Annotated in this window: 90 protein-coding genes (2 of these 90 running past the window's edge); 58 read left to right on the forward strand and 32 right to left on the reverse strand. The window is 65.5% G+C overall.

From position 1 onward, the window contains the following. Both QOL57_RS18055 and QOL57_RS18060 read left to right on the forward strand, forming a co-directional pair. On the forward strand, positions 1-995 hold the final stretch of the coding sequence (locus QOL57_RS18055) for a TonB-dependent receptor (protein ID WP_089238570.1). Its footprint begins 1,645 nt before the window's first position; 995 of the gene's 2,640 nt are visible here — the last part of the coding sequence; its start codon lies beyond the left edge, outside the window; it ends in the stop codon at positions 993-995. 64 nt (positions 996-1,059) lie between these two features. Next, the gene (locus tag QOL57_RS18060; RefSeq protein ID WP_089238571.1) at positions 1,060-3,654 is read left to right on the forward strand and encodes a M14 family zinc carboxypeptidase; all 2,595 of its coding nucleotides are present in this window, start codon (positions 1,060-1,062) and stop codon (positions 3,652-3,654) included. Positions 3,655-4,323: 669 nt separating this feature from the next. Here the strand turns inward: QOL57_RS18060 and QOL57_RS18065 are convergent. After that, on the reverse strand, positions 4,324-5,745 hold the full coding sequence (locus QOL57_RS18065) for a DEAD/DEAH box helicase (protein WP_089238573.1): 1,422 nt from the start codon (positions 5,743-5,745) through the stop codon (positions 4,324-4,326). A gap of 947 nt (positions 5,746-6,692) precedes the next feature. Between QOL57_RS18065 and QOL57_RS18070 the strand changes: the two genes are divergently transcribed. Next, positions 6,693-7,682, forward strand: a complete 990-nt coding sequence (locus QOL57_RS18070) for a fumarylacetoacetate hydrolase family protein (RefSeq protein ID WP_089238575.1) — start codon at positions 6,693-6,695, stop codon at positions 7,680-7,682. Between the two features lie 14 nt (positions 7,683-7,696). Next, positions 7,697-8,365 (forward strand): maleylacetoacetate isomerase, encoded by a 669-nt coding sequence (gene maiA, locus QOL57_RS18075; protein ID WP_089238577.1) that lies wholly within the window; start codon positions 7,697-7,699, stop codon positions 8,363-8,365. Positions 8,366-8,398: 33 nt separating this feature from the next. On the opposite strand, the gene QOL57_RS18080 is transcribed toward maiA, so the two are convergent. The 3 genes from QOL57_RS18080 to QOL57_RS18090 form a co-directional block, all read right to left on the reverse strand. Next, positions 8,399-9,898 carry a UdgX family uracil-DNA binding protein gene (locus tag QOL57_RS18080; protein WP_089238578.1) on the reverse strand — a complete coding sequence of 500 codons (1,500 nt, stop codon included), beginning with the start codon at positions 9,896-9,898 and terminating at the stop codon, positions 8,399-8,401. Next, a complete protein-coding gene (locus QOL57_RS18085) occupies positions 9,879-11,162 on the reverse strand; it encodes a putative DNA modification/repair radical SAM protein (RefSeq protein ID WP_089238580.1) in 1,284 nt (427 codons plus the stop codon). Before QOL57_RS18085 ends, QOL57_RS18080 begins: the two co-directional genes overlap by 20 nt. A 130-nt stretch (positions 11,163-11,292) precedes the next feature. After that, positions 11,293-12,420 (reverse strand): PilT/PilU family type 4a pilus ATPase, encoded by a 1,128-nt coding sequence (locus tag QOL57_RS18090; protein ID WP_089238582.1) that lies wholly within the window; start codon positions 12,418-12,420, stop codon positions 11,293-11,295. A gap of 121 nt (positions 12,421-12,541) precedes the next feature. On the opposite strand from QOL57_RS18090, the gene QOL57_RS18095 reads away from it, so the two are divergent. From QOL57_RS18095 to QOL57_RS18140, 10 genes are all read left to right on the forward strand, one after another. Then, on the forward strand, positions 12,542-12,907 hold the full coding sequence (locus QOL57_RS18095; protein ID WP_089238584.1) for a DUF4398 domain-containing protein: 366 nt from the start codon (positions 12,542-12,544) through the stop codon (positions 12,905-12,907). After that, positions 12,904-13,788 carry a hypothetical protein gene (locus QOL57_RS18100; RefSeq protein WP_089238586.1) on the forward strand — a complete coding sequence of 295 codons (885 nt, stop codon included), beginning with the start codon at positions 12,904-12,906 and terminating at the stop codon, positions 13,786-13,788. The genes QOL57_RS18095 and QOL57_RS18100 overlap by 4 nt, the downstream gene beginning before the upstream one ends. 323 nt (positions 13,789-14,111) lie before the next feature. Further along, positions 14,112-14,348, forward strand: a complete 237-nt coding sequence (locus tag QOL57_RS18105; RefSeq protein ID WP_089238588.1) for a YdcH family protein — start codon at positions 14,112-14,114, stop codon at positions 14,346-14,348. A gap of 303 nt (positions 14,349-14,651) precedes the next feature. Further along, positions 14,652-16,022 (forward strand): pyridoxal-phosphate dependent enzyme, encoded by a 1,371-nt coding sequence (locus QOL57_RS18110; RefSeq protein WP_089238590.1) that lies wholly within the window; start codon positions 14,652-14,654, stop codon positions 16,020-16,022. 123 nt (positions 16,023-16,145) lie between these two features. Then, complete coding sequence (locus QOL57_RS18115; protein ID WP_089238592.1) at positions 16,146-17,318, forward strand: cystathionine gamma-synthase; 1,173 nt, start codon at positions 16,146-16,148, stop codon at positions 17,316-17,318. Beyond that, positions 17,315-18,175, forward strand: coding sequence for an ABC transporter permease (locus tag QOL57_RS18120; RefSeq protein WP_141134243.1), 861 nt, complete (start codon positions 17,315-17,317; stop codon positions 18,173-18,175). Before QOL57_RS18115 ends, QOL57_RS18120 begins: the two co-directional genes overlap by 4 nt. Before the next feature lie 4 nt (positions 18,176-18,179). Then, on the forward strand, positions 18,180-18,908 hold the full coding sequence (locus tag QOL57_RS18125; protein ID WP_089238596.1) for an ABC transporter ATP-binding protein: 729 nt from the start codon (positions 18,180-18,182) through the stop codon (positions 18,906-18,908). Beyond that, positions 18,909-21,158, forward strand: a complete 2,250-nt coding sequence (locus QOL57_RS18130) for a class I SAM-dependent methyltransferase (RefSeq protein WP_089238598.1) — start codon at positions 18,909-18,911, stop codon at positions 21,156-21,158. 2 nt (positions 21,159-21,160) lie between these two features. Beyond that, on the forward strand, positions 21,161-23,332 hold the full coding sequence (locus QOL57_RS18135; RefSeq protein ID WP_089238600.1) for a glycosyltransferase: 2,172 nt from the start codon (positions 21,161-21,163) through the stop codon (positions 23,330-23,332). A gap of 19 nt (positions 23,333-23,351) precedes the next feature. Further along, positions 23,352-25,376: a glycosyltransferase gene (locus QOL57_RS18140; protein WP_157803067.1), complete on the forward strand. Its 2,025-nt coding sequence runs from the start codon at positions 23,352-23,354 to the stop codon at positions 25,374-25,376. Between the two features lie 513 nt (positions 25,377-25,889). Here QOL57_RS18140 and galE read toward each other — a convergent pair. Continuing rightward, positions 25,890-26,909, reverse strand: a complete 1,020-nt coding sequence (galE, locus tag QOL57_RS18145) for a UDP-glucose 4-epimerase GalE (RefSeq protein ID WP_089238604.1) — start codon at positions 26,907-26,909, stop codon at positions 25,890-25,892. Positions 26,910-27,191: 282 nt separating this feature from the next. Between galE and QOL57_RS18150 the strand changes: the two genes are divergently transcribed. Further along, positions 27,192-27,773 carry a hypothetical protein gene (locus tag QOL57_RS18150; protein ID WP_141134244.1) on the forward strand — a complete coding sequence of 194 codons (582 nt, stop codon included), beginning with the start codon at positions 27,192-27,194 and terminating at the stop codon, positions 27,771-27,773. After that, entirely contained in the window at positions 27,760-29,028 is a 1,269-nt protein-coding gene (locus tag QOL57_RS18155) for a hypothetical protein (RefSeq protein WP_141134245.1), read from the forward strand. The genes QOL57_RS18150 and QOL57_RS18155 overlap by 14 nt, the downstream gene beginning before the upstream one ends. 310 nt (positions 29,029-29,338) lie before the next feature. Here QOL57_RS18155 and QOL57_RS18160 read toward each other — a convergent pair whose 3' ends face one another. From QOL57_RS18160 to QOL57_RS18185, 6 genes are all read right to left on the reverse strand, one after another. Next, a complete protein-coding gene (locus tag QOL57_RS18160; protein ID WP_089238610.1) occupies positions 29,339-29,749 on the reverse strand; it encodes a GtrA family protein in 411 nt (136 codons plus the stop codon). Beyond that, positions 29,746-30,477, reverse strand: coding sequence for an SDR family oxidoreductase (locus tag QOL57_RS18165; protein ID WP_089238612.1), 732 nt, complete (start codon positions 30,475-30,477; stop codon positions 29,746-29,748). The genes QOL57_RS18160 and QOL57_RS18165 overlap by 4 nt, the downstream gene beginning before the upstream one ends. A gap of 2 nt (positions 30,478-30,479) precedes the next feature. Beyond that, positions 30,480-31,793, reverse strand: coding sequence for an FAD-binding oxidoreductase (locus tag QOL57_RS18170; RefSeq protein WP_089238614.1), 1,314 nt, complete (start codon positions 31,791-31,793; stop codon positions 30,480-30,482). Further along, on the reverse strand, positions 31,790-33,181 hold the full coding sequence (locus QOL57_RS18175) for a UbiA family prenyltransferase (protein WP_244900817.1): 1,392 nt from the start codon (positions 33,179-33,181) through the stop codon (positions 31,790-31,792). Before QOL57_RS18175 ends, QOL57_RS18170 begins: the two co-directional genes overlap by 4 nt. A gap of 402 nt (positions 33,182-33,583) precedes the next feature. Continuing rightward, entirely contained in the window at positions 33,584-34,522 is a 939-nt protein-coding gene (locus QOL57_RS18180) for an electron transfer flavoprotein subunit alpha/FixB family protein (protein ID WP_089238618.1), read from the reverse strand. After that, positions 34,522-35,283 carry an electron transfer flavoprotein subunit beta/FixA family protein gene (locus tag QOL57_RS18185; protein WP_089238620.1) on the reverse strand — a complete coding sequence of 254 codons (762 nt, stop codon included), beginning with the start codon at positions 35,281-35,283 and terminating at the stop codon, positions 34,522-34,524. The genes QOL57_RS18180 and QOL57_RS18185 overlap by 1 nt, the downstream gene beginning before the upstream one ends. Positions 35,284-35,578: 295 nt before the next feature. Here QOL57_RS18185 and rfbB point away from each other — a divergent pair, with 295 nt between their 5' ends. The 4 genes from rfbB to rfbD are packed head-to-tail and all read left to right on the forward strand — an operon-like array spanning position 35,579 to position 38,983. Further along, a complete protein-coding gene (rfbB, locus tag QOL57_RS18190; protein ID WP_089238621.1) occupies positions 35,579-36,637 on the forward strand; it encodes a dTDP-glucose 4,6-dehydratase in 1,059 nt (352 codons plus the stop codon). A gap of 14 nt (positions 36,638-36,651) precedes the next feature. Continuing rightward, on the forward strand, positions 36,652-37,539 hold the full coding sequence (gene rfbA, locus QOL57_RS18195) for a glucose-1-phosphate thymidylyltransferase RfbA (RefSeq protein ID WP_089238623.1): 888 nt from the start codon (positions 36,652-36,654) through the stop codon (positions 37,537-37,539). Beyond that, complete coding sequence (gene rfbC / locus QOL57_RS18200) at positions 37,536-38,093, forward strand: dTDP-4-dehydrorhamnose 3,5-epimerase (protein WP_089238624.1); 558 nt, start codon at positions 37,536-37,538, stop codon at positions 38,091-38,093. The genes rfbA and rfbC overlap by 4 nt, the downstream gene beginning before the upstream one ends. Further along, positions 38,090-38,983 (forward strand): dTDP-4-dehydrorhamnose reductase, encoded by an 894-nt coding sequence (gene rfbD / locus QOL57_RS18205; RefSeq protein WP_089238625.1) that lies wholly within the window; start codon positions 38,090-38,092, stop codon positions 38,981-38,983. The genes rfbC and rfbD overlap by 4 nt, the downstream gene beginning before the upstream one ends. 98 nt (positions 38,984-39,081) lie before the next feature. Here the strand turns inward: rfbD and QOL57_RS18210 are convergent, their stop codons facing one another. The 3 genes from QOL57_RS18210 to QOL57_RS18220 form a co-directional block, all read right to left on the reverse strand. Then, positions 39,082-40,485 carry a mannose-1-phosphate guanylyltransferase/mannose-6-phosphate isomerase gene (locus tag QOL57_RS18210; protein WP_089238627.1) on the reverse strand — a complete coding sequence of 468 codons (1,404 nt, stop codon included), beginning with the start codon at positions 40,483-40,485 and terminating at the stop codon, positions 39,082-39,084. 14 nt (positions 40,486-40,499) lie between these two features. Further along, positions 40,500-41,846, reverse strand: a complete 1,347-nt coding sequence (locus QOL57_RS18215; protein WP_089238629.1) for a phosphomannomutase — start codon at positions 41,844-41,846, stop codon at positions 40,500-40,502. Positions 41,847-41,942: 96 nt separating this feature from the next. Further along, positions 41,943-44,564, reverse strand: a complete 2,622-nt coding sequence (locus QOL57_RS18220; RefSeq protein ID WP_089238631.1) for a DEAD/DEAH box helicase — start codon at positions 44,562-44,564, stop codon at positions 41,943-41,945. A gap of 173 nt (positions 44,565-44,737) precedes the next feature. On the opposite strand from QOL57_RS18220, the gene QOL57_RS18225 reads away from it, so the two are divergent. Together QOL57_RS18225 and QOL57_RS18230 are read left to right on the forward strand one after the other, a co-directional pair. Beyond that, positions 44,738-45,469, forward strand: a complete 732-nt coding sequence (locus QOL57_RS18225) for a CoA transferase subunit A (RefSeq protein ID WP_089238633.1) — start codon at positions 44,738-44,740, stop codon at positions 45,467-45,469. A 1-nt stretch (position 45,470) separates the two neighbouring features. Then, the gene (locus QOL57_RS18230; RefSeq protein WP_089238635.1) at positions 45,471-46,100 is read left to right on the forward strand and encodes a CoA transferase subunit B; all 630 of its coding nucleotides are present in this window, start codon (positions 45,471-45,473) and stop codon (positions 46,098-46,100) included. On the opposite strand, the gene QOL57_RS18235 is transcribed toward QOL57_RS18230, so the two are convergent. Next, positions 46,094-48,916 (reverse strand): rhamnan synthesis F family protein, encoded by a 2,823-nt coding sequence (locus QOL57_RS18235; protein ID WP_089238637.1) that lies wholly within the window; start codon positions 48,914-48,916, stop codon positions 46,094-46,096. The two genes, QOL57_RS18230 and QOL57_RS18235, sit on opposite strands and share 7 nt — an antisense overlap. Before the next feature lie 159 nt (positions 48,917-49,075). Between QOL57_RS18235 and QOL57_RS18240 the strand changes: the two genes are divergently transcribed. After that, on the forward strand, positions 49,076-49,666 hold the full coding sequence (locus QOL57_RS18240; protein ID WP_089238639.1) for an alpha-ketoglutarate-dependent dioxygenase AlkB: 591 nt from the start codon (positions 49,076-49,078) through the stop codon (positions 49,664-49,666). 83 nt (positions 49,667-49,749) lie between these two features. Here QOL57_RS18240 and QOL57_RS18245 read toward each other — a convergent pair whose 3' ends face one another. Genes QOL57_RS18245 through QOL57_RS18260 form a run of 4 tightly spaced genes read right to left on the reverse strand, consistent with a single transcriptional unit; the run spans position 49,750 to position 53,268 of the window. After that, positions 49,750-50,391, reverse strand: a complete 642-nt coding sequence (locus QOL57_RS18245) for an ABC-type transport auxiliary lipoprotein family protein (protein ID WP_033830299.1) — start codon at positions 50,389-50,391, stop codon at positions 49,750-49,752. Continuing rightward, the gene (locus QOL57_RS18250) at positions 50,388-51,314 is read right to left on the reverse strand and encodes an MlaD family protein (protein ID WP_025878489.1); all 927 of its coding nucleotides are present in this window, start codon (positions 51,312-51,314) and stop codon (positions 50,388-50,390) included. The genes QOL57_RS18245 and QOL57_RS18250 overlap by 4 nt, the downstream gene beginning before the upstream one ends. Positions 51,315-51,317: 3 nt before the next feature. Beyond that, entirely contained in the window at positions 51,318-52,145 is an 828-nt protein-coding gene (locus QOL57_RS18255) for an ABC transporter ATP-binding protein (RefSeq protein WP_089238641.1), read from the reverse strand. A gap of 1 nt (position 52,146) precedes the next feature. Continuing rightward, on the reverse strand, positions 52,147-53,268 hold the full coding sequence (locus QOL57_RS18260) for an ABC transporter permease (protein ID WP_176429855.1): 1,122 nt from the start codon (positions 53,266-53,268) through the stop codon (positions 52,147-52,149). A 92-nt stretch (positions 53,269-53,360) separates the two neighbouring features. Between QOL57_RS18260 and QOL57_RS18265 the strand changes: the two genes are divergently transcribed. Then, positions 53,361-54,620 (forward strand): threonine/serine exporter family protein, encoded by a 1,260-nt coding sequence (locus QOL57_RS18265; protein ID WP_089238645.1) that lies wholly within the window; start codon positions 53,361-53,363, stop codon positions 54,618-54,620. A 131-nt stretch (positions 54,621-54,751) separates the two neighbouring features. On the opposite strand, the gene QOL57_RS18270 is transcribed toward QOL57_RS18265, so the two are convergent. From QOL57_RS18270 to QOL57_RS18280, 3 genes are all read right to left on the reverse strand, one after another. Continuing rightward, positions 54,752-55,135, reverse strand: a complete 384-nt coding sequence (locus tag QOL57_RS18270) for an H-NS histone family protein (protein ID WP_089238647.1) — start codon at positions 55,133-55,135, stop codon at positions 54,752-54,754. Between the two features lie 222 nt (positions 55,136-55,357). Then, a complete protein-coding gene (locus QOL57_RS18275; protein WP_089238649.1) occupies positions 55,358-57,061 on the reverse strand; it encodes a proline--tRNA ligase in 1,704 nt (567 codons plus the stop codon). Between the two features lie 615 nt (positions 57,062-57,676). Continuing rightward, on the reverse strand, positions 57,677-58,054 hold the full coding sequence (locus QOL57_RS18280) for a DUF4124 domain-containing protein (RefSeq protein ID WP_089241170.1): 378 nt from the start codon (positions 58,052-58,054) through the stop codon (positions 57,677-57,679). An 80-nt stretch (positions 58,055-58,134) separates the two neighbouring features. Here QOL57_RS18280 and pssA point away from each other — a divergent pair, with 80 nt between their 5' ends. Genes pssA through rimI form a run of 3 tightly spaced genes read left to right on the forward strand, consistent with a single transcriptional unit; the run spans position 58,135 to position 59,917 of the window. Further along, positions 58,135-58,914: a CDP-diacylglycerol--serine O-phosphatidyltransferase gene (gene pssA, locus QOL57_RS18285; RefSeq protein WP_089238651.1), complete on the forward strand. Its 780-nt coding sequence runs from the start codon at positions 58,135-58,137 to the stop codon at positions 58,912-58,914. Between the two features lie 53 nt (positions 58,915-58,967). Beyond that, positions 58,968-59,423, forward strand: coding sequence for a hypothetical protein (locus QOL57_RS18290; protein ID WP_176429882.1), 456 nt, complete (start codon positions 58,968-58,970; stop codon positions 59,421-59,423). Beyond that, positions 59,420-59,917, forward strand: a complete 498-nt coding sequence (gene rimI / locus QOL57_RS18295; RefSeq protein WP_089238655.1) for a ribosomal protein S18-alanine N-acetyltransferase — start codon at positions 59,420-59,422, stop codon at positions 59,915-59,917. Before QOL57_RS18290 ends, rimI begins: the two co-directional genes overlap by 4 nt. 58 nt (positions 59,918-59,975) lie before the next feature. On the opposite strand, the gene QOL57_RS18300 is transcribed toward rimI, so the two are convergent. The 5 genes from QOL57_RS18300 to QOL57_RS18320 form a co-directional block, all read right to left on the reverse strand. Then, positions 59,976-60,797: an EamA family transporter gene (locus QOL57_RS18300; protein WP_089238657.1), complete on the reverse strand. Its 822-nt coding sequence runs from the start codon at positions 60,795-60,797 to the stop codon at positions 59,976-59,978. Between the two features lie 156 nt (positions 60,798-60,953). Then, a complete protein-coding gene (locus tag QOL57_RS18305) occupies positions 60,954-63,782 on the reverse strand; it encodes a valine--tRNA ligase (protein WP_089238659.1) in 2,829 nt (942 codons plus the stop codon). 34 nt (positions 63,783-63,816) lie between these two features. Further along, entirely contained in the window at positions 63,817-64,008 is a 192-nt protein-coding gene (locus QOL57_RS18310) for a YqaE/Pmp3 family membrane protein (protein ID WP_025879360.1), read from the reverse strand. 19 nt (positions 64,009-64,027) lie between these two features. Then, a complete protein-coding gene (locus QOL57_RS18315; protein ID WP_025879359.1) occupies positions 64,028-64,453 on the reverse strand; it encodes a DNA polymerase III subunit chi in 426 nt (141 codons plus the stop codon). Positions 64,454-64,550: 97 nt separating this feature from the next. After that, positions 64,551-66,029, reverse strand: coding sequence for a leucyl aminopeptidase (locus QOL57_RS18320; RefSeq protein WP_089238661.1), 1,479 nt, complete (start codon positions 66,027-66,029; stop codon positions 64,551-64,553). 104 nt (positions 66,030-66,133) lie between these two features. On the opposite strand from QOL57_RS18320, the gene lptF reads away from it, so the two are divergent. After that, positions 66,134-67,216, forward strand: a complete 1,083-nt coding sequence (gene lptF / locus QOL57_RS18325) for an LPS export ABC transporter permease LptF (RefSeq protein WP_089238663.1) — start codon at positions 66,134-66,136, stop codon at positions 67,214-67,216. Further along, on the forward strand, positions 67,213-68,319 hold the full coding sequence (gene lptG / locus QOL57_RS18330) for an LPS export ABC transporter permease LptG (RefSeq protein WP_089238665.1): 1,107 nt from the start codon (positions 67,213-67,215) through the stop codon (positions 68,317-68,319). The genes lptF and lptG overlap by 4 nt, the downstream gene beginning before the upstream one ends. A gap of 82 nt (positions 68,320-68,401) precedes the next feature. Here the strand turns inward: lptG and QOL57_RS18335 are convergent, their stop codons facing one another. Then, positions 68,402-68,890, reverse strand: coding sequence for an RDD family protein (locus tag QOL57_RS18335; RefSeq protein ID WP_089238667.1), 489 nt, complete (start codon positions 68,888-68,890; stop codon positions 68,402-68,404). Positions 68,891-68,946: 56 nt separating this feature from the next. Here QOL57_RS18335 and xerD point away from each other — a divergent pair, with 56 nt between their 5' ends. Together xerD and QOL57_RS18345 are read left to right on the forward strand one after the other, a co-directional pair. Continuing rightward, entirely contained in the window at positions 68,947-69,924 is a 978-nt protein-coding gene (xerD, locus tag QOL57_RS18340; protein ID WP_089238669.1) for a site-specific tyrosine recombinase XerD, read from the forward strand. Between the two features lie 99 nt (positions 69,925-70,023). Then, on the forward strand, positions 70,024-70,815 hold the full coding sequence (locus QOL57_RS18345; protein WP_089238671.1) for a DsbC family protein: 792 nt from the start codon (positions 70,024-70,026) through the stop codon (positions 70,813-70,815). A gap of 121 nt (positions 70,816-70,936) precedes the next feature. Here the strand turns inward: QOL57_RS18345 and QOL57_RS18350 are convergent, their stop codons facing one another. After that, positions 70,937-73,048 (reverse strand): glycosyl hydrolase family 18 protein, encoded by a 2,112-nt coding sequence (locus QOL57_RS18350; protein WP_089238673.1) that lies wholly within the window; start codon positions 73,046-73,048, stop codon positions 70,937-70,939. Positions 73,049-73,873: 825 nt separating this feature from the next. On the opposite strand from QOL57_RS18350, the gene purL reads away from it, so the two are divergent. The 17 genes from purL (at position 73,874) to pncB (ending at position 101,859) form a co-directional block, all read left to right on the forward strand. Next, positions 73,874-77,758: a phosphoribosylformylglycinamidine synthase gene (gene purL / locus QOL57_RS18355; protein WP_176429856.1), complete on the forward strand. Its 3,885-nt coding sequence runs from the start codon at positions 73,874-73,876 to the stop codon at positions 77,756-77,758. Positions 77,759-78,197: 439 nt separating this feature from the next. Then, positions 78,198-85,391, forward strand: a complete 7,194-nt coding sequence (locus QOL57_RS18360) for an ESPR-type extended signal peptide-containing protein (protein WP_089238677.1) — start codon at positions 78,198-78,200, stop codon at positions 85,389-85,391. A gap of 186 nt (positions 85,392-85,577) precedes the next feature. Beyond that, on the forward strand, positions 85,578-87,440 hold the full coding sequence (locus tag QOL57_RS18365) for a S8 family peptidase (protein ID WP_089241172.1): 1,863 nt from the start codon (positions 85,578-85,580) through the stop codon (positions 87,438-87,440). A gap of 135 nt (positions 87,441-87,575) precedes the next feature. Then, positions 87,576-89,297, forward strand: a complete 1,722-nt coding sequence (gene gspE, locus QOL57_RS18370; RefSeq protein ID WP_089238679.1) for a type II secretion system ATPase GspE — start codon at positions 87,576-87,578, stop codon at positions 89,295-89,297. A gap of 24 nt (positions 89,298-89,321) precedes the next feature. After that, the gene (locus QOL57_RS18375) at positions 89,322-90,542 is read left to right on the forward strand and encodes a type II secretion system F family protein (protein WP_089238681.1); all 1,221 of its coding nucleotides are present in this window, start codon (positions 89,322-89,324) and stop codon (positions 90,540-90,542) included. Between the two features lie 49 nt (positions 90,543-90,591). Then, on the forward strand, positions 90,592-91,035 hold the full coding sequence (gene gspG / locus QOL57_RS18380) for a type II secretion system major pseudopilin GspG (protein WP_032951922.1): 444 nt from the start codon (positions 90,592-90,594) through the stop codon (positions 91,033-91,035). A 6-nt stretch (positions 91,036-91,041) separates the two neighbouring features. Further along, positions 91,042-91,536: a GspH/FimT family pseudopilin gene (locus QOL57_RS18385; protein ID WP_025876706.1), complete on the forward strand. Its 495-nt coding sequence runs from the start codon at positions 91,042-91,044 to the stop codon at positions 91,534-91,536. After that, a complete protein-coding gene (locus tag QOL57_RS18390) occupies positions 91,533-91,952 on the forward strand; it encodes a prepilin-type N-terminal cleavage/methylation domain-containing protein (protein WP_089238683.1) in 420 nt (139 codons plus the stop codon). Before QOL57_RS18385 ends, QOL57_RS18390 begins: the two co-directional genes overlap by 4 nt. Beyond that, positions 91,949-92,581, forward strand: a complete 633-nt coding sequence (locus tag QOL57_RS18395; protein ID WP_089238685.1) for a type II secretion system protein J — start codon at positions 91,949-91,951, stop codon at positions 92,579-92,581. Before QOL57_RS18390 ends, QOL57_RS18395 begins: the two co-directional genes overlap by 4 nt. Further along, entirely contained in the window at positions 92,578-93,441 is an 864-nt protein-coding gene (locus tag QOL57_RS18400; RefSeq protein ID WP_089238687.1) for a type II secretion system protein GspK, read from the forward strand. Before QOL57_RS18395 ends, QOL57_RS18400 begins: the two co-directional genes overlap by 4 nt. Continuing rightward, the gene (locus tag QOL57_RS18405; RefSeq protein ID WP_089238689.1) at positions 93,438-94,607 is read left to right on the forward strand and encodes a PilN domain-containing protein; all 1,170 of its coding nucleotides are present in this window, start codon (positions 93,438-93,440) and stop codon (positions 94,605-94,607) included. Before QOL57_RS18400 ends, QOL57_RS18405 begins: the two co-directional genes overlap by 4 nt. Continuing rightward, a complete protein-coding gene (gene gspM, locus QOL57_RS18410; protein WP_176429883.1) occupies positions 94,588-95,301 on the forward strand; it encodes a type II secretion system protein GspM in 714 nt (237 codons plus the stop codon). The genes QOL57_RS18405 and gspM overlap by 20 nt, the downstream gene beginning before the upstream one ends. Further along, entirely contained in the window at positions 95,291-96,079 is a 789-nt protein-coding gene (locus tag QOL57_RS18415; RefSeq protein ID WP_089238693.1) for a general secretion pathway protein GspN, read from the forward strand. The genes gspM and QOL57_RS18415 overlap by 11 nt, the downstream gene beginning before the upstream one ends. A gap of 9 nt (positions 96,080-96,088) precedes the next feature. Then, positions 96,089-98,299, forward strand: coding sequence for a type II secretion system secretin GspD (gene gspD / locus QOL57_RS18420; protein ID WP_089238695.1), 2,211 nt, complete (start codon positions 96,089-96,091; stop codon positions 98,297-98,299). 564 nt (positions 98,300-98,863) lie between these two features. After that, positions 98,864-99,718 carry a glycosyltransferase gene (locus QOL57_RS18425; protein ID WP_089238697.1) on the forward strand — a complete coding sequence of 285 codons (855 nt, stop codon included), beginning with the start codon at positions 98,864-98,866 and terminating at the stop codon, positions 99,716-99,718. After that, positions 99,715-100,554 (forward strand): glycosyltransferase family 2 protein, encoded by an 840-nt coding sequence (locus QOL57_RS18430; RefSeq protein WP_089238699.1) that lies wholly within the window; start codon positions 99,715-99,717, stop codon positions 100,552-100,554. The genes QOL57_RS18425 and QOL57_RS18430 overlap by 4 nt, the downstream gene beginning before the upstream one ends. 117 nt (positions 100,555-100,671) lie before the next feature. Then, the gene (pncB, locus tag QOL57_RS18435; protein WP_089238701.1) at positions 100,672-101,859 is read left to right on the forward strand and encodes a nicotinate phosphoribosyltransferase; all 1,188 of its coding nucleotides are present in this window, start codon (positions 100,672-100,674) and stop codon (positions 101,857-101,859) included. Here the strand turns inward: pncB and QOL57_RS18440 are convergent. Then, positions 101,850-102,215 carry a type 1 fimbrial protein gene (locus QOL57_RS18440; protein ID WP_089238703.1) on the reverse strand — a complete coding sequence of 122 codons (366 nt, stop codon included), beginning with the start codon at positions 102,213-102,215 and terminating at the stop codon, positions 101,850-101,852. The two genes, pncB and QOL57_RS18440, sit on opposite strands and share 10 nt — an antisense overlap. A 421-nt stretch (positions 102,216-102,636) precedes the next feature. Here QOL57_RS18440 and QOL57_RS18445 point away from each other — a divergent pair, with 421 nt between their 5' ends. The 4 genes from QOL57_RS18445 (at position 102,637) to QOL57_RS18460 (ending at position 107,673) form a co-directional block, all read left to right on the forward strand. Then, positions 102,637-103,176 carry a fimbrial protein gene (locus QOL57_RS18445; RefSeq protein ID WP_049469455.1) on the forward strand — a complete coding sequence of 180 codons (540 nt, stop codon included), beginning with the start codon at positions 102,637-102,639 and terminating at the stop codon, positions 103,174-103,176. Positions 103,177-103,262: 86 nt separating this feature from the next. Further along, positions 103,263-103,991, forward strand: a complete 729-nt coding sequence (locus tag QOL57_RS18450) for a molecular chaperone (protein WP_089238705.1) — start codon at positions 103,263-103,265, stop codon at positions 103,989-103,991. Between the two features lie 92 nt (positions 103,992-104,083). Then, on the forward strand, positions 104,084-106,648 hold the full coding sequence (locus tag QOL57_RS18455; protein WP_089238707.1) for a fimbria/pilus outer membrane usher protein: 2,565 nt from the start codon (positions 104,084-104,086) through the stop codon (positions 106,646-106,648). Next, positions 106,639-107,673: a fimbrial protein gene (locus tag QOL57_RS18460; RefSeq protein WP_089238709.1), complete on the forward strand. Its 1,035-nt coding sequence runs from the start codon at positions 106,639-106,641 to the stop codon at positions 107,671-107,673. The genes QOL57_RS18455 and QOL57_RS18460 overlap by 10 nt, the downstream gene beginning before the upstream one ends. Before the next feature lie 56 nt (positions 107,674-107,729). Here the strand turns inward: QOL57_RS18460 and QOL57_RS18465 are convergent, their stop codons facing one another. Together QOL57_RS18465 and ettA are read right to left on the reverse strand one after the other, a co-directional pair. Then, positions 107,730-109,046 carry an NCS2 family permease gene (locus tag QOL57_RS18465; RefSeq protein WP_089238711.1) on the reverse strand — a complete coding sequence of 439 codons (1,317 nt, stop codon included), beginning with the start codon at positions 109,044-109,046 and terminating at the stop codon, positions 107,730-107,732. A gap of 92 nt (positions 109,047-109,138) precedes the next feature. Beyond that, on the reverse strand, positions 109,139-110,803 hold the full coding sequence (gene ettA, locus QOL57_RS18470) for an energy-dependent translational throttle protein EttA (protein ID WP_025876664.1): 1,665 nt from the start codon (positions 110,801-110,803) through the stop codon (positions 109,139-109,141). A 252-nt stretch (positions 110,804-111,055) separates the two neighbouring features. Between ettA and QOL57_RS18475 the strand changes: the two genes are divergently transcribed. The 6 genes from QOL57_RS18475 to ribD form a co-directional block, all read left to right on the forward strand. After that, entirely contained in the window at positions 111,056-111,532 is a 477-nt protein-coding gene (locus tag QOL57_RS18475; RefSeq protein WP_089238713.1) for an RcnB family protein, read from the forward strand. 184 nt (positions 111,533-111,716) lie between these two features. Beyond that, the gene (glyA, locus tag QOL57_RS18480) at positions 111,717-112,970 is read left to right on the forward strand and encodes a serine hydroxymethyltransferase (RefSeq protein ID WP_089238715.1); all 1,254 of its coding nucleotides are present in this window, start codon (positions 111,717-111,719) and stop codon (positions 112,968-112,970) included. 67 nt (positions 112,971-113,037) lie between these two features. After that, positions 113,038-113,457: a hypothetical protein gene (locus QOL57_RS18485; protein ID WP_089238717.1), complete on the forward strand. Its 420-nt coding sequence runs from the start codon at positions 113,038-113,040 to the stop codon at positions 113,455-113,457. 30 nt (positions 113,458-113,487) lie between these two features. Beyond that, a complete protein-coding gene (locus QOL57_RS18490) occupies positions 113,488-113,931 on the forward strand; it encodes a hypothetical protein (RefSeq protein WP_089238719.1) in 444 nt (147 codons plus the stop codon). Between the two features lie 94 nt (positions 113,932-114,025). Continuing rightward, complete coding sequence (gene nrdR, locus QOL57_RS18495) at positions 114,026-114,547, forward strand: transcriptional regulator NrdR (RefSeq protein ID WP_089238721.1); 522 nt, start codon at positions 114,026-114,028, stop codon at positions 114,545-114,547. A gap of 341 nt (positions 114,548-114,888) precedes the next feature. Then, positions 114,889-115,343: the start of a bifunctional diaminohydroxyphosphoribosylaminopyrimidine deaminase/5-amino-6-(5-phosphoribosylamino)uracil reductase RibD gene (ribD, locus tag QOL57_RS18500; protein ID WP_089238723.1), read on the forward strand. 631 nt of this gene lie beyond the right edge of the window; 455 of the gene's 1,086 nt are visible here — the first part of the coding sequence; the start codon lies at positions 114,889-114,891; its stop codon lies beyond the right edge, outside the window.

A 115,343-nucleotide genomic window follows, 5' to 3' on the forward strand; every position in this document is an offset into this window, starting at 1 on the left:
TCAACGTGCCGCTGGCATCGACCCTGGAGCTGTCCGCCGCCGCCCGCGCCGATCATTACGATGATTTCGGCGACGCGTTCTCGCCCAAGCTCGGCCTGCGCTGGCAGCCGCTGGATTTCCTGCTGGTGCGTGCGTCCGCGTCGAAGGGCTTCCGTGCGCCGTCGCTGTCGGAGAACTCCAACAGCACCAGCATCGCCTATGGCAGCGTGGTCGACCCGCGTGATCCGGACGTGCCGGGCTCGCGGCAGAACCCGACCTTCTTCACCGTCGGCAACAACGACCTGAAGCCGGAGCGTACCAAGAGCGTGAACTTCGGCGTGGTGCTGTCGCCGTGGGCGAACACCAACCTGAGCATCGACTACTACCGCATCCAGCTGGACAACCTGGTCGGTACCAACAACACCCAGACCCTGGTCAACGACAACGTCGCCGGTGCCGTGCAGCGCGATGAGCGTGGCAAGCTGCAGGCGGTCTACAACCGCTACCAGAACCTGAGCGAGCTGAAGACTTCGGGCATCGACATCGAACTGCGCCAGCGCATCCCGACCACCGCCTTCGGCGATTTCACCGTGACCTCGGCCTACACCCACGTGCGCGACTACCGGCGCCCGACCGTGGTCGGTGGCCCGTTGGTGGACTATGCGGGCAGCAACCTCGGCGCCACCCTGCCGAAGAACAAGGCCACCACCACCCTGGACTGGAAGTACAGCGACTACACCGCTGCGGTGACCTGGTACTACACCAGTGGCTACGACCAGAAAGCGAGCACCGCCGCTGCCGCGGTGCAGAGCCGCGTCGATGCCTACAACCAGTTCGATCTGTACCTGGGCTACACCGGCATCGAGAACCTGACCGTGTATGCCAAGGTGCAGAACCTGGGTGACAAGACGCCGCCGTACGACGCTTCGTTCCCGGGCATCCGTGCGCCGTACGACTTCAGCCAGTACGACCTGCGTGGCCGCTACTTCACGCTGGGCTTCGATTACCGCTTCTGATCCACCCGCCGCGGCCGGCCACCCTGTGTGGCCGGCCGTGTTGCCATGTTCCAGGGGAGTCACCGTGTCCTTCCACCGCCGTGCTGTTTTCCCGCTGTTGCTTGCCGTCGCCACCGCCGTATCGCTGCCGCCTGCGGTGCATGCGCAGAGCGCCTATTTCTTCCCGAAGACCACCGATGCGGCGGCATTCGATACCGCCATTCCCACGCCGGAGCAGTTCCTCGGTTATCCGATCGGCAGCCGTTACACCCGCCACGACCAGCTGGTGGCTTACTTCCAGGAGCTGGCCAAGCACTCGGACAAGATCAGCGTGCGCGAGATCGGCCGCAGCTATGAGGGCCGCCCGCTGCTGATTGCCACGGTCACCGCTGCCGGCAACCACGCGCGGCTGGAACAGATCCGCCAGCAGCACGCGACCCTGGTCGATCCGGCACAGCCGCGCAGCGCTGCCGGTGACAGTCCGGTGGTGGTGTGGCTGGGCTACAGCGTGCACGGCAACGAGACCTCCAGCGGCGAAGCAGCAATGCTGACCGCTTACTACCTGGTGGCCAACCGCAGCGCGGAAACGCAGCAGTGGCTGCAGCAGGCGGTGGTGTTGTTCGATCCGGCGCAGAATCCCGATGGCCGCGACCGCGCCGCCAACTGGCACAACGCCTGGGCGTCAGATCCGGCCTCGGCCGATCCGGCCGACAAGGAGCACGTCGAACCGTTCCCGCAGGGCCGCACCAACCACTACTTCACCGATCTCAACCGCGATTGGCTGGCGCTGACCCAGCAGGATTCGCGACCGAAGGTGGCGCAGTTCCACCAGTGGTACCCGAACGTGCAGATCGACTTCCACGAGATGGGCAAGGACAGCACGTACTACTTCGAGCCATCGCCGAAGAGCATGCATAGTCCGTTGATCCCGGCAGCGTCGTACGAGTTCAACAAGACCCTGGCCAAGTACCACGCCCAGGCGCTCGATGCGCTGGGTTCGCTGTACTACACCGGTGAGAACTTCGACAATTTCTCGCCCGTGTACGGCTCGACCTATCCGGATTTCCACGGCGCGGTTGGTGTCACCGTCGAACAGGCCAGTTCGCGTGGTCGCGTGCAGGAATCGGTGAATGGCCTGCTGACGTTCCCGTTCACCATCCGCAACCAGGTTGCCACCGGCTTGGGCACGGTGCGCGGCGCGGTGACCGAACGCAACGCCCTGTTCGATCTGCAGAAGCAGTTCTTCCAGAGCGCGCTGAAGCAGGCCGCGCAGCAGCCGGTGAAGAGCTTCGTGTTCGGCGACGCGCATGATCCGGCATTGACCCGACGCCTGCTGGAACTGCTGTTGCTGCACAGGATTGAAGTGCATGCGCTGGATCGCGCCGTCACCGTGGATGGACAGCGTTTCGAAGCAGGCAGCGCCTACGTGGTGCCGGTGCAGCAGGCGCAGTTCCGCCTGGTCCATTCGATCTTCGCCGAGACCCCGCCGATCAAGGGCGACGTGTTCTACGGCAGTACCAGCTATGCGATCGCTCCGGCCTACGGCGTGGCCGCTGCCGGCAGCCGCAGCCGCATCGACGGCGGCGCCCGCGTGCTCGAGGTTCCCGCGGTACAGGGCGGAGTGATCGGTGGTGAAGCGGGCTTCGCCTACGTGATCGACTGGCGCGACTACAACGCGGGCCGCGCACTGGCCGGCCTGCAGGCCAAGGGCTTGTCCACGCGTGCCACCTTCCAGCCCTTCACCGCCAGCACCGCACAGGGTGACGTGGCCTTTGCCGGTGGCAGCATCGTGGTACCGGTGGCCGGGCAGCCACTGCAGGGCACGGCGCTGCAGGAAGCGGTCGCCGCCGCAGCGCGGGCGGCCGGCGTGCAGGTGCATGCGCTGTCCAGTGGCCGCAGCCGCGATGGCATCGACCTTGGCAGTGATGGCGTCAAGGCACTACGCAAGCCAGCCGTCGCGCTGGTGATGGGCGAGGGCGTGGCCGCCACCGAAATCGGTTCGGCCTGGTTCCTGCTCGACCAGCAGCTGCGCTTGCCGGCCAGCAAGCTGGACCCCCAGCAGCTGGGCAAGGTATCGCTGGACCGCTACAACACGATCGTGCTCTCCGGCGGCACCTACACGGGCATCGACGCGACCGCGGTGTCGGCATTGAAGCGCTGGATCCAGGCCGGTGGGTCACTGGTGACCTATGGCAGCGCTTCAAAGTGGGCGATCGAACAGAAGCTTGCCGATGGCGAGAAGCTGGGCAAGGACGAGGAAGCCGCAGACACCGCACGCCGCGCCTTCGGCGACCAGCGCGACATCGCCGCGATCGAGCGCGTCAGCGGCAACATCCTCAGCGCCGACGTCGACCCCAGCCATCCTTTGGCATTCGGCGTGCCGCGCCGGCAACTGGCGATCAACAAGGAGAACACGGTCATCCTGCAGCCGAGCGCGAACGGGTTTTCCACGGTGGTGCGCATCGACGACACGCCACGGGTGAACGGGTATCTGTCCGAACGCAACCGCAGTCGCGTGGCTGGCAGCGCGTGGCTGCTGGTGTCGGCGCAGGGGCAGGGCAACGTGATCCTGTTTGCGGATGATCCGGCGCATCGCAAGTACTGGCATGGCACTGATCGGATGCTGATCAACGCGATCTTCTTCGGGAATCTGGTGAACCCGGCGAAAGCGCGGGGTTGAGGCGTTTGGCGCCTTGATTGATCGTGTGTGGGGAGGCCGGGCGGGCTGCGCAGGACACGCCGTAAACCCGTCCTTGGGGGCTCGATGGCGCCTTGCTCGTGTGCGCTGTCCTGCGCACACGGCAAGACCGGGGTTGGGCGTCCTGCCCAACCCGCCCGAGGCATGCCTCGGGCCCATGGCGCCAACGGTCCTGCCTGAGGCCCCCTGCCTCCCATGACAGTTTCCTGCGGGCGCGGACGCATCAAACCCAGAGCGGGAGCAAGGGCAAAAGCAAAAAGCAAAAAGCAAAAAGCAAAAAGCAAAAAGCAAAAGCTGGAATTCCGGCTTTTGCTTTTGTCTTTGTCTTTGAATTTGAATTTGAATTTGAATTTGAATTTGATCCTTCTTCTCCCGGCTACCCGGCGGGACAAGTAGGCGCTGGAAATGTCTGAAGCGGATGGGCGTAGGGGCCGTGCAAAACCGTGAGGCGCATGGATGCGCCGATCGAGCCCCCATGGATGGGTTCACGGCGTGTTTTGCACGGCCCCTACGCCCATCCGCCCTCGACGCAGCCCACCGCCAGCTCTCAAACCACCCGGCAGCCAGCAACAAAAAAGGGACGACGCGTCAGCGTCGTCCCCCGATAAGCAGCCCCCGCGCAGCGGGAGACGCCATCCCTGTCAGCTGGGATCAGCTGGCGCGACCGCCGCCGCCACCCTGGCCGCGGCCACGACCGCCACCCGTATTGGCACCGCCACCGCGACGCTGGCCCTGACCGGCACCTGCGCCCGCGCGCTGCTGGCCGTTGCCAGCGCCCTCGCGGCGGCCACCGCCGGCCTTCTTCGGGCCTGCATGTGCATGACGCGGCGCATCGCCGTGCGGACGGCGGGCGTGGGTCTTGCGCGGCACGCGCTCGCCGGTATCGGCCTCGGCCTTGCCCGGTGCACTGTTGCCCCAGCGGATCGGCGTCTGCAGCTCGAAGCCCGGCACATCGCGGATGTCCATGTCGCGGCCCAGCAGGCGCACGATCGCGCGCAGCAGCTTCACTTCATCCTGCGCCACCAGCGAAATCGCTTCACCGGTAGCACCGTTGCGGCCGGTACGGCCAATGCGGTGCACGTAGTCTTCGGCCACCATCGGCAGATCGAAGTTGATCACCTTCGGCAACTCGTTGATGTCGATACCGCGCGCGGCGATGTCGGTGGCCACCAGCACGGTGACGCGGCCGGCCTTGAAGTCACCCAGCGCACGCAGGCGCTGGCCCTGGCTCTTGTTGCCGTGGATCGCCGCGGTCTTGATGCCGGACTTTTCCAGGAACGCGGCCAGCTTGTCGCTGCCGTGCTTGGTGCGGGCAAAGACCAAGGTCTGCTCGCGGCTGTCCTGCGCCAACAGGTGCAGCAGCAGGTCGCGCTTGCGGCTGGCATCGACCGGATGCACCTTGTGGGTGATGGTCTCGGCCACGGTGTTCTTCGGCGTCACCTGGATCTGTTCCGGGTTGCGCATGAACTCCAGCGCCAACTGGCGGATGTTGTCCTCGAAAGTGGCCGAGAACAGCAGGGTCTGGCGGTTCTGCTTGGGCAGCTTGGCCAGGATGCGCTTGATCGAGGGCAGGAAGCCCATGTCCAGCATGCGGTCGGCTTCGTCCAGCACCAGCAGTTCAATGCCGGACAGGTCGATGCTGCGACGCTCCAGGTGGTCGATCAGGCGGCCCGGGCAGGCCACCAGCAGGTCCACGCCGCGACGCAGGATGTCCAGCTGGTTGCCCATGCCGACGCCGCCGTAGATGCAGGCGCTGGGGATGCGCAGGTACTTGCTGTAACCGCGCAGGCTGTCATGCACCTGGGTGGCCAGTTCGCGGGTCGGTGCAAGGATCAGCGCGCGCGGCTTGCGCGGGCCGGTACGCACTTCCTGCGAAGCGGTGCCCAGGTGCTGCAGCAGCGGCAGGCCGAACGCGGCGGTCTTGCCGGTGCCGGTCTGTGCGCCGGCCAGCAGGTCGCGACCGGCCAGCACCAGCGGGATCGCCTGCTGCTGGATCGGGGTCGGGGTTTCGTAGCCCTGCTCGGCGAGCGCACGCAGCAGGAAGGGCGCAAGGCCCAGGGATTCAAAAGACATCGAGATTGCTCCAAGTACAGTTAACGCCTGTCCGAACGGACAGACGGGGGCAGATCAAACTGATCGGCTGACTCGGAGCGTTCCCGTGAACCGCGCTGCGAGAATTGGGTGCAGCCAACGCGAAGCGCAGGCTGGAATGCGTGACGAACGGCGTCGGAGTGGGGGCGGGCGATGGGGCGGACCCCTGTCGCCGGCGATCCCGGAGGGAAACGGACGGCCGCTGCAGACCCGCATAGTCTAGCGGAAGGATGAGACCTGACGCAAAACAGGCTGTTCAGGTTGGGTTTTCCGGCAGGGCTGCGCCCTGCACCCGCCGAGGCCAGGGCAACGGCAACGGCAAAAGCCGGGTTCCTGTGGGATGGCGGGGTGGGTCCAGTTGCGGGGGACGCCGCAAGTACGTCCCTGTAGGCTTGGCCGCGGCATCCATGCCGCGGACACCCCCGCAACCGGACCCACCCCGCCTTCGACAGATCTCCGCAAACTGTCGGGAAGGCATGGCCTGCTCTGGGCGGGTGTCGACCTTGGTCGACACGGTAGATCCACGCCATGCGTGGATGTTCTTCGATGAATTGTCGGAATATTCGATTTCGATGGAGATTCATCCACGCATGGCGTGGATCTACCAACCGTCGTCGGGAAACTGTCGAGGGTGGGGCGGTGTGGGCCTGCAGGACCGTTGGCGCCATGGATGGCGCCATCGAGCCCCCATGGATGGGTTCACGGCGTGTCCTGCAGGCCCACACCGCCCCGCCCAACCCACAGAAGACCCAGAGCCGGCTGTGGCCGTTGCTCCGGCTGTGGCTTGAAAGCTTCTGCAGGTGCAGGGCGCAGCCCTGCCTGACACCCCCCCACTACGGTAGGGTGAGGCGATGCCGCGCTGCAGCTTGGCTGCACCGGATATTTGATTACACTTGAAACTTGTTTGCCCACGACTCCGGACACCCACCATGAAGCTTGGTTCCTTGAAGGAAGGCGGCCGCGACGGCACCCTGATCGTCGTTTCGCGTGACCTGCGCCACGGCGTGCGCGCCACCGGCATCGCCGCCACCCTGCAGTTGGCTCTGGAGGACTGGAGCCATCTGGCCCCGCGTCTGAATGCGCTGTATGAGTCGCTCAATGCCGGTGACGCCGATGGCGTGTTCGACCTGGACCCGCAGGCCCTGGCCGCGCCGATGCCGCGCGCCTATGAATTTGTCGATGGCAGCGCCTACCTGCCGCACGTCGAGCGCGTCCGTCGCGCCCGCGGCGCCGAGGTGCCGGAGAGCTTCTACAGCGATCCGTTGATGTACCAGGCCACCAGCGCCGGTTTCCATGGCCCGCGCGATGCGGTCAAGGTGGTCAGCGAGGACTATGGCATCGACCTGGAAGCGGAAATCGTGGTCATCACCGACGACGTGCCGATGGCGGCCACGCCGGAGCAGGCCGCCGGCCACATCCAACTGGTCGGTCTGGTCAACGACGTCTCGCTGCGCAACCTGATCCCGGGCGAGCTGGCCAAGGGCTTCGGTTTCCTGCAGTCCAAGCCGCGCTCGGCGTTGTCGCCGGTGTTCGTCACCCCCGATGAGCTGGGCGCTGCCTGGCAGGACAGCAAGGTGCACCTGCCGCTGCTGACCCACATCAACGATAAGTGGTTCGGCGCGCCGGAAGCCGGTGTCGACATGCAGTTCAACTTCGCCCAGCTGGTCGCGCACGCGGCGAAGACGCGTCCGCTCAGTGCCGGCACCATCGTCGGCTCGGGCACCATCGCCAACGAAGACACCAGCAAGGGCGCTTCCTGCTTCGCCGAGCAGCGCGTGGTGGAGACCCTGCGCGACGGCAAGCCGAGCACGCCGTTCATGTCCTTCGGCGACGTGGTCCGCATCGAAATGCTCGATGCCGCCGGCAACAGCATCTTCGGTGCGATCGAGCAGCGCATCGAACAGGCGGCCAAGCCCTGAGCATGGAGGCGGCGATGGAGATTCCGGTCGACGACGGCATCGTGCTGTACACCTACTGGCGATCCAGCGCCGCCTACCGCGTGCGCATCGGCCTGGCATTGAAAGGCCTGGCCTTCGAAGCAAGACCAGTGCATCTGGTGCGCGAGGGCGGTGAGCAGCACCATGACGCCTACCGCGGGCTCAACCCGCAGCAGCTGGTGCCTACGCTGCTGCATGACGGTCACGTGCTGACCCAGTCGCTGGCGATCCTGGAGTATCTGGAAGAGCGCTTTCCGCAGGTGCCGCTGCTGCCGGCCGATGCCGCTGGCCGTGCACGGGTGCGGGCGCTGGCGCAACTGGTGGCCTGCGACATCCACCCGATCAACAACCTGCGGGTGATGCAGTACCTGGAGCGCGACCTGCAGTTGCCCGCTGATGCGCGCACGCAATGGACGCTGCACTGGATGGCCGAGGGCTTCGCCGCGATGGAAACGATGCTGGCCGCAAGCGCGGACACCGGCACGTTCTGCCACGGTGACCGCCCGGGTCTGGCCGATATCTGCCTGTTGCCGCAGTTGTACAACGCGCATCGGTTTGGTCTGGATCTGGCGCCGTACCCGATCCTCCGCCGGATCGAGACCGCCTGCCAGCAGCTGGATGCATTCACCGGAGCACGCCCGGAAAACCAGATCGACGCTGCCTGACGTGCCGCTTTGCTCGCCGGGCATGGCCCGGCGCTACCGGTCTTCGTCGCGCGGTAGCGCCGGGCCATGCCCGGCGGGCGCGGAATTGGCCACCTGCAGCTGCCGCAGGTCGTCGCGGAACAGACGGTAGGCGTCCTCGCGCCGCGCTTCATCCTTCTGCCGCAGCACCCAGGCCGGATGCACCGTGGCGTAAGCACGGGTGCCATCCTCCAGCGTGAGCCAGCGGCCACGGTCGCGCATGAGGTTGAAGCCGCTGCCGAACAACGCGGTCGCTGCCGTGGCACCCAGGCAGACGATCACCTTCGGTTTCACCCGTGCGATCTCGCCCTGCAGCCACGGCCGGCAGGCGTGTACATGATGGCTCTCCGGGCGCTTGTGCAGGCGCACCTTGCCGCGCCGCTCGTGGTGGAAATGCTTCACCGCGTTGGTCAGGTACAGCGTGCTGCGTTCGATGCCCAGTTCCTGCAGCGTGCGGTCCAGCAGCTTTCCGGCCGGGCCCGCGAAGGGGCGGCCACTCAGGTCCTCGACATCGCCGGGCTGTTCGCCCACTAGCATGATGCGTGCGTCGGCACGACCTTCGCCGAACACGGTCTGGGTGGACGCCTCCCACAACGGGCACTGCCGGCAGACGGCCGCCTGCTGCCGCAGTGCCTGCAGGCTGCCATCGTCCGCAGCGGCATCGGCGGCATCGTTCTGCCGCGCTGGAATACGTCGTTGTGGTGCCTGCGCCGGCCGATCGTGCATCTCCTGCACACGGTTGGCCGCATCGCGCACAAGGCCAGGCAACAGCTGTGCTTCGGGAAGGTGCTTCCAGTAGCGGGTGGGCATTTCCTGCTGCATCATCCGCGTGTTGAGCCGCGCAGGATTGAAGATGCTGGCGTAATAGGTCTGCCACAGCGTTTCGCGTGCGTCTTCGGCGGGGGCATCCTGGCGGGTGCCGCCATCGCCGAACCATAGAGCGCTGCCATCCCACTGCACGCTGCGCGTGGGCGTCAGGATCGCCCAGCGCATGCCGGCGAAACGGCGGGCGAAGAAGGGTGCAACGCGGTCGACGATGTTGTGATCGGGCTCGAACCAGGCGATGAACGCGTCCGTCTCGCCGGGCACCTCGCGGAAGCGCACGAAGGCCTTCATCTTGTGCGTATCGCGGCGCACCGCCTGCGCCAGCGCCATCAAACGCAGCACATCGGCATCGGCAGGATTGGACAGCACCGTGCGTTCGCCGTGGGTGATGCGCCACAGCAGGCGGTACAGCAACGGCAGGCGCTGCGGATCGCGATGGCACAGGCAGGTCGCGGCCAGTTCCACGAAGTCGCGCGGCACGTTCGGTGCGGTGGCGTCGTCGGGCAACGGCGCCTGCTGCACCGCTGGCGCATCCAGCAATGACGGCTCGGAATCCACCAGCCAGTCCAGCTGCTCAGGGCGCACGCCGCGCAGCAACGCCTCCCGCGCCGCGTTGCGCCAAGCGTCCAGTGACCACGGCGGGTCCACCCGCAAAGACCAGCGTTGCGTTTCAGGCAGCGGGCGCGGCATCGAACAGCGAGCCCTGGCGGGGTGGTGGGGCCAGCTTCGCGCGCAGCGCCGCCGGATCATCCAGCGCGTTGCGGGGATGGTGGTCGGCCAGCTGTACGAACGGCAGCAGCTTGCTCATCGGTGCCTTCAGCCGGGCCAGGTCGGCCACCCGCAGGCGACCGTGGCGGCGTGCCATCAGCACGCGCTTGACGTTGCGCACGCCCAGCCCGGGCACCCGCAGCAGCAGTTCCTTCGGTGCAAGGTTCAGGTCCACCGGGAAGCGCTCCGGATGCCGTATCGCCCAGGCCATCTTCGGATCGATGTCCAGGTCCAGCATGCCGCCCTGGGTGGTGTCGGTGATCTCCTCCACGCCATAGCCGTAGAAGCGCAGCAGCCAATCGGCCTGGTACAGCCGGTGCTCGCGCTGCAGCGGCGGCGGTTGCAGCGGTAGCTGGCGGCTCGCATCGGGAATCGGACTGAAGGCGGAGTAGTACACCCGGCGCATGCGGTAGTTGCCGTAGAGGCTGTCGGCGCTGGTCAGGATCTGCTGGTCACTGGCACCGTCGGCGCCGACGATCATCTGCGTGCTCTGCCCGGCGGGTGCGAAGCGGGGAAGGCGAGGACGTGCGCTGCGGTTGGATACCGGGGCGATCACCGCCGGCGCCTTGCGGGCCTCCTTGGCTTCTTCAATGCGCCAGCGCAGCTCACCCATCGCGCCGCGGATCGATGTGCTGGTCTTTTCCGGGGCGAGGGTCGCCAAGCCCGCCTCGGTGGGCAGCTCAACGTTGATCGACAGGCGATCGGCGTAACGCCCCGCAGCGGCCAGAAGCTCCGGCGATGCCTCGGGGATGGTCTTCAGATGGATGTAGCCGGCGTACCGATGCTCTTCGCGCAGCCGTCGTGCCACCTCCACCATGCGTTCCATCGTGTAGTCCGCATTGCGGATGATGCCGCTGGAAAGAAACAGACCTTCGATGTAATTGCGCTTGTAGAAGTCCAGGGTGAGCGTGACCACCTCGTCCACGCTGAAACGCGCGCGCGGCACGTTGCTGGACACCCGGTTCACGCAATAGGCGCAGTCGTACACGCAGAAGTTGGTCAGCAGGATCTTCAGCAACGACACGCAGCGGCCATCGGGCGTGTAGCTGTGGCAGATACCCATGCCTTCGGTACTGCCGATGCCGCCGGAGGCGCGCGAATCGCGCTTGCCCGCGCCGCTGGAGGCGCAGGAGGCGTCGTATTTTGCGGCGTCGGCAAGGATGGCCAGCTTGCGTATGGTTTCCATTGAAGGAACCTACGGACAAGAGGTCTCATTGGATGAGACCGCCCCTTAACCCTTCAGGATTTCGCCGGGCATGGCCCGGCGCTACCACCACGCGTCTGGTAGCGCCGGGCCATGCCCGGCGGGCGTGCCGTCAGAACCCGTGGGTAATGCTCGGCGCGCCGGCCGAGAAGTCCGCATAGGGATCATGCTCGCCGTTGCCGCCTTCGGACAGGCGGAACTTCAGCGCCAGGCCATCGCGTGAGTCGGCCGCACGCAGCGCCTCCTCCTGATCGATGGTGCCGGCCTTGGCCAGCCGGAACAGGCACTGGTCGAAGCTTTCCATGCCTTCTTCCAGCGAGGCTTCCATCGCCGCCTTGATCTCGTGCACCTGGCCACGTCGCAGCAGGTCGCGGATCATCGGCGTGTTGATCAGCACTTCGGTGGCCGGCAAGCGGCGCCCCTCCTTGTTCTTCACCAGGCGCTGGCTGACCACCGCGCGCAGGTTCAGCGCGAGGTTCATCAGCACGTTCTTGTGCGCGCTTTCCGGGAAGAAGTTGAGGATGCGCTCGATGGTCTGGTCGGCGTTGTTGGAGTGCAGGGTGGCCAGGCACAGGTGACCGGTTTCGGCGAAGGCGATTGCCGCCTCCATCGTTTCGGCATCCAGGATCTCGCCGATCAGGATCACGTCCGGTGCTTCACGCATCGCATTCTTCAGCGCGTCGTGGAAGGTGTGGGTATCCAGCCCGACCTCGCGCTGGTTCACGATCGACATCTTGTGCTTGTGCAGGTACTCGATCGGGTCCTCGATGGTGAGGATGTGACCGGTGGTGGTGCTGTTGCGGTGATCGATCATCGACGCCAGCGAGGTGGACTTGCCCGAGCCGGTGGACCCCACCACCAGCACCAGCCCGCGCGGAGTCATGATGACGTCCTTCAGCACCTGCGGCAGGTTGAGCTCTTCGATGCTCGGAATCCGGCTGCGGATGGCGCGGATGACCATGCCCACTTCACCGCGCTGCTTGAACACGTTGACACGGAAACGCCCGGCATCGGCCAGGGCGATGGCCATGTTGAGCTCCAGCTCGCGCTCGAACTGGGGCACCTGGCCCTCGTCCATCAGCGAGTAGGCGATTTTCTTCACCATTCCCGGCGGCAGGCCGGTGTTGCCGAGCGGATACAGCTTGCCCTCGATCTTGATGTAGACCGGCGCGCCGGTGGTCAAGAACATGTCCGAAGCGTTCTTTTCGGTCATCAGCTTCAGGAAGTAGCCGATATCCATTGCGAATTTTCCCCAACGAAACTGCCGGTGCCCGTTGCAAGCACGGTACCGGCTTGACGACAATGGCCGCGAACCGACAACCGGTACGGCCTCCCCAATGAAACGACTTAGCTTCGCACGAATGCGCCACAGCCTGTATGTGATGGCGTTTGCATTCGCACTCTCTGCCCCCGCCTGGGCGCAGGACGGCGCGTTGGAACTGGCGCAGGCCCGGCAGGCGGTGGACAAAGCCACCCAGGCCGATGCCGACCAGTACGCCCCGGACCTGATCGGGCTGGCCCGTCAGGGACTGGAGCAGGCCCAGCGTGCCGCGGGCGACCGCCGCGAGCGCAAGAACGCACCGGCCATGGCCCTGCGCGCTGCCGTTGACGCCGATCTGGCCCGTGCCCGCAGCGAGGAAGCCACGGCGACCGCACAGCTGCAGCTGCGCCGCAACGAGGTCAACCAGCTGCAACGCCAGTTGTCGACCGGGGAGGACCGCCGATGAAGACCATCTCCGCCCTGACCCTGGCCACACTGCTGGCCCTGCCGACGCTGGCGCTGGCCGCGGACAACCCGATGGTCGGCCAGCTCAGCCAGCGCCTGCTGTCGATCCAGGCCAATCCGGACACCGCCGAGCTGGGCGCCTTCGAGCGCATGCAGGCGCAGCAGGCCATCGCCACCCTGGAGAAGGCCAAGCGCCGCGACCAGGAACTGGCCACCTACCTGGCCGAGCGCCGGGTCGAGATCGCCGAGACCGCCGTGCGGGCTGCGCTGGCCGCGCGAGAGGTCGACCGCCTGGAACGCACCCGCAGCGACCTGCTGATCGAAGCCAGCCGCCGCGATGCCGCCCGCGCCCGCCAGGAAGCCGAGCAGCTGCGCATGCAAGCGCAGATGCAGGCAGAAGAGGCCGAACGCCTGCGCCAGGCGGCTGAGGCAGAGACCCTGGCCCGCCAGGATGCCGAGAACGCCCTGACCAGCGTGGCTGGCAAGCAGCAGCAGCGCCTCAGCTCGGCCCAGCAGAACGCGGCCAAGCTGGCCCGTGAGGAAGCCGAGCTGGTGTCCGGGCAGAAGCTGCCGGGCTCAAGGTTCGATAGCCGCGGGGAGGTCTTCACTTTTGCCGGTGACGCGTACGCTGCCGGGGCCTCGAGCCTGTCCGGTGGCGCCCGCAACCAGGCCAAGGCCTTGGCCGAGTACGTGAACATCGGCAAGAAGGGCAGGATCCGCATCGAGGCCTACGACAGTGCCAATGGCGTCGGCCAGAAGCGCGCCGAGGCACTGCGCGACGCGCTGGTTTCAGCCGGCGTCGCCAGCAGCCGGATCCAGGTCGCCGGCAAGAAGGCCGCCTCCACCCGGGCCCGCTCGGCCGAGGTCGTGATCGCGCCGTAATTGCTTGATATTGTTTGTTTTTCGTTGTGTTGAGTATTCAGCCTGAACCCCGCCTCGGCGGGGTTCGGTCTTTTTGCTGCAGGGGCTTGAACCCCGTCCAGAGCAAGCGTAGGGTCAATCGTCCGGGACGCAATAACGCGGACCGGACGATGGGAGGGCCGGGCCGATGCAAGCAGGGCGCGAACCGCAGCAGATCGAAGTGCGCAGGCCAGTGCCGCACGTCGTTGTGGGCACCCATGTGGGCATCGACCGGCACTCCTCCATGAACAACGCCCCGTGCCTTGCGGCCGGGGCGTTCGTGTATCTGTCGAAGGAGGTCCATCATGTTTGAAGATCAGCCCCAGAGCGAGATCGACGCCCGTCGCGCGCGCGATCCGGAGTTCCGGGCACTCCATGACCAGCACCGCAAGTTGAACAAGAAGTGCATGGATGCGGAGTTGGGTGTACTCCCGATCGATGATGTCACCCTGGGTCGAATGAAGCGCGAGAAGCTGCTGGCCAAGCAACGCCTTCTGCGAATGTATGAAGCACCGCTCGCAACGTCGTCCCCCACGCATTGACGCACCCCTGTCGTGCCCGGAATGGCATGACCCGGCCATCGATGGCCCTGCCAGGCACTCCTGACCTGGCAACGCGGCGCCGCTGAACGCAGGCGTCGCGCCAAGGCACCACACGCGGTGGTGCCTTGGCCCTGCAGGCACGTCCCCCGATGCGGGCGGTACCGGTCTCCTCGTCGATCCGGGGCCGTCCGCATCCCTTTTTCCGCGGGCCGCCGCCTTGGCATCGAACCGGCCTGACTTTCGTCGCCATCCGTCGGATAATCATCGGTCCGGCCCTGCGTGGCGCGAACCGAAGTCCCCCGAATGCCCATCCATTCTTCCGTCCTCGAACTCATCGGCCAGACCCCGATCGTCAAGGCCCAGCGCCTGGATGCAGGCGTCTGCGAGCTCTACCTGAAGCTCGAAAGCGCCAACCCGGGCGGATCGATCAAGGATCGCATCGGCCTGTCGATGATCGAGGCGGCAGAAAAACGCGGCGACCTGAAGGCTGGCGCGACCCTGGTCGAAGGCACCGCCGGCAACACCGGCCTGGGCCTGGCGCTGGTGGCCCAGCAGAAGGGCTACAAGCTGATCCTGGTGGTTCCGGACAAGATGAGCCGGGAGAAGATCTTCAACCTGAAGGCGATGGGTGCCGAAGTACGCCTGACCCGCTCGGACGTGGCCAAGGGTCACCCGGAGTACTACCAGGACCTGGCCAAGACCATCGCCGAGCAGACCCCGGGCGCGTACTTCATCAACCAGTTCGGCAACCCGGACAACCCGGCCGCACACGAATTCGGCACCGGCCCGGAGATCCTCGAGCAGATGGGCGGCGATCTGGATGCGATCGTGTTCGGCTGCGGCAGCTCCGGCACCATGACCGGCCTGTCGCGCGCCTTCGCCACGCTGTCACCGAAGACCGAGCTGGTGCTGGCCGACCCGGTCGGCTCGATCCTGGCCGAGTACATCAACGACGGCGTGCTCAACGACAAGTCGGGCAGCTGGCTGGTGGAAGGCATCGGCGAGGACTTCCTGCCCTCGATCTCCGATTTCAGCCGCGTCACCAAGGCCTACGCCATCACCGACGCCGAGAGCTTCCATACCGCGCGCGAGCTGCTGGCCAAGGAAGGTGTCCTTGGCGGATCTTCCACCGGCACCCTGCTGGCGGCGGCGCTGAAGTACTGCAAGGAGCAGACCACGCCGAAGAAGGTGCTGGTGCTGGTGCCCGATACCGGCAACAAGTACCTGTCGAAGATGTACAACGACTACTGGATGCTGGACAACGGCTTCCTGCAGCGCCCGCAGCACGGTGACCTGCGCGACCTGATCCTGCGCCCATACGGCCAGCGCGACACCGTCGTGATCGGCCCGAATGACCTGCTGACCACCGCCTACCAGCGCATGAAGCTGTACGACGTGTCGCAGCTGCCGGTGATGGATGGCGACCAGCTGGTCGGCATCGTCGACGAAAGCGACGTGCTGTTGCATGTCTATGGCGATGAAGCACGCTTCCGCGACCCGGTGGCCACTGCCATGGTCAGCAAGCTGGATCGCCTGGATGTGAAGTCGCCCATCGAGGCCTTGCTGCCGGTGTTCGACCGCGGTCAGGTGGCGATCGTGATGGACGGTGACGCCTTCCTCGGCTTGATCACCCGTATCGATCTGCTCAATTACCTGCGCCGGCGCGTTCAGTAAGGCGTTTATCGCCGCAGATCGCTGCTGAATCCCGGTTTATCCGCGTCAAAGCCTGTTAAGGCCGCGCTGATAGACTCCCGCTCCTTCGACGGCGCCGGTCATCGGCGCCATTCAGGAAACGACATGTCCAACGCTTCTTCCCCGGACCGCGCGCTGGCGCTGGCCACCCTGGCCATCCATGGCGGTCAGTCGCCCGACCCGAGCACCGGTGCGGTGATGCCGCCGATCTACGCCACCTCGACCTATGCGCAGTCCAGCCCGGGCGAGCACCAGGGCTTCGAGTACTCGCGCACGCACAATCCGACCCGCTTCGCCTACGAGCGTTGCGTGGCCTCGCTGGAAGGCGGCACCCGCGGCTTCGCCTTTGCTTCGGGCATGGCCGCCAGTTCGACGGTGATCGAACTGCTGGATGCCGGCAGCCACGTGGTGGCGATGGACGACATCTATGGCGGCAGTTTCCGCCTGTTCGAGCGCGTGCGTCGCCGCACCGCCGGGCTGGACTTCAGCTTTGTCGACCTGACTGATCTGGCGGCGTTCGAAGCGTCGATCACGTCGAAGACGAAGATGGTGTGGATCGAGACGCCGACCAACCCGATGCTGAAGATCGTCGACATCGCCGCGGTCGCCGCCATCGCCAAGCGCCATGGCCTGATCGTGGTGGTCGACAACACCTTCGCCTCGCCGATGCTGCAGCGTCCGCTGGAGCTGGGCGCGGACCTGGTGCTGCACTCGGCCACCAAGTACCTCAATGGCCACTCGGACATGGTCGGTGGCATGGTCGTGGTCGGTGACAACGCCGAACTGGCCGAGCAGATGGCCTTCCTGCAGAACTCGGTGGGTGGCGTGCAAGGCCCGTTCGACAGCTTCCTGGCACTGCGTGGCCTGAAGACCCTGCCGCTGCGCATGAAGGCGCACTGCGCCAACGCGATGGCGCTGGCACAGTGGCTGGAAAAGCATCCGGCGGTGGAGAAGGTGATCTACCCGGGCCTGGCCTCGCACCCGCAGCATGCGCTGGCGGGCAAGCAGATGTCCGGCTACGGTGGCATCGTCTCGATCGTGCTGAAGGGCGGCTTCGAAGCGGCCAAGCGCTTCTGCGAGAAGACCGAACTGTTCACCCTGGCCGAGTCGCTGGGCGGCGTGGAAAGCCTGGTCAACCACCCGGCGGTGATGACACATGCGTCGATCCCGGTGGAGCGCCGCGCGCAGCTGGGCATCAGCGATGCGCTGGTGCGGCTGAGCGTGGGGGTGGAGGATGTGGGGGATCTGCAGGTTGATCTGGAAGAGGCACTGAAGTGAATACTGAAACAATCCTTAAAGCGGAAGCTGCCCGGCATCCGGCGCGCATTACCACACGCGATACGCAGCTGAGTGCATTGCCTGCCTTCATTCGCGATGTAGCTGACGGTATGGGCGCATGGCGTGCGTGGACGGCATTGGCGTTGCTTGATATCAAACACAAGTATCGCCGTTCCGTCCTTGGGCCGTTCTGGATAACCATCAGCATGTTCGTGCTGATCCTGGGTATCGGCCTTCTCTACAGTCAGTTGTTCCGCATGAATCTGCGTGACTATCTCCCTTATATCGCACTGGGAGATATCGTTTGGATCTACATTTCAACGACTGTCCAAGAGGGTTGTACTACTTTCACATCTTCTGAAAACCTGATCCGCTCTATGCGTCTACCAATGACCTTGCACGTCATGCGGTTGGTGACGCGCACATTCATTGTTTTCCTTCACGGCGCGATTGCTTACCTGCCGTTCGTCGTCTTCCTCAAGATTGAACCGCAGTGGGTGTGGCTTCTGGCCCTGCCAGGCGTGGCCCTGATCTTGTTGGCAACGATTCCGATCACCGCGATCTTTGGCATGCTGTCGGCCCGTTTCCGCGACCTGCAGCCAGCAATCGCCAATTTCATGCAGCTTGGCTTCTTCATGACTCCGATCATCTGGAAGGCCGAGATGCTGGGCCCGCATCGCTGGGTGGCTGACATCAATCCGATCTATCACTTCATCCAGATCGTTCGCATGCCCCTGATGGGGCAGGTTCCCGACGCACTTACCTACTATTACGTGCTGATCTTTACCGCTGCGGCTTTCGTGATTTCGCTTCCTTTCCTGGCGGCCAATCGCCACAAGATTTCCCTGTGGGTGTGATGTCATGACGTTCATTGATATTGTCGACTGCAGCGTCCAGCTGCCCATTTATGGCACCAACAACCGCTCGATGAAAGGCGCCATCATGTCTGCCGTCACGGGGGGGCGAGTGGCTCCCACCAGTCGGAACATCACGGTTGTGGATTCGCTCAAGGATGTCAGTTTCAAACTGCGTGAAGGCGACAAGCTCGGGCTTGTCGGCCACAACGGTGCAGGCAAAACCACATTGTTGAAGACCCTCGCGGGTGTATACGAGCCAACTTCCGGATACGTACGGAGTCAAGGGCGCGTGGCGAACCTGCTTGACGTGACGATGGGCATGGACTTCGAGGCGACTGGTATTGAGAACATTCGTCTGAAGGGTTTGCTGCATGGACTGTCCCCTGCGGAGATTCAGGGCAAGATCCCGCAAATCTGCGAATTTTCGGGCCTTGGGCCGTATGTGAATATGCCGGTGCGCGTCTATTCCAGCGGCATGATGGTCCGCTTGGCATTCTCCATCGCCACCAGCTTTGATGCGGAGATCCTGTTGATGGATGAATGGCTGGGTGTCGGCGACGCTGACTTCAATGCACGTGCGCAACAACGTTTGGCCGAAATCGTCCAGAAAGCGAGCATTTTGGTCCTGGCCAGTCATAATCAGGACATCATCGCTGCCAACTGCAACCGTATCATGCATCTGGAGCACGGGCGGATTGTCAGCGACCAGCCTACGGCGGGAGCCAGCGCCTGAATGAGTACCCAGAATCGCGACTACTGGTTGAACAGGAGTGGTGAACTCTATGCGGACCAGCAGAAGGTCCGGCGTGAGGCGGGCAATAGCAACTACGGCCGGCAGGAAGATTGGCTTTCGGGCTTCCTGATGGAACGGTCGGTGCGCCTGGGGCGTCCAGTCCGGGTCCTCGATTTCGGTGTGGGCTTTGGTCGCCTGGCGCGCGTGCTTTCGCAGCATGATTTTGTGGACTATTTCGGCTTCGACATTTCCTCGGCAATGGTCGAGCCGCTACTACGCGATCCACCTCCTGCACTTGCCGGCGACCTCGACCGCCGCATCCGCATCGGATCCTCATTGCCGGATGTGATGCAGGGAGAGCAGTTCGATGTGATCTTCACTGTCTCGGTGTTGATCCACAACAGTCGCGAGCAGGCTTCCGACGTGCTTGCGCAGATGCGCGCGCTGCTGGCCTCGGAGGGGCGGCTGTGTTTCATCGAGAATCGGCCGGTGTCGATCAGCCTGCTCGCAAACCTGTGGCATGCCGGGTGTTGGAGCCACGACTTCGCCGGCACGCTTGCGGCTGACATGAATGTGGATGTCGAAGACGGAATTCTGTCGGATCACGGAATCTACATCCTTTCCGAACCCAGCACCGGTTCCCCGCGTCAGGTTCGAGTGCCAGGTGCAAATGGCTTCGAGCCGATCTCCCAAGGCGATTACCTGCTCCGAACCCATGAGGCTACCACCGCCGTCGCACGTGGGATGGAAACAGAGAGCGCCGCGATAGGAAGTGACATTGCGCAGATGCGGGATGCTGTCGAGCTCTACCGTCAAGCCGAAGCTCACGCCCTGAAGAACCTGGATGAGGCGCGGCTGTTTCTCGGCGAAGACGCAGATATGCTACGCGGCGTGGAGCACCTGACTGCTGCCATCGACGTGATTCCACAGATGGCGGCGCGGTTTGCTGAGATTCGAGCTGAAGGTGGGTCGCAGCAATCCTCACTGATTACCGAAGTGGAGAGCTTGAGGGAATGCCGGACTGACCTGGAGCTTGCCCTGACGCAGCAGCGGGATCTCGTCGACAAGGCGCAAGCTGAGCTGGATGCCGTTCGCAGCAACAACGAACGCCATGCGTGGCAGCAAGGACTGCGTGAGCGCGTCCGCAGGATCATGAATGGAAAGGTCGCGGCTAGCGACACGCTGGATTCCAATGAAATCGAGGAGCCGGTCGGTGGCGATTCGGTTGCCTGGGCCCCGCGGGCGTCCGCCTATGAGTTCAATGCACGGCGGGACACGCGATTTGCGCAGCCACTGAGCGGTCACGAGCGGGTCTGCCACATCATGCATCAGGAATGGTTTGGTATCCGCGCTGCATGTGGCGCGCTGCCAGGCCAGAAGCTGGCTGTCACCGGTTCCTCCATGCCGGCGATCAATGACGTTGATGAGGTCGCGCGCCTTCTCGCCCGGAACAATGTCAACCGTCTGGTTGTGCATGGTTTCTCCGATTCGATGTCACAGTGGGTAAAGGGGCTGTTCGCAGCAGGGTTTGACCGGATCTATCTGATCTGGCATGGGGCGCCTGTGATGTGGATCCACGCCGAGGAACGACGGTTGTTCGCATTGGCCTATGGCGCCGTTCGCGCTGGCATGATCCGCAAGGTCAGTGTCATGCGTGCGGGAACACACGCGGCGCTCGCAGATTCGGCGAGTTGGAAGCCGCAGATCTACAACATGCCGCCGAACTATACGAGTGGGCGAGCTCCTCGCCGGTCCACCGGAGCCACGGTGTTCATTCCTTCGTGGAATCTCGTCCACAAGAATCTTTTCACTAATGCTGCAGCGGCAGCGGCGGCCGAAGAAGTAGATTCCATCTGGTTGATGGCTGAGAATTTTTCGCTGCCGTACAAGGTGGACAAGAGCTTCAAGCGTCTGCCGAAGCTCAGTCAGCTGCAAATGATGGAGGCGATGGCGAAATGCGATGTGGTCATGAATGCATCCATCGTCGATTGCCATCCAATGGTGGAGCTTGAGGCGATCGCGGCCGGAACGCCTGCCGTCAGGGGGAGGTTGGGAATGGACGCGCTGGAAGATCATTCTTACGTCCAGCTCACCCAGGTGGACGATCCTCTGAGCATTTCCGATGTGCGGCGAACGCTTCAACGGACGCTGGCCGTTCCGGCTCCGGAGATGCATGACATGTTGACTTCATACTCGCAGCAGATGGTCGCACTGTCCTTCGAGCGATATTCCGAACTGATGGAACTCTAAATATGGGCTTGAGGGTTTTTGTTACCCGCGAACTTTTCCCTTTCACTGCTGGCGGCATCGGGCGCGTGATCGCGAACATGCTAATGACTACTCCGGACGAGGATCGTGCGGAGATGGCAGTGCTTTATGTGGGAGACAACGTAGAGCCTGAAGCGTTTGCGCTCGCCCACCCGGGTGTGACTTTCCTGGCGTGGCCGCACGCGCGCTTCCAGCAAGTAGACGGGTGTGGCGCGATATTCCCGCCATTACCGGCCTTTACCCACAGCATGCTGCACTGGGAGTCAGTGCATGTGTTGCAGGGCCTGCTTGAACTGGAACGTCTGAGTGGGCCGATCGAGTACGTCGAGTTCGTGGATTGGGGGGCGCAGGCATTCGCTGCTACCCAGGAAAAGCTGCTGGGCAATGCGCTCACCGGTGCGACGCTGGCCGTGCGCCTGCATACTACCGACAGCATCCTTGCCGATTTCGAACCACGTGTGCAGAGCGTGCACGGGCTGAACCTCTTTGATCTCGAACGCAAGGCGCTTGCGGATTGCGATCTCGTCGTCGGCCAGATCGAGCAGGTCGCTGAGGCTTTCCGGGTGTTCTATGGCTTCAGCGAAGCAGACTGGAACCCCCGCCTGCGATTGCATGCACCGCCCGTGCTGCTGGATACGATGGTGCCGGCCAAGCAGACCATTGCCATCACCGATGCGACGCCGCTGCTGTTCACGTCCAAGTTGCAGGACATCAAGCGGCCGGACACTTTTATCCGCGGATGCATTCAGTTCCTTCGTGCCCGGCCGAAGTACCAAGGCAATGTGGTCTTCCTGGCGCACTCATTCGATGCACGCTATCAGGAATACATCACCTCCCTGGTGCCCGAGGACCTGCGTGGAAGGGTAATCTTCGCGCGTGGCGTGAGTGGTGGTGCACGCGAGAAGAGCATCGCCGGTGCAGTCTGCGTTTTCCCGTCTCCTTGGGAATCATTCTGCCTGGCGGCATACGAGGCATCGCTTTCCGGTGCCGCCTGCGTGCTCAACGCGCAGAATCCGGCTTTTGGTCCTGGCAGCCCTTGGCAGGATGGAAACAACTGCAGCACGTTCGATGGTAGTGCCGAAGGCCTGGCGCGTGTGCTGGGAGAGTTGTTCGAGGCTCCCGCGGGTCATCTGGTGCCGGTACAGGTGCCCAAGGATCCGCTTCCCTGGTGCCAGCTCCATCCCGTGGCCTCGCCTGTCGAGGTGTGCCTGGAGGGACTGCTGTCCGTTGTTGTTGTCAATCGGGATAGCGCGGGTGGGGTGCTCGGCACGTTGGACAGTATTCTGGCCTCGGACCTGCCTTTGGAAAGGCTGATCGTGATCGATGACGCATCACGTGATCCACGCGATCTGGCTGCACTTGAACGACTGGCTGCCGACGATCCGCGGCTGGTACTGCAGCGCCTCTCTGTGCCGGTAGGTGATGCGACGGCCCGAAATCTGGGCCTTGAAGCCGTCCGTACTCCATTCGTGGCGTTCTTGCGGGGAGGGGATCAGGTTCTGCCAGGCTTCCTTGGCAGGGCTGTGACTGCACTGGCAGGACAGCCGCGATTTGACGTGGTCGTGGGCCAGGTGGGCGTGACGAGCGATGCAGGTGATGTCCTCGCGGGAAATGCAGGCATTGATGGCTATCGGATCTTCTATGGTGAAGGGCGCCTCGCCGGACTTTATGAGAATTGCTTTGCCCCGGACAGCTATGTGATCCGGACCGAGACCGCCAAGCGGTTCGGTTTCGATCCGACCATGCCCGCACTGGAAGTGTGGGAGATGATGCTTCGCGCTTGTCAAGCTGGAACGCGGTTCCTGGTGACTTCGGCGGTTAACGTGCTTGCTTACCCATCGGCACGGATCAATGAACTGCAGGCAGAGCAATTGCAAATTGCAGGGCGTCGCCGTCTTCAGCGCAAGCGGGTGCAGCTGGGAAAGCTGGATGTTCCCGCCTATTTCACGTTTACTGTTTCCAGCCTTCCTGGCGCGATGGCGGGAGACATGGGCAGCGCGGAGGTCGCCCGTCGTTTGCAGGAATTGCTGGAGAGTGAAAGCGTGCGCTATACCTTGGCCCTCGCCGCGCTTCTGCAGAAGCGTGCACCGTGGGTGCTGCGCTTCGGCAAGTGGACTATCCGGCGCTTGACACCCATCTACCAGCGCATGCGCTGAGATGGCTGGCAGAGCATCCATGCAAGTGATCGTCATTCAGCTCGGTTGTTGGTGCGGCGGTGGAGAGCGTGCTGCATTGGCGCGGGCACGTTTGCACGCGTCGCCCGCTGCGTCGTTGATGATCGTTGGCGAAGGTCCGATACCTGCAGATTTGCTGCAGGCATGTGCAGATCGAAGCAGCCTGCATGTCGATGCGCCGTTGTATGCGATGAATCACCGGAGGCTTCCGGATGTTCGCCGCAGCGGGGATCCGACGCAGCTAGGGTGGTCACTGGCGGTAATGGCGGCGCTGCGCGCACTGCAAGACCAAGTGCGCTTGGATTGGGTAGAGATACCGTCGTTTGGCGCGCTGGCCTACGCACTTCTCCAAGAGCGCGCCTTATCAGAGGCATTCGACCTTACGCGTGTGATACTGCGATTTGACGGCATCTCGGCGATTGAGGCTCTGAGGCAGGGCCGCAATGCTGAATTGCCTGCGTTGATGCTGATGGACATGGAACGGATGTGCCTGGAGCAATGCGATCAGATCTTGATCGATAGCGGCGCAGTTGCTGAGTCCTTGCTGAGATTTCTTCCCGGCAACCAGAGGCCGCTTCGCATGCAGCCGGCGCTGTCGGAGCCGGCCGAGACTCTGCAGGAGCGTCATGCTGTTAGCACAGCCTTGGCCTGCGTCGCGACCGAAGGACCTGCCCTCCGTCAGTGTCTACGAGCGATTTCCGGCTATCTGCAGAAGATGCACGGTGACCTTCAAGAAGTTTCGGTGATCTGTGAGCCTGCGCTTTTGTCAGAGGTAGTGCAGGTTGTTCCTGCCTCCATGCGCCATCGTTTCCTCTTGGCTTCCGAGGATTGTCTGCGCGTAGGGCCCATGCGCGTGGTCATGCCTGATCGTTGGTCTGCAGGCTCTGCGCTGGCGCGAGAACTGGTTGCCCGTGGTCATGTGCTGATCGCGGACGCCACCAATCCAGCACTTGCTGCTGATCAGGGGTGGGAGCATGGGCAGACCCATCTTGGCTACGAGCATGCCAGTGGGCTGCTCGACGCATTGCTGCAATCGAAGCAATGGTTGCCCACATGCCGGGTTCGGGTTGCTCCGTCGTCGGAGCTGGCCGTGTTGGATGTCGGTACACTGGGCCCGGCAAAAGTGTCCGTGGTGGTGCCTTGCTATAATATGGGGCGCTGGTTGCCGCAGACGTTGCGCAACATACAGCAGTTCTTGTGGAGCGATCTGGAGGTCATCGTTGTTGACGATGGATCGACCGATCCCGTCACGGTGCAGCTGATCGAGAAGCTCGAGACAAGCCCCGTCGTGGGCCTGCGCGTCGTGCGCCTTCAGTTCAACCAAGGGTTGTCTGCTGCAAGGAACGCGGGCATAGCTGTAGCGCAGGGCGAATTCACTCTGTGCCTGGACGCTGATGACCTGGTGTCGCCAGAGTTCGTTTCAATTGCTGTAGGGGCGCTGCAGCGGCAGCTTGGGCACGACTTCGTGGTTCCCCGCTGCGCCTACTTCTTCGATGATGATGCTGCGGCTGATGTGAATGAGCTGCGGCTCGGCCAGAGCCTGCCAATGGTCGGCGCGGCCTTTGATTCCGGTGCGCTGGGCAATCGTTTCTCCACCGCCACCAGTCTGGCGCGAACCTCGGTACTGCGTGCACTTGGCTACGACGAAAGCCTGCGGTCCTATGAAGACTGGCAGCTTTACCGTCGCGCGCTGCAGCAAGGCAGTCGCTTCATTGTCTCCAATGACGTTCACTTCTTCTACCGGCAACGACCGGATTCCATGATCCACGATCCGGCCATGCGTGCTCGCCACAGCCTGCTTTACGCCGAAATGCTGGCCGGAGCGACGTTGATCGGGCAAGGGCCGGCAGCGTCGCCCAATTTGCTGGGGGCGTTGGCCGCTCCTCCGCGCATCGACGGGAGCTCATCGGGGCTGTTGCTGGGGGGGGTGGTCGAAGCGCTTGACGAGATGCAGGCATTGCGCAGTAGCCGCATCGTCGGGCTGGCATACAGACTGTCGGCCCTGCTGCAGCGGCTGCGCCGCTGAGCTGAATTCGAGGTGCTCGGTCCCGGGGCAGAAACACACGCATCACTGTTGCTGGAGAAACGCGATGGAGTGGAATAGAGGCATGGCAGTGGTGATCCCGTGCTACAAGGTAACCCGGCAGATCCTGGTATTGCTGGCCGAAATCGGTCCCGGGTTTGATCGCTTCTATCAACGGACCTTTGATGCCCCGCGTGATGCTGACGGCCAGCGAGGATGCAGCCGCGGATCCAGCTCAGCCGGCTACGCAGCGGAAGAGATTTCCACTGATCGCACATGCGCATCAGGAGAATCAGCGCGCCTATTCCGCGAGGGCGGCCGACACTACCAGTATGAGCGGCCTCTAGGCGATTGAGGGGGCTATCGACACGACTGGATGGAAAAAGTACGGATATTGCCAGCAGTAATCCACAGGCGGCAGCGAAGGATGCCGGGGCCAGCTCGAATCTTCTGGTGGGCATTTTCATGCTGGCCGCAGGATGGAAAAGAATCTAGGGAAACGACCGGCTGTCCGGCTCAGTTGGCGGTACCTTCCGTCTGAGCCAGCGCGAGCTGCCAGCGCCATGCGTCTTCGCACATCCGCTGAAGACTGTGCTGCGCGACCCAGCCGAGCCGCTTGCGGGCCAATGATGTGTCGGCCCAGCTCTGTGCAGCGTCACCCTCGCGCCGCGCCACTATCTGGTAGGGGATTTGACGTCCGGATACCTTCGCGAATGCCCTGATGACCTCGAGGACGGAGTGACCGCGCCCGGTGCCGAGGTTAAGTGCTTCAAGATCGCTGAGATCGGGCAACATTTGCAGAGCACGAAGATGCGCGTCCGCTAGATCACAGACATGAATGTAGTCGCGAACTCCCGTGCCATCTGCAGTGGCGTAGTCGCCGCCATAGACAGACAACTGCGACCGAATTCCTGCGGCCACCTGGGAAATGTACGGCACAAGATTGTTCGGAATGCCTTGCGGAGTTTCCCCGATGAGTCCCGAGTGATGGGCGCCGACTGGATTGAAGTAGCGAAGACTGATTGCCTGCAGTTCCGGATCCGCCATACGGGTATCGCTGATGATCTGTTCACAGAATAGCTTGGTCCTGCCGTACGGATTGGCCGCCGAAACCGGGGCGGATTCATTCACCGGGCATGTTCCTGCCTGACCGTAAACGGTAGCCGATGAGCTGAACACGAGCTTTCTGCAGCGATACGCCTGCATCGCTTTCAGTAGTCTTATGGTGCCGCCCACGTTGACGTCATGGTATTCCAGAGGAATGACGGAGCTTTCCCCTACAGCCTTCATTGCAGCAAAATGCATCACTGCATCCGGCTCGAAGTCATGCAGCACGCTTCTCAGAAGGTGTTCATCGCGTATGTCGCCCTCTACAATGCGTGGCCGAACTCCCGCAATTTGTTGGATCCTCTCTCCGATATCCCTGCGGGCATTGCTGAAATTGTCCAAGATCAGGACATCGTGCCCGGCGGAATACAGACTCAGGCAGACATGGCTCCCGATGTACCCCGCACCGCCCGTTACCAGCACACGCATGCAATTGCTCCATCTCTACTAGAGACATAATTGTGCCATCAAGTAGTCGGCCGTGTGGTGCTTTCGGTGCAGGTGTAGCCCGGCCCGCGCAGCGAGTATGGGAAGGGGTGATCGAGACTGCTACCATATCGCAGATATCACTGAACGCAGGGGGCAAGGGTGAAGATTGGCCGTAGCGCGGACCAGGCTGGGCTGCGCTGGTCTGTTGCATGTATCTCACTTGCTTCACTGCTCCTGCATGCTGCGGGGGGGGATGCGTTGGCTGTAGGTTGGACGGGGGCAGTGCTGATCTGGTTGTGGCTGCGTCCTTCTCATCGCTCTTTGAGCCCGGCGCGAAATTTTTCCGCAGCGTCGCTACTTGTAGTAGCCATCCTCTCCGTATGCATCTCTCTGTTGATCCCGCTTCCGCGTAGTGGCGTGTTTGACCCGACCATCCAGACCCGGGTTTTGAGCGCTTCGGAAGAGGGGAAGGAAGTCTGGGTCAGGGTGACAGATGAGGATGGGACCGAAATCAAGCCTTCAAGAGCCCATGGGTCTTGGCTTTATAAGGACGGCTGGCAAGTGAGCACCGGACCGGGGGCGAGCTTGATATTCGAATCTAAAATTAGCTCTTGGGCAACACTGGCATTCGTGGCGCATGAATGGTCAGGGGTCGTACGGGTAAATGGTAGCGACATCGTGCTTGAGAGGCCGCGAGGTGCCTCCGAGACCATTGGGCTTCCGGTAGTCCAGATTGGGTCCGGCGCGAGCAGGTTGGTTCTTTTGGTGGCCTTGATCAAATTACTGGATGCCTTGCTGGTCGGTGCGCTTGTCATGCTCGCGATCAACGGTCGCCAAACAGAGGGAAATCATGCGGAAACTTGATCGATCTGATTATTTTCTGCTGGCTGTACTTACAATGGTGGTGTCTATTGTGAGTTTCCCATGGGCTGGGCGTCAGTATCCGGATACGATGGATTATCTGTCTCAGGCGGCGCGCTCCTGGGCTGATGCTGGCATTTATAGTGGCGCGCGCGCGTCTGGATATGTGATTTATCTCAAGCTGTTTGGGGCGGAGTGTCAGGGGCTATATATTCAGTGGATTCTTTACCCCGTTGCCTGGGGTGCCTTGGCATGGTCGGGGATGACCCTGATCCATGAGGAGAGAAGTCGGGTACTTCTCGTGGCCTTCTGCGTGGTCGCGGGCATGAGTGCTCAGTATTCCCAGTGGGCTGCAAGCCTGTTGACGGAATCAATCGCGGGCTCTTTGTTTATTCTTCTATCGGCTTTGTGCCTGCGAATGCTGAAGGATGGCAGGACGCTCTACTGGGTTGTATTTGTTGCTATTTCGGTTGCGTACGCGTTGGCAAGGGATGTCAATGCCTATCAGATAATGTTTTTGGTTCCAGCGCTTCTGCTACTGCGTGGCAAGGGTGTGGTTCGCTTCATTGCAGTCCTCGTCATCGCTGGCGCATGTCTATTTGTTGTGAATAGCGCGGAGCGAAACGAGCGTTGGCTCTTCCCGTACATGAACGTGCTTGGTCAGGATGTCCTGCCCAATTATGCTATGAGGGCAAAGCTTGAAGAGAGGGAGTTGCCGCACGAGCTTGCGTTAAGGCACTCCGGAAAGTGGGCTTCTTCTGACGATTTGTGGGTCATGAACGCAGGGGAGGCCGAACCGTTGAGGGCGTGGGCGCGCTCGCATGGGAAGAAGGAGTACGCCAAGCTGGTCGTGGCAGATGCCCCGTATGCCACCCTGAAGTTTTTACGACAGCTGCCAGCGCTTGTTAATTTCTCCGGCGATGAGCTGGCCTATTATGGAGGAGCGAGCTTGGCCGGAAAGCATCAGCGCCTGTTTGCATATTCGCTGTGGCCAGTTATTGCGATGATCATGTTCGCGAGCGGGATGCTTTTGGTTGGTGCTTCAGGGATCTCTGATTCCGGTGGGGTTCGCGGATACCTGTTCAGTGTTTGGTTGGCGTTGTCGGGATTTCTGGTTATTGGAATCAGCTATTTTGCCGACGCAATGGAACGACTGAGGCACGCGCTTCCCGGAGGCTTGGCGTGGACGGTAGCCGCAATCATGCTGTTTTGCCTCGTTGCTTCTGGGTGCAGGAGAGCCGAGGTTTCCGCGAATTGAGATGCCGTGGTTGGGGGTAAAGTGGAGTCTTGGGTCGTCTCTATCGGTAAGCTGCTCATCCCATGGAGCTTTCCTGGTGAGACTCTCGCCGGAAATTCCTCAGAGTAAACCGACGTCTGACAGTCGATGTGCATGAAGGAGTATTATTGGTTCAGACGGGGGCTGTTTGGAACGTAGTAGCTGTCCCTTTGAACCTGGTCGAAGGCGCGGGCAAGTCTGCAGTTCGCGGAAGACCTGCCTCGCTGCGTTTCGTAGTCGAAGTTTGTAAAAGAAGTTATTGGATGGAGGTGCTTATGCCTCTTTGTTGGCATTACTTTTGTTGCGTATTGAATACGAATTTCGAATCCAGCCAGTATTTGATGAAGTAACCGATGCTCAGGCCAATAATGCCGCCTAGATATCTCATTGGGTTGCTCTGAAATACGAAGTGGAAGGCAGCTTCGGTCCCCCAGAATACGAAGGTGGTGGCAAGACCCATCGTTACATAGAGTGCAAACGTGCGTGCTTCATACGCGATGTTCTTTGATTGATGATTGAAGATGAACTTCTTGTCGAGTACGTATTTGCAAAGTAGGCCGACCGCAGTGCCGATGACAACGGACGCGACAACGGCATAGGGGCCTTTGTATAGAAGTATGACAAGAGCCTGGGCGCCGATGTTCACTCCGATGGAGACGGCGGCAAAGCCCGAGTAGGCAAGGACCAGTCGTGATCTGCTCAAAGCTTGATCCTGCGGAAGATGGACTCGGGGATGTTCTTGATGATCATCATTACGGCCCACCAGAAACCAGGCAGGTAAGCCACGGACTTGCGCTTCCCGATTGCCTTGAGAATGCCGGTGGCCACCTTCTCCGGTGTCGCCCACAGCGCGCCCTTCTTGAACGAGGCTGTCATTGGGGTGTCCACGAATCCAGGCTTGATCACCAGTACATTGATACCTTGCGGATGCAGGCGTTGGCCAAGCCCGCTCAGGTAGGCAGTAACGGCGGCTTTTGCGCTGCCGTACAGGTAGTTGCTGGCGCGACCGCGATCACCCGCCACGGAAGAGATCACGGCCAAGGTGGCGCCGGGCTGCAGGCGCTGTGCAAGCGCAGCGGCGAGAGCGATTGTTGAGGTGCCATTGGTGGCGAACTCGTGCAGCGACAGGTCCACGGATGCATCGCAGGCGGCCTGATCCGGCAGCGTGCCGTGTGCGATCAGGACAGTGTCGATGCCCCCCAGAGCTGTCTGCGCGTTGTCAATCAGGCCCCCATGCGCGGCCACATCGTTGACGTCCAGAACTCCGGTATCCACACGCTGGGCACCACGCACGCGCAAGTCAGCGGCAATTGCATCAAGCCTCCCAGAACTACGGCCAACCAGATAGAGCGCTGCGGCACGTCCAGCGTATAGGCGCGCGACCGCTTCGGCGATGGCCGACGTCGCGCCGATGATCAGGATCTTCTGCATGGTTACTCCATCACCCGGCGCCAAAAGCCGGACGAGAATCGAGGGTCGATGAAATGGGAAAATTCCTCCCACGCCGGGTAGGCCTGACGGAACAGGGCGCCGGACATGCGCGCGTCCTTGGCCGGGTACACAGCGCCGCCAGCCTCGCTGACGATACGATCAAGCCGGTCCAGCATTTTCATCAGGTCCGGTCCATCATTGGGGAAGTCGAGGGCCAGCGTTGTGCCGGCACGCGGGAAGGACAGCATTCCCGGCGAGCGGAGGTTGCCAAATTCTTTGAGAACTGCCAAGAACGAGCCGCGACCACTGCGAGCGATCTCAGCCAGCAGGGCTGCTGTCGCATCACGGGCGTGTGTGGGCGGCAGCACGCATTGGTGCTGCAGGAAGCCTCGTGGTCCATACATGCGGTTCCAGTGGTTGATGCCGTCCAGTGGATAAAAATAAGACTGATAATGCGATACGTGGCGTGCCCGGCGGGCTGGCTGCCGCCAGTAGTACAGCGTGTTAAAGGGGCGCAGGGTAAGGCTGTTGACCAATGAGATCGGTGGCACGAGCGGGATGCTGCGCCGTGGAGCTGAACCGGGCGTGGCTGCTTGTGCGCTACCGGGCGCATGATCGCCGCGAAGGAAATGGCCACGACCGAGGTTGGGACCCTTCGCCAGGCAGTCGATCCACGCCACCGTATATTCATATCCTGCGGCCGAGTCTCGCGAAAGTTCGAAGAATTCATCGAGGTTGTCGAATCGGATCGACTCGGTTTCGATCCATGGGCCCGGTACTTGGCGAAGCTGCAACTCGACCCAGGTGATGAATCCGGTCAGGCCCAATCCACCTGCGGTGGCTGCGAACAGCCCGGAATTGTCCGCCGGCGTGAGTTGGTGGCGCGAACCATCGCTGCGCAGCAGTTCCAGGCGCCGCACGTGATGACAGAATGTCCCGGCGCGATGGTGGTTCTTGCCATGCACGTCGTTGCCGATGGCGCCGCCAACGGTGGCATAGCGCGTACCGGGGGTCACGGGCAGGAACCAGCCACGAGGCAGCGCAACATCCAGAATGGAGGCCAGGGTGACGCCGGACTCGCAGCGCACGACGCCGGTGGCGGGATCAAATTCGATGAATCGATCCAGCCCTCGGCTGGTCAGCAACGTGGCATCCGGGTTTAGGCAGCTGTCGCCGTAACTGCGGCCATTGCCGTGCGGCAACACGCTGCCTCCATCGGCAGGCAATGGCAACGGGAGGTCGCGGTCGAAAACCGGCACTATCCGTTGATTGACCTGAGGATAACGCCCCCAGGATTGGCCGGCAGGTGCACTCATACCGCGATTAGGACGATCAGCAGGCACAATCCGATCACGACTTGGCTACCACGGTCCGTCGCTGCGAACACGATCGGATCATCATGCATGTCGCCACGATGGGAGACGATCCACATGCGGCTGATCCAGTACAGCAGGAGCGGGCAGAGGAGCCAAAGCAGCTTCGGGCTGGTGTACAGCTCCAAGCTTTCGGGGCTGTTGATGTACAGTGCAAACACCAGCACGCCAATGTAACCTGCGGCAGCGCCCAACGACTGCACCAGTGGCAGGTCAGCCACAGAGTAGCCACGGCCGATGGCCACTTCCTTGCCACTGGCCAGCGCAGAAGCCAGCTCGGTATAGCGCTTGAGCATTGCCAGGCTGAGGAACACGAACATGGAGAACGCCAACAGCCAGAACGAGAGTTCGGAGTTGATTGCCACCGCGCCGCCAATGATGCGCACGGTGTACAGGGCAGCCAGCATCACCACGTCGATCATCACAATGCGCTTGAGCCTGAGAGAGTAGCTCAGCGTCATCAAGTAGTAACACAGCAATACGCCGGCGAAGGCCGGGCTGCAGGCCAGCGCGAGCGCGAACCCTGTCAGCGTGATCATCGGGGCCGCCAGTAGGCCTTGCAGCAGCGGCAGTGTGCCGGCGGCAAATGGCCGCTTGCGCTTGCGTGGATGCATGCGGTCCGGAGTCAGGTCCAGCAGGTCATTGAGCAGGTAGACGCCAGACGCACACAGGCCAAAGGCCAGGAAGGCCACCCCAGCATCGATGATTGAGGCGATGTCAAAGAAGCGATGGGCAGTCAACAACGGCACCAGCACCAGCAGATTCTTCAACCACTGATAGATGCGGAGGGCCTTGATCCAGGTCAGCAGGCCCCCGTTCTGCGACGGCAGGTGGGCTAGGACTTCCGTCTGCGCACTCGCCGCGCGGGCCAGCCCGGGCCCGTTGTTGACAACAATTGCTCCTCCGGCATGCGCCCACACCTTCAGGTCGACTTGGCCGTTGCCCATATAGTCGAAGCCGCGTTCGCCGAAGCGATCCGCCAATGCCTGCCCCTTGTTGCTTCCGGACAGGTTGGTGTGTCCATCGCTAGCCATGACCTCCTCGAACAAGCCCAGATGATCGGCAATTGGTTGTACCAGCAGCCGGTCCGACGCTGTGCACAGCACACGCGGCCGTTGCGCGGTGGTGCGCAGGATCTCCAGGACTCGCTCGTCATACGGCAATGTCGCCGCGGGCAATTGAACGCGCGAGGCTAGCTGGCGCTTCACATATGCTTTGCCCTTCAACAGCCAGAAGGGAACTAGAAATACATACAGTGGATTGTGCGCCAGCAGCGCCAACAGGGATTCGTAGAGGATGTCAGAACGCAGCAAGGTTCCATCAAGATCCACGCAAAGCGGTCGATTGGAAGCCGTCACAGAGGAGAGTTCCAGTTCATTGCCGCAATGTTCTGTCGCATTTTCATGCCTTCATGGTTATCGGTCACGGAGCGAATAATAGATGATGGTGACCTCGGAAGTGGTTGCTGAGGCCCGAGCGCGGGTCTCGCTGTACGTCAGCTGCCACGCATGTGCTCTACGGCGTGCCCTTCGGGCCATTCGTCGGGTTCATCTGCCCGAACAACAGGCAATCATCAGTGATCCTCGGGCGAGTGGGCCGGAGGGCTACCGGTCCGTAGCATAAGGAGGGGTGTCTGAGCCAGGCAGGGGCCCGGCAACCCGGTGATGCACCGGGGTACCGTTGGGGGGCAGGTACCCCGGGCGACTGACAAAATCCTTGCCGAGGAAGCGGTGTTACAGCGCCTTTTCCAGCTCCGGCAGGATCGCGAACAGATCCCCCACCAGGCCGATGTCAGCGATCTCGAAGATCGGCGAATCCGCATCCTTGTTGATCGCCACGATCGTGCCGGCGTCCTTGATGCCGGTCAGGTGCTGGATGGCACCACTGATACCCACGGCCACATACAGCTCCGGCGAAATGATCTTGCCGGTCTGGCCGACCTGCAGGTCGCTGGGCACGTAGCCAGCATCGACCGCTGCGCGTGAGGCACCCACGGCGGCGCCGAGCTTGTCGGCCAGCTGGAAGATGACTTTGAAGTTCTCTTCCGAGCCGACACCACGGCCGCCGGAGACCACACGCTTGGCGCTCTGCAGGTCCGGACGGTCGCTGGCGCCGGCAGCCAGGCCGACGAAACGGGTATGGCTCGGCAGGGCTGCATCGACACTGGTGGCTTCAACCGAGGCGCTACCGCCCTGGGCGGCTTCCGGCCACGACGCGGCACGCACGGTGGCGACGACGATCTGCTCGGTCGGCGCTTCCACGGTGATGATCGCGTTGCCGGCGTAGATCGGGCGCTTGAAGGTGTGGCTGCCTTCGACGGCCATCAGGTCGGAGACCTGGTTGACGCCCAGCAGCGCGGCCACACACGGCATCAGGTCCTTGCCGAAGGTGGTCGACGGGCCGAACACGTGCGTGTAGCCCTTGGCCAGCTGCGCGATCTGCGGGGCCAGTACCTGGGCCAACGCCTGTGCGTTGGCAGCGTTGGTCACGGTCAGGACCTTGGCGACGCCGGCGATCTTCGCCGCTTCAGCAGCAACGGCGGTCGGGTCGGCAGCCAGCACCAGCACATCGATGCTGGCGCTGGAAATGGCGGACGCAGCGCTGACGGTCTTGGCGGTGGCGGCGTTGAGCTTGCCGTCGTGGTGCTCGGCGATGACGAGAATCCTGCTCATTACAGCAACCCCTTCTGCTTGAGTGCGGCGACCAGTTCGGCCGCGTCCTTGACCATCACACCCTTGCTGCGCTTGGACGGCGCAGCGTACTGGGTGGTCTTGAAGGTATCAGCGGCTTCAACGCCGAGGTCGGCCAGCTGCAGGGTTTCCAGCGGCTTGGCCTTGGCCTTCATGATGTCCGGCAGCTTGATGAAGCGCGGTTCGTTCAGGCGCAGGTCGGTGGTGACCACCGCCGGCAGATCGACTTCCAGCGTTTCCAGGCCGGCATCGACTTCACGGGTCACCGTGGCCTTGCCGTCGGCGCCAGCTTCTCCCGAGATCTCCAGCTTGCTGGCGAAGGTCGCCTGCGGACGGCCCCACAGCGTGGCCAGCATCTGGCCGGTCTGGTTGGCATCGTCGTCAATGGCCTGCTTGCCCAGGATCACCAGATCCGGCTGTTCCTTCTCGACCAGCTTGAGCAGGGTGCGGGCGGCGGTCAGCGGCTGGATGGCCTGGTCGGTGACCACGTGGATGGCACGGTTGGCACCCATGGCCAGGCCGTTGCGCAGATGCGCCTGGGCGTCGGCTGGCGCGATGGTGGCAACCACGACTTCGCTGGCGATGCCCTTGTCGCGCAGGCGCAACGCTTCTTCCAGGGCGATTTCATCGAAGGGATTGGGGGACAGCTTGACGCCGTCGGTGACCACGCCGGAACCGTCCGGCTTGACCTGAATGCGGACGTTGTAGTCCACCACGCGCTTGTACGCGACGAGGATTTTCATCTGGTACGAGATCCTTGTAGTGCCGGTCGCTGGCCGGCTCACAGTTGCTGGAGAACGTCCGGCTCTGCGACAGCAACCGGTTCGGGGGTGGGATCCCGATTCTAGCTGGCTTGGGGTGACCATGCGAATGCGTATGGTGATGCTGCGATGCGGCAAAAAATGCTGCCCGCCCATGCTGCCATTCAGCGGCGGAGTGCGGTCATGAAAGAAGAGCCATGTATCCTGCGGGGCTGGGTTCAGCGCTGTTGAACGCTGGGGCACCAGAGGGGTATCAGAGATCGACAGGAGAAAGGTAGTGACTACTTGGCTTGTGACTGGCGGCGCCGGTTTCATTGGCGGCAACTTCGTCCTCGACGCCGTCGCCCGCGGCATCAAGGTCGTCAACCTGGATGCCCTCACTTACGCCGGCAATCTGAATACCCTGTCCAGACTGGAGGGCGACCCGGACCATGTCTTCGTGCACGGCGACATCGGTGACAGCGCGCTGGTTGCCCGCCTGCTGGCGGAGCACCAGCCGGATGCCGTGCTGAACTTCGCCGCCGAAAGCCACGTCGACCGCTCCATTGATGGTCCGGGCGCGTTCATCCAGACCAATGTGGTCGGCACCCTTGGCCTGCTGGAAGCGGTGCGTGACTACTGGAAGGCGCTGCCGCCGGCCGAGCAGGGCGCAGCGTTCCGCTTCCTGCATGTCTCCACTGACGAGGTGTACGGCACCTTGGGCGAGACCGGCAAGTTCAGCGAAACCACGCCGTATGCGCCGAACTCCCCGTATTCGGCATCCAAGGCAGCCTCGGACCACCTGGTGCGCGCGTTCCACCACACCTACGGGCTGCCGGTGTTGACCACCAACTGCTCCAACAACTACGGCCCGTACCACTTCCCGGAGAAGCTGATCCCGCTGGTGATCGCCAAGGCGCTGGCCGGCGAGCCGCTGCCGGTGTACGGCGATGGCAAGCAGGTGCGTGACTGGCTGTTCGTGTCCGACCACTGCGAAGCGATCCGCACGGTGCTGGCCAAGGGCCAGGTGGGCGAGACCTACAACGTCGGCGGCAACTCGGAAAAGCAGAACATCGAGGTGGTGCAGGCGATCTGCGCGCTGCTGGACCAGCGCCGCCCGCGTGCGGACGGCCAGCCGCGCAGCAGTCAGATCACCTACGTTGCCGATCGCCCGGGCCATGACCGCCGGTATGCGATCGACGCCTCCAAGCTGAAGAACGACCTTGGCTGGGAACCGGCCTACACCTTCGAGCAGGGCATCACCTTCACCGTCGACTGGTACCTGGACAACCAGGAATGGGTGAACGGCGTGCTCGACGGCAGCTATCGCCTGCAGCGCATCGGCACCGCGGCCTGAACCAAGGACACGACATGACCCAACGCAAGGGCATCATCCTCGCCGGCGGCTCCGGCACCCGGCTGTATCCGATCACCAAAGGCGTCAGCAAGCAGCTGCTGCCGGTGTACGACAAGCCGATGATCTACTACCCGCTGAGCGTGCTGATGCTGGCGGGCATCCGTGAAGTGCTGATCATCAATACCCCGCACGAACAGGGGTTGTTCCAGCAGTTGCTGGGTGACGGTTCGCAATGGGGCATGGACATCCAGTACGCGGTGCAGCCCAGTCCCGATGGCTTGGCCCAGGCCTACCTGATCGGCAAGGACTTCGTCGGCGGCAAGCCGAGCTGCCTGGTGCTGGGTGACAACATCTTCCACGGGCACGGTCTGCGAGAAGTGCTCAAGCGTGCCGACGAACGCGTGGACGGTTCCACCGTGTTCGGCTACTGGGTGAACGATCCGGAACGCTATGGCGTGGCCGAGTTCGACAAGAGCGGCAAGGTGGTCGACCTGGTTGAAAAGCCGGAGAGCCCGCGTTCGAACTATGCGGTCACCGGCCTGTACTTTTATGACGGCAAGGCCAGCGATTACGCTGCCGAACTCAAGCCGTCGCCGCGTGGCGAACTGGAGATCACCGATCTCAACAAGCGCTACCTGGTCGAAGGCAACCTGCACCTGGAGGCCCTCGGCCGCGGCTACGCCTGGCTGGATACCGGTACCCACCAGTCACTGTTGGAGGCGTCCAACTTCATCGAGACCATCCAGACGCGCCAGGGCCTGCAGGTTTGCTGTCCCGAGGAAATTGCGTTCGGCCAGGGCTGGATCAACGCCGAACAGTTGGAAGCACTGGCCGCGCCGTTGATCAAGAACAGCTACGGCGAATACCTGCATAAACTCGCCGTGCGTGGAGTCGTCCCGTGAAAGTGATTGAAACCAGGTTACCCGGCTGCGTGGTGATCGAGCCGGCGGTGTTTGGCGACGTCCGCGGTTACTTCTTCGAAACCTGGAATGCCGAGCGCTTCGCGGCGGTGGGCCTGCCGGATCGCTTCGTGCAGAGCAATGTCTCCACCTCGGCGCAGGGCGTGCTGCGCGGCCTGCATTACCAGTGGCCGCGCCCGCAGGGCAAGCTGGTCAGCGTGGTGGAAGGCGAGGTGTATGACGTGGCCGTCGACATCCGCCGCGGCTCACCGACTTTCGGCCAGTGGGAAGCGGTGGTGCTCAGCGCGGAGAACAAGAAGCAGTTCTGGATTCCGGAAGGCTTTGCACACGGGTTTGCCGTGTTGTCCGAGCGTGCGGTGTTCAGCTACCTGTGCACCGAGGTCTACCTGAAGGACTTCGACGCCGGCGTGCGCTGGAATGACGCCGATATCGCCGTGGACTGGCCGGTCAGCGCGCCGACGTTGTCGGCCAAGGACGAGAACGCGCCGTTCCTCAAGGACATTGCTGAAGACCGCCTGCCGGTCTACGTCGCATGACGGTGCTGGTATTCGGTGGCAACGGCCAGGTCGGCCAGGAACTGCTGCGCGCGCTGGCGCCGCTGGGCAAGGTGGTTGCGACCACCCGCAGCGGCCAGTTGCCTGATGGCAGCACCTGCGAAATGGCCGACTTCAGCCAGCCCGACAGTTTGCCTGCATTGCTGGACCGGCTGCAGCCGTCGTTGGTAGTCAACGCGGCCGCCTACACGGCCGTGGATCGTGCCGAGCAGGAGGTAGAGGCCGCATTCGCCGCCAACGCCGAAGCGCCGGGCGTGATCGCCCGCTGGTGTGCAGCGCATGACGTACCGTTCGTGCATTACTCCACCGACTACGTGTTCGATGGCCAGGGCACGGCCCCGTACCGCGAAGACGAACCGACCGCCCCGCTCGGCGTGTACGGCACCAGCAAGCGTGATGGCGAGGATGCGGTGCGTGCGGCCGGTGGTCGCCACCTGATCTTCCGCACCGCGTGGGTCTATGCCTCGCACGGCGCGAACTTCCTGCGCACGATGCTGCGCGCCGGCGCCGAGCGCGATCAGCTGCGTGTCGTGGCCGACCAGATCGGCACGCCGACGCCGGCGGCATTGATTGCTGATGTCACCGTGCAGGCGCTGCAGCATCCGGGCGCGCTGTCGGGAACGTGGCATCTGACGGCATCGGGCCAGACCAGCTGGCATGGCTTTGCCGAAGCGATCTTTGCCGAGGCACTTGCCGCCGGCGTGCTGGCCAAGGTGCCGTCGGTTGAAGCCATCCCCAGTTCCGAATACCCGACTCCGGCCAAGCGTCCCGCATGGTCGGTGCTCGACAACCGCAAGCTGCAGCAGGATTTCGGCATCGAACTGCCGACGTGGCAGCACGGGTTGAAGCGGGTCATGGCTGAGATTGCCTGACCCGGTAGGCGACGTGCCGACCAACGGTCGGCACCCACCCCGACCAACGCTGGGCGCCGGCCCCGACCAACGGTCGGCATGCACCGCAGGGCGACGACTCAACTGCGCCCGTACGTATCCTCGAAGCGCACGATATCGTCTTCGCCCAGATAACTGCCTGACTGCACTTCAATCAGCTCCAGCGGCAGCTTGCCCGGGTTGCGCAGGCGATGGGTCACGCCCAGCGGGATGTAGGTGCTCTGGTTCTCGCTCAGCAGGATCACTTCATCGCCGCGGGTGACTTCGGCCGTGCCGCTGACCACGATCCAGTGCTCGGCACGGTGGTGATGCATCTGCAGGCTCAACGTACCGCCCGGCTTGACCGTGATCCGCTTGACCTGGAAACGCTCGCCACTGTCGATCGAGTCGTAGGCTCCCCACGGGCGGTAGACCTTGCGATGCCAGGTCGCTTCGCTGCGGCCGTCGGCCTTCAACTGCGCCACCACCGTCTTGACCTCCTGCATGCGGTCGGCCTTGCCGACCAGCACCGCATCGTCGGTCTCAACCACGATGACATCATCGAGCCCGACCATCGCCACCAGGCGTTCGCCGTAGGCATAGGTGTTGCGGCAGTCGATGGCGATCACATCGCCCTGGTGCGCATTGCCATCGCCGTCCTGCTGCGATACATCGCGCAGTGCGGTCCAGGAGCCGACATCGTTCCAACCGGCATCCAACGGCACTACCACCGCATCGGCGGTCTTTTCCATCACGGCGTAATCGATCGAATCGGACGGCACCGCAGTGAACGCGTCCTTGTCCAACCGGGTGAAGTCGGCATCGCGGCGCGCGCCCTCCCATGCCGTGCGGCAGGCCGACAACATGGCCGGCTGCAGGCGTTCCAGCTCCTGCAGGTAGCGCGAGGCCTTGAACAGGAACATGCCGCTGTTCCAGTAGTACTGGCCACTGGCCACGTAGCCGGTGGCGGTGTCCAGATCGGGCTTTTCGACGAAGCGTTCGACTGCGCGCACGCCCTGGCCATCGGCGGCCTTGATGTAGCCGTAGCCGGTTTCCGGGCCGGTCGGCACGATACCGAAGGTGACCAGCTTGCCGGCTTCAGCGGCGCTGGAAGCCGCCTGCACCGCCGCACGGAAGGCGGCCTCATCGGTGATCACGTGATCGGAGGGCAGCACCAGCAACAGCGCATCGGCGCCATCACGGGTGGCTTCCAGCGCGGCCACGGCAATCGCCGGGGCGGTGTTGCGGCCAACCGGCTCGAGGATGATCGCGGCCGGCTCGGCGCCGACCTGCTGCAGTTGTTCGGCCGCAACGAAGCGGTGTTCCTCGTTGGCAATGACCAGCGGGCCGCGGCTGGCGATGGGGGCCACGCGCTGCCACGTTGCCTGCAGCATCGTCAGCTCGCCGGCCAGAGGCAGGAACTGCTTGGGATACGCCTCGCGCGACAGGGGCCACAGGCGGGTGCCGGAGCCCCCGGAGAGGATGACAGGCTGGACGGTGTTCATCGCGACATCTCCGCTCAGGCCTTCAACAGCGCGGCGATTTCATCGGTGCGCGCCTGCATCAGCGCCGCATCCCCGCGCGATTCCACGTTCAGGCGCAGCAGCGGTTCGGTGTTGGAACTGCGCAGGTTGAAACGCCAGTCGCCGAAGTCGGCACTGATCCCATCGGTATGGTCCAGTGCAGGCGACTGCGCGGCGAAGTGTTCCATCACGCGAGCCACGGACGTATTCGCATCGCTGACCTTGAAGTTGATCTCGCCACTGCACGGGTACGCCGCCATGCGGTCCTCCACCCAGTCGGCCAGCGAACGGCCGCTTTCGGAAATCAGCTGGGCGATCAGCAGCCAGGGGATCATGCCCGAGTCGGCATAGGCGAATTCGCGGAAGTAGTGATGGGCGCTCATTTCGCCGCCGTACACCGCGTCCTCTGCGCGCATCTTTTCCTTGATGAAGGCGTGGCCGCTCTTGCACAGCACCGGCACGCCGCCGGCCTGCTCGACCATTTCCACGGTGTTCCAGACCAGGCGTGGGTCATGCACGATCTTGCCGCCCGGGTTGCGGTCCAGTGCCGCCTTGGCCAGCAGGCCGACGAGGTAGTAGCCCTCGATGAAGCGCCCGCTGTGATCGAAGAAGAAGCAGCGGTCGAAGTCGCCGTCCCAGGCAATGCCGAAGTCGGCGCCGTGCGCGCGCACGGCTTCGGCAGTGGCTGCGCGGTTTTCCGGTAGCAGCGGATTGGGAATGCCGTTGGGGAAGTTGCCATCGGGTTCATGGCAGATGCGGATGAACTCGAACGGCAGATGCGGTGCCAGCAGGTCGACGATGGCGCCAGCGCCGCCATTACCGGCATTGACCACCAGCTTCAATGGCTTCAGCTTGCTGGCATCGACGTAGCCCAGCAGATGTTGGATGTAGGCATCCTTGTCGTGTTGGGAGGTCTGCCCGGCCTTGGCCGGGGCGGCAGGCGCGGTATCGGCGGCAACCGCATCGGAGATCGCGAACAGGCCGGTATCCGAGCTGATCGGCCGGGCGTTCTCCTTGACCAGCTTCATGCCGTTGTAGTCCATCGGATTGTGGCTGGCGGTCACCATCACACCGCCGGCCGCGCCCAGATGATCGGTCTGGAAATAGACCTCCTCGGTGCCGCACAAGCCGATGTCGATCACTTCCCGGCCCGCGCCGCGCAGGCCCACCGCCAGCGCGTCCTGCAGCGCCAGACTGGTCAAGCGCACGTCGTGCCCCACCACTACCGGCCCGGGCGACAACTGATCGGCCAAGGCCACGCCAATCCGGCGGGCGAGGTCTTCGTTCAGTTCTTCCGGCACGCGGCCGCGGATGTCATAGGCCTTGAAGGCGGGCAGGGGCATCGCTGGAATCCTTTGTCAGATCAGTTGGCTAGTGTAATCCCAGCCTTGTATGGGAATCGTTTCCACAGACCCAATGCTGCCTGACCGCCGAAAATGTCATGTGCGGGTGGCCCTGCGTTTGCCTGCGGCGTGCTTGGCAGGTGCGCCCGGCAGGGGAGAGAGCAGAGCCTCAAGGTCGGCTGCGTCGAAACGTGGGCCTGTGCCACCAGCACCCTCCAGGATTGCATCGGCCAGGTCGGCCTTGCGCTGCTGCAGCTCAGCAATCCGTTCCTCGACGCTGCCCGCGACGATCAGCTTGTAGACGAACACCGGCTGATCCTGGCCGATGCGGTGGGCACGGTCCGTGGCCTGGTTCTCGGCGGCCGGGTTCCACCAGGGATCGAAGTGGATGACGGTGTCGGCGGCGGTCAGGTTCAGTCCCACGCCGCCGGCCTTCAGGCTGATCAGGAACACGGGAACTTCGCCGTCCATGAAGCGCTGCACCGGTGTGACCCGGTTCTGGGTGTCGCCGGTCAGGGTCACGTAGGCCAGGCCCAGTGCATCCAATGCCTGCGCAATCAGGGCCAGCATGCCGGTGAACTGTGAGAACAGCAGGATGCGGCGTCCTTCTTCAACCATGGAAGGCAGCATCTCGCGCAGCAGGTCCAGCTTGGCCGAGCCAGCAGTGCGCGCGGATGTTCCACCCTGCAGCAGGCGCGGATCGCAGCAGACCTGACGCAGCTTCAGCAACGCGTCCAGCACCACGATGTGATTGCTCGCCAGTCCGCTGCCGTTGATCGCGTCGCGCACCTGTTTTTCCATTGCCGCACGCACGGTTTCGTAAAGTTCGCGCTGGCCGCCTTCCATCGCCACGGTGCGGGTGATGACCGTCTTCGGTGGAAGTTCGGAGGCGACCTGGTCCTTGCGTCGGCGCAGGATGAAAGGGCGTATGCGCTGGGCCAGCAGCTGTGCACGCCGGCGGTCGGTGCCGCGCTCGATGGGATGGCGCCAGTGCTGGTTGAACTGTTTTTCGCTGCCGAGCAGTCCGGGCAGCAGGAAGTCGAACTGCGTCCACAGCTCGCCCAGATGGTTTTCCAGCGGGGTGCCGGTCAGGCACAGTCGATGACGGGCCTGCAGCGTGCGCAGCGTGGCCGCTGCGCGTGATCTGGGGTTCTTCACCTGCTGTGCCTCGTCCAGGATCAGCAGGTGATAGGAATGCGCCTGCAACGCCTGCTCGTCGCGCCAGAGCAGGGGGTAGGTGGTCAGTATCAGATCATGTGCGGCAATGGCATCGAACTGCGTGTCACGTGTGGGTCCGTGCAGGGTCAGTACGCGCAGATCCGGAGTGAAACGCGCAGCTTCACTCTGCCAGTTGTGCAGCAACGACGTCGGCACGACCACCAGCGCTGGCTTGTCCAGGCGGCCGCTCTGCTTTTCAACCAGGAGATGGGCCAGGGTCTGCAGTGTCTTGCCCAAACCCATGTCATCGGCCAGCACGCCGCCCAGGCCCTGCTGGCGCAGGTACTGCAGCCAGGACAGGCCTTCAAGCTGGTAGCTGCGCAGCGTCGCGCGCAAGCCCTGGGGCGCTGGGACAGGGGTCATCGCCGGTGCGTCCAACAGGCGCTGCACGCGTGCGCGGGTATCGTTGCTGCTGTGCAGTCGCAGCTGCGTGGCTTCCTGCAGTGCCTGCAGGCGTCCGCGATCGTGTGCCTGCAGTCGCAATGGTTGCCCGCGGTCGCCGAACAGATCCGCCAGCAGCGCGATCACCGGTTTCAGGCGGCCCGCGCGCAGGGCCAGGCGTTCATTGCCTGCCGTCGTCAGCAGTACGTTCTCGTCATCGCCGATCGCGTCCAGCTGGCCGCGCAGCCAGCGCGGATCGGACTGCAGTACGCCTTGCAACAGCGGAACCAGCGCAATGCTGCGGCCATCGACGTCGATGGTCAGGGCCAGGTCGAACGCGGCACTGTCGGTGGACACCGACCGCACATCCAGGTCGATCTCCTCCACCCGGGTGATGCGATGACGGAAGGCATCGTCAGTCTCGATCTTCCAGCCCAGCGCTTCCAACCGCAGCACATCCTCCAGCAGGAAGCGGGTCCAGTCGAAACTGCGCAGCTCGAACAACGGACCACCGCCGTCCAGCACGATGCGCGGTTGCCGCTCGCGGTGCAGGTGGACGCTGTGTAGTTCAACCTCACGCCGTGCCTCCCCGGCAAGGTCACGCGGCAGCAGGTAGAGCTGGCCCTCGGCGCCATGCACGAACAGCGACGGGTCGTCGAGAAAACGCACGTGTTCGCCGTATTCGAAAGCGACGGTGGCGACGTCAAGCCACTGCGAGGCATCCCGTTCGGTGAGCCAGGCAGGACGGTATTCCATGCTGTGCAGATGGAGGATCGGCGTCATCGCCTGGATCTGCAGGGTGGGCAGCGTCGGGTTGGAGGCCGGGCGCAGCGGGCCCGGGGCACCCTCCAGAGAGGTCTCCAGCGCGGCCAGCAGCACGGCGGCGACATGCTCGCAGTGCCCGCCAGCCGGGCAGGTGCAGCGACTCTGCAGGGGGCTGTGCGGTGTGCGGGCGCTGGCGTCCAGGTCGATCGACACCTGCCAGCCTACGAGCCGGGCAGTCAGCAGCGGTGACTGGTAGCGCAGTTCACGCACTGCCGAAACGAGGTGGTTGCCCTTTCCCAGTGTCCCGGCATCCAGCCAGCGGGACAGTTCCCCTCCGGTGAATACTACGGCCATGCGTCGTCCTGTCCTCTCCATCTGCAGCACGCGTTGCCAAGGGCACCGCAAGCGGGGAAGCGGACATTCTACGTATTGAGGGCCCGGCATGCTGGTTCATGCTGCGGCGCATCCCAGCCGGCAACGGGTGTACCGCTAGAATGGCGGCATTCTCACCGGGTAGGGCAGTAGAGATGCAGCAATCGACTTCCAGCGGCACGCGCAGCAAGCGTTTCGCCTCTGCGGCGGATGCCCTGCAGGGCGTGGTCGCTGATGGCCAGGTTCTGGCTGTGGGTGGCTTCGGCCTGTGCGGTATTCCTGAAGCACTGATCGCCGCGTTGCGCGACAGTGGGGCCAAGGGCCTGACCGTGATCTCCAACAATGCCGGCGTGGATGGCTTCGGCCTGGGCCAGCTGCTGGAAACCCGGCAGATCAAGAAGATGATTTCGTCCTATGTGGGCGAGAACAAGGAGTTCGAACGGCAGTTCCTGGCTGGCGAACTGGAGCTGGAATTCAATCCGCAGGGCACCCTGGCCGAACGACTGCGTGCCGGTGGTGCGGGTATCCCGGCCTTCTTCACCGCTACCGGCTATGGCACGGTGGTGGCCGAAGGCAAGGAAACCCGTGAGTTCGACGGCAAGCACTACGTGATGGAAACCGCGCTGCGCGCCGACGTGGCGCTGGTAAAGGCCTGGAAAGCCGACGAGGCCGGCAACCTGGTGTTCCGCAAGACCGCGCGCAACTTCAATCCGGCCTGCGCGATGGCTGGCAAGGTCTGCATCGTGGAAGTGGAGGAGGTGGTGCCGGTCGGCAGCATCGACCCGGACCAGGTGCACCTGCCGGGCATCTACGTGCACCGCATCGTGCACAACCCCACCCCTGAAAAACGTATTGAACAGCGCACCATCCGTGCGGAGGGCAACTGACATGGCATGGACCCGCGATGAGATGGCGGCGCGCGCTGCGCGTGAACTGACCGATGGCGCCTACGTGAACCTGGGCATCGGCCTGCCGACGCTGGTGGCCAACCACATCCCCGAAGGCGTGGATGTGTGGCTGCAATCTGAAAACGGCCTGCTGGGTATCGGCCCGTTCCCGACCGAGGATGAGGTCGATGCAGACCTGATCAATGCCGGCAAGCAGACCGTAACCGCACGTGCGGGGGCCAGCTACTTCGGCAGTCATGACAGCTTCGCGATGATCCGTGGTGGCCACGTCAACCTGGCGATCCTGGGTGCGATGCAGGTCACCGACAAGGGCGACCTGGCCAACTGGATGGTGCCCGGCAAGATGGTCAAGGGCATGGGCGGTGCGATGGACCTGGTGGCCGGCGTACAGCGGGTGGTGGTGCTGATGGAGCACACCGCCAAGAACGGCGAACACAAGATCCTGCCCGAGTGCACGCTGCCGCTGACGGGTGTGGGCGTGGTCGATCGCATCATCACCGACCTGGCGGTATTCGACGTGACCGATGACGGTCTGGTGCTGGTGGAGACTGCGGCGGGTGTCGCTCATGACGAGCTGAGGGAGAAGACGGGCGTTGCATTCCGTCAGTAAGTACCGCTTACGTTTACCTTGCCACGGCCGCTGAAGTCATCTTCGGTGGCCAACTCCTGCAGCCAAGCGCCTGCCTGCCATGTTCCCTCGGCGAGCAGGCGCAGCGGTTCAAGTACTGCATGCTTGTCCAGTGTGATGTCGGCAACGTTGGCATTGACAGCCGAGCAGGCATCGTTGATGAATGAGAGCGCGCCGGTCTGCACCGCAGCCAGAGCTTCCAGTCCGGGCTTTCCGAGGGTCTGTTCGCCGAACTCGCCGTGCACCATTCCGCTCGCGTCGCGGAAGTAGCCATTGAACTGGCCGTATGGGGCACTCAGCAATGCCTCCAGCAGAAGATCGTGCTGCAGGATCAAGGATGAACCACCGGTATCCGTGCGGCCGTCGAAGTAGCGCGCTTCGGCCCAGCCCAACCCGTTCAGCTGCTTGGCCGTTTCCCGCAATGCGAAGTACTGGCCGCCTATCGGTTCGCCGCTAAGGCGGATCAGATTGCGCTGGATGGTCCCTGCATAGCCCAGGTCGACAACCATCGTCGGCTGGCCGCCAGTGGCCTTTGACAGATGCGCTTGCCAGTCCTGCTGACTCTGCCGGGCCAGTTCAAGGAGGGCGGGAAGCGCAGGTTCCAGCCACAGCGAGAGCGTGTCTGCCATTTCAGGCAGGAAAACATCGCGCTCCAGCAGCGTAGGGTCAACCCGGGCAATGACGTCCACGGCCTGTGAGCCAAGGCGAGCCACAAGAAGTTGGCGCACGCAGCCGTTGAAGCTGCCAGCCAGCACGGCAGACAGATCTGCATCCGCGGCCAGCGCCGGCAAGGCAGTGGAGCGCCGCGATGCCAGGAAATACTCAGCGCGCAGTGCACGCATGCCAGGATGGACCTTGGCCAACAGCATCCAGGCCTGCTCCAGCAGATAGCCTTCACGAGCAAGTAGCAGGATTGAACCGATACCCCGCTGACGAGCGGTAGCGGCGGTCGTCAACAGGAAATCAAGCAGCATGGGGCCCAGCACGCAGTAGCCTGCGTCCTCCGCGTCAAGCTGTGGCGTCGGGTACACGCGATGCGGGGCGGTGTCGGCCATATATGCGAAGCGGTTGGCGAGCAGACCCCGCCATAGCTGCTCAGGCCAAGGCGCCTGTGCTGCTGCAGGATGGCGCAGGGAACGCAGCGCAGGGACCATGTCGAACAGTACGGCAGGACGCAGCACATGTACTGGATTGATCAGGCCGGCACGCTGAGGCAACTGGACATCGGCGTGTTCGTTGTCGCCCACGTGCAGCCAGCGTCCAGGCGTCGTCACCAGTCGCCCTGCCCATTGCGACCAGCTGTTGTCAGCATCCTTGCGGGCCCCGGTTTCACAGGAAACCCACCACTCGTCGGTAACGGCCTGCACCTCCGGTGGCAGTACGTCGCGTAGAACGGCTTTGGGCAGATACATGTCCGACAGAGCGACCAGCCGTTTTCCGGCCAGCACCGGTAGCGCCTCCAACATCGCCTGGCGCGAGCGCAACAGCTCCCGTTCCATCTGCACTTCCAGCGCCAGCAGGCGCTGGGTCATGTCGTCGCCAATGCGCGCCAAGCGACCCATCTGCTGGTAGATCTCGGCCAGTTCAGGGTCGCGGCCCAGGCGTTGCCTTTCTGCGATTTCCGCGTCTTCGCGGATCTCGGCGAAGGTAGCAACTCCCATCAAGCGTTCGGCACGTAGCGACAGCAATTGGCGGGCGCCGTTTGGAGTCATGAAGGGACGTAGCACCAATGTGTCGAATACATCCAGAGTCACAACCCGAGCTTCGATGGCCGCCATCCGCAGTTGTTCGGCCAGCGGATATCTGAACGCGGCGCCGGCGTTGCGCTCACCTTCAACGGCCATGTGGCGGCTGCCATCAGTTGGCAGCACGCCGATCCGGTAGCCGCGATCACGAGCGATCAATGCGAAAAGCCGTTCGATCGCATGCTGCAGCGTGCCATCGATCTGGCCCTCCTCCACAGGGAAATCATCCAGCGAAAGTTCCAGCTCGAACAGGGGGCGCAGGGCATCCACCCGCGCCCAGAACATCGAACCGGCGGGGTAATCGAAGTAGCCCGTACTCTCCCACCCCAGGCCAAGACGAGCGCTCAGTGTGCGGCCGACCGAAACGTTGGACAGCCAAGTATGTGCCCATGGAGGCAGCGACGAATGGGTTTCCGGATAGATCAGCCCCAGGTCCGGCGCTGCCTGCAGCACGCCGAACATCCATGCCAGGCGTTCATGGTCACCGAACAGCGACGCCAGCAGGTACTTGCGCCATTGTTCCTGGGCGCTACCGGTGTAAAGAGACTTTTTTGTATGTATGTGTCCCACCACGTCCAGCTCGCGGATGGGGGCATCGAACGCGAGCAGCAGAGGCGCGATGTCGCGGCCGCGGTTGGCCACCTTCGCCACCTGCAGGTCGATGAGCAGGGGAAGCTGTGCAAACCGCGCACGAGCCTGCTCAGCGGCAGCGTCATCCACCACCGAGACCATAAGCGTGTAGGGGATTGGCATCTGTTCCAGCGAGCGGGCCAGCTCCTCGATGAGGTCCGGATAGAACACGTGCGCCATCACCCCGACCTTCAGTGAAATCTGCTCCAGCGGGACTGGCGCTGGCAATGGCGCGTCGCACGGCGGTGAAGCACTCGGACGCTGGTCGCCGCCGGAAGCTCGCACGCGCTGCAGTAGTCCCCCGATACCCATGGCCCGTGCAATCCTCAACGCGCGACTGATGACCGACCAGAGCCCCGGCAATCCGCCTCCATGGCGCTGCACCGAGCGTTGGATTGCGCCCAGGTAGCGGTGCAGCTTCATCGCCCGCCCCGGTCGTCAGATGCAGGGCAGGATTGGCAGGGTGTAAGGCGCGGCATCAGTTGTATGGGACGTCGGTGTGGAGATGGAGCATTGTCCCGTCTGTGACTGAAGCGGGCAAATCAGGCAATCTGGAGTCGATTTCAGCTGCAGGCATGGCGCATGCTGTTCCCGACCCTCCTTCCCGATGCTGAAGTACGGCACCTTCCAAGCTGGCTGGCTAGGCCTGAAGCTGATGCCCTGCAGCAGGCGCTGCAAGCCGAAATCCCCTGGGAAACCCACCGCATCCGCATGTTCGGCAACTGGGTGGATTCACCGCGGTTGAGCTGCTGGATCGGCGATCCGCAGGCGCGTTATCGCTATTCAGGTGCCGAGTTCGTGCCCCATCCATGGCTGCCAATGCTGTCCGCGCTGCGCGACCGGCTGCAGCTCGAGGGCGTGGGTCGATTCAACAGCGTACTGCTCAACCGCTATCGCGACGGTACCGACTACATGGGCTGGCACAGCGATGACGAGCCGGAGCTGGGGCCGGCGCCGCTGATTGCTTCGTTGAGCCTCGGAGCGGCGCGACGATTCCTGCTGCGCCGCCGCGATGACACCATGCGCAAGGCGGAATTCCTGCTCGGTCATGGCGACCTGCTGTTGATGGGCGGCGCTACCCAGCGCCACTACCAGCACGCGCTACCGAAGATGGCCCGGGTGCAGGGTGAACGCATCAACCTGACGTTCCGCTGGATCACGCCGCGGACCTGACGCAGGTCCCGGACGATTCATCCACGCATGGCGTGGATCTACCCGTTTCGCAGCCCGGGCCCGGCGCAATCAGCGGAAACCGATCAGCGCTTCAGCGCCTGCTTGTCGTTCTGCCCGCTGGTCAGCGTCCAGCCCACCACGTCCTGCGCTACCTGCTGCAGGCCACGCTCGAAGGCGGCGGCCACCGCCGACACATCAGTGCTGCCCACCGGCTGCAGCTGACGGAAGGTTCGGTCGGCGACCACCCGCTGGTTGGTCACGTCGATCAGCTTGGCGTTGATCTCGATGACGACCGTCGGCGTTGCCTGGCCCTGGTAGTCCGATTCGAAGCGACGGATGTCGGTCGACAGCTTGTAGTCGGCGCGGATGCCGGCGGCGACGCGGGCCACGCCGTGGATGCGGCCGGAATCCTCGAAGCCACGCAGCAGGGTGTCCTCGATCATGTCGGTGGCCGGCTGTGCCCAGCTGGCGCCCTTGTAGATCTCCAGCTCCGACGGCGTCGGCCGCACGTTGATGCGCGGGCTGTCGACCATGCGCGCAGCGCTGGGCTTGGCCAGCACCAGTTGCCAGTCGGCCTGCGGCCAGCTGGGGTCGACCTTGACCTGCACGGCGGGGGAATACAGGGTGACGGGATTCTTGTCGCCGCTGCCGAGGATCGAGCAGCCACCCAGCAGGGTGGCCAGCGACGCGGCCAGCAACAGGCGCGGAAGGGTGGTCGGGCTCATTTGGGTTCGAACTCCTTCGGGGCGTCGCGGCCGAGCAAATAGCGCGCGGGGTTGTTCTCGAGGCGGTCGCTGACCCGGCGCAGGTCGCGGATCAAGCCACGCAGTTCACCCAGCGTCGGGCCGAGCTGGCCGAGGCCGTCATTGGCGAAGCTGTTGATGGCGGCGCGATTCTCGCCAAGGATCGAATCGGCATTGCCGGCGGCCGAATCAAGCTTGGCCAGGGTGGCGTCGAGCTTGTCGATGATGCCCGGCAGCTGCTGCACCAGGTTCTTGTCCAGGCGCTCGATGGTGCCGTTGGTGGTCTTCAGGGTGGCGTCCAGGCTGCGCGCGGCATCGCGCGCGCTGAGCAGCAGCGACTGCGTGCCCTGGTCGCGGTCGGCCAGGCCGCCACTGATCGTTTCCAGATTGGCCAACGTGGCGTTGATCGAGGCGACGTTGCGGTCGCTGAGGATCTGGTCCATGCGCTCGACGATGCGGTTGGCCACGTCGGTGATGTTCTGCAGCGCTGACGGCGTGGTCGGGATGATCGGTGCCGGGTCCTTGTTGACCGTGGTCAGTGCCGGCGACTGCGGCGTGCCGCCGCTGAGCTGGATGATCGACGGGCCGGTCAGGCTGGTGATCGCCAGCTTGGCGCGGGTATCGGTCTTGACCGGGGTGGTCGAGTTCAGGCGGATGCGCGCGACCACCTGGCGCGGATCGTCCGGTACCAGGTTCAGTTCGGTGATCGAGCCCACCGCGATGCCGTTGTACTGCACCGGGCTGCCGACCGACAGGCCGGTCACCGCTTCGCGGAACACCACCCGGTATTCCTGCCAGGTACGGTCGGAGGAGTACTTGGCGGCCCACAGGCCGAAGGCCAGCAGGGCCAGGCCGGTGATCAGGGTGAACGCGCCGATCAGCACGTAGTTGGCTTTTGTTTCCATGGCTCAGGCACTCTCGATCTGTTCGCCACGCGCGGCGCGCGCGCGGGGTCCGTGGAAGTATTCCTGGATCCACGGATGATCCAGTCTCTCGATGTCCGGCAGTGGCGCATTGGCCACCACCTTGCGGTCGGCGATGACCGCCACCCGGTCGCAGATCGCATACAGCGTGTCCAGGTCGTGGGTGATCAGGAACACGGTCAGCCCCAGCGCTTCCTGCAGGGTCTTGATCAGACGGTCGAACGCGGCCGCACCGATCGGGTCCAGCCCGGCGGTGGGTTCATCCAGGAACAGCAGCGGCGGATCCAGCGCCAGCGCACGTGCCAGGCCGGCGCGCTTGCGCATGCCGCCAGACAGCTGCGAGGGCAGCTTGTTGATGGCATCGGCGGGCAGACCGGCCAGTTTCACCTTCAGCAGGGCCAGCTCGTAGTGCCAGCGCTCGGGCAGTTCGCGGTGATGTTCCTTCAGCGGCACCTGCACGTTTTCGCCCACGGTCAGCGACGAGAACAGGGCGCCGTCCTGGAACAGCACGCCGGTATTGCGTTCGATGTGCAGGCGGCTCTCGGCGTCGTCGGCACGCGCGTCGCGGCCGAGCACTTCGATCTGCCCTTCATCCGGCACGCGCAGGCCCAGGATCGAGCGCATCAGCACCGATTTGCCGGTGCCCGAACCACCCACCACGCCAAGGATCTCGCCACGGCGCACGTCCAGGTCCAGCCCTTCGTGCACGGTCTGGCTGCCAAAGCGGTTGACCAGCCCGCGCACGCGGATGGCCAGGTCGTGGCCGTCGTCGTCCTGCATGGGCACTTCTTCGGGGATCGGATGCGTGCTCATGTCACCAGTCCATGTGCATGAACCACAACGCCGCGAAGGCGTCGATGATGATCACCAGCGAGATCGTCTGCACCACGCTGGAGGTGGTGCGCTCGCCGACCGACTGTGCGGTGCCTTCGACCTTCAGGCCTTCCAGGCAACCGATCAGGCCGATCACCAGCGCAAATACCGGCGCCTTGGACAGGCCCACCAGCATGTGCCGCACTTCCATCGTGTCGTGCATGCGCGCGATGTACATCTGCGGCGGAATATCCAGATCGAACGCGCCGACGGTGATGCCGCCGGCCAAGCCGGCGACCATTGCGATGAAGGTCAGCAGCGGCAGGGTCACCAGCAGCGCGACCAGGCGCGGCAGCACCAGCAGGTCGATGGGGTCGAGCCCCAGGGTGCGCATCGCATCGATTTCCTCGCGTGCCTTCATCGCACCGATCTGCGCAGTGAAGGCACTGGCGGTGCGGCCGGCCAGCACGATCGCGGTCAGCAGCACGGCGAATTCGCGCAGGAAGGCGATGTTGACCAGTTCGACCACGAAGATCTCCGCGCCGAAATCGCGCAGGATGGTCGAGCCGAGGAAGGCGATCACCGCACCGACCAGATAGGACAACAGCGCCACCAGTGGCACCGCATCCAGCCCGACCTGCTCCATTTGATGGACGGTCGCGGTCAGGCGGAAACGTCGAGGTTCCTTGACCAGGCGTGCGGCCTTGACCAGGTTCTCACCGAGGAAGCTGCACAGCGCCTTGATGTTGTGGCCCGTGGCATGGACGCTGACCCCCAGCCGCTCCAGTGCCGCCAGCACGCCGAAGTCGCGCTTCGGCTTCGGACGGTCGTCGGCCACTTCTTCGATGGTGCACACCAGCGCCTGGTGGTCCGGGCGGAACTGCAGCGCGTGCTCACCGAGATCGGCACGATGGGCGACGCGCAGCACCTGCAGCACGCCGGCCGAGTCGAGCAGCTCGATGCCGGTGGCGTCGATGCCGGTCAGCGTGTCCGGAACGCCACGCAGCACTTCGGCCGCGGCCAGCGCGGTCTTCAGGGTCCAGTGGCCGGACAGCCGGATCAGTCCCGGATCCTGAGCGTCCTGTTCGAGCTGGGGGGCGTGGGTCGGGGTCATGGGGGCCATTCGGGTCGCAGCATAACCGTTCTGAATTGCACGTCGCGTCGAACCAGGATGAATTTCTCCAGCAGAGCCTGACGTAGGTAATACTACGGCGCATGTCCGTAGACGCTCACACGATCCCCACGCCCCAGGCCACCTACGCGCAGCGCGTGGCCTTCGTTTCCGAGATCGCCGGCCGCCTGCACAGCTACGGCACAACGGCCCAGCGCCTGGAAGCGGCGGTGGTTGCATTGGCCCGCCAGCTCGATCTGGATTGTGAACCGTGGTCGAACCCCACCGGCATCATCCTCAGTTTCAGCGACCCGGCGCAGGCCATCGGCTCCAGCGACATCACCCGGGTGATCCGGCTGGCACCCGGCGAGAACGACCTGCACAAGCTCAGCGTGGCTGACGGGATCGCTGAAGAAGTGGCCAATGGCCGCATGAGCATCGCCCAGGGTCACACCGCGCTGCGCCAGCTGGACAAGGATCCGGGCCGGCGCGGCAAGCTGCGCACCATCCTGTCCTTCACCCTCGGTGCGGCGGGCGTGGCGGGCATGTGGAAGCTGCCGTGGCTGGATATCGCCACCGCTGGCGTCATCGGCCTGTTGATCGGCCTGCTCGGCATGGTCACCGACAAGCGCCCGGCCAGCCGCGAAGCGGCCGAAGCACTGGCGGCGCTGCTGGCCGGCCTGGTCGCCACCGTGGTTGCCACCTTCGTGGGCGCGCTGAACCTCAATACGGTGATCATCGCCTCGCTGGTGGTGCTGCTGCCTGGCATGTCACTGACCAATGCGGTCAATGAACTGGCCAGCCAGCATTGGGTGTCCGGCACCGCGCGCTTTGCCGGCGCGTTGACCACGATCATGAAGCTCAGTGTCGGCGCGATGATCGCAGTGACCCTGGCCGATGTGCTGGGGCTGGACCCGATGATCCGTGCCTCACGGCCACAGGGGCCGTGGGTGGAGTGGGGCTCGCTGCTGACGGCGGCGTTCGCCTTCGCGATGTTGTTCAAGGCCAATCGTCGCGACTATCCGTGGGTGATCGCCGCCTCGGTGGCCGGTTACGCGATCTCCAAGTTTGGTGGTCATGCCTGGGGTACGCCGGCCGGCATCTTCCTGTCGGCGATGCTGCTGACCGCCGGCGGCAACCTGTTCGGGCGCGTGGTCGGCCGTCCCGGCGCGATCATCCGCCTGCCGGGCATCATCATGATGGTGCCTGGCAGCACCAGCCTGCGCGGCGTGCTGACCCTGGTCCAGCAACAGGACGTGGGCGCAGGCCAGAGCGTGTTCCTGACCGTGTTGAACGTGGTGATGGCGCTGGTCGCCGGCCTGCTGTTCGGCAACCTGCTGATGCCGGCGCGCAAGACGCTGTGATCGGGGCGGTAGCGCCGGGCCATGCCCGGCGGATCGGGAAACCAACCGCTGCGCTCGCCGGGCATGGCCCGGCGCTACCCCAAAAAAACGCCGGCTTTCGCCGGCGTTTTTCATTGCGACCCGATCTGGCCTCAGGCCTTCTTGATCAGGAAATCTTCCGGCTTCTTGCTGCCCTTGGCGGTCAGCTCGGCCATCCAGCGCGGCTGCTTGCCACGACCGGTCCAGGTTTCCTTCGGGTTGGCCGGGTTGCGGTACTTCGGTGCAACCTTGCCCAGCTTGCGGCCGGCGGTCTTGGACGGGGCCTTGGTGGCCTTGGCGACCTTGCGCGCGCGCGGTGCGGGTTCACCACCGAACAGTTCCTCGATGGTGTAACCCTCGGTCTTGGCCAGCTTGCTCAGCTGGGCACGGACCTTGGTGATCGGGCGACGCTTGGCGACGATGGTCTGCTGCTTCTTGGCTGTGCGGATCAATGCGCCCAGCTCACGTGCCGACAGGCCGGTCAGGTCGATGCTCATCAACGATTACTCCAGAAACTAATTTAGGGACAGGGACGAGCCGGTCCGTGGCGTCGCGGGACAGAGTAATGAGGAATTAATCCCAGCACAAACAGTTGCGGTCACCGTCTGTCGGCTGGCTGGCCCGGTTGCGACCATTTTGACCGGATTATGTCCGCTGCGATTTTCCGGGAGCCGGCCATCCGGCAAAAAAAGACCGGGGTATACCCCGGTCTTTTCCGATCAATCCTGCAGGCGCTGCAGCAGGGTGGCCTTGTCCAGGCTCTCCGCTTCGGCCGCCCGACGCGAGCGGTACTCGAAGGTGCCTGCGGCCAGGCCGCGCTCGCTGACCACCACGCGGTGCGGGATGCCGATCAGTTCCATATCGGCAAACATCGCGCCCGGGCGCAGGCCGCGGTCGTCCAGTGCGGCATCCAGACCGGCGTCGCGCAGCTCCTGCAGCAGACCTGCAGCCGCATCGGCCACGCCCGCGTCGCCCTTCGGATTGATCACGCAGACCACCACCTGCCACGGCGCCATCGCGTCGGGCCAGATGATGCCGGCGTCATCGTGGTTCTGTTCGATCGCGGCGGCGACCACGCGCGAAATGCCGATGCCGTAGCAGCCCATCGTCATCACCGCAGCCTTGCCGTTCTCGTCCAGCACGGTGGCATCGAGCGCCTTCGCATAGGTGCGGCCCAGCTGGAACACGTGGCCGACTTCGATGCCGCGGGCGATTTTCAGTTCGCCGCCATCCAGCGCACGATCACCGGCACGCACGTTGCGGATGTCCGCCACTTCCGGTTCCGCCAGGTCGCGGCCCCAGTTGACGCCAGCCAGGTGGAAACCGGCCTCGTTGGCACCCACGACGAAGTCGGACATCGCCGCCACTTCGCGATCGGCGACCACGCGGATCGGCTTGGCCGGCGCGACCGGACCGAGGAAGCCCGGCACGCTGCCGAGGTAGTCGGCGATCTCTGCTTCGCTGGCAAAACGCTGTTCGTCCAGGCCGGCAACCTTGCCCAGCTTGATCTCATTGACCTCGTGGTCGCCACGCACCAGCACCAGCACGAACTGCTGTGCCTTGCCTTCACCGGCGATCAGCGCCACCGACTTCACGGTGCGCTGCAGGTCGATGCCGAGCAGGGCGGCAACGTCTTCGCAGGTTTTCTGGATCGGGGTCTCGACCTTGCGCAGCGCTTCGCTGGCCGCAGCGCGCGCGGCCGGATCGGCGGCAATGGCCGCTTCCATGTTGGCGGCGTAGTCCGAACCGGTGGAGAACACCAGCGCGTCTTCACCGGAATCGGCGATCACGTGGAATTCCTGCGAGGCGTCACCGCCGATCGCACCGGAATCGGCCTGCACCATGCGGAAGTCCAGACCCAGGCGGGTGAAGATGCGGCTGTAGGCCACCTTCATGTTTTCGTACTCACGCACGAGGTCTTCGTCGTGCAGGTGGAACGAATAGGCGTCCTTCATCAGGAACTCGCGCGCGCGCATCACACCGAAGCGCGGGCGGATCTCGTCGCGGAACTTGGTCTGGATCTGGTAGAAGTTCACCGGCAGCTGCTTGTAGCTGGACAATTCGCTGCGCGCGAAATCGCAGGCCGCTTCTTCGGCGGTGGGGCTGTAGCAGAAGGTCTGTTCCTTGCGGTCCTTGATCTTCAGCAGCTGCGGGCCGAACTTCTGCCAGCGGCCGGTCTGCTCCCACAGTTCCTTCGGCTGGATGGTCGGAATCTGGAATTCGACGGCACCGGCACGGTCCATTTCCTCGCGGACGATGCGTTCGACCTTGCGCAGCACGCGCAGGCCCAGCGGCGACCAGGTATAGAGGCCGGACGCGAGCTTGCGGATCATGCCCGCGCGCAGCATCAGCCGGTGGCTGGTCAGCTCGGCGTCGCTGGGGGTTTCCTTGGTGGTGTGCAGGTGGAACTGGGAGAGGCGCATCGTCGGCTTCGGTTTACGGCAGAGACACCTATTCTGCCAGCCCGGCCGGGGGAGGGGTATCGGCCGGGCTGCGCCCGGCACCCGCCGAATCAACGTCAACGTCAAAAGCGGGATTTCTGCGGGATGGCGGGGTGGGTCCGGTTGCGGGGGACGCCGTAAACCCATCCATGGGGGCTTGGCCGCGGCATCCATGCCGCGGACACCCCCGCAACCGGACCCACCCCGCCTTCGACAGATTTCTGCAATCTGTCTGGATGGCATGGCCTGCTCTATGGCATGGCCTGCTCTTGGTGGGTGTCGACCTTGGTCGACACCGTAGATCCACGCCATGCGTGGATGTTCTTCGTTCATTCGATCAATTTTCGAAATATTCGATTTCGATGGAGATTCATCCACGCATGGCGTGGATCTACTGGCCACCGGGAATCTGTCGAAGGCGGGGCACTGTGGGTTTGCGGGGTGTGAGCCGCATGGATGCGGCGACCAAGCCCCCATGGACGGGTTCACGGCGGCCCCGCAAACCCACAGTGCCCCGCCATCCCCCAGGAAGCCGCCGTTGCAGTTGCTCCGGCCGTTGCCTCCGCGGGTGCCGGGTGCCGCCCGGCCGATCCCCCCTTAACCCGCCGGTGGGCAGTACGCCTTGATTGCCGCCTCGGCCAGGCCCTTCTGCGCGCTGCGCTGATCAGGGGTAAGTGCGGTATCGGCCTTGCCGTCGCCATCGGTGTCCTGCATCACCGGGCCGCTGCCCTCCAGCAGCACCACGTTGGCGCGGGCGGTACTGCATTGTTCCGGTACCGGCGCGGCGGCAGGCTCCGGGGCCGCGTCCGTCGCCGGTGTCCTGGCCTGGGCTCGGGTCTCGTATTTGGCCCCGGTCGGCGGCGTTTCCGAATACTGGGTCACACCCTTGGCGTCCTTCCACTTGTAGACGGGGCCGGCCAGCGCAGTGGTACTGACCAACAGCAGCAGGCATCCCAGGCAGGACAGGGCACGCATGGCAAACTCCGCAGAATGGGCGTAGAACGCCGATTGCAGCATTGGCGCCGACCGCTGGCAAGTCGATTAAACTGGATTCCATGGACCCGATCACACCGCCGCCGCGCTCGCGCACGATTTACCTGCTGCCCAACCTGTTCACCACGGCTGGGCTGTTCTCTGGCTTCTACGCCATCATCGCCGCGGCCAACGGGGATTTCGTCAATGCCAGCATCGCCGTGTTCGTGGCGGCGGTGATGGATGGCCTCGATGGCCGTGTCGCGCGCCTGACCGGCACCAGCAGCGAGTTTGGCGTGCAGTACGACTCGCTGGCCGATCTGGTCAGCTTCGGCATGGCGCCGGCGCTGGTGATGTACCACTGGTCCCTGTCGGAACTGAAATACGACGGTGAGCTGGTCGGTCGCCTGGGCTGGGCCGTGGCGTTCCTGTACGCCGCCTGCGCGGCGCTGCGCCTGGCCCGCTTCAACACCCAGGTGGCCGTAGTCGACAAGCGCTGGTTCGTCGGCCTGGCCAGCCCGGCTGCCGCTGGCCTGATGATGTCCTTCGTGTGGGCCTTCGCCGATGGCACCTTGGGCTGGAACGGCAACGAGCTGCGCTTCGTGGCGCTGGCGGTGACCCTCGTCGCCGCGCTGCTGATGGTCAGCCGCATCCGCTTCTGGAGCTTCAAGGGCGGCGCTGCCAAGGAGGGGGCACGTTCAGACCGCGTCCCGTTCCTGGTGCTGGCGCTGGTGCCGATCGGCATCGCTATCGCGGTGATCGACCTGCCACGCGTGTTGCTCGTCGTCGGCATCCTCTACGCCCTGTCAGGCCCGGTGATGTGGGGCGTGCAGCGCCTGCGCAAGAAGCCCGAGGCAGCGTGAGCCAGGACCTGCCCGTGTTGTGGTCCCCGGCCCAGCAGGCCTGGCTGCAGGCCATGGGCTACACCGTCTATCACGACGGCCAGTTGGCCGCCGAAATGGACGCGGCATTGCAGCTGAGCGTGGCTGAAGCCGCGGCCTCGGCACCCGCGCCGGTCGCGCCGACGCGCACGGCGCCACCATCGATGCAGCACGCACCCAGCCAGCGTGACGCGGCGCCGGAACCTCGGCCCGAGCGCGCGCCACCACGCACTGCCGTGCCGGTGGCGGCGCCGGATACCGTACCGGCTGCGGCCCGTCCGCTGCCCGCCGGCAACGCGCGCCAGCCGCTGGTGCGCCTGCCTGATCGCCTGCAGATCGCGCTGTTGCGAGCGTCGGGCTGCAATCCGAACGACCCGGCCACACAGACGCTGATGGAAAGCTGGCCGCTGGAACAACTGCGTCGCGACCCTGCAGCCAAACGCGCGTTGTGGCCGCAGCTGCGCGCGCTGCGCAAGGGCGCAACCGCATGAGTGCGGTCAGCCAGCCCGGGCCGGTGGCGATGCGTGCGCTGCGCGAGAGCGATCTCAACGCGGTGATGGCCATCGAAGTGCGTGGTTATCCCTATCCGTGGACCCGCGGCATTTTCCTGGATTGCCTGCGCGCCGGTTACCCCGGCCTGGCCATGGAGCGCGATGGCCTGTTGATCGGCTATGGCGTGCTCAGCCTGGCTGCTGATGAAGCACATGTGCTGAACATCTGCATCGATCCGCTGGTGCAGTCGCGTGGGCTCGGCCGTGAGCTGCTGCGTGCGCTGGTCCGCCTGGCCGGTGATCGAGGCGCGCAGCGGGTGTTCCTGGAAGTGCGTCCGTCCAATACGCCAGCCCTGGCGCTGTATCACAGCGAAGGCTTCAACGAGATCGGCCGGCGCCCTCGCTATTACCCTGCTGCGCAGGGGCGCGAAGATGCACTGGTGATGGCGATCGAACTGGTGGACGGCGAGCTGGAGACGATGCCGCCGCTGTAATCGGCGTCGCGTGGCCGCTGCGCTCGCCGGGCATGGCCCGGCGCTACCGATGGGTTGTTTATGCCAACCGCAGCGCCAACACGCCAGCGACGATCAACGCCGCCGCCAGCCAACGCGCGCGCGGTACCCGCTCGCGTAGCAGGAACACCGAGATCAGCAGCGCGAACAGGATCGACGATTCGCGCAGCGCCGACACCATGGCCACCGGCACCTGGGTCATCGCCCACAGCGCCATCGCATACGATGCGGTGGTACCGATGCCGCCGGCCACGCCCAGCGGCCAGTGCTGGCGCGCATACGCCAGCAACTTGCCGCGCTGCCGATGCAGCGCCCACAGCGGCAACGGAATGCCCGACAGCAGGAACAGCCACAACGTGTAGCTCAGCGCATTGCCGGACAGCCGTGCGCCCTGCGCATCGACCAGCGTGTAGGTGGCGATCATCGCGGCGGTCAGCAACGGCAGCCGCAGCTGGCCGCTGCGTGCGCCGCGGGCCATGCACAGGATGCCGCCACTCACCAGGATGACGCCGAGCCAGGCCGACGGCGGCAGGCGTTCGCCGAGCGCGGCGCCGGCCAACGCAACCAGGATTGGCGCGCAGCCGCGCATCATCGGATACGCCAGGCTCATGTCGACCTGTTGGTAGCAGCGTGCGACCAACGCGTAGTACGTCACCTGCAGCAGCACCGACGCGCCCAGCCACGGCCAGCTTTCCACGGCGGGGAGGGGCAGCCACGGCAGGACGAGCGCAGACAACAGCGCGGCGCTGCCAGTGACCAGTACCGTGCCGAGGAATTTGTCCGGTCCGCGTTTGACGATCGCGTTCCAGCTGGCATGCAGTGCCGCGGCAGCGAGGACCAGCAGGAAGATGGAAAGTGGCATCGGGTGATGATGCCATGCGGGGAAAAATGAAACGCCGGGCATTGCCCGGCGTCAGCCTTGAAAATGTGCCAACCAAGGTTGGCGTTCTGGTAGGTGCCAACCTTGGTTGGCACGTCACAGCGGTGCGGACCAAGGTCCGCACCCACCACGGAGGCGTTACAGCTTCGCGCGCTGCTCGCGCAGGCCAGCCAGCTGGTTGTTCCAGTCGACCAGGCGCACGCGTTCCTGCTCGATCACCGCCGGCGGCACCTTGTCGGAGAACTTGGCCAGCTTGGTCTCGCTCTTTTCCTGCTCGCCTTCCACGCGCTTGATCTCCTTGTCCAGGCGCGCGCGCTCGGCATCGAGATCAACCAGGCCTTCCAGCGGTACCAGCAGCTTCAGCTCACCGACGATCGCGGCGGCTGCCGGCGGCGCACTCTGTGCATCGGCCAGCCACTGGATGCTGTCCAGCTTCAGCAGGAAAGTCAGCGAAGCACTGAAGCGCTCGATGCGCACGCGGTCCTGTTCCAGGCCGGCCAGCAGGCGCAGCGGCACCAGCTTGGACGGGGCGACGTTCAGTTCGCTGCGCACGCGGCGCACGGCACTGATCACCGCCTTCAACCATTCAACGTCAGCCTCGGCCTGCGCATGATCGCCCTCGAACTCGGCGGCGGTCGGGTACGGACGCAGCGACAGCGTGGTTTCGGCCAGGCCCAGGCGCGGGGCCAGCTGCTGCCACAGCTGTTCGGTGATGAACGGGGTCAGCGGGTGCAGCAGGCGCAGCAGCGCTTCCAGCACATACAACAGGGTGTGGCGGGTGCTGTCAGCGTCGGCAGCATCGGCGCCATTCAACGCCGGCTTGCTCAGCTCCAGGAACCAGTCGCAGAACTCGTTCCAGGCGAATTCGTACAGGCACTGCGCCAGCAGGTCGAAGCGATAGGCGGCGAAATGGCCCTGCGCTTCGGCGGTGGTAGCAGCCAGGCGCGAGAGGATCCAGCGCTCGGCATCGGTACGCGGCGTCGGCACGCCGGTGAACGCCGCACCTTCGGTGTTCATCAGCGTGAAGCGGCTGGCGTTCCACAGCTTGTTGCAGAAATTCTTGTAGCCCTCGGCGCGGTTCATGTCGAACTTGATGTCGCGGCCATGGGTGGCCAGCGCGGCGATGGTGAAACGCAGTGCATCGGCACCATGGGCGGCGATGCCGTCCGGGAATTCCTTGCGCGTGGCCTTCTCGATCTTCTCCACCATGCGCGGCTGCATCAGCCCGCCGGTGCGCTTGGCCACCAGATCATCGATGGTGATGCCGTCGATGATGTCCAGCGGATCGAGCACGTTGCCCTTGCTCTTGGACATCTTCTGGCCCTGGCCATCGCGGATCAGGCCGGTGAAGTAGACGTCCTTGAACGGCACTTTGCCGGTCAGGTTGTCGGTGGCCATGATCATGCGCGCCACCCAGAAGAAGATGATGTCGAAGCCGGTGATCAGCACCGACGACGGCAGGTAGCGGTCGAATCCGCGCTCGGCCATCGCCTGCTCGTTCGGCCAGCCCAGGGTGGAGAACGGCCACAGCTGCGAGGAGAACCAGGTCTCCAGCACGTCGCTTTCCTGGCTCAGCACGACGTCGCTGCCGAGATTGTGCTTCGCCCGCACTTCCGCTTCGCTGCGGCCGACGTAGCAGTTGCCGGTGGCGGCATCGAACCAAGCGGGAATGCGGTGGCCCCACCACAGCTGGCGGCTGATGCACCAATCCTGGATGTTGGTCATCCAGTGGCGGTAGGTGTTGATCCAGTTCGGCGGCACGAAGGCGATAGAACCGTCTTCGACCAGCTCGAGGCCACGCCGCGCCAGTTCGTCCATTTTCACGAACCACTGGTCGGTCAGGTACGGCTCGATCACCTGGCCGGTACGGTCGCCGCGCGGCACCTGCAGCTTGTGCGCCTTGGTCTCGACCAGGATCCCCAGGTCTTCCAGTTCACCCAGCACGGCCTTGCGCGCGTCGTAACGGTCCAGTCCCTGGAAACGTTCCGGCGCGTTGTCGTTGATCGCGGCCACCGGGGTGAACAGGTTGATCATCGGCAGGCTGTGGCGCACGCCCACCTGGTAATCGTTGAAATCATGCGCCGGGGTAACCTTGACCACGCCGGTACCGAACGCACGGTCCACGTAGTCGTCGGCGATCACCGGCACGCGGCGGCCGGTCAGCGGCAGCACCACGCTCTTGCCGATCAGGTGCAGGTAGCGCTCGTCTTCGGGATGCACCATCACCGCGGTGTCGCCCAGCAGGGTTTCCGGACGCGTAGTGGCGACCACCAGGTAATCGCGGGTTTCGCGCAGCGTCTCGACGCCGTCGGCATCGCGCTCGACGTGTTCGTAGCTCAGGCCTTCATCCAGCTGGTAGGCGATCGACCACAGGAAACCGTCTTCCTCGGCGCTCTCCACTTCCAGGTCCGAGATCGCGGTCTTCAGCACCGGGTCCCAGTTGACCAGGCGCTGGCCGCGGTAGATCAGGCCCTGTTCGTGCCAGCGCACGAAGGCTTCGATCACCGCTTCGGACGGCTGCGGGTCCATGGTGAAGGTGCTGCGCGACCAGTCGGCCGAGGTGCCGAGGCGGCGCATCTGCCGTTCGATGATGTCGCCGGACTGCTGCTTCCACTCCCACACCTTGCCGATGAAGCCCTCGCGGCCCAGCGAATCGCGGGTCTCACCGTTGCCTTCCAGCGCCAGGTTGCGGCTGACCACCATCTCGGTGGCGATGCCGGCGTGGTCGGTACCGACCTGCCACAGCGTGTCGTAGCCGCGCATGCGGTGGTAGCGCACCAGCGCATCCATCAGGGTCTGCTGGAAGGCATGGCCCATGTGCAGGGTGCCGGTCACGTTCGGCGGCGGCAGCAGGATGGTGTACGGCTCGCCCTTGCCGGACGGCTTGAAATGGCCGGCCTTCTCCCAGGCCTCGTAGAGGTCGGTCTCGAAGGACTTCGGGTCGTAGCTGGAGGCGAGTTGGGTCATGCGGGGGAACCAGTCATCAAGGCGGGAAGGGAGATCAGCGCGACCCGAGGGTGCGCCGGATCTTCTGGTCGGTGTGGTACTGGCTGACCGAATAGGCAGCCCAGATCGCGGCAGGCAGCCAGCCGATCAGGGTGATCTGCAGGATCAGGCAGACGATGCCGGCAAACGGCCGGCCGATGGTGAAAAAGGACAGCCAGGGAAGAATCAGGGCGATCAGCAGGCGCATCAAGGGGTCCTCGCAGGGCTTACATGTCGTGCTTGTTCAGGTCGTAACCGGCGGTCTTGTACTGGCGCCAGCGCTCGCGCAGCGGTTCGCGCGCTTCCGGATCGGCCGGCACCACTTCCAGCACGCGCTCGCATTGGCCCAGCCAGGGCTCGTCGCGCAGGTTGATCACCAGCGGCCGCACGGGCGCCTCGCCACCGGGCGGGGCGATCAGCACCAGCGCCTCTTCCTCGTCCACATCCTCACCCACGATCTGGTGCGGAATGTAGGCATCGTCGTCGAACGACCAGAGAAGTTCGTCGAGTTCTTCGGCTTGGGCCTGGTCGCGGGCCAGCACCAGGGTGAACAACCCGGCGTCGTTGGCCTTGCGCGCCAGCTCGCAGACCAGGCGCAGTGGCTCGGTCAGGAAGCGGGGCTTGGCGATCAGGTAGAAGTCGGCGCGGGGCATGGCGGCATCCAGGTGAGGCAGGTGCCGATCCATGCCGGCTGACGGCTGGAGCGGCGAGGCCCCGGCCGGCGGTTGCCGGCCAGGGTCAGGTACAGCGTCAGGCGCGGGCGACCTGGTCCAGCAACCACTGGCTCAGCAAGCCGACCGGACGGCCGGTGGCCATGCCACGCTTGCCTTCATCGCTGGCCACGCCGGCGATGTCCAGATGGGCCCAGCGCTGGCCTTCGGCGAAGCGCGACAGGAAGCAGCCCGCGGTGATGGCACCGGCCCAGCGGCCGCCGATGTTGTAGACGTCGGCGAAGCTGGAATCCAGCATCGGCTGGTATTCGTCCCACAGCGGCAGGCGCCAGGCGCGGTCGAAGACCTGTTCGCCGGCGGCCAGCAGCTCGTTGGCCAGGTCGTCATGCTTGCTCATCAGGCCGGCGGTCTGGTGGCCGAGGGCGACCAGGCAGGCGCCGGTCAGGGTGGCCACGTCGACCAGTGCCTGCGGCTCGAAGCGCTGCGCGTAGGTCAGGGCGTCGCACAGGATCAGGCGGCCTTCGGCGTCGGTGTTGCCGACTTCGATGGTCTTGCCCGACATCGAGGTGATGACGTCGGACGGACGGTAGGCGTTGCCGTCGATGGCGTTTTCCACCGCCGGCACCACCACGACAAGGTTCAACGGCAGCTTGGCCTTGACCGCGGCGACGAAGGTGCCGATGACGTTGGCGCCACCGCACATGTCGTACTTCATCTCTTCGATGCCGCCCTGGGTCTTCAGGTTGACGCCACCGGTATCGAAGGTGATGCCCTTGCCGACCAGCACGTAGGGCTTGGCGTCGCCGCCATTGCTCCACTTCAGCACGACCAGGCGCGGGCGGTTGGCCGAGCCACGGGCCACGGCCAGCAGCGAGCCCATGCCCAGCGCTTCCATCTGGGTCTCGTCGAGGATCTCGGCTTCGGCACCGTCATGCTCGCCGGCGAATTTCACGCCCACTTCAGCCAGGTAGGCCGGGGTGCAGTAGTTCGGCGGCAGGTTGCCCAGCTCGCGGGCGAACTCGACACCGGCAGCGATGGCCTGGCCCTGCGCCAGGGCCTGCGCATCCTCACCGGCGATGGCCAGCTGCGCCAGGCCGGCATCGTCGGCCTTCTTCTTGCCCAGGGTGGCGGTGTAGCGGTAGGCCGCGTGGTCGGCGGCAATCACCGCCTGGCGGATCGCCCAGGCCGCGTCGCGGTCCTTTACCGCCACCTCGGACAGGGTGAACAGTGCGCTGCGCGCAGCGCCGGCCTTCAGCGCGCGCACGGCATCACCGACTGCCTTCAGGTACTGCGGCACGCCGAAGCGGGCGGCATCGCCGAGGCCGACCACCAGCACGCGCGGGGCGGTCACGCCCGGCAGATCGTGCAGCAGGGTGGTGGCGCCGGTCTTGCCGGACAGGTCGCCGCGCTGGGCCAGGGCGGCGAGGCGGCCACCGCTTGCAGCATCCAGTGCCTGCGCGGACGCAGTCAGGGTATGGTCGGCATAGGCGCCGACGACGAGGCAGTCAACGGCGGCCGAAGCCGCAGCGAGGTGGTTCAGGGTGAATTCGAGAGCCATTGAGCAGATTCCATTGGCAAGTCCGTACAATCGCGGACCGTTTACGCCCAGACGCTAGACTGGGCGGCACCGCGAACGAACCTGAGAGTTTAAACCACCGCCCCATGTTGAAGCTCGACCGCTATCTATTGGGCGATTTCGTCCAGAGTTTCCTGGCTACCCTGATCGTCCTGCTGGTGGTCAGCGTGGGCGGCGTGCTGGTGGACATCCTCGGCAACATCGCCGACGGGCGGCTGCCGGCCAAGCTGCTGTTCTCGCAGCTGGGCCTGCAGTTCATCGTCTACATGCCGCTGATCCTGCCGCTGGCACTGATGCTGGGCCTGCTGCTGGCCATCGCCCGCCTCTACCGCGACTCGGAAATGGCGGTCATCACCGCCATTGGTGTCGGCCCCAAGCGCCTGCTCAAGCCCCTGCTGCTGCTGGTGCTGCCGGTGATCGCGGTGGTCGGCGCCTGTTCGTTGTGGCTGGGGCCTTGGGCTCAGCGCACCGCCGAACAGATGATCCAGGACGCCAACCGCAGCGTGCTGATGGCCGGCCTGGAGCCGGGCCGGTTCACCCCGCTGCCCAATGGTGGCGTGGTCTACGTCGCCTCGATCTCCCCCGATGGCAGCCAGCTGGGCCGGGTGTTCCTGCAGCGGCAGAAGGAGGATCGCCTTGAAGTGGTGTCCGCCGCCGGTGGCCGCATGTACTTCGAAGGCGCCCGCCAGCGCTTCCTCGAACTGGATGATGGCCACCAGCTGGAAGGGCCGGCCGCCGGTGCACTGGATTACCGTCTGGCGACCTTCGCCCGCAACGACGTGGCGCTGCCCGACGGCAGTGAGGCGCGCAAGAGTGATGATCCCGAACTGATGCCGACCACCGCGCTGATCGGCGACAAGCGCCCCGAGGCGCAGGCACAGCTGCATCGCCGCCTGGCCCCGCCGCTGATCGCGCTGGCCTTCGCCCTGCTGACCGTGCCGCTGGGCCGCAGTTCGCCGCGCCAGCAGCGCTACGGGCGGATGATGCTGGCCCTGCTGGCCTACATGGTTGGCACCAACCTTATGTTCATCGGCAGTGGCTGGATTGCCAATGGCCAGATTCCGCCGGCGCTTGGCCTGTGGTGGCTGACCCTGCCGCTGCTGGCACTGGCGATCTGGATGTACGCGCGTGACGGCCGCATGGCCCGCCCGAATGGAGCCCGCGCATGATGCTGCGACCGATGCGTTTCGATCTGTACCTGGGCCGGGCGGTGCTGGGTACCGTGCTGCTGACCTGGGCGGTGCTGGTCGGCCTGGACGTGCTGATGGCCTTCTCCGGCGAGTTCAAGGACATCGGCAAGAACGGCTATTCGCTGGGCCATGCTGCAGCCTGGGTGCTGTACACCGTGCCGCGCCGGGCCTACACGATGTTCCCGACCGCGGCGGTGATCGGTGCGCTGATGGGCCTAGGCCAGCTGGCCGCGACCTCGGAGCTGACCGCGCTGCGCGCGCTGGGCCTGTCGCGCAAGCGCCTGAGCGTGTCGGTGGCGATCGCCCTGTCGCTGCTGACCGGGCTGATGGTGATCAGTGCCGAGACCCTGGGGCCCTGGGGCCAGAACCGCGCCGATTCGCTGAAGATGAGTGCCAAGTGGGGCACCGACATGGCGGTGGCGCGTTACTCCGGCCTGTGGGCGCGCGAGGGTGACACCTTCCTCAACGCACAGACGGGCGAAGAACAGCTGGTCGGCGACAAGGGCACCCGGCTGATTCTGCGTGACGTGCGCCTCTACAGGATCAACGAGGACGGGCGGGTCGGCACCTTGACCCATGCCGCCACCGCCGAGCATGACAAGGACGGCTGGGTGCTGACCGGCGTGCGCCGCGACACCTTCGGCGAGCGTTCGGCAACGCGCCAGGAAGTGGCCCGTGAGCCGTGGAATTCCAAGCTGGATGCCGGGGCGCTGGCCACCGGCATCGCCAAGCCGCGCAACCTGAGCGTGTCCGAACTGAGCACCAGCATCGCCTACCGCGAGCGCAACGGGCTGGATGCACGCGACTATGAGGATGTGTACTGGAGCCGCTGGTTCTATCCGTTGAATGTGCTGGCGCTGTGCTTGGCGGCGGTGCCGTTCGCGTTCGGTTCGCTGCGCAGTGGCGGCATGGGCAAGCGCCTGTTCCTGGGCATCCTGTTCGCGCTGGCGTTCTGGCTGCTGCAGCTGTTCTTCGGCCGCATGGCCGGTGCGCTGAAGTTCGATTACCGCATTGCCTATGCGCTGCCGCCGATCGTGATGCTGGCGGTGTCCGGATTGTTGTTCCGGCGCAAATCGGGCTGATTCCGGTAGCGCCGGGCCATGCCCGGCGAAGGTGTGCGATACCCCGCATCCGCCGGGCATGGCCCGGCGCTATCGGCACAGGTCAGCGCTTTGGTATCCGCAGCATCCTCGTGGCGCTCGCGCGGTCGTGCCAGGTCAGTCGCTGGCGATCCACCAGCGCCCACCAGAAGCCCAGCCCGCCCAGCAGCAACGACAGCGTACCCACCGCGAACCGCAGCCACAGCTGGCCGCGTCGCAACGGCGTGCCATCGCGTGATTCCAGCTTCAAGCGCCACGGGCGCATGCCCAAGGTCTGCCCGCCGCGCCGCCAGCTGGCGGTGGCATACCACCCGGTCATGCCCCAGCACACTACCCACAGCAGCCATTGCCATGCGCTGAAAGGCGCGATGTTGTCGCGCTGCGCATGGCCGCTGAACGTATAGGCCAGGGTGAAAACGGTGCCGGCCAGCATCCACAAGGCCAGCACCGGCAACGCGTCATAGATCATCGCCAGCAGGCGCCACAGCAGCAGCGCGCGCGGGCGGGGCGTATCAGCGGCGACATGGGCCGCATCGGTGGCGGGGCTCGACATGTGCCGAGCATACGCAATGCTGGCCGTGCCCGCAGTCGGCCTCGTATCCTGCGTGCATGGCCGCCACTTCCACTCCCGCCGAACGTCGTCAGCTGGTCCAGCAACTGCCCGAGCTGCGCGGTGAGGACAGCCAGCGCATCCAGCGTTTCCTTGACGCGATCTGGGCCGAGCACGGCCTGGCCCGCGCCACGCTGGACAGCTACCGCCGCGACCTTGAAGGCCTGGCGCGCTGGTGTGATGGGCGCGACGGTGGTCTGGCCGGTGTTGAACGCGCCGGCCTGTTCGATTACCTGGCCTGGCGCACCCGCCACAACTGGTCGCCGCGCAGCAATGCGCGCCTGTTGTCGGCGCTGCGCGCGTTCTTCGCCGATGTCGTGCGGCGTGGCGAACGCAGTGAAGATCCCAGCGCACTGCTCGACCCACCCAAGCTGCCACGGCTGCTGCCCAAGGCGCTGGCCGAGAGCCAGATCGATGCGCTGCTGGCGGCGCCGGATATCGACAGTCCGCTCGGCCTGCGCGACCGCGCCATGCTGGAACTGATGTATGCCGCCGGGCTGCGCGTGAGCGAGCTGGTGCTGCTGCCCGCCACGGCGGTGAATCTGCGCCAGGGCGTGCTGCGGGTGACCGGCAAGGGCAGCAAGGAGCGCCTGGTGCCGCTGGGCGAGGAGTCGCAGTATTGGCTGGAACGCTATCTGCAGCAGTCGCGACCGCAACTGGTGGGCAAGGGCAAGGTGCAGGCGCTGGCCGACGGGCAGACGCCCTTGTTCATCGAACCGGCCCTGCATGGCTTGACCCGCCAGGCGTTCTGGCACCTGGTCAAGCGCTATGCGGTGGTGGCCGGTATCGACCCGGCGCGGATCAGCCCGCATGGCCTGCGGCACAGTTTCGCCACCCACCTGCTGAACCGTGGCGCCGATCTGCGCGCGCTGCAGATGCTGCTGGGCCACAGCTCGCTGTCCACCACCCAGATCTACACGCTGGTCGCACGCGAACACCTGCAGAAACTGCACGCCCGCCATCATCCACGCGGCTGAGCCCACGGCTGAACCCTGCCGGGCCTGTGCGCGGCATCGCGGACCGCTCAGGATGGCTGTGTCAGAATCCGAAGTCTTCTTTCTGCTGCGGACTGCTCCATGCTCCGATTCGCCATCGCCGCCGTGTTCGGCGCGCTCAGCCTGAGTGCCTGCGCCCAGCCCGCCCCGCCCGCCGCAAAGGCGCCCGCCGCAGCGGCAGCCAAGGCCGGTCCTGCCGGCGCGGCCAATGGCCCGGCCGAGCAGGCCGTGCGCAAGGCACTGACCGAGCTCAACCCCGGCTTCCAGGTGGACTACATCGGCGCCGCGCCCTTCCCGGGCTTCCGTGAAGTGGTGGTCTCCGGCCAGCTGCTGTACGTCTCCGACGACGGCCGTTACCTGTTCCAGTCGCAGCCCTACGACACCCGCGCCAAGAGCCCGGCCAACAGCGAAGGCCTGCTGGGCTACCGTCGCGACCTGCTGGCCAAGGCCAATCATGGTGACCGCATCGTGTTCGCCGCGCCGAACGCGAAATACACCATCAGCGTGTTCACCGATATCGAATGCGGCTACTGCCGCAAGCTGCACCAGGACATCGCCGAGCTCAACCGCAACGGTATCACCGTTGAATACCTGGCCTTCCCGCGCATGGGGCTGGGCAGCAAGGATTACACCGACATGATCTCGGTCTGGTGCGCGGCCGATCGTCGCCAGGCCCTGACCAATGCCAAGCGCGGTGGCACGGTGGCCGCGAAGAACTGCACCAACCCGGTGGCGATGCAGTACGCCCTGGGCCAGCAGTTGGGCGTGAACGGTACGCCGGCCATCTTCGCGCCGGATGGCACCCAGCTCGGCGGCTACCTGCCGCCGGCGCAGCTGCGTGCCGCGTTGGAGAAACTTTCGGCCAAGCGCTGACCGCCGCTGACCTTTTTCTGTAGAGCCGAGCCCATGCTCGGCTGCGGACACATCAGCCGAGCATGGGCTCGGCTCTACAGGTTGGAAACCGGGGATGCCAGTCGCATCCCCGGTTGTCTGCTTATTTCAAGCCATCACTGACCGCCTTGGTCAGCGTGCCCTGCGCGTCGTCGCCGCTGAACTCCCAGACAAACGCACCGCCCAGTCCCTGGGTCTTCACATAGCCCATCTTGCGGGTGATGTTGGCCGGGGTATCGAAGCTCCACAGCGTGCTGCCGTTGTAGATCCAAGTGGCACCGGCGGTGTTGTCGGTGTAGCCCTGCCACGCCAGGTTCTTCAGCACCTTCCAGTCTTCGATGCCGGCTTCATACGTGCCGGGTGCCGCACCGGTGGCGCTCTGGTACAGGCCGTTGTTGGCATTGGTCACCCCGGTCCAGCCGCGCCCGTAATAGCCGATGCCCAAGTTGAGCTTGGCGGCCGGGACACCGCGGGTGATGAAGGCCTCGATGGCATCGTTGCTGTTGTACAGCTTCTGGTCGCCGGTGGACGGATCACTCGGCGAATCGAACAGCGCCGACTGGTGATTGGTCTTCGCATCCCACGCGCCGTGGAAGTCGTAGGTCATCACGTTGATGTAGTCCAGGTACGGGTGGTACGCGGCCGGATCGGTGACGCGGATCTTGTCGATGCCGGCGCCGACCGCCACCGTCAGCAGCAGGCCCGGACGCACCGCATCGAGCTGGCGACGGAACTCGGCCATCAGCGCGGTGAAGTTGGCATTGTCCTCGGGCGTGCCGCAGGCGATACCGCAGGCCACCGGGTATTCCCAGTCGATGTCGATGCCGTCGAACACACCCAGCGCTGCGCCCGGGCCGCCTGCACCGTCGGTCACCGGCAGGTTGCCCTTGATGTAGGCGTCGATGCACGAGGCGACGAAGGCCTGGCGGTTGGCCGGCTGCGCCGCGCTGGAGAAGCCGCGCGACCAGGTCCAGCCACCCAGCGAGATCAGCACCTTCATGCCCGGGTACTTGGCCTTGAGCTGCTTGAGCTGGTTCCAGTTGCCACGCAGCGGCTGGTCCCAGGTATCGGCGCTGCCGCTCACGCTTTCGCCGGCACCGAAGGCCTTGCTGTAGTCGGCGAAGGCATCGCCACCGGCACCGCTGTTCGGATCCGACGCCTGGGTGATGCCCACTTCGCAGCGGTTGTTGCGCACGTTGCCGAAGGCGTAGTTGATGTGGGTCAGGCGCGCGGCCGAACCGCTGCTGTCGATGTTCTTGACCCGGTAGTTGCGGCCATAGATGCCCCACTGGGTGAAGTAGCCGATGACCCGCTTGCCGGTGGTGCCACCGTCGCCGGCCAGGGTGCTGGCAGTGACTGCCGTGCCCTGCGCAGAGGCATTGCCGGCGTTGTCGCGGGCGCGCACGCGGTAGCTGTAGCTGGTGGAGGCGGTCAGCCCGCCATCGACATAGCTGGCGCTGGACGGTGAACCGACCAGGCTGCCGTTGCGGTACACGTCGTAGCCGGCCAGGCCGCTGCCACCGGTGTTGTCGGTGGACGGGCTCCAGCTCAGGGCGATGCTGTTGGCGGTGCGGGTACCTACTGCCAGGCCGCCGGGCACGCTGGGTGCGGTGGTATCGCCACTGGCCGCGTTGACGGTGATGGTGATGGTCGCGGTGCTGGCGGTGGCGTTGTTGTTGTCGGTGGCGACCGCACGCAGGGTGTGGCTGCCGGCGCTGGCGTTGGCCCAGCTGGCGCTGTACGGCGCGCTGGTGTCGACGCCCAGCGAACTGCCATCGCGGAAGAACTCGACCTTGCTGACGCTGCCGTCCGCATCGCTGGCATTGGCGGTCACGTTGACCGTGCTGCCGGCGCTGAAGCTGGCGCCATTGGTCGGCGAGGTCAGGCTGACCACCGGCGGCTGGTTGACCCCGCCGCTGTCGCAGGCGCCGAGGTTGGTGTAGTAGGGCGCGCCGGCCGGATGGTCCGGCGGTGCGTTCCAGATGTCCTGGTTCGCCCGGTAGAGGACGCCTCCTTTCTGCAGGGTATCGCCACTCCGGTAGATCTTGGCCTGGTCCCATTCGGCCACGCCGGCACAGCTGGCGGCCTGGGCCAGGCCGGGCAGGGCAACGGCCCCGGCGAGGGCCAGCAGCCAGGCCAGACGGCGCGGGCGACAGCGTTGAAGGGAAGGGTGGGCACTGCGTACATCGGCACTCTGCACAAGCGGGTCGTACATGGTGTGTCTCCGATCGATGGTTGGCGCACGGGCCACGACGGCGCCGCACGTAACGCAGGGTCCGGACATCGCCCGGGAAGGCGACGGAGGGGGCGGACGGAGGTACCTGGTGGGCCGGGGAGAGAGTCCGGCGCCAGGTGGGGACAACGTTGTCATCAATTGCGTGGTCAATCCGTGAGCGAGTGCATGGTTCGGGGATTTGGCGGAGAGCGGCGCTGGCGCGCGGTCGGCAGCCAGCGGCGGAGCCCCCCTCGTGGTTGGCGTCTAGAGCAGGTTTCGGGGTTGGGCCCGGGCGGGTGGGCTGCGCAGGGGGCGCTGCAAGTACGTCCCTGTAAGCTCGGTCGCCGCATCCATGCGGCTCACGCCCCTGCGCAGCCCACCCGCCCGGCCCCCGACAGATTCATGCGCGCGCCAGCCACGAAAGACAGAACAAAAAATCAAGATCAAACGCCGATCGCTTCGCTCTCAGGCGTTTGATTGCAGGCATCTCTCTGGTTGCCGGCCAGCGGCCGGCACTACCAGAAGCATCCACGCATGGCGTGGATCTACCAACAGATCGCGGAGGTCTGTCGAAGGCGGGGTGGGTCCGGTGGCGGGGGTGTCCGCGGCATGGATGCCGCGGCCAAGCCCCCAGGGACGGGTTTACGGCGTCCCCCGCCACCGGACCCACCCCGCCATCCCACGGAATGCCCGCCGTCGCTTTGGCTGTTGCCGTTGCTTCGGCTCTGGCTCTGGCCTCTGCAGGTGCCGGGCGCCGCCCGGCCGAAGCCTCCCCCCGCTTCCGGTACAATGTCGGGCCCGTTTCCCAACTACGGTTCCCCGGACATGATGGTCCTCGAGGGCGCGCCCGCCCTGTCGCCGTTCCGCCGCGAACGTCTTGAATCCCGCCTGCAGTCCATCGCTCCCTCCCTGCGCATCAGCGGTGCCTGGCACGTCTACTTCGTGCAGGCCGAGGGCACTGCCGCCCCCGACGTCGATACCCTGTGCCGCATCCTGGAAGCCCGCCCGCAGTCCGAGGCGGTCGCGGACGGTGCGGTCAGCCGCATCGTGGTGCCGCGCCTGGGCACGCTGTCGCCGTGGTCGAGCAAGGCCAGCGAACTGGTCCGCGGTGCCGGCCAGCCGGTGAGCCGGGTCGAGCGTGGCCTGCGCATCGACGTGCAGGGCTGGCCGACAGACGCTGCCGCCCAGCAGGCATTGATCAAGGTGCTGCACGACCCGATGACGCAGTCGGTGCTGGAGACCGTCGATCAGGGCCAGTCCCTGTTCTCGACCCCGGCCCGTGGCGAGCTGGAACGCGTGCCGGTGGACCAGCTGGAGGCCGCCAACCAGCGCCTCGGCCTGGCCATGGCGCAGGACGAGATCGACTACCTGCGCGAGCGTTTCACCGCGCTGGGGCGCTCGCCGTCTGACGTGGAACTGATGATGTTCGCGCAGGCCAATTCCGAGCACTGCCGGCACAAGATCTTCAATGCCAGCTGGACCATCGACGGCCAGGAGCAGGACCGCTCGCTGTTCCGGATGATCAAGAACACCCACCAGCAGACGCCGCAGCACACGCTCAGCGCGTACAGCGACAATGCGGCGGTGATCGAAGGCCATCCGGCCTCGCGCTATCGCCCGGACCCGGCCAGCGGCGAGTATCGCCGCGAACCGCAGGTGCCCAGCGCGTTCCAGATCAAGGTGGAAACGCACAACCACCCGACCGCGATCGCGCCGTTCCCGGGCGCGTCGACTGGCGCCGGTGGTGAAATCCGCGACGAAGGTGCAACCGGTCGTGGCGGCAAGCCGAAGGCCGGCCTGAGTGGTTTCTCGGTCTCGCACCTGCGCATCCCCGAGCTGCCGCAGCCGTGGGAAGCGCCGCGTGCGCTGAACCCGCGCATGGCGCCGGCGCTGGAGATCATGACCGACGGCCCGCTCGGCGGCGCTGCGTTCAACAATGAATTTGGTCGGCCGGCCCTGCTCGGCTACTTCCGCAGCTTCGAACTACCGGAAGGGGCCGACCTGGTACGCGCCTACGACAAGCCGATCATGCTGGCCGGTGGCCTCGGCGCCATCGATCGCGTGCAGGTCGACAAGATCCTGCTGCAGGACGGCGATGCCGTGATCGTGCTCGGCGGCCCGGCGATGCTGATCGGCCTCGGCGGCGGTGCCGCCAGTTCGGTCGCCTCCGGTGAAAGCGCCGAGGACCTGGACTTCGCCAGCGTGCAGCGCGACAACCCGGAAATGGAGCGTCGCTGCCAGGAGGTCATCGACCGCTGCGTGGCGATGGGGGCCAACAACCCGATCAAGTTCTTCCATGACGTCGGTGCAGGTGGCCTGTCCAACGCCATTCCCGAACTGCTGCACGATTCCGGCGTGGGCGGCATCATCGACCTGGGCAAGGTGCCCACCGACGATCCGTCGCTGTCGCCGATGCAGTTGTGGTGCAACGAGTCGCAGGAGCGCTACGTGCTCGGTGTGGCGCAGGAGCGCCTGGCCGAATTCGCCGCGCTGTGCGCACGTGAGCGCTGCCCGTTCGCTGCGGTCGGTGTCGCCACCGCAGCCGAACACCTGGTGGTGGCCTATGGCGCCGTGCCGGGCAACATCCCGGCCGACGCGCCGATCGACCTGCCGATGGATGTGCTGTTCGGCAAGCCGCCGAAGATGCACCGCGATACCGCGCACCCGCCGGCACCGCGCTGGCCGGCGCTGAAGACCGGTGGCCTGGACCTGCAGGAAGCCGGTCTGCGCGTGCTCGCGCACCCGACGGTGGCCTCCAAGAACTTCCTGGTCACCATCGGCGACCGCAGCGTCGGGGGCCTGACCGCGCGCGAGCAGATGGTTGGCCCGTGGCAGCTGCCGGTGGCCGACGTGGCGATCACCCTGGCCGATTTCGACGGCGTGGCCGGCGAGGCGATGGCGCTGGGTGAACGCACGCCGCTGGCGTTGCTGGACGCTGCTGCTTCGGCCCGCATGGCCGTTGGCGAAGCACTGACCAACCTGTGCGCGGCCCCGGTCGATGCGCTGGATGAAATCAAGCTGTCGGCGAACTGGATGGCCGCCGCCGGCCACCCGGGCGAAGACGCGCTGCTGTACGACGCAGTGAAGGCGGTGGGCATGGAACTGTGCCCGCAGCTGGACATCAGCATCCCGGTGGGCAAGGACTCGCTGTCGATGCAGGCGCAGTGGCACGACCAGGGCGAGGCGCACAAGAGCGTGTCGCCGGTGTCGCTGGTGATCACCGCGTTCGCGCCGGTGGCCGATGCACGCCAGCAGCTGACCCCGCTGCTGGACCGCGATATCGACAGCGAGCTGTGGCTGATCGGTCTCGGTGCCGGCAAGCAGCGCCTGGGCGGTTCGATCCTGGCCCAGGTGCACGCCGACCACGGCGACCTGCCGGCGTTCGCCGGTGCCGCCCCGGACCTGGACGACCCGCAGCGCCTGCGTGGCTTCTTCGAGCTGATCCGCGATGCACGCCAGGCCGGCCTGCTGCGCGCGTACCACGACCGCAGCGACGGTGGTGCGTTCGCCGCGCTGTGCGAAATGGCCTTCACCTCGCGCCTGGGCCTGGACATCACCCTCGACGCCTGGGGCGATGATCCGTTCCGCAGCCTGTTCAATGAAGAGCTGGGCGCTGTTGTGCAGATCGCCCGCGAAGACCGCGCCGCGTTCGCCGACCTGGTCGAGCGCCACGCGCTGACCGAGTGCGCGCAGCGCATCGCCAAGCCGACCACCGCGCCGGTGGTGCGGGTGTCGCTGGGCGGTGACTCGCTGGCCGAATGGCGCTGGGAAGCGTTGTTCGACGCCTGGTGGTCGGTCACCCACGCCATGCAGAAGCGCCGCGACAATCCGGCCAACGCCGATGCCGAGCGCGAGATCGCCCGCGCCTTCACCGCGCCGGGCCTGAAGCCGAAGTTGAGCTTCGATCCCAATGAGGATGTCGCCGCACCGTTCGTGCAGACCGGGGCGCGTCCGCGCGTTGCGATCCTGCGCGAACAGGGCGTCAACGGCCAGATTGAAATGGCCAACGCCTTCGAACGTGCCGGCTTCCGCGCATTCGACGTGCACATGAGCGATCTCATCGAAGGCCGCGTGGCGCTGCAGGACTTCACCGGCCTGGTCGCCTGCGGCGGCTTCAGCTACGGCGACGTGCTGGGTGCCGGCCGCGGCTGGGCGACCTCGATCCTCGAGCGCACTGCGCTGCGCGATGCCTTCGCCGCGTTCTTCGCGCGCGAGGACAGCTTCGCCCTGGGCGTGTGCAACGGCTGCCAGATGATGAGCCAGCTGAAGGACATCATCCCCGGTGCCGAGCACTGGCCGCAGTTCCGCCGCAACGCCAGCGAGCAGTTCGAAGCCCGCACCGCGCTGCTGGAAGTGGTGGAGTCGCCATCGATCCTGCTGCGTGGCATGGCCGGTTCGCGGCTGCCGGTGGCGGTGGCGCATGGCGAAGGCCAGGCGGTGTTCGACAACGCCGTCGACCAGGCCACGGCCCGTGTCGCGTTGCGCTACATCGACGGCAATGGCAACGTCGCCAGCCACTACCCGCTGAATCCGAACGGCTCGCCGGACGGCATCACCGGCCTGACCAGCACCGACGGCCGGGTGACCATCATGATGCCGCACCCGGAGCGCACCCCGCGCGCGCTCAACCTGAGCTGGGCCCCGTCCGAGTGGCAGGGCGATTCACCGTGGATGCGCATGTTCCGCAACGCACGGGTGTGGTGCGGCTGATCGCACACGCGTTGCGCAGCTGACGATGCCATCGCGTATGGAAACCCGCCGGGAAACCGGCGGGTTTTTCTTTTTGAATACGGAAACTCCTGTGCTGTCCATCAGTTACATACGTTTTCATATGTGAGGATTCCCTCACGCACGCCTAACAAAATACGTACATAAACAAGTGAAACAGTGAACTGCTTCACGGCAATGGCTTTTGCTGCGTCAAACTCTTGACGATTCGCAAAGATGCCGTTAACACTTGACCCCCGTTTCAAATCTGTTCATCCCGCAGTAACCGCATGGCGCATGCGCTCGGTTTTCTGTCCCTGCGCGCCGTTCGGCAATACCCCGCAGTAAATCACGCGAATAACGCCCCCAGGGGACGTTGAACCACGAAGGTTCGGCGGTGGCGTTGCTTTGCCCAAAACCAGTCCAATCAGGAGCCGTACCGATGAATCGGATTTATCGCAAGGTCTGGAACAAAGCATTGGGTCAGTTGGTGGTGGCCTCGGAACTGGCCTCTTCCAGCTCATCAGGCGGGGTCGTCGACCAGCGCCGCAGTGCGACGGATGCCGCGCCGGCACGACTGGCCGCAGCGTTGGCCTTGGCAATGGGACTGGGAATGACCGGCATCGTTTCGGCGCAGTCGGTCGAGATTGGCGGCAGTGCGAACTGCGTGGTGCTCAACAGCAAAGTGGTGGACAAGTGCGCGGTTGATGGCACTGCCAGCGCCAAGGGCAGCAACGCGGTGGCGATCGGTGCCGGTACCAGCGCCACCGGCGCCAACAGCGTGGCGCTGGGCGCCGGTTCCAAGGCAGCGCGCGCCAACACCGTCTCTGTCGGTGATGCCGGCAAGGAACGGCAGGTGACCAACGTCGCCGCCGGTACCGCCGCCACCGATGCGGTGAACAAGGCGCAGCTGGATGCACAGGCACGCGCCACGCAGGCTGCGCTTGCGCAGGCGGCGGCCGAGGGCAGCCGCTATTTCAAGGCCGATGGCGCGGGTGACAACAGCGACGCGGCGAAGATCGAAGGCGAGGGCGCCATCGCGGTCGGCAGTGGCAGCCAGTCGCTGGCCAACGCCACCACTGCGGTCGGCACCCAGGCGATTGCTGCGGGCGTCGGTGCCAGTGCCTTCGGCCAGAACGCGCTCGCCTTTGGTGATGCCAGCGTGGTGGTCGGGCAGAGCGCGGCCGCATTCGGCCTTGGTGATACCGCCGTCGGTGCCCATGCCGTCGCCGCCAGCGAGAACGGCGCAGCCACCGCACTGGGCGCACTGTCCGAAGCCAGCGCCGATGGTGCAACTGCGGTCGGTGCAGGCGCGGTGGCGATGGGCCCCGGCAGCACCTCACTGGGCCGCGGTGCAACTGCCGCCAACGAAGCCTCCATTGCCGTCGGTGCGTTCAGCACCGCGGTGGGCGAGTACAGCACCGCGCTGGGTTCCGATTCGGCCGCCGTGGCCACCGGCAGCGTGGCGCTGGGCGCCGGCTCGCTGGCCGATCGCGTGGATACCGTTTCGGTGGGTGCGGTCGACTACGGCCTGACCCGGCAGATCACCAGTGTTGCCGCAGGTACCGAAGATACCGATGCGGTCAACGTCGGCCAGTTGAAGGGTGTGGCGGCAGTAGCCGATACCACCGCCAAGCGCTTCCAGGCCACCGGCAGCAGCAACAGCGATGCTGGCGCATTGGCCGAGGGAGATGACGCGCTCGCCGCTGGCGAAGCCGCCAATGCGATCGGCAACGGCACGACTGCGGTCGGTGCAGGTGCAACCGCTGTCGCCCAGAACGCCACTGCGGTTGGCAACAACGCGCTGGCGTCGGGCCAGAACAGTGCGGCCTTCGGCAACAACGCGCAGGCAGTCGGTCCGGGCAGCGTCGCCGTCGGCGGTGCTGCGGTGGATGCCGATGGCAATCCGCTGATCACAAGTGGTGGCGTGCCGGTAGAGACCGGCGCCACCAGTGCCGGGGTCGGTGGTACCGCCGTCGGTGCCAGCGCCGATGCCGGTGGCTTCGCCGCCTCGGCGTACGGCGTGGGTGCCTACGCGGCAGGTGCGCAGTCGTCGGCGTTCGGCGCGGTCTCCAATGCCATCGGCGATTACTCCACGGCCGTCGGTACGCAGAGCAACGCTACTGGCACCAGCAGCGTGGCCATCGGTGGACCGGCCGATCTGATCCCGGGCCTGGGCTTCTTCGTGCAGACCCAGGCCAGCGGCGAAGCGGCCACGGCCGTCGGTGCCGGTGCGATTGCCAGCGGTGACCATGCCGTGGCCAACGGCAGCCTGACCGAGGCCTCCGGTGCCGAGGCAGTCGCAGTGGGCTACTTCGCCTACGCACCGGGCGAGAATGCCAGTGCATTGGGTGCGCAGACCTGGGCCAGTGGCGCGCAGAGCACCGCCGTCGGCTACTACGCCACTGCGCGTGGTGCCAACAGCGTTGCACTGGGTGCGAATTCCGAAGCGGTGCGCGCCAACAGCGTGGCCGTGGGCAGTGCCGGCAACGAGCGGCAGATCACCAGCGTGGCAGCCGGCAGCGAAGCCACCGATGCAGTGAACAAGGCACAGCTGGACGCCGTGGCCAGCACCGCCGACACCACCGCGCGCTTCTTCCAGGCGCAGCCGGAAAGCGGTAGCGATGTCGGTGCCTATGCAGAGGGTGAGGGTGCGGTAGCGGCGGGTTCGGCCAGCAACGCCATCGGTGCCGGCGCGCTGGCACAGGGTGCAGGCGCTGCGGCCATCGGCGCCGACAGCGTGGCACTGGGCCGCAATACCTTCGCCGACGGCGACGGTGCAGTGGCCGTGGGTGGCCTCGGCCAGGCGTACGACGAATACAACCAGCCCCTGCTGGATGACCAGGGCAATCCGGTGCAGATCGGCACCACCGCGTCGGCCGGTTCCACCGCCGTCGGCAATGCCGCGCAGGCGACCGGTGCCAGCAGCAGCGCCTTCGGTAACGCTGCACAGGCCACCGGCGACAACAGCTTTGCGGCAGGCGGCAAGTCGCGCGCTACCGGCAGCTATGCCGTCGCCATCGGTGACAGCGCCTTTGCCAAGTCCGACGACAGCACCGCCGTGGGTGGTTACAGCACCGCCAGCGAGGAGGGTGCCACCGCCTTCGGTGCCGGCGCCTGGGCCACCGGCCGCAATGCCTCGGCGTTTGGTCCGGCGGCATGGGCCAGCGCAAACGGCGCAACCTCCATCGGCTACAACAGCTGGGCCAACGGCACCAGTTCCACCGCCGTCGGCCGCGGCGCCTTCAGCTACGGCGACAACAGTGTTGCGCTGGGCTTCCAGGCGCTGGGCAACAGCATCAACAGCATCGCCATCGGCACCAACACGGTGGCCGGCGGTGAAAGTGCGATCGCCTTGGGCGCGGGCAGTACGGCCAGTGGCAACAACGCGGTTGCGCTGGGTGCCGGTTCGGTGGCCAGCCGTGACCGCAGCGTGTCGGTGGGCAGCGCCGGCAATGAGCGGCAGATCACCAGTGTGGCAGCCGGTACCCAGGCCACCGATGCGGTGAACAAGTCGCAGCTCGATGCGGTTGCAGCCAGTGCGGCGACCACCAGCAAGTACTTCCAGGCCAGTGGCAGCGCCGACAGCGACGCCGGCGCCTACGTGGAAGGTGACAACGCGCTGGCCGCCGGTGAATCGGCCAATGCCATCGGCAACGGCGCAACCGCGCTGGGCAGTGGCGCCAATGCGCTGGCCAGCAATGCACAGGCCATCGGCTTCAATGCGCTGGCCACTGCAGCCAATGCCAGCGCCATCGGTGCCAACGCACAGGCGACTGGCGAATACGCCACCGCGCACGGTGCCGAGAGCGAAGCCAGCGGCGAGCAGAGTGCGGCCTTCGGTGCGGCCTCGGTGGCCAGCGGCGCCGGCAGCACCGCCACCGGCGTGTTGTCCGAGGCGAGTGGCGAGGAAGCCGTGGCGGTGGGCTATTTCAGCAACGCCAGCGGTGAGGCCGCCACGGCGGTCGGCAGTGAAAGCGTGGCCAGCGGCACCGCTTCGGCCGCGTTCGGCATCGGTGCCGAAGCGACCGGCGGCTACAGCACGGCCATCGGTGGTTACGCCAACGCATCGGCATTCAACGCCACTGCCTTCGGCAACTTCGCCAACGCCTCCGGCTCCAACAGCGTGGCGCTCGGCGGCGATTCGGAAGCGTCCGGTGCCTACAGCACCGCCACCGGCCAGGGCAGCCTGGCTACCGGTACCAATGCCGTGGCTGTTGGTGGTTCGTTGTTCGGCCTGCTGGCGACCGAAGCATCCGGCGACTATTCCACCGCGGTCGGTGGCGGCGCCTATGCACCGGGCATCAACAGCACCGCGCTGGGCAATGCGGCGGAATCGCGCGGTGCCAACAGCGTGGCGCTGGGTGCCGATTCGATTGCCGACCGCGACAACACCGTGTCGGTCGGTGGCGGCGGCAACACCCGCCAGATCACCAACGTGGCAGCGGGTACCCAGGGTACCGACGCGGTGAACAAGAACCAGCTCGATGCCGTCGCTGCCACGGCGGACAAGACCAGCAAGTACTTCCAGGCCAGCGGCAGCGCCGACAGCGATGCCGGTGCCTACGTGGAAGGCGACAGCGCGCTGGCCGCCGGTGAGGCCGCCAATGCGATCGGCAATGGCGCAACCGCGCTCGGCAGCGGTGCCACGGCCGTGGCCGCCAACGCGACCGCCGTCGGCTTCAACACGCTGGCGACCGGCAGCAATGCGGCCGCGGTCGGCAGCAACGCACAGGCCACCGGCGCAGACAGTGCCGCACTCGGCAATGGCGCGGTGGCCAGTGGCATCAGCGCTACCGCCACCGGCACCGCCGCACAGGCCAGCGGCGTCTACAGCACCGCCAATGGTGCAGAGGCTGTCGCCAGCGGTGCGCAATCGCTGGCCGGTGGTTTCCGCAGTGCGGCCTCGGCCGATGGCACCACCGCCATCGGTGGCTACAGCGAAGCCAGCGGCCGCCTCGGCACTGCGCTGGGCTACGGCTCGGCAGCGACCGGTGCCAACACCACGGCTGTTGGCTTTGGAGCAGCGGCAGCAGGCAGCGGTGCGGTCGCCGTCGGTCAATCCAGCGAAGCCAGTGGCGCAGAGAGTGTCGCCATCGGTGGCAGCACCTTCTTCGGCCTGATCCCCTCGCGTGCCAGCGGTACCGGTGCGGCGGCGTTCGGTGCCGGTGCATGGGCCACCGACGACTACGCCACCGCGATCGGTTGGAATGCGTGGGCCGATGCGGCTGACAGCACCGCGCTGGGTGCCAGCGCTACCGCCAGCGCTGCCAACAGCGTTGCTCTCGGTGCGGGTTCGAAGGCGGATCGTGCCAACACGGTGGCCGTCGGCAGCGCAGGCAACGAACGCCAGGTCACCCATGTTGCCGCTGGCACCGAGACCACCGATGCGGTGAACAAGGGTCAGCTGGATGCAGTAGCCAGTGTCGCCGACAAGACCAGCAAGCACTTCCAGGCCAGTGGCAGTGCCGACAGCGATGCCGGGGCGTACGTCGAAGGCGACAACGCGCTGGCCGCGGGTGAAGCGGCCAATGCGATCGGCAACGGCGCCAGTGCGCTCGGCAGCGGTGCCACCGCAGTTGCGGCCAACGCTACTGCGGTCGGTTTCAATTCGCTGGCCAGCGGCGCCAATGGTGCGGCGCTGGGCAACGCGGCACAGGCCACCGGCGTGGACAGCGTAGCCCTGGGCAGTGGTGCTGCCGCCAGCGAACTCGGCTCCAGTGCCACCGGCGCCGGTGCACAGGCCAAGGGTGCCTACAGCACCGCCAGCGGCGCGCAGTCCACCGCCAGCGGCACGCAGTCGCAGGCCAGTGGCTTCCGTGCCACCGCAACGGCGGACGGCACGTCGGCGCTGGGCAGCTACGCCGAGGCCAGTGGTCGCTTGGGTACCGCTGTCGGCTACAGCGCCAAGGCCACCGCCGCCGGTTCCACGGCGGTTGGTTTCGGTGCCACCGCAAGTGCCGCCAACAGCACGGCGCTGGGCGCATCGGCAGTGGCCGATCGGGCCAACACGGTATCGGTGGGCAGTGCGGGCGCAGAGCGGCAGATCACCCGCGTTGCCGCCGGTACCCAGGCAACCGATGCGGTGAACCGCGCGCAGCTGGATGCGGTCGCATCCACTGCCGACACCACCAGCCGCCACTTCCGCGCCAGCGGCAGTGGCACCGCAACCGCCAGCGGCACCGACGCGGTGGCCATCGGCTCGGCTGCCAACGCCGGCGGTGCGCGCAGCAACGCACTGGGTGCCAACGCCTCGGCCATTGGTGGCGGCGCGCTTGCGCTGGGTGCCAACAGCGGCGTCACCGGGACCAACTCGGTCGCCCTCGGCACCGGTGCACGCGCCCTGGAGGCCAACGTGGTGTCGGTCGGTGGCGGCAATGGCACCGCCGGCCCTGCCACGCGCCGTATCGTCAACGTCGCCGATGGCCGCATCGCCGCCGGCAGCAGCGATGCCGTGACCGGTTCGCAGCTCAACGTCACCAACCAGCGCGTGGGCGCGGTGGAAACCCGGGTCGGTGATTTCGACTCGCGCATCGCCACTGTTGAAACCAGCGCGGCCAGTTCGGTCGGCTATGACGATGCCAGCCGTGACCGTCTGACCCTGGCCGGTATCCAGGGCACCACCATCGACAACGTCGGCGCCGGCAGCATCGCCTCCGGCAGCCGCCAGGCGATCAATGGTGGCCAGTTGTTCCAGTCGCTCAGCGATGCCGCCAGCTTCCTCGGCGGCGGTGCCAGCGTCGGCATGCAGGGGGTGTTCGTTGCGCCGAACTATGTGATCCAGGGTTCCACCTACAGCAACGTCGGCGACGCACTGGGCGCGCTGGACCGCAAGGTCAGCGAGATCGATCGCCGTACCGCCAGCGGCACGCGTTCCGGCGCGGCCAGCCTGCGTTCGATGGCCGCTCCGCTGGACGCCGACGCGGCCAGCGCCGCCACGGCTTCGGCCAGCGCCGATGCGAGCCTGGCTGATGGCGGGTCGGCAACGGCCACTGCCCGTGTGCAGGGCACCCCGACCGCAGCCAGCGCAGGCAGTGCGCAGCCAGCACTGGTCGCAGGCGGTGGCATCAACGCCGTCGCGATGGGTGATGGTGCGGTCGCCAGTGGTGCATCGTCCACTGCTGTGGGCCAGGGCGCGAGCGCAACGGCAGCCAATGCGGTGGCGCTGGGCCAGGGCTCGGTTGCCGATCGTGCCAACACCGTCTCGGTCGGCAGCGAGGGCAACGAACGCCAGGTCACCAACGTTGCCGCCGGTACCACAGCAACCGACGCGGTCAACAAGGGCCAGCTGGACCGTGGCATCACCACCGCCAACAGCTACACCGACAGCCGCGTGCAGGCGGTCACCGACAGCTTCGATGTGTTCAAGGGCGAAGTGGATGGACGCCTGCGCCACATGGATCGCCGTATCGACCGCCAGGGCGCGATGAGCTCGGCGATGCTCAACATGGCCACCAGTGCCGCCGGTATCCGTACCCAGAACCGGGTCGGCGTCGGCATCGGTTTCCAGGGTGGCGAGTCGGCCATGTCGCTGGGCTACCAGCGTGCGATCAGCGATCGCGCCACGGTCACCATCGGTGGTGCCTTCAGCAGTGATGACAGCTCGGTCGGCGTGGGTGCCGGCTTCGGCTGGTAAGTGCGCAACAACGTGCCGGTGGGCAACCCCATCGGCACGTCGAGCAGTGAGCGCCAAAGGGGCGTGGCACGGCAACCCTGGTGGGCCAGCCAGGGCAGTCGCAGGGAGTGATGGCCGTAGTGAGCTCCGTCCGTGCAACGGGCGGAGAAGGAAAGCTCAACCATGACCTTGAAGAGGATTTCGAACGTGACCAAGAAGCAGACCCTTCGCATCAATGTGCTGGCTGCCGCCGTGCTGTCGTTGACTGTCGGCGTCGGTGCCGCCCATGCGACCGGACAGGGTGTGGCCAAGGAGCCGTCGCGCCTGGCCAGCGCTGCCCAGCAGAGCGTGGACGGCGTCATCATCAAGTATCGCAGCGGCACGGCCGCCTCCAGCGACCGCTCGGCCAAGCTGTCGGTGGTGCAGTCGGCGCTGTCGCGCGCCATCGTCAGCACCGGTACCACCAGCCGCGCTGCTGCGCTGGCCCCGCAGGTCGAGCGCAAGCTCGGCACCGGTGCCGACCTGGTCCGGCTGAAGTCCCGGCTTGGCAACGCCGACATGCAGAAGGTGCTGGCTGAACTGAATGCCGATCCGTCGGTGCAGTACGCCGTCGCCAACGTGCGCCTGCAGCGCTCGGAACTGCGTGCCTCCGACGCGCAGCCGTCGCTGGTGCCCAACGATCCGGACTACCAGCGCCTGCAGTGGAATTTCCACAACGCCACCGGTGGCGTGAACGCGCAGCCGGCATGGGACGTATCGCAGGGCGAAGGCGTGGTGGTGGCCGTGCTCGATACCGGCATCATCCCCAACGTGCCCGACTTCGGCAGCAACCTGCTGGAAGGCTACGATTTCATCAGTGACAAGGAAACCTCGCGCCGCCCGAACGACGGCCGCGCGCCCGGCGCCACCGACTACGGTGACTGGGTGGAAACGGCCAATGAGTGCTACACCGGCTCGCTGCCCGACGACAGCTCCTGGCACGGCACGCACGTAGCCGGTACCATCGCCGAAGTGGCCAACAACGGCTCGGCCGTAGCCGGCCTGGCCTACAAGGCCAAGGTCCTGCCGGTACGCGTGCTCGGCAAGTGCGGCGGCACCCTGGCCGACATCAGCGACGCCATCATCTGGGCCTCCGGCGGTACCGTGCAGGGCGTTCCGGCCAATGCCAATCCGGCCGAGATCATCAACATGAGCCTGGGCGGCGGCGGTGCCTGTGATGCCGCGTACCAGGATGCCATCAACGGTGCGGTCTCGCGCGGTACCCTGGTGGTCGTGGCCGCCGGCAACGAAACCGACAACGCCTCCAAGTACCGTCCGTCCAGCTGTGCGAATGTCGTTGCCGTGGGTGCGACGCGCGTGACCGGTGGCATCACCTACTACTCCAACTACGGCACGGTGGTCGACCTGGCAGCGCCGGGCGGTGGCGGCAGTGTGGATGGCAATCCGAACGGCTACATCTGGCAGATCGGCACCGACGCAACGCAGGGCCCGACCGGCGGCCAGTGGATCTACATGGGCAAGGGCGGCACGTCGATGTCCTCGCCGCATGTTGCCGCCGTGGCCGCCATGGTGCAGAGCGCGTTGATCGCCAAGGGCAAGGAGCCGTTGGCCCCGGCCGCACTGGAAGCGCTGCTGAAGCAGAGCGCGCGCAAGTTCCCGGTGACCATCCCGGCGGCCACCCCGATCGGCACCGGCATCCTCGATGCCAAGGCCGCGCTGGATGCCGCGCTGAAGGAGCCGTGCACCGAGAACTGCGAGCCGGAAGGCATTCCGCTGACCAACAAGGTGACCGTGGGTGGGCTGACCGGTGCGGCCGCCAGCGAAACCGTCTACACCTTCGAAGCGGCGGCCGGCAAGACGCTGAGCGTGCTGACCTACGGCGGCAGCGGCAACGTGTCGGTGTATCTGGCGCAGGGCCGCGTGCCCACCGCGACCGACAACGATGCCAAGTCGACCCGCCCGGGCAATACCGAAACCGTGCGCGTAGCCAAGCCGGTGGCCGGTACCTACTACATCAAGGTGGTAGGTGAGGCCGCTTACAGCGGGGTGAGCATCCTGGCGACCCAGTAATCAACGACTGTCGTAAATGAATAAGCGAGGCCCGTCACCTGTGTGACGGGCCTCGTCTTTTTACGAAAGAAGAATCGGAGAGGGTGGAAACCACGGCTTAACTGCTAAAGTCGGGACGATCCACAGGAGAGTCACGTGAACGCGCTCGCTGCCACCGCCATCGACGATACTGAAGGCCGCATCCTCGATGCGCTGCTGGCACGTGGTCGGCTCAAGGAAGGAGATCTGGCGCGTGCGCGGCCGCTGCATGCCGAGGCCGGTGGCAGCCTGCTCGGCCTGCTGGTCCGGCTTGGGCTGGTGTCCGAACGTGACCAGGCGCAGGCCAGCGCCGATGTGCTGGGCCTGCCGCTGCTGGAAGGACGGCAGCTGCCTGAGTCGCCGCCGCAGGCACTGGCCGAAGGCCTGCCGCTGTCGCTGCGCTTCCTCAAGCAGTTCCACGTATGCCCGCTGGCGCTGGATGAACACGGCGTGCAGCTGTGGCTGGCCGACGCCCACGATCCGTACCCGCAGCAGGCCGTGCAGCTGGCACTGGGTGTGCCGGTCAGGCCGCTGCTGGGCATGCGCGCGGAGATCGATGACCTGGTCGAGCGCTGGTTCGGCCAGGGCCGCAGCGCGATGGGGGCGATCGTGGAAACCGCCGATGGCGAAGGCGGTGCAGTGGACGATATCGAGCACCTGCGCGATCTCGCCTCGGAAGCGCCGGTGATCCGCCTGGTCAACCTGGTGATCCAGCGCGCGGTCGAACTGCGCGCATCGGACATCCACGTCGAGCCTTTCGAGAACCGGCTCAAAGTGCGTTACCGCGTCGATGGCGTGCTGGTCGAAGGCGAGAGCCCGCCGGCCAACCTGACCGCCGCGGTGATCAGCCGCATCAAGATCATGGCCCGGCTCAACATCGCCGAGCGCCGCCTGCCGCAGGACGGCCGCATCATGCTGCGCGTGCAGGGCAAGGAACTGGACCTGCGTGTCAGCACGGTGCCCACCGCGCACGGCGAAAGCGTGGTGATGCGCCTGCTCGATCGCGAGACGGTGGTGTTCGACTTCCACCGGTTGGGCTTCACCGATGCCTTCCTGCCGCAGTTCCGCAAGGTGCTTGAACAGCCGCACGGCATCCTGCTGGTGACCGGCCCCACCGGTTCGGGCAAGACCACCACGCTGTACACCGCGCTGAGCCAGCTCAACACCGCCGACGTCAAGATCATCACCGTTGAAGATCCGGTCGAGTACCAGATCGAGGGCATCAACCAGATCCAGGCCAAGCCGCAGATCGGGCTGGATTTCGCCAATGCGCTGCGCAGCATCGTGCGCCAGGATCCGGACATCATCATGATCGGCGAAATGCGCGACCTGGAAACCGCGCGCATCGCGATCCAGTCGGCGTTGACCGGCCATCTGGTGCTGTCCACGCTGCATACCAACAATGCGGCTGGCGGCATCACCCGCCTGCTGGATATGGGCGTGGAAGACTATCTGCTCACCTCCACCATCAACGGCATCCTCGCCCAGCGCCTGGTGCGCCGGCTGGAGCCGACCCACGCCGAGCGCTACGAAGCCTCGCCGGAAGAAATCGAGCGCTTCGACCTGCGTCGCCTGCAGCCGCAGGGAACGATCCACCTGTATCGGCCGAAGCCGTCGGCGCTGGCGCCGACCGGCTACCTGGGGCGCACCACCATCATGGAATTCCTGGTGATGAACGACGCGCTGCGGCGTGCGGTGATGCGTCGCGATGGCATGGGGGAAATCGAACGCATCGCCCGTGAAGCCGGCATGCGCACCATGTACGAGGACGGCCTGAGCAAGGCCCTCAGCGGGCAGACGACCCTTGAGGAAGTCCTGCGCGTGACCGAGGAAGGCTGATGCGCGCAGGACGCAGGGGCTGACATGCCGAACTATCGCTACAAGGCGCTCAATACGCACGGCGAGATCTTCGACGGGCAGATGGAAGCGGCCAGCGAGGCCGAGCTGGTCGCTCGCCTGCAGGACCAGGGCCATCTGCCGATGGAAACGCAGCTGGCCGACGGTGGTGCGGTTGGCGGCAGCAGCCTGCGCGGCCTGTTCCGCCAGCGTCCGCTGCAGGGTGCGGCACTGCTGCAGTTCACCCAGCAGCTGGCGACGCTGCTCGGTGCCGGGCAGCCGCTGGACCGCGCGCTGTCGATCCTGCTCAGCCTGCCCGAAGACGAGCGCTCGCGCCGTGCGATCACCGACATCCGCGACGTGGTGCGCGGTGGCGCGCCGCTGTCGACCGCGCTGGAACGCCAGCACGGCCTGTTCTCGCGCCTGTACGTGAACATGGTGCGCGCCGGTGAAGCCGGTGGCAGCCTGCACGACACCCTGCAACGCCTGGCCGATTACCTCGAGCGCAGCCGTGCGCTGCAGGGCAAGGTGATCAACGCGCTGGTGTACCCGGCGATCCTGCTGGTGGTGGTGGGCGGCGCGCTGCTGTTCCTGCTGGGCTATGTGGTGCCGCAGTTCGCACAGATGTACGAAAGCCTGGACGTGGCGTTGCCGTGGTTCACCAACCTGGTGCTGCAGCTGGGCCTGTTCGTACGCGACTGGTGGGTGCTGCTGCTGGTGGTGCCGGGCGTGCTGCTGCTGTTGTTCGAACGCAAGGCGCGGCAGCCCGCGTTCCGGCTGGCGCTGGATGGCTGGCTGCTGCAGCGCCGCGGCATCGGCCGCCTGCTGGGCGAACTGGAAACCGCGCGGCTGGCGCGCACCCTGGGGACATTGCTGCGCAACGGCGTGCCGCTGCTGGCGGCGCTGGGCATCGCCCGCAACGTACTCGGCAACCGCGCGCTGGCGGCCGATCTGGAAACCGCGGCCGACGAGGTCAAGAACGGCACCGGCCTGTCGCTGGCGCTGTCGCGTGGCAAGCGCTTTCCCCGGCTGGCCCTGCAGATGATCCAGGTCGGTGAGGAGTCCGGCGCGCTCGATACCATGCTGCTGAAAGCTGCTGATACTTTCGAACAGGACAGTGCCCGCCGCATCGACCGCCTGCTGGCGGCGATGGTGCCGGCGATCACCCTGGTGCTGGCCTCGGTGGTCGGTGCGGTGATCGTGGCCGTGCTGGTGCCGTTGTACGACCTCACCAACGCCATCGGCTGACGATGGCCTCCTTCGCAACCCCGACATCCCGTACCTGAAAGGACCGACCATGATTGCTTCCCGTCGACCGATCCGCCTTTCCTTCACCGCCGCACGCCACCAGTCGGGCATGAGCCTGCTGGAGATCATCATCGTCATCGTGCTGATCGGCGCGGTGCTGACCCTGGTCGCCAGCCGCGTGCTCGGCGGCGCCGATCGCGGCAAGGCCAACATCGCCAAGGCGCAGGTGCAGACCGTTGCCTCCAAGGTCGACAACTACCAGATCGACACCGGCAAGCTGCCTGCCTCGCTCAACGACCTGGTGACCGCGCCGGCCGGCGTCGGTGGCTGGCTGGGCCCGTATGCCAAGCCCGCCGACCTCAACGACCCGTGGGGCCACGCGCTGGAGTACCGCGCACCGGGCGAAGGCCAGGCGTATGAGCTGATCAGCCTGGGCAAGGATGGCAAGGCCGGCGGCAGCAGCGTCGACGCTGACATCCGCTACCAGCCGTAAGCACGCATGCTGCTTTTCCTGCCGCGCCGGGTGTCCCGCCCGCGCCTGCACGGCAGGCGCGCAGCGGGCCTGTCGCTGCTGGAAATGCTGCTGGTGATCGCGTTGATCGCGGCCATCGGCCTGATCACCGCCGCTGGCATGTCGCGCGGCTTTGCCGGCATGCAGCTGCGCAGTGCCGGCAAGGACATCGCCAACCAGCTGCGCATGGTGCGCGCGCAGGCGATTGCCCGCGGTGAGCCGCAGCGCTTCGTGATCGAACCGGCACAGCATCGCTGGCAGGGCGCCAGCCAGCGCCACGGTGAAGTGCCGGCCAAGCTGAAAGTGCAGTTCGAAGGTGCCGCGCAGCTGGCCACCGCACCCGGTCAGGGCGTGATCGAATTCCATCCCGACGGTGGCTCCAGCGGCGGCCGCATCCGCTTGCAGCTGGAGAGCGCCGAGTGGCGAATCGATGTGGGCTGGTTGACCGGTGAAGTCCGTTCCGGACCATGGCGGGCGCAATGAGGTCGCGCGCCCGTGGATTCACCCTGCTTGAAGTGATCGTTGCCTTCGCACTGCTTGGGTTGGCACTGACGCTGTTGCTCGGCAGCCTGTCCGGTGGCGCGCGCCAGGTGCGTGATGCCGAGCTGCGCACGCGCGCTGTGCTGCACGCGCAGTCGTTGCTGGCTGCCGCTGGCGTGGAAACGCCACTGCAGGCCGGCAGCCAACAGGGCGAGTGGGGGCAGGGGCGATATCACTGGCAGCTGCAGGTGCAGCCCTGGGCCGAGCCGCGCAGTGGTGCGCTGCCCGCTGCGCAGTCGCCGGGCGCACCGTGGCTGGCGGAACTGCAGCTGCAGGTGCGCTGGGGCGACAGCGAGCGCGAGCAGTTGCGCTGGCGTAGCCTGCGTCTGTTGCCGCCTGCGCTGGAGAATGCGCGATGAGGCGCCGCGCGCGGGGCTTCACCCTGATCGAAGTCATGCTGGCCACGGTGCTGCTGGCCGGCGGCCTGGCGTTGGCGTTCGCCAGCGTGCGCTCGGCGATGGCGATCAGCCAGCGCGGTGAGCAGATCGCCGCGCAGAGCGAACGCATGCGCGCAGTGCAGGCTCTGCTGCGACGCCAGCTCGCCAGTGCCCTGCGCAGCCCGTTGGAAGTCCCCGATCCCACCCGCGAACCGGTGTTCTTCCAGGGCGACGATCGGGGCATGCAGTTCGTAGCCGACCTTCCGGGCTATCTCGGTCGCGGCGGCCCGTACCTGCATGCGCTGCAGGTGGATGGCGCAGCCGGCCACCGCCGCTTGCTGCTGGAGCTGGTGCTGCTGCAGGAAGGCGAGCGCATCGAAGAGAACCCGCCGCGCCCGCCCGAAGTGCTGGCGGAGGACTTGAAGGACGTACGGCTGCGCTATCGCGGTGTCGACGCCAGCAACGGGCAGATGACCGAATGGTTGCCCCGCTGGGATGACACCCGGCGCCTGCCGTTGTTGGTGGAAGTGCAGATCGTGCCAAGCAGGGGCACGCCGTGGCCGCCGCTGGTGGTGGCACTGCGCGCCGGCGGCAGTGGAGGTGCGCGATGAAGCGTCCACGCGGTGCCGCGCTGGTACTGGTGCTGTGGCTGATCGCGCTGATGACCGCGCTGGTCGGCGCCTTTGCGCTCAGCGCACGGGTCGAACACCTGCAGCAGCGGGTGCTCGGTGATGATGCACGCGGCCAGGAGCGCGCCCGCGCGGGCCTGGAATACGCGCTGCTGCGGCTGCAGCCAGACCCGCAGCGTCCGCCGTGGCAGGCCGACGGCCGCGCCTATCGCTGGCAGTTCGACGACGCACGCATCGAGATCCGAGTGCTGGACGAGAACGGCAAGATCAACCTCAACTTGGCGGATGCGGCACTGCTGTCCGCATTCATGCAGGCACTGGGCGAGCCGGCTGAAACCGCCAGGCAGTTGGCCGGCGCGATCATCGACTGGCGCGACGAAGACAGCCTGCTGCAGCCCGGTGGCGGTGCCGAGGCGCCCGAGTACGCCGCCGCAGGCCTGCCCTATGGCCCGCGCAACAAGCGCTTTGAAACCCTGGGCGAACTGCAGCGGGTGCTGGGAATGCGCGGGTCGCTGTATGCCGCGATGCTGCCGCACCTGACGCTCTACAGCCGGCAGGCGCGCCCGGATCCACGCTTCGCCAGTGGCCCGGTGTTGACGGCAATGGGCCTGGATGCGGAACAACTGCTGGCGCAACGCGCCCAGCAGGAGCGTGACGGAGATAACGCTGCGGGTGCATCGGCGCTTGCCAGCAGCAGTGGCACCTATAGTATCGAGTCCCGCGCCACTGACGGCAGCGGACGCCTGTCGGTGCTGCAGGCGGTGGTGCGCAACGGATCGGGCGGGGTGCCCGGCCGGACCTACACAGTGCTTCGCTGGGAGCAGGGAATGGCAGCAAGATGACGGCTTGGCAGGACAGTCTGCGGCAGGTGCAGGGCCAGATCGGCCCCGGTGCCGGCCGTTTCCTGCGCTGGTGGCGGCAGTCGTTGCTGGCCTGGGTGCCGATGCGCTGGCAATGGGCGCTGGGCTGGTCGCAGACCCGCCTGCTGCTGCAGTGCGAAGACGGGCAACTGCAGGTCTGGCGCGAAACCGGTGACGGCCTCGAGCCCGTGGCCCGTCTTCCGTGGCCGCTGCAACCGGCGGACCTGGACCGCGTGCTGGAGCCGCGCCTGCGTAGCCTGCCACGGGTGTGGCTGCTGCCCGCCGGGCAGGTCCTGCGGCGCACGCTGCGTCTGCCCGCCGCGGCCGGTGACCGCCTGCGTGCGGTGGTCGGCTACGAGATCGACCGGCAGACACCGTTCGAAGCCAGCCAGGTCAGCTATGACATCCGTGAACTGGGCAGTGCCGGCGAAGGCCTGCTGCAGGTGGAACTGGTGGCCTGGCCGCTGCGTCAGCTCGATGACTGGCGCGCGCAGATCGGCGACTGGGCAGATGTGTTGGCCGGTGTCGATGCGATAGATGCACAGGGCCGCGCGCTGCAGGTCAACCTGCTGCCGCCCGCGCAGCGTCAACAGCGGCCGGACCCGATGCGGCGCTGGAACCTGCTGCTTGCCGCAGCGGCGCTGGTGATGCTGGTGCTGGCGGCGATGCAGCTGCTGGACAACCGCCGCGCTGCTGTCGATGCGCTGCGCGAAGACGTCGAGCGCAGCGCCCGCAGCGCGCGTGGCGTCGCCAGCGAACGCAGCCAGCTGCAGGCGCTGCTGGATGGAGCGGCGTTCCTGGAAACACAACGCAACCAGCGCGCCAGTACCGTCGAAGTGTGGAATGAGCTGACCCGGCGCCTGCCCGATGGCACCTATCTGGAAAAATTGGCGATCGAGAACAACAGCCTGCAGCTGATCGGCCTCAGCAGCGAAGCATCGCAGCTGGTTCCGCTGCTGCAGGACGCGCCGCAATGGCGCAAGGTCAACCTCACCGGCGTGCTGCAGGCCGATGGTGCCGCCAGTGGCCGCGACCGCTTCACCCTGACCGCCGAGCTGCAGCCATTGCCTTCGGCCGCACCTGCGCCCGCAGCCGCCGCGACTGAAACCACGGAGGCGGCCCATGCCGATGCCAAGCGCACGCCGTGACCGCTGGCTGGCACTGGCACTGCTGTTGGCAGTGCTGGGCCTGGCCTACCTGCTGCTGGTGCACCCGTGGTTCACCCAGCCATTGCTCGCGATCGACGCCGATGCCGCTGCCCTGCGCGAACGCCAGCAGCGCGTACAGGCGCAGCTGCAGCAGCAGCCGCAGATCGAACAGCGGCTGCGCGCGACCCGCGACGCCCTGCAGCAGCGCCCGGGGTTCCTGCAGGAAGCCACCGCCGAGGCCGCTGCGGCCGCGCTCGGCGCACGCCTGCAGGATGCGGTGGCGATGGCCAGCCCGGGCAACCGCAGCTGCACCATCAGCAACCGCACGCCATTGAGCGATAACCGTCGCGATGCCGCCTTCGTCCGCGTGGCCATGCAGGTGCGCCTGCGCTGTGGCGTGGCCGAACTGGCCACCGTGCTGCATAGCCTTGAGACCGGCAGCCCGCGCCTGTTCGTGGACAACCTCAACCTGATCGCACAGCGCTTCCAGCAATCGCCGAACGAATCCGGCCTCGGTCTCGATGTGTCCTTCGAGCTGGCCGGCTACCTGTTGCCAGGTGCGGCTGCCGATCCCTCGGAAGCGCCCGTGGCCACGCCACCTGCAGCGGCGCCGGTGGTGTCGCCGCCGGCACCTGTGCCGGCACCGGCGGAGCAGCCTGCTGCCGATGCGCAGGAGGTGGCCGATGAAGCTTGAACAGATCAACCTGCGCACCGGGCTGTTGCTGGCGCTGGCCGGATGGGCCGCTGCGACCTGGCTGGCCACCGGCTTCGGCCTGGGCAGCCAGCTGCCAACGGTCAGCGCAGAGGGCGACGCCCAGGCCGCGCTGCCGGCGTTGCCTGTGCTGGCGCCCGAACGCATGGCCGGCGCAGACAGCTACAGCGTGATCAGCGAACGGCCCCTGTTCGCCGAAGACCGCAAGCCGCGCCCGTATCTGCTGGGGGGCAGCGAAGCCGCCGCCAGTCCCGCGCTGCGCCTGACCGGCGTGCTGCTCACCCGTGATTTCAGCATGGCCACCTTCACCACCGAGCAGGGCCGCTCGCTGCGCCTGCGCCTCAATGGTGATGCCGTCGATGGCTGGCAACTGGTCGCATTGGAACCGCGCCAGGCCACGGTGATCGGCTCCAGTGGCAGCCAGGTGCTGGAACTGGCCGTGTTCAATGGCCAGGGCGGTGAAGCGCCGACGGTCCTGCGCGGGGCCAATGGCGCACCGCCTGTGCCCGGCGCGGTGGTTCCGCCGCCGCCGCCACAGCCGGCGCCCAGCCAGACCCAGCCCAACCCACGTGCCACCGATGGCAACGTGGCTCCCGCGTCACCTGCACCGGCCGCGGCCGCCGCGCCACCTGCCAACACCAACGGTCCCAGCGAAGCGCAGATGCAGGCCATCCGCGAACGCATCCAGGCCCGCCGCCGTCAGCTGCAGCAACAGCAGCAACAACCGTCGCCGCCCCCGGGCGATGGCACCAACCGATAGAGTGAATGCATGAATCTGCGTTTTCTTCCCTGGTCCCTTGCCCTGACACTGCTGGTCGGCTGCAGCACCGTGTCCGCCCCGCATGTGCAACGCAACGGCAACCTGCAGCCATCGGCCAGCGCCGGTCAGGCCGCCACCGATGCGCAGACCGAAGCGGCCGATCAAGCCCAGGGGACGCCGCAGGCGGTGATCCGCCGTGGCACCGGCACCATGATCAACCGCGAGGCCGCGCGCAAGCCGTCGCCCGCGTTGCATGCGGCCAGCTCCGGCGAAGCCACCTTCAACTTCGAGGGCGAGTCGGTACACGCGGTGGTCAAGGCCATCCTCGGTGACATGCTCGGCCAGAACTACGTGATCGCCCCGGGGGTGCAAGGCACGGTGACCCTGGCCACGCCCAAGCCGGTATCGCCGGCACAGGCACTGAACCTGCTGGAGATGGTGCTGGGCTGGAACAACGCCCGCATGGTCTACAGCGGTGGCCGTTACAACATCGTCGCCGCCGACCAGGCACTGGCCGGCACCGTGGCGCCGAGCACCGCGCCCGCCTCCAGCGCACGCGGCTTTGAAGTGCGCGTGGTGCCGCTGCAGTTCATCTCCGCCACCGAGATGAAGAAGGTGCTGGAGCCCTATGCGCGGCCCAATGCCATCGTCAACGTCGACAGCGGCCGCAACGTGATCACCCTGGGCGGTACCCGTGCCGAACTCGAGAACTACCTGCATACCGTCGAAATCTTCGACGTCGACTGGCTCTCGGGGATGTCGGTGGGCGTCTTCCCGATCCAGTCCGGCAAGGCCGAGCAGGTCGCGGCCGATCTGGAGAAGGTGTTCGGCGAAGAGAGCAAGACGCCCAGCGCCGGCATGTTCCGTTTCCTGCCGCTGGAAAACGCCAACGCCGTGCTGGTGATCACCCCGCAGGTGCGCTACCTGGACCAGATCCAGCAGTGGCTGGACCGCATCGATACCGCCGGTGGCAGCGCGCGCCTGTTCTCGCATGAACTGCGTTACATCAAGGCCCGCGATCTGGCCGAACGCCTCAGCGAAGCCTTTGCCAGCAGCGGCAACCGTAGCGGCGCCGGCTCGGCATCGCTGGCACCAGGCGCCATTCCGTCGCAGCTGGGCAGCGATGGCGAGCGCGGCATGGACGCCAACAACGGCAGCAGCTTCAACAACCAGGTCGGCGGCAGCAGCAGCGGTAGTGGCAGCAGCGCCGGCAGCCTGAACCTGCCGCAGCGCCAGTCGGGCAACGTCAGCATCAGCCTGGAAGTGGAAGGCGATCGTGTCGGCGTGTCGGCGGTGGAGGAAACCAATACGCTGCTGGTGCGTTCGACGCCGCAGGCGTGGCGCTCGATCCGCGAGGTGATCGAAAAGCTGGATGTGATGCCGTTGCAGGTGCACATCGAGGCGCAGGTGGCCGAAGTCGGGCTGACCGGCGACCTGAAGTACGGCGTGAACTGGTACTTCGACAACGCCGTAGCAGGGCGCGCGCTGACCGGAGCGTTGGCTGGGCTGTCCCTGCCGGCGGCGGCTGGCGGCTCCTGGAACACCTTCGCCGGTGCGGTGACCGGCACCGATGGCGCCGGTTGGGCATTTACCGGGCACAACGGTGCGGCCGTGGTCAGCGCACTGGACAAGGTCACCGACGTGCGCCTGCTGCAGACGCCCTCGGTGTTCGTGCGCAACAACGCCGAAGCCACGCTCAACGTGGGCGACAAGGTGCCGATCAACACCACCACGGTCAACACCGGCATCGGCACCAGCAGCTACAGCTCGGTGCAGTACATCGACACCGGCGTGATCCTGAAGGTGCGCCCGCGCGTAACCCGCGACGGCACGGTGTTCCTGGACATCGTGCAGGAGATCAGCAGCGCCTCCGACGTACCGGAGAACTGCAATCCGCAGGAACGCAACTGCAATCCGCGCATCTCCACCAAGAAGCTGGCCACCGAGGCAGCGGTGCAGAGCGGGGACACCATCATGCTGGCCGGCCTGATCACCGATTCGGCCACTGATGGCAGCAGCGGCATTCCCGGCCTCAGCCGGATTCCGGTGCTGGGTGCGCTGTTCGGCCAGAAGAGCCGCACCAGCCGTCGTTCGGAAGTGATCGTGCTGCTGACTCCGACCATCGTCCGCAACGGCCAGGAAGCACGCACCCTGACCGACGAATACAGCCAGCGCTTCCGCGCGATGGAGCCGCTGAACCAGCCGGGCTCAAAGAAGTAAGGGGTTCGGCCGGGCTGCGCCCGGCACCCGCCGAAGCCGAAGCAACAGTAACAGCAACAGCAACAGCGGGTTTACTGGGGGAGGGCGGGGCACTGTGGGTTTGCGGGGACGCCGTAAATACGTCCATGTAGGCTTGGTCGCCGCATCCATGCGGCTCACACCCCGCAAACCCACAGTGCCCCACCTTCGACAGTTTCCTGCTGCTGTTGGTAGGTGTCGACCTTGGTCGACACATCTTTCAGATATCGAAATACAGCAATGGGGTCAGATCCATTTTCCTGCGAAAACGGATCTGACCCCAAGAACCATTCCAACAGATCGCGGAAAACTGTCGAAGGCGGGGTGGGTCCGGTTGCGGGGGTGTCCGCGGCATGGATGCCGCGGCCAAGCCCCCAGGGATGGGTTTACGGCGTCCCCCGCAACCGGACCCACCCCGCCATCCCTCAGGAAACCCGCTTCGGCTGTTGCTTCGACCCTGGCTTGAAGCCTCTGCCGGTGCCGGGTGCAACCCGGCCGACACCCACCCGATGCTACGCTGTGGCCACCGACAACCACGGAGGCGGGATGGGGGCGATCGTGTTGTTGCCGCTGGGCGTGGACGACGCGGTACTTGACCGCTGCCTGGCCGCGCTCGATGCCGGTACCGCAGCGGGGACATCGATCTGGCTGGGCGATGACGCGCAGGCCGGGCCACGTGCACAGGCGGTGGTCGAACACTGGCTGGCACATACCCCGCTGCAGGCCGAATACACCCGCCGCGCCAGACCCCTCGGCGAGGTCGCCCATCTGGACGAAATGCTGCGTGCCTGCGATGGCCTGGACGTCGCGGTGCTGGCCCCGGACAGCGTGCCTGCACCGGGATGGCTGCAGCAGTTGCAGGCCACGTTCGCTCGTGACGCCGCCATCGCCACTGCCACGCCGTGGTGCAATGTGGGCGAAACCGCTGCGTGGCCACGGTTGGGCGAGCTCAACACCGAGCCGAGCGACCCGGCGCTGCTGGCCCACGTCTGCGCGGCGCTGCCGACCCTGCATCCTGAACTCCCCTCGGCAGTCACTCATGCGGTGCTGGTGCGCGCCAATGCGCGGCGGCGCGCCGGTGGCCTGGATGCAGAAAGCTACCTGGGCTGGAACGCGGCGCTGGTCGATCTGAGCCTGCGCATGGCCGGCCTCGGCTGGCGCAACGTGTTGTGCGAAAACGCCTTCGTCAGCCGTGCCAGTGAAGCGCCCAGCCGCGACGGCGATCTGGAGGCACTGGCCGCGCGCTGGCCGGGCTGGGTACCGCGGCTGGCTGACTTCCTGATGCATGATCCGCTGCACACGTTGCGCCAGGACCTGCAGCACAACCTGCAGCAGGCGATAATGCCGCGCGGGCAGGGCGACCTGTTCGTGCCGCCATCACCGCTGGAGCCGCCTGTTTGAATTCCGCCATTGCCGCCATCGTCGTCACCTACCAGAGCGGCAGCACCATCGATGCCTGCCTGTCGCGACTGCGCCAGGCGCAGGACGTGGCCGAGATCCGGGTGATCGACAACGGTTCGCTGGATGACACCCTGGAAGTCATACAGCGCCACGCCAGCCACGATCCGCGCGTGCGTTTCATCGCCAACCCGGACAACCCCGGTTTCGCCGCAGCCAACAACCAGGGCGTTGCCGATTCACGCAGCCCGTGGCTGGCCTTCATCAATCCCGACCTGATGGTCGAAATCGATACCCTCGCCGCACTGCGTGACCGCGCTGTTGCGGTGGGCGACAGTCTGCTGGGCGTGGAGCAGGTGGACGAGCACGGCCAGGCCGATGACGCGGTACGGCGTCGTGATCCGGACTTCCTTGCCATGCTGCGCTCGCCCGGTCGCGGCGCGCGGTTGGCCATTGCCCGTGACCCGGCGCAGCCGTTGCAGCAGGTTCCGGCATTGTCCGGTGCGCTGCTGCTGATGCCGCGCGCCTTGTTTGATCGCATCGGCGGCTGGGATGCCGGTTACCGGCTGCATGCCGAAGACCTGGACCTGTGCCGCCGCGTGCGTGAGGCAGGTGGCGTGGTCGCCATCGCCAACGACCTGAAGGTGACCCACGTGCGCGGGGTGTCCAGCCGTTCGCGCCCGTTCTTCGTGGAATGGCACAAGCATCGCGGGCTGTGGCGCTACTTCAGCAAGTTCGAAGCGTCGCAGCGGTCGTTGCCGGTGCGGGTGGCAGTGTGGGGCGCGATCTGGGCCCACGCCCTGGTGCAGGTGCCGAGACTGCTGCGCAGGTCGCTGTAACCCGCTGCCACAGGATCATCCACGCATGGCGTGGATCTACTGCAGAGCCGCACCGTGGGTGAGGGCGCCACCTCCCCGCGGACCCCGGTTCACCCCTACAGGCGCATAATTCCAGCCATGCCTATCATCCAGTCCCTGCTCGACACCGACCTGTACAAGTTCACCATGATGCAGGCGGTGCTGCACCAGCACCCCGGCGCGCAGGTTCAATACCGTTTCAAATGCCGCACCCCTGGTATCGAACTGGCCCGCTTCATCGACCAGATCGATGAGGAGATCGACCACCTGTGCAGCCTGCGCTTCAGCAATGAAGAGCTGGATTACATGCGTGGCCTGCGCTTCGTGAAGCCGGATTTCGCCGACTTCCTCGGCCTGTTCCACCTGGATCGCAAGTACATCCAGCTGCGTGCGTCGCAGACCGTGCCCGGTGAGATCGAACTGGACATCACCGGTCCATGGCTGCACACCATCCTGTTCGAAGTGCCGCTGCTGGCGATCATCAACGAAGTCTGGTTCCGCAACACCACCACGGCGGATTTCGCCGAAGGCGAACGCCGCCTGCAGGCCAAGGCCGCGCTGCTGCGCGATACCCCCGGCTTCGAACAGTGCCGCATCGCCGACTACGGCAGCCGCCGCCGCTATTCGCGCGACTGGCATGCACGCCTGCTGCCGCTGCTGCGCGACGCGCTGGGCCCGCAGTTGGTCGGCACCAGCAACGTGCACTTCGCCCGCCTGTACGGCATGACTCCGCACGGCACCATGGCCCACGAATACCTGCAGGCATTCCAGGCGCTGGGCCCGCGCCTGCGCGATTCGCAGGTAGCGGCACTTGAATCATGGGCGCGCGAGTACCGCGGCGACCTCGGCATCGCGCTGTCCGACGTGGTCGGGCTGGATGCGTTCCTGCGCGACTTCGACATGTATTTCTGCAAGCTGTTTGATGGCGTGCGCCATGATTCCGGCGACCCATTCGACTGGGGCGACCGCATGCTGGCCCACTTCCAGCAGCGCCGCGTCGACGCGCGCAGCAAGGTGCTGGTCTTCAGCGATGGGCTCGACATCACCAAGGTGATGCGCCTGTACGACTACTTCCGCGGCCGCTGCCAAGTGGCATTCGGCGTGGGTACCCATCTGACCAACGATCTGGGGCCGACCCCGCTCAACATCGTCATCAAGATGGTCCGCTGCAATGGCCAGCCGGTGGCCAAGCTCAGTGACTCACCGGGCAAGAGCATGTGCGATGACCCGGGTTACCTGTCCTACCTGCGGCAGGTGTTCGAACTGCCGGACCCGGCTCAGGGGTAGTCGACCACCACCAGATAGGCGCCTCGCAGCGGTTGGCGCTGGGAGGCTTCCAGGCGATAGCGCTCGGAGAACGACAGGTCCCCGGCACGCATCGTGCGTGCGGCCACGGCCAGCTGCTGGCCATGGCGGCCACCTTCGCGCAGCGTTGCCGTTTCACCTTCGCCCAGCGCCGTCACCGCCACCTTGGCGCCCTTGGCCGACGGCGGGCACGCTTCCAGGCTCAGCTCCTGCTGGGACAGGCGCGTCGTGCAGCCGGGATCGACGATGCGGCCGCTGAAGCGGACGCTTCCGCTGCTGGCCTGGGCCAGTGCGCTGACGGACATCAAGGCCACGCACAGCAGGATCGAGCTCTTCATGACACGTTCTCTGGTTCGGTGTGTCCTAGTTAGCGACAACCGCGAACAGTCATTGATAGGCAGTGTTTCGTTCTGCTAGGGCCATCACCCGAGAAGGGTGATGTGCGTCAAATAACGCCGTTTTTACCTGCAAATGCGCTCGACGATCGAGTGCCATTTACGTCGCATGCCAAGCCTGCCTTGGCTTCCCCGGCACCTTTCACTTCTTGGCTATCACGTCAATTTATTGGCGTCAAGATGTTGTGTTCATAAAAAATTATGAGAACTGGGTCACATTTATGCATATACTTGCGTCACGGATTCAGGGGGAGGTACATCCGAATCCGGCGACAGGTGAGACGCAAGGAAGGGTCCGATGCCCGGCAGTGCTCCTTGCTTCCTCCTCTACTTTCCATCTCTTCAGTAGGGTTAGGTACAAGCAATGCACAAGATCAAATTCATCGCGGTTCTGATGCTGGCTGCCGCTCCGCTGGCCGCCAATGCTGCCGACGGCACCATCACCTTCAACGGCAAGGTCACCGACAAGACCTGCACCATCTCGACCCCGGGTGGCAAGGACTTCTCTGTCAACCTGCCGACGGTCTCCAAGAGCACCCTGGCTGCCGCCGGTGCCGTCGCCGGTCGTACCCCGTTCGCGATCAACCTGACCAAGTGCAGCGCCGGCAACGTCGCTACCTACTTCGAGCCGGGTTCGACCGTTGACTTCAACAGCGGCCGCCTGAACAACCAGGCTGCGGCCAATGCTGCCGGCAACGTGCAGCTGCAGCTGCTGGGCTCGAACAACCAGTTCCTGCCGGTCAAGGCCTCGGGCGCCAACCAGGCCCAGGACAACTCGCAGTGGGTGACCGTTGCTGCCGATGGCACCGCTAACCTGAACTACTACGCTGAGTACTACGCGACTGCCGCCGCGACTGCCGGTGAAGTCACCAGCAACGTCAAGTACACGATCATCTACAACTGATCGTAGCCGTACCCCGCACTGGCCGGCGTACGCGCCGGCCAGTGCTTCGCGGCCCTTGGCCACACATCTCGAGCGTAGTAATTCCGATGAAAGCAATCTTTCCCCGGGCGCTGCTGCTGGCAGCGTTCACGCTGCCCTTCTGCCAGAACGCTCTGGCCGGCGTGGTGGTCAATGGCACGCGAGTGATCTACCCGGCGCAATCGCGCGAAGTCACCGTGCAGGTCGACAACGTGGGCGACTCGCCCGCGCTGGTGCAGGCGTGGGTCGACAGTGGCGACGCCAACCAGACCGCTGATACCAGTGATGCACCGTTCGTGCTGACGCCGCCGATCAGCCGTGTCGAGCCCGGTCGCAGCCAGGCGCTGCGCCTGATCTTCTCTGGCGCGCAGCTGCCGACCGATCACGAATCGGTGTTCTGGCTCAACGTGCTGGATGTGCCGCCGTCGCCGGAAAGCGCCGACAGCGGCGAACAGAACTACCTGCAGGTCGCGTTTCGTTCGCGCCTCAAACTTTTTTACCGGCCGCAGGGCCTGAAGGGCGTCGCCAACGACGCGCCTGCAGCACTGCGCTGGACCCGCAGCGGTGATCGCCTGCGGGTGGAAAACCCCAGTCCCTTCCACGTGACCCTGGCTGAAGTGCATGCCGTGACCGGCAGCGGCGAACGACCGGTCGAAGAGCAGGGAAAGATGGTTGCACCGAAGCAGAGCCTCGATTTCGCGGCTCCGGCCGGCATCGAGCAGGTCCGCTTCATCACCATCAACGACTACGGCGGCCGGGTCGAACACACGATCCGCCTGTCCGCTACCGGGGGCTGAAAGCGCCGCGTGGGCCATTGGCCTGCGCATCCCGCAACTGCCGCCGTGCGGCGAATTGAAGGAATGTCAGTGTGATCGGAAACAGATTGACATTGTCGATCCATCAGGCGCTTTGCCTGTTGGCTGCTGGCGTCGCCTGCCCAGGATGGGCACTGGCTGCACCGGCCAATCTCGGCGAACAAGCGCTGATGGCGCAGAGCGGTGCGGCAACGGCGCGTGCGCCGGAACAGGCGCAGTTCAATTCCAGCTTCCTGTCTGGCCAGGCCAAGCAGGTCGACCTTGCAGCCTTCTCCAATGGCAACCCGATGGTTGCCGGCAACTACCGCGTCGACGTCTACGTCAACGGCGCATGGCAGGGCCGCCGCGACCTGCAGTTCAAGGCCGATGCGCAGGGCCGTGTCGATGCCTGCCTGGATGTGGCGACGCTGGAAGAGCTGGGCGTGGACAGCGAAGCGGTCCTGCTCCAGCAGGATCCGTCCGCAGCGCTGGACAAGAGCACCTGCGTGCCGGTGCAGCAGCGCATGGCCAACGCCTACGGTACCTATGACAGCGGCAACCTGCGCTACGACCTCAGCATCCCGCAGGCGTTCATGCGCCGCGAAGCCCGAGGCTACGTCAATCCCGCGCTGTGGGACCGCGGCATCAATGCCGGTTTCGTTGGCTACAGCTTCAATGCGATCGACAGTGACAGCCGCACCGACGGTGGCAACCGCAACCGCAGCGCCTACCTGGGCCTCAACGCAGGCCTGAACCTGGGCGGCTGGCAGTTCCGCCACGATTCCAACCTGACCTGGAACGAAGGCGACGGCCGTCATTGGCAGAGCATCGCCACCTATGCGCAGCGCGGTATTCCGCAGGTGCGCGGCATGCTCACCCTGGGTGAGGCCTACACCAGCGGCGAGCTGTTCGATTCGATCGGCTACCGCGGTGCCAGCCTGGCCAGCGACGATCGCATGCTGCCCGATTCGCTGCGCGGTTACGCGCCGATCGTGCGTGGCATCGCCGAGACCAACGCGCGCGTCGAAGTCCGCCAGAACCAGCAGCTGATCTATTCGGCCTCGGTGTCGCCGGGCAACTTCGTGATCGACGACCTGTACCCGACCGGTTACGGCGGCGACCTGGAAGTGAGCGTGGTCGAGGCCGATGGCCGTCGCCGCGAGTTCAAGGTTCCGTTCGGTTCGGTGCCGCAGATGCTGCGCGCCGGTGTGTCGCGCTATGCGATTACTGCCGGCCAGGTCCGCAACAAGCAGCTGCGCGATGAGCCATGGCTGATGCAGGGCACCTATCAGCGCGGCATCGGCAACCAGCTGACCCTGTACGGTGGCAGCGCGTTGAGCGATGGCTACCTGTCGCTGTTGTACGGTATCGGTGTGTCCACGCCGCTGGGTGCCTTCGCCGCCGATGTCACCCATGCCCGTACCTCGTTCGATCATTACGGCAACAGCACCGGTGCCAGCGTGCGCCTGAGCTACAGCAACATGATCGGCGAGACCGGCACCAACCTGACCCTGGCCGCTTACCGCTACTCCACTGAAGGCTTCTACAGCCTGCAGGATGCGCTGTACGCACGCGACGCCGATGATCGTGGCATCGATCCGAGCACCCGCGGCCGCCAGCGCAGCCAGTTCCAGCTGACCCTGAACCAGCCGCTCGGCCGTCGCTGGGGCGCGCTGTACGTGACCGGCTCGGTGCGTGACTTCTACGATCGCCCCGGTACCGCCAAGCAGTACCAGGTGGGCTACAACAACGCCTGGCGCTCGGTGAACTTCGGCTTCTCCGCACTGCGTACCGAAGAAGGTGCGCTGGGTCGTTCCGACACCCAGTACCTGTTGTCGATGAGCGTGCCGCTGGGCCGCGGAACCCGCCCGGTCTCGCTCAGTGCCGATGTCGGTGTGCGCGAACGCGGTGGCTACGACAGCAGCCGTGTAGGCATCACCGGCGCCGCAGGCGTGGACAACAACTTCAGCTACGGCGTGGCCCTGTCCGATACCCGCGACGGTGGCACCACCGCCGTCGGCAATGCCGAGTACCGCAGCCGCTACACCGCTTTGAACGCGACCTACGGCCATTCGCGTGACTTCCGCCAGGCATCGTTCGGTGCCAACGGCAGCCTGGTCATGCATCCGGGTGGCGTCACCTTCACCCCGCAGCGCGGCGAAACCATGGTGCTGGTCGAGGCACCGGGTGCACGTGATGCCATGGTCAGCAACGCGCCGGGCCTGCGCATCGATGGTCGCGGTTATGCCGTGGTGCCCTACGTGTCGCCGTATCGCCTCAACACCGTGACCCTGGACCCGCAGGGCATGGCCCACGATGTCGAGCTGGAAAGCAGCAGCCAGTCGATCGCTCCGTTCGCCGGTGCCATCAGCTACCTGCGCTTCGATACCCGCAAGGGCAATGCGCTGCTGATCCAGGTGCGCAACGCCGACGGTCGCACGCTGCCGTTCGGCGCGCAGGTCAAGGACGAAACTGGCCAGCCGGTGGGCATGGTCAGCCAGGGCGGCCGCCTGTACGTGCGCAGCGAGAAGAGCCAAGGCAGCCTGCAGGTTGAATGGGGCTCCGGCGCCGACCAGCGCTGCACGGTTGATTACCAGGTACCGGCGGGCGCCGATGCGTCCAAGACCGGCTTCATCCCGCTGGAGGCAGCATGCCGATGATTATCTTCCGTCGCCGCAAGGCGCTGGCTACCGTGGCCGTGCTTGGCGGCGTGCTACTGGCCCAACAGGCCAGCGCCTCCTGTCGCATCCAGTCCAGCTGGTTTACCGCTCAGGACGTGACGATGGACATGGGTCAGATCGTGATCCTGCCCAGCACTGCCGTAGGCGGTGTGATCAAGGAAATCAGCGTAGCGATCAATCAGCAGAACAGCGTTGCCCGCTGTGACTGGTCAGGTGGTCGTTCCGTCGGCGAGTACGTCAATGCAGCGCAGCGTCGGCCGGTTGCCGGCTTCTCCAATGTCTATGAAACCGATGTCGCAGGCGTGGGTATCCGCCTGTTCCGCGACTCCGGTGCCATCCAGACCTACTACCCGCACTCCATCAATTTTGCCGGCAACGCCACCATCTCGCTGATCGGTGGTCAGTTCCGCATCCAGCTGATCAAGACGGCGGCACAGACCGGCTCAGGCACCATCGCACCGAACGGCCGCTTCACCACGTACTACTTCGACGGTGATGGTGCCGGGCGCCCGGTGCTGACGTCGACCTTCAAGGGCTCGGGCACCACCGTGGTCAGCCCGACCTGCGAAGTACAGGCCGGCAGCCGCAACATTCCGGTGGATTTCGGCAGCGTGCCCAACACCAGCTTCACCGGCGTCGGCTCCAAGGCCGTCAACCGTGATTTCGACATCCGCCTGAACTGCCAGGGCAGCAACCTTGCGCAGTTCCAGAGCAAGGTCGGTATCCGCCTGGATGCCGACCAGGATGGTTCCAACATGCCGGGCGTGCTCAAGCTCAGCGCCGCTGCCAACAGCGCTACGCGCATCGGCATCCAGATGGTGCAGCGCGATGGCAGCAGCGAGCGCGAAGTGCGTTTCGGCCAGACCATCAACGTCGGCACGACGACGGTCGGCAGCTCCACGTTGAGCCTGCCGCTGCGCGCCCGCTACGTGCAGACCCAGGCCGGTACGGTGGGTGCCGGTATTGCAAACGGGCAGGCAACCTTCACCATCCAGTACGAGTGAAGGCCACGCGGCATCGGGTAGTGCCGGCCGCTGGCCGGCAACTGCAGGATTCCGGCTTACTCCAGCGCGTAGCGCAGCACGAACAGCACCGCCACCAGCCACACTGCCGGATGCACCTCGCGCCAGCGGCCGGTGCCGGCCTTCAGCGCGGCATAGGCAATGAAGCCGAAGGCCAGGCCGTTGGCGATGGAATAGGTGAACGGCATCGCCAGCGCGCACAATGCCGCAGGCACCGACTCGGTCAGGTCGCTCCAGTCCACTTCCACCAGTTCACGCAGCATCAGCCCGGCCACGAACAGCAGCGCCGGCGCGGTGGCATAGCCGGGCACCATCGCCGCCAGTGGCGAGAACAGCAGCGCGGCCAGGAACAACGCGGCCACCACCAGCGCGGTCAAACCGGTACGGCCACCCACCTGCACGCCAGAGGCGCTTTCGGCGAAGGCGGTGGTGCTGCTGGTGCCCAGCAGCGAGCCGGCGACAATCGCCGTGCTGTCGGCCAGCAGCGCGCGGCCAAAACGCTTCTGCGCGCCCGGCAGTTTCAGCAGGCCGGCACGGCCGACCACGCCGTACAACGTGCCGGTGGCATCGAACACTTCCACCAGCACGAACACCAGCACCACCTGCAGCAGCACCGCAATCGGCGCACCGCCGTTGTGGTGCAGCAGGCCGGGCAGGTCCAGCTGCAGGAAGGTCGGTGCCAGGCTCGGCGGCAACGACACCAACCCGTGGTACTGCAGATCACCCAACGCCCAGCCGGCCGTGGTCACCGCCAGGATGCCGATCAGGATCGCGCCGCGCACACGCCGCGCTTCCAGGATCGCGATCAGCAGGAAGCCGCCCAGTGCCAGTAGCGGCGGTGCGGTATTGAGCGGGCCCAACGCGACCAGCGTGTCCTCGTTGCCGATGATCACGCCGGATTTCTGCAGCGCGATGATCGCCAGGAACAGGCCGATACCGGCCACGATCGCCGACCGCAATGACGCCGGAATGCCCGACACCAGCCACGCGCGCACGCCGGTCAGCGACAGCACCAGGAACACCAGGCCGGAAATGAACACCGCCGCCAGCGCCTGCTGCCAGGGCAGGCCGGCAGCACCGACCACGGTGAAGGCGAAGAACGCATTCAAGCCCATGCCCGGCGCCATACCTACCGGGAAGTTGGCCGCCAGTGCCATCACCACCGAGCCCAGCGCAGCGGCCAGGCAGGTGGCCACGAACACCGCACCTGCATCCATGCCGGTGGTGCCGAGAATCTCGGGATTGACGAAGACGATGTAGGACATCGTCAGGAAGGTGGTGACACCGGCCAGCAGTTCGGTGCGCACGGTGGTGCCGTGCTGCTGCAGCTGGAACAGGCGTTCGAACAGGGACATGGGGGTTCTCACGACAATAAGGTGTCACGACCAACGGTCGTGACCTACCCAAATGCAGAACGGCCGCGCAGAGCGCGGCCGTTCTTCCTTCCTTACTTCAGCGCCTTGAAGCGCAGGCGCTTCGGCGCGGCGTCGTCGCCCATGCGGCGGCGCTTGTCTTCTTCGTACTCGCGGTAGTTGCCCTGGAAGAACTCCACGTGCGAATCGCCTTCGAACGCCAAGATGTGGGTCGCGATGCGATCCAGGAACCAGCGGTCATGCGAAATGACGAAGGTGTTGCCCGGGAACTCCAGCAGCGCATCTTCCAGCGCACGCAGGGTTTCGATGTCCAGATCGTTGGACGGTTCATCGAGCAGCAGCACGTTGCCACCCTGCAGCAGGGTCTTGGCCATGTGCAGGCGGCCACGCTCACCACCGGACAGCGAACCGACCATCTTCTGCTGGTCCTGGCCCTTGAAGTTGAAGCGGCCGATGTAGGCGCGCGACTGGATCTCGATGCCGTTGATGTTGAGGATGTCCAGGCCGCCCGCGATTTCCTGGAACACGCTGTGGTTGCCTTCCAGCGCGTCACGGCTCTGGTCGACATAGGACAGCTGCACGGTCGGGCCGACCACGATCTCGCCGGTATCCGGCTTTTCCTGGCCGGTGATCATCTTGAACAGGGTCGACTTACCGGCACCGTTGGGGCCGATGATGCCGACGATGGCGCCCGAGGGCACCAGGAAGTTCAGGTTGTCGAACAGCAGGCGGTCGCCGAACTTCTTGGAGACGTTCTTGAATTCCATCACCGCCTGGCCCAGGCGCTCGCCCGGCGGGATGAAGATTTCATTGGTCTCGTTGCGCTTCTGGTAATCGACCGACTGCAGCTCTTCCAGGCGGGCCAGACGGGCCTTGCCCTTGGTGCGGCCGCCCTTGGCGTTCTGGCGCGACCACTCCAGTTCCTTCTGGATGGCCTTCTGGCGAGCCTTTTCCTGGTTGTCTTCCTGCTTCAGGCGCTCATCCTTCTGGGTCAGCCAGTCGGTGTAGTTGCCCTTCCACGGAATGCCGCGGCCACGGTCCAGTTCCAGGATCCACTCGGCGGCGTTGTCCAGGAAGTAGCGATCATGGGTGACCGCCACGACGGTGCCGGTGTAGCGCGCCAGGAATTGTTCCAGCCATTCCACCGACTCGGCGTCGAGGTGGTTGGTCGGTTCATCGAGCAGCAGCATGTCCGGCTTCTGCAGCAGCAGGCGGCACAGCGCCACGCGGCGCTTTTCACCACCGGACAGCTTGCCGACGATGGCATCCCACGGCGGCAGGCGCAGCGCGTCGGCGGCCACGTCCAGCTGGTTTTCCAAGGTGTGCGCATCGCCGGCAGCGAGGATCGCTTCCAGGCGTTCCTGTTCCTTGGCCAGCGCGTCGAAATCGGCGCCTTCTTCGGCATAGGCCGCGTAGACAGCGTCCAGCGCAGCCTGCGCCTGCAGCACTTCGCCAACGCCTTCTTCAACCGCTTCACGCACGGTCTTGGTCGGGTCCAGCTCCGGTTCCTGCGCCAGGTAGCCGACCTTGATGCCGGCCTGCGGACGGGCTTCGCCCTCGAAATCGGTGTCCACGCCGGCCATGATCTTCAGCACGGTGGACTTGCCGGCGCCATTCAGGCCCAGCAGGCCGATCTTCGCGCCCGGGAAGAAGGACAGCGAGATGTCCTTGATGATCTGCCGCTTGGGCGGGACCACCTTGGACACGCGGTTCATGGTGTAGATGTATTGCGAGGACATGAGGTCTCCGTAGGCGCGACCCTGCGCCCGGTCCGTCACGGGGAACTTCCCGTTGCGGCAGCGGGCACAGACTGAATGGAATACCCCCAATTATAGCCGGAACCGGTTCCGGCCCGCGCTGGCCGGAGCACCCGGGGCTGGCCGCGACCTGAATACCCGGTCACAGTCCCGCAGCGGGAAGCGTTTCCAGCCGGAAACCGTTCAGATCGCATGCGCAAGATGGGATCACCACCCACCCAGTAGAGGTCTCCCATGCAACTCCATCGACTCATGGCCGGCGCCGTGGCCTCTGTATTGGCGCTGGGTGCCATCGCCCCGGCCTTTGCCGACAACGATCACCGCCGCCATGACCGCGATCGTCGGGAGTGGCGCGAGGACCGCCGAGAATGGCGCCACGATCGCCGCGACTGGGAACGTGACCGCCGCGAGGCGCGCCGCGATTACCGTCACGACCGTCGCTACGACCATGGCTACTACCGCCCGGCACCGCCGCCGCCGCGCGTGGTCTACAGCCCGGGCTACCGGCCCGGCTATGGCTATGGCTGGCAGCGCGGCCACCGCTACCGCGATTACTACCGCGGCCCGATCTACGTGGTGAACGACTACCCGCGCTACCAGCTGCGCCGCCCGCCGTACGGCCATCACTGGATCCGCGATGACCGCGGCAACATGCTGCTGGTCGCCGTGGCCACCGGCATCATCGCCGACTACATCATCAACAACCGCTGATGCAGCGTCGGGGTCGGATCCCTTTCCGCAGGAAAGGGCTCTGACCCCACAACGCCATTCGAAACCATACGGGGCCGGATTCGTTCGTCGAATCCGGCCCCGGTCGTTTCGGCCCCAGCAGGCCGGGGCGGGGCTACAATCAAGGGCTGAGTCGTACCCCTTTCCCCGCCTGCTGGAGTACCCGATGTTCCCGCGTGACGTCCGCATCGAAACCTACGATCCCGAACTGGCCAAGGCCATCGCCGCTGAGACCCAGCGCCAGGAAGACCATGTCGAGCTGATCGCCAGCGAGAACTACACCAGCCCGGCGGTGATGGAAGCCCAGGGCAGCCAGCTGACCAACAAGTACGCCGAAGGCTACCCGGGCAAGCGCTACTACGGCGGCTGCGAATACGTGGACATCGCCGAGCAGCTGGCGATCGACCGCCTCAAGCAGCTGTTCGGCGCGGACTATGCCAACGTGCAGCCGCACAGCGGCTCGCAGGCCAACCAGGCCGTGTACTTCGCGCTGCTGCAGCCGGGTGACACCATCCTCGGCATGAGCCTGGCCCACGGCGGCCACCTCACCCACGGCGCGAAGGTGAACGCCTCGGGCAAGCTGTTCAACGCCGTGCAGTACGGCGTCAACGACCAGGGCCTGATCGATTACGACGAAGTCGAGCGCCTGGCCCTGGAGCACAAGCCGAAGATGGTCGTGGCCGGCTTCTCGGCCTACTCGCAGGTGATCGACTGGGCGCGCTTCCGTGCCATCGCCGACAAGGTCGGTGCCTACCTGTTCGTCGACATGGCGCACGTTGCCGGTCTGGTTGCTGCTGGCGTCTACCCGAGTCCGCTGGAACATGCCCACGTGGTCACCTCGACCACCCACAAGACCCTGCGCGGCCCGCGCGGCGGCATCATCGTCGCCAAGGGCGCCGACGAGGATCTGGTCAAGAAGCTGCAGTCGATCGTGTTCCCGGGCATCCAGGGCGGTCCGCTGATGCACGTCATCGCCGGCAAGGCCGTGGCCTTCAAGGAAGCGCTGGAGCCGGGCTTCAAGACCTACCAGCAGCAGGTGGTGAAGAACGCGCAGGCGATGGCCAACACCCTGATCGCGCGCGGCTACAAGATCGTCTCCGGCGGTACCGAGAATCACCTGATGCTGGTGGACATGATCGGCAAGGACGTGTCCGGCAAGGACGCGGAAGCCGCGCTGGGCAAGGCCCACATCACCGTCAACAAGAACTCGGTGCCGAACGACCCGCGTTCGCCGTTCGTGACCTCGGGCCTGCGCCTGGGCACCCCGGCGGTGACCACCCGTGGTTACGTGGAACAGGACTGCGTGGACCTGGCCAACTGGATCGCCGACGTGCTCGACGCGCCGGCCGATGAAGCCGTCATCGCCCGCGTGCGCGATGCCGTCAGCGCGCAGTGCCGCAAGTACCCGGTCTACGGTTGATCGGGCACTGGGGTCGGATCCCTTCCCTGCGGGAAGGGCTCTGACCCCGGGCACCGGAGTACCGCGCATGGATGAGCGCCGCCTCAAGTATCTCTATGCAGCGCTGGCTGTACTCTTCGGCCTGCCCAGCCTGGTGGGCGGCGGGGCCGCAGCGACGATGCTGCTGTTGATGGGGCTGGGCCAGTTTGGTCACGGCACCCTGGCATCGGTGACGCTGATGCCGCTGTGGGGCCTGTCCGGAATTGCCGGTTGCCTGGCCTGGCTGTGGCTCAGCGCGGGTTACCTGATGCAGGGACGTGCCGGTCTGCGCGTGCGGCCGGTCTGGTGGCGCATGCTGCTGGTCGGTGGTCTCGCCGCCATGCCGCCGCTTGGGCTGGCGCTGTGGTGGGGCATCGCGGTCCATGCCGAAGGCTTCAATCTGCTGCTGTTGGGGCCGTCGATGCTGGTGCCGGCGGGCATGCTGGTGTGGCTGCGACCGCGCGCGTGAAGCGAGCGACCTGCAAAGAGATTCGAACGCATGGATAAGCGCCTGCACAAACGCCTGTACATCGCCCAATGCCTGCTGCTGGGGTTGCCCGCGCTGGTGGCCGGTGGTGGCGTCGCCGGGTTCGGCATCTACACCTTTCTGGTCCGTCATGGACTGATGCGCGGCGACGAAGGTGCCGTGCTCTTCCTGTGGGCGAGTGCCGGCATTGCCGGGTTGCTGGCCTGGCTGTGGCTCAGCATCCGCTACCTGCGGCAGGGGCGCGATGGCCTGCGGCGCTCACCGGCGCTGCCATGGATCGGGCTGGTGCTCGGCGCCATCGCGGCACTGGCCGTGGTCGGCGTGGTGCTTTTCAGCTTGTTTGCCGGCAGCCCCTGGCAGGTGCTGGGGTATCTGGTGCTGGGCGTGCCGTTGCTGGTACCGGCTGCGCATCTGGTGTGGCTGCGTCGCGCTCCGGGCCTTGCCGGACAAGGCTGATCGCCGCCTGCATTTGCTGCAAAACCCCTTCTCAGGTACCGTTGCGACGCTGCCACGACCGTGGCAGCAGGTATTTCCCTGAGCCAGGCGTTCAATGCATTGCCCCTTCTGCCAGCATGCCGATACACGGGTCATCGATTCGCGCGTCTCCGAAGACGGCGCGACGATTCGTCGTCGGCGTGAGTGCGAGGCGTGCAGCGAACGCTTCAGTACTTTGGAAACCGTTGAACTGAAGCTGCCGGCCATCGTCAAGAGCGATGGCACCCGCGAAGCCTTCGATGCCCGCAAGGTCCGCGCCGGCTTTGACCGAGCGCTGCAGAAGCGCGCGGTGCCGGAAGAGAAGATCGAAGCGGCGGTACGCGCGGTGGTGCATCAGCTGCGTATCAGCGGCGAACGCGAAGTGCCCTCGATCAAGGTCGGCGAGTTCGTGATGAATGAACTGCGCAAGCTCGACCATGTCGGCTATGTGCGTTTCGCCTCGGTGTACCGCAGCTTCGAGGACGTGGCCGATTTCCGCGAGGAGATCGAGAAGCTCGAACGCGATTTGCCGTCGAGCACCGAACAGCTGCAGCTGCTGGGTGATGTGATCGCCCTGACCAAGAAGAAGAAGGGCTGACGCCCGTTGCCCTGGTGGGTGCCAACCTTGGTTGGCGCTTTGCCCTCCATCCACGCACGGCGTGGATCTACTGGGTTCTAGTGGGTGCCAACCTTGGTTGGCGCTGTGCCGCCATCCACGCATGGCGTGGATCTACTGGGTTCTAGTGGGTGCCAACCTTGGTTGGCGCTGTGCCGCCATCCACGCATGGCGTGGATCTACTGGGTTCTGGTGGGTGCCAACCTTGGTTGGCGCTTTGCCCTCCATCCACGCACGGCGTGGATCTACTGAGCTGCGGTGTGGTGCTTTGCCCTCCATCCACGCATGGCGTGGATCTGCATCAACGGCGCTACCATGGCGGCATGAGCACATCGTTCACCGTCCTTGACCACCTGCACATGGCCAGCGCGTTGCGGCTCGCCGAGCGTGCCGCCTATACCACCCGCCCCAACCCGATGGTCGGCTGCGTGATCGCCCATGGCGAGCGCGTGGTCGGGCAGGGTTGGCACCAGCGTGCCGGCGGCCCGCATGCCGAAGTGTTCGCCCTGCGCGAGGCCGGCGCCGAAGCGCGTGGTGCCACCGCCTACGTCACCCTCGAGCCGTGCGCGCATTACGGACGCACACCGCCGTGCGCACTGGCACTGATCGACGCCGGCGTGTCGCGCGTAGTTGCCGCGATGCGCGACCCGTTCCCGAAGGTCGATGGCGGTGGTTTCGATCTGCTGCGCGAAGCCGGCATCGAGGTCGCCGAGGGTTTGATGGCCGCGCAGGCGCGCGAACTCAACAAGGGCTTCCTGTCGCGCGTGGAGCGCGGTCG

The organism is Stenotrophomonas sp. yr243, from assembly GCF_900184195.1.
Lineage (GTDB): Bacteria > Pseudomonadota > Gammaproteobacteria > Xanthomonadales > Xanthomonadaceae > Stenotrophomonas > Stenotrophomonas lactitubi.

What these genes read in the sequence shown, in the direction of transcription:
- QOL57_RS18065 (WP_089238573.1), bottom strand. Translation starts at nt 5,745, where the DNA reads ATGTCTTTTGAATCCCTGGGCCTTGCGCCCTTCCTGCTGCGTGCGCTC.
- QOL57_RS18070 (WP_089238575.1), top strand. Translation starts at nt 6,693, where the DNA reads ATGAAGCTTGGTTCCTTGAAGGAAGGCGGCCGCGACGGCACCCTGATC.
- maiA (WP_089238577.1), top strand. Translation starts at nt 7,697, where the DNA reads ATGGAGATTCCGGTCGACGACGGCATCGTGCTGTACACCTACTGGCGA.
- QOL57_RS18080 (WP_089238578.1), bottom strand. Translation starts at nt 9,898, where the DNA reads ATGCCGCGCCCGCTGCCTGAAACGCAACGCTGGTCTTTGCGGGTGGAC.
- QOL57_RS18085 (WP_089238580.1), bottom strand. Translation starts at nt 11,162, where the DNA reads ATGGAAACCATACGCAAGCTGGCCATCCTTGCCGACGCCGCAAAATAC.
- QOL57_RS18090 (WP_089238582.1), bottom strand. Translation starts at nt 12,420, where the DNA reads ATGGATATCGGCTACTTCCTGAAGCTGATGACCGAAAAGAACGCTTCG.
- QOL57_RS18095 (WP_089238584.1), top strand. Translation starts at nt 12,542, where the DNA reads ATGCGCCACAGCCTGTATGTGATGGCGTTTGCATTCGCACTCTCTGCC.
- QOL57_RS18100 (WP_089238586.1), top strand. Translation starts at nt 12,904, where the DNA reads ATGAAGACCATCTCCGCCCTGACCCTGGCCACACTGCTGGCCCTGCCG.
- QOL57_RS18105 (WP_089238588.1), top strand. Translation starts at nt 14,112, where the DNA reads ATGTTTGAAGATCAGCCCCAGAGCGAGATCGACGCCCGTCGCGCGCGC.
- QOL57_RS18110 (WP_089238590.1), top strand. Translation starts at nt 14,652, where the DNA reads ATGCCCATCCATTCTTCCGTCCTCGAACTCATCGGCCAGACCCCGATC.
- QOL57_RS18115 (WP_089238592.1), top strand. Translation starts at nt 16,146, where the DNA reads ATGTCCAACGCTTCTTCCCCGGACCGCGCGCTGGCGCTGGCCACCCTG.
- QOL57_RS18125 (WP_089238596.1), top strand. Translation starts at nt 18,180, where the DNA reads ATGACGTTCATTGATATTGTCGACTGCAGCGTCCAGCTGCCCATTTAT.
- QOL57_RS18130 (WP_089238598.1), top strand. Translation starts at nt 18,909, where the DNA reads ATGAGTACCCAGAATCGCGACTACTGGTTGAACAGGAGTGGTGAACTC.
- QOL57_RS18135 (WP_089238600.1), top strand. Translation starts at nt 21,161, where the DNA reads ATGGGCTTGAGGGTTTTTGTTACCCGCGAACTTTTCCCTTTCACTGCT.
- QOL57_RS18140 (WP_157803067.1), top strand. Translation starts at nt 23,352, where the DNA reads ATGCAAGTGATCGTCATTCAGCTCGGTTGTTGGTGCGGCGGTGGAGAG.
- galE (WP_089238604.1), bottom strand. Translation starts at nt 26,909, where the DNA reads ATGCGTGTGCTGGTAACGGGCGGTGCGGGGTACATCGGGAGCCATGTC.
- QOL57_RS18155 (WP_141134245.1), top strand. Translation starts at nt 27,760, where the DNA reads ATGCGGAAACTTGATCGATCTGATTATTTTCTGCTGGCTGTACTTACA.
- QOL57_RS18165 (WP_089238612.1), bottom strand. Translation starts at nt 30,477, where the DNA reads ATGCAGAAGATCCTGATCATCGGCGCGACGTCGGCCATCGCCGAAGCG.
- QOL57_RS18170 (WP_089238614.1), bottom strand. Translation starts at nt 31,793, where the DNA reads ATGAGTGCACCTGCCGGCCAATCCTGGGGGCGTTATCCTCAGGTCAAT.
- QOL57_RS18180 (WP_089238618.1), bottom strand. Translation starts at nt 34,522, where the DNA reads ATGAGCAGGATTCTCGTCATCGCCGAGCACCACGACGGCAAGCTCAAC.
- QOL57_RS18185 (WP_089238620.1), bottom strand. Translation starts at nt 35,283, where the DNA reads ATGAAAATCCTCGTCGCGTACAAGCGCGTGGTGGACTACAACGTCCGC.
- rfbA (WP_089238623.1), top strand. Translation starts at nt 36,652, where the DNA reads ATGACCCAACGCAAGGGCATCATCCTCGCCGGCGGCTCCGGCACCCGG.
- rfbD (WP_089238625.1), top strand. Translation starts at nt 38,090, where the DNA reads ATGACGGTGCTGGTATTCGGTGGCAACGGCCAGGTCGGCCAGGAACTG.
- QOL57_RS18210 (WP_089238627.1), bottom strand. Translation starts at nt 40,485, where the DNA reads ATGAACACCGTCCAGCCTGTCATCCTCTCCGGGGGCTCCGGCACCCGC.
- QOL57_RS18215 (WP_089238629.1), bottom strand. Translation starts at nt 41,846, where the DNA reads ATGCCCCTGCCCGCCTTCAAGGCCTATGACATCCGCGGCCGCGTGCCG.
- QOL57_RS18220 (WP_089238631.1), bottom strand. Translation starts at nt 44,564, where the DNA reads ATGGCCGTAGTATTCACCGGAGGGGAACTGTCCCGCTGGCTGGATGCC.
- QOL57_RS18225 (WP_089238633.1), top strand. Translation starts at nt 44,738, where the DNA reads ATGCAGCAATCGACTTCCAGCGGCACGCGCAGCAAGCGTTTCGCCTCT.
- QOL57_RS18230 (WP_089238635.1), top strand. Translation starts at nt 45,471, where the DNA reads ATGGCATGGACCCGCGATGAGATGGCGGCGCGCGCTGCGCGTGAACTG.
- QOL57_RS18235 (WP_089238637.1), bottom strand. Translation starts at nt 48,916, where the DNA reads ATGAAGCTGCACCGCTACCTGGGCGCAATCCAACGCTCGGTGCAGCGC.
- QOL57_RS18240 (WP_089238639.1), top strand. Translation starts at nt 49,076, where the DNA reads ATGCTGTTCCCGACCCTCCTTCCCGATGCTGAAGTACGGCACCTTCCA.
- QOL57_RS18245 (WP_033830299.1), bottom strand. Translation starts at nt 50,391, where the DNA reads ATGAGCCCGACCACCCTTCCGCGCCTGTTGCTGGCCGCGTCGCTGGCC.
- QOL57_RS18250 (WP_025878489.1), bottom strand. Translation starts at nt 51,314, where the DNA reads ATGGAAACAAAAGCCAACTACGTGCTGATCGGCGCGTTCACCCTGATC.
- QOL57_RS18255 (WP_089238641.1), bottom strand. Translation starts at nt 52,145, where the DNA reads ATGAGCACGCATCCGATCCCCGAAGAAGTGCCCATGCAGGACGACGAC.
- QOL57_RS18260 (WP_176429855.1), bottom strand. Translation starts at nt 53,268, where the DNA reads ATGGCCCCCATGACCCCGACCCACGCCCCCCAGCTCGAACAGGACGCT.
- QOL57_RS18265 (WP_089238645.1), top strand. Translation starts at nt 53,361, where the DNA reads ATGTCCGTAGACGCTCACACGATCCCCACGCCCCAGGCCACCTACGCG.
- QOL57_RS18270 (WP_089238647.1), bottom strand. Translation starts at nt 55,135, where the DNA reads ATGAGCATCGACCTGACCGGCCTGTCGGCACGTGAGCTGGGCGCATTG.
- QOL57_RS18275 (WP_089238649.1), bottom strand. Translation starts at nt 57,061, where the DNA reads ATGCGCCTCTCCCAGTTCCACCTGCACACCACCAAGGAAACCCCCAGC.
- QOL57_RS18280 (WP_089241170.1), bottom strand. Translation starts at nt 58,054, where the DNA reads ATGCGTGCCCTGTCCTGCCTGGGATGCCTGCTGCTGTTGGTCAGTACC.
- pssA (WP_089238651.1), top strand. Translation starts at nt 58,135, where the DNA reads ATGGACCCGATCACACCGCCGCCGCGCTCGCGCACGATTTACCTGCTG.
- QOL57_RS18290 (WP_176429882.1), top strand. Translation starts at nt 58,968, where the DNA reads ATGGGCTACACCGTCTATCACGACGGCCAGTTGGCCGCCGAAATGGAC.
- rimI (WP_089238655.1), top strand. Translation starts at nt 59,420, where the DNA reads ATGAGTGCGGTCAGCCAGCCCGGGCCGGTGGCGATGCGTGCGCTGCGC.
- QOL57_RS18300 (WP_089238657.1), bottom strand. Translation starts at nt 60,797, where the DNA reads ATGCCACTTTCCATCTTCCTGCTGGTCCTCGCTGCCGCGGCACTGCAT.
- QOL57_RS18305 (WP_089238659.1), bottom strand. Translation starts at nt 63,782, where the DNA reads ATGACCCAACTCGCCTCCAGCTACGACCCGAAGTCCTTCGAGACCGAC.
- QOL57_RS18310 (WP_025879360.1), bottom strand. Translation starts at nt 64,008, where the DNA reads ATGCGCCTGCTGATCGCCCTGATTCTTCCCTGGCTGTCCTTTTTCACC.
- QOL57_RS18315 (WP_025879359.1), bottom strand. Translation starts at nt 64,453, where the DNA reads ATGCCCCGCGCCGACTTCTACCTGATCGCCAAGCCCCGCTTCCTGACC.
- QOL57_RS18320 (WP_089238661.1), bottom strand. Translation starts at nt 66,029, where the DNA reads ATGGCTCTCGAATTCACCCTGAACCACCTCGCTGCGGCTTCGGCCGCC.
- lptF (WP_089238663.1), top strand. Translation starts at nt 66,134, where the DNA reads ATGTTGAAGCTCGACCGCTATCTATTGGGCGATTTCGTCCAGAGTTTC.
- lptG (WP_089238665.1), top strand. Translation starts at nt 67,213, where the DNA reads ATGATGCTGCGACCGATGCGTTTCGATCTGTACCTGGGCCGGGCGGTG.
- QOL57_RS18335 (WP_089238667.1), bottom strand. Translation starts at nt 68,890, where the DNA reads ATGTCGAGCCCCGCCACCGATGCGGCCCATGTCGCCGCTGATACGCCC.
- xerD (WP_089238669.1), top strand. Translation starts at nt 68,947, where the DNA reads ATGGCCGCCACTTCCACTCCCGCCGAACGTCGTCAGCTGGTCCAGCAA.
- QOL57_RS18345 (WP_089238671.1), top strand. Translation starts at nt 70,024, where the DNA reads ATGCTCCGATTCGCCATCGCCGCCGTGTTCGGCGCGCTCAGCCTGAGT.
- QOL57_RS18350 (WP_089238673.1), bottom strand. Translation starts at nt 73,048, where the DNA reads ATGTACGACCCGCTTGTGCAGAGTGCCGATGTACGCAGTGCCCACCCT.
- purL (WP_176429856.1), top strand. Translation starts at nt 73,874, where the DNA reads ATGATGGTCCTCGAGGGCGCGCCCGCCCTGTCGCCGTTCCGCCGCGAA.
- QOL57_RS18360 (WP_089238677.1), top strand. Translation starts at nt 78,198, where the DNA reads ATGAATCGGATTTATCGCAAGGTCTGGAACAAAGCATTGGGTCAGTTG.
- QOL57_RS18375 (WP_089238681.1), top strand. Translation starts at nt 89,322, where the DNA reads ATGCCGAACTATCGCTACAAGGCGCTCAATACGCACGGCGAGATCTTC.
- gspG (WP_032951922.1), top strand. Translation starts at nt 90,592, where the DNA reads ATGATTGCTTCCCGTCGACCGATCCGCCTTTCCTTCACCGCCGCACGC.
- QOL57_RS18385 (WP_025876706.1), top strand. Translation starts at nt 91,042, where the DNA reads ATGCTGCTTTTCCTGCCGCGCCGGGTGTCCCGCCCGCGCCTGCACGGC.
- QOL57_RS18390 (WP_089238683.1), top strand. Translation starts at nt 91,533, where the DNA reads ATGAGGTCGCGCGCCCGTGGATTCACCCTGCTTGAAGTGATCGTTGCC.
- QOL57_RS18395 (WP_089238685.1), top strand. Translation starts at nt 91,949, where the DNA reads ATGAGGCGCCGCGCGCGGGGCTTCACCCTGATCGAAGTCATGCTGGCC.
- QOL57_RS18400 (WP_089238687.1), top strand. Translation starts at nt 92,578, where the DNA reads ATGAAGCGTCCACGCGGTGCCGCGCTGGTACTGGTGCTGTGGCTGATC.
- QOL57_RS18405 (WP_089238689.1), top strand. Translation starts at nt 93,438, where the DNA reads ATGACGGCTTGGCAGGACAGTCTGCGGCAGGTGCAGGGCCAGATCGGC.
- gspM (WP_176429883.1), top strand. Translation starts at nt 94,588, where the DNA reads ATGCCAAGCGCACGCCGTGACCGCTGGCTGGCACTGGCACTGCTGTTG.
- QOL57_RS18415 (WP_089238693.1), top strand. Translation starts at nt 95,291, where the DNA reads ATGAAGCTTGAACAGATCAACCTGCGCACCGGGCTGTTGCTGGCGCTG.
- gspD (WP_089238695.1), top strand. Translation starts at nt 96,089, where the DNA reads ATGAATCTGCGTTTTCTTCCCTGGTCCCTTGCCCTGACACTGCTGGTC.
- QOL57_RS18425 (WP_089238697.1), top strand. Translation starts at nt 98,864, where the DNA reads ATGGGGGCGATCGTGTTGTTGCCGCTGGGCGTGGACGACGCGGTACTT.
- pncB (WP_089238701.1), top strand. Translation starts at nt 100,672, where the DNA reads ATGCCTATCATCCAGTCCCTGCTCGACACCGACCTGTACAAGTTCACC.
- QOL57_RS18440 (WP_089238703.1), bottom strand. Translation starts at nt 102,215, where the DNA reads ATGAAGAGCTCGATCCTGCTGTGCGTGGCCTTGATGTCCGTCAGCGCA.
- QOL57_RS18445 (WP_049469455.1), top strand. Translation starts at nt 102,637, where the DNA reads ATGCACAAGATCAAATTCATCGCGGTTCTGATGCTGGCTGCCGCTCCG.
- QOL57_RS18450 (WP_089238705.1), top strand. Translation starts at nt 103,263, where the DNA reads ATGAAAGCAATCTTTCCCCGGGCGCTGCTGCTGGCAGCGTTCACGCTG.
- QOL57_RS18460 (WP_089238709.1), top strand. Translation starts at nt 106,639, where the DNA reads ATGCCGATGATTATCTTCCGTCGCCGCAAGGCGCTGGCTACCGTGGCC.
- QOL57_RS18465 (WP_089238711.1), bottom strand. Translation starts at nt 109,046, where the DNA reads ATGTCCCTGTTCGAACGCCTGTTCCAGCTGCAGCAGCACGGCACCACC.
- ettA (WP_025876664.1), bottom strand. Translation starts at nt 110,803, where the DNA reads ATGTCCTCGCAATACATCTACACCATGAACCGCGTGTCCAAGGTGGTC.
- QOL57_RS18475 (WP_089238713.1), top strand. Translation starts at nt 111,056, where the DNA reads ATGCAACTCCATCGACTCATGGCCGGCGCCGTGGCCTCTGTATTGGCG.
- glyA (WP_089238715.1), top strand. Translation starts at nt 111,717, where the DNA reads ATGTTCCCGCGTGACGTCCGCATCGAAACCTACGATCCCGAACTGGCC.
- QOL57_RS18485 (WP_089238717.1), top strand. Translation starts at nt 113,038, where the DNA reads ATGGATGAGCGCCGCCTCAAGTATCTCTATGCAGCGCTGGCTGTACTC.
- QOL57_RS18490 (WP_089238719.1), top strand. Translation starts at nt 113,488, where the DNA reads ATGGATAAGCGCCTGCACAAACGCCTGTACATCGCCCAATGCCTGCTG.
- nrdR (WP_089238721.1), top strand. Translation starts at nt 114,026, where the DNA reads ATGCATTGCCCCTTCTGCCAGCATGCCGATACACGGGTCATCGATTCG.